This window comes from Streptomyces nogalater, assembly GCF_039532885.1.
Taxonomy (GTDB): domain Bacteria; phylum Actinomycetota; class Actinomycetes; order Streptomycetales; family Streptomycetaceae; genus Streptomyces; species Streptomyces nogalater.
Genome location: NZ_BAAASM010000067.1, coordinates 1 through 86,086, shown reverse-complemented (window position 1 = coordinate 86,086; position 86,086 = coordinate 1). Strand labels below are relative to the sequence as shown.

Annotated in this window: 81 protein-coding genes; 34 read left to right on the top strand and 47 right to left on the bottom strand. The window is 72.7% G+C overall.

The genetic code is table 11. The annotated features are described in order from the left end of the window. Positions 1 to 558: 558 nt before the first annotated feature. Positions 559 to 1,584 carry a tryptophan--tRNA ligase gene (gene trpS / locus ABD350_RS33735; protein ID WP_344352839.1) on the top strand — a complete coding sequence of 342 codons (1,026 nt, stop codon included), beginning with the start codon at positions 559 to 561 and terminating at the stop codon, positions 1,582 to 1,584. A gap of 62 nt (positions 1,585 to 1,646) precedes the next feature. Here trpS and proC read toward each other — a convergent pair whose 3' ends face one another. From proC to ABD350_RS33715, 4 genes are all read right to left on the bottom strand, one after another. Continuing rightward, positions 1,647 to 2,459 (bottom strand): pyrroline-5-carboxylate reductase, encoded by an 813-nt coding sequence (gene proC, locus ABD350_RS33730; RefSeq protein WP_344352838.1) that lies wholly within the window; start codon positions 2,457 to 2,459, stop codon positions 1,647 to 1,649. 67 nt (positions 2,460 to 2,526) lie between these two features. Then, complete coding sequence (locus tag ABD350_RS33725; RefSeq protein ID WP_344352837.1) at positions 2,527 to 3,324, bottom strand: class I SAM-dependent methyltransferase; 798 nt, start codon at positions 3,322 to 3,324, stop codon at positions 2,527 to 2,529. 159 nt (positions 3,325 to 3,483) lie between these two features. Beyond that, positions 3,484 to 4,008, bottom strand: a complete 525-nt coding sequence (locus ABD350_RS33720; RefSeq protein ID WP_344352836.1) for an EamA/RhaT family transporter — start codon at positions 4,006 to 4,008, stop codon at positions 3,484 to 3,486. A 62-nt stretch (positions 4,009 to 4,070) separates the two neighbouring features. Then, positions 4,071 to 4,394, bottom strand: coding sequence for an SH3 domain-containing protein (locus tag ABD350_RS33715; RefSeq protein WP_344352835.1), 324 nt, complete (start codon positions 4,392 to 4,394; stop codon positions 4,071 to 4,073). A 159-nt stretch (positions 4,395 to 4,553) separates the two neighbouring features. Between ABD350_RS33715 and ABD350_RS33710 the strand changes: the two genes are divergently transcribed. After that, positions 4,554 to 6,731, top strand: a complete 2,178-nt coding sequence (locus ABD350_RS33710) for a serine/threonine-protein kinase (protein ID WP_344352833.1) — start codon at positions 4,554 to 4,556, stop codon at positions 6,729 to 6,731. Positions 6,732 to 6,861: 130 nt separating this feature from the next. On the opposite strand, the gene ilvD is transcribed toward ABD350_RS33710, so the two are convergent. The 4 genes from ilvD to ABD350_RS33690 form a co-directional block, all read right to left on the bottom strand. Then, positions 6,862 to 8,715, bottom strand: a complete 1,854-nt coding sequence (gene ilvD / locus ABD350_RS33705) for a dihydroxy-acid dehydratase (RefSeq protein ID WP_344352832.1) — start codon at positions 8,713 to 8,715, stop codon at positions 6,862 to 6,864. 118 nt (positions 8,716 to 8,833) lie between these two features. Next, positions 8,834 to 9,523: a TetR/AcrR family transcriptional regulator gene (locus tag ABD350_RS33700; RefSeq protein WP_344352831.1), complete on the bottom strand. Its 690-nt coding sequence runs from the start codon at positions 9,521 to 9,523 to the stop codon at positions 8,834 to 8,836. Continuing rightward, entirely contained in the window at positions 9,520 to 10,335 is an 816-nt protein-coding gene (locus tag ABD350_RS33695) for a sugar phosphate isomerase/epimerase family protein (protein ID WP_344352830.1), read from the bottom strand. Before ABD350_RS33695 ends, ABD350_RS33700 begins: the two co-directional genes overlap by 4 nt. A 107-nt stretch (positions 10,336 to 10,442) precedes the next feature. Continuing rightward, a complete protein-coding gene (locus tag ABD350_RS33690) occupies positions 10,443 to 11,375 on the bottom strand; it encodes a Ppx/GppA family phosphatase (protein ID WP_344352828.1) in 933 nt (310 codons plus the stop codon). 71 nt (positions 11,376 to 11,446) lie between these two features. Between ABD350_RS33690 and ABD350_RS33685 the strand changes: the two genes are divergently transcribed. Further along, positions 11,447 to 12,397 carry a DUF3109 family protein gene (locus ABD350_RS33685; RefSeq protein ID WP_382466955.1) on the top strand — a complete coding sequence of 317 codons (951 nt, stop codon included), beginning with the start codon at positions 11,447 to 11,449 and terminating at the stop codon, positions 12,395 to 12,397. 385 nt (positions 12,398 to 12,782) lie between these two features. On the opposite strand, the gene ABD350_RS33680 is transcribed toward ABD350_RS33685, so the two are convergent. After that, the gene (locus ABD350_RS33680) at positions 12,783 to 14,666 is read right to left on the bottom strand and encodes a BACON domain-containing protein (RefSeq protein WP_344352826.1); all 1,884 of its coding nucleotides are present in this window, start codon (positions 14,664 to 14,666) and stop codon (positions 12,783 to 12,785) included. A 184-nt stretch (positions 14,667 to 14,850) separates the two neighbouring features. Here ABD350_RS33680 and radA point away from each other — a divergent pair, with 184 nt between their 5' ends. Both radA and disA read left to right on the top strand, forming a co-directional pair. Further along, on the top strand, positions 14,851 to 16,260 hold the full coding sequence (gene radA, locus ABD350_RS33675; protein WP_344352824.1) for a DNA repair protein RadA: 1,410 nt from the start codon (positions 14,851 to 14,853) through the stop codon (positions 16,258 to 16,260). 80 nt (positions 16,261 to 16,340) lie between these two features. Continuing rightward, positions 16,341 to 17,465, top strand: a complete 1,125-nt coding sequence (gene disA, locus ABD350_RS33670) for a DNA integrity scanning diadenylate cyclase DisA (RefSeq protein ID WP_030781598.1) — start codon at positions 16,341 to 16,343, stop codon at positions 17,463 to 17,465. 136 nt (positions 17,466 to 17,601) lie between these two features. On the opposite strand, the gene ABD350_RS33665 is transcribed toward disA, so the two are convergent. Then, on the bottom strand, positions 17,602 to 18,441 hold the full coding sequence (locus ABD350_RS33665) for a hypothetical protein (RefSeq protein ID WP_344352821.1): 840 nt from the start codon (positions 18,439 to 18,441) through the stop codon (positions 17,602 to 17,604). 179 nt (positions 18,442 to 18,620) lie between these two features. Here ABD350_RS33665 and ABD350_RS33660 point away from each other — a divergent pair, with 179 nt between their 5' ends. From ABD350_RS33660 to ABD350_RS33635, 6 genes are all read left to right on the top strand, one after another. Beyond that, on the top strand, positions 18,621 to 19,496 hold the full coding sequence (locus ABD350_RS33660) for an A/G-specific adenine glycosylase (protein WP_189755589.1): 876 nt from the start codon (positions 18,621 to 18,623) through the stop codon (positions 19,494 to 19,496). A gap of 274 nt (positions 19,497 to 19,770) precedes the next feature. After that, positions 19,771 to 20,310: a SigE family RNA polymerase sigma factor gene (locus ABD350_RS33655; RefSeq protein ID WP_344352819.1), complete on the top strand. Its 540-nt coding sequence runs from the start codon at positions 19,771 to 19,773 to the stop codon at positions 20,308 to 20,310. Between the two features lie 41 nt (positions 20,311 to 20,351). Beyond that, positions 20,352 to 20,951, top strand: a complete 600-nt coding sequence (locus ABD350_RS33650) for a hypothetical protein (RefSeq protein ID WP_344352817.1) — start codon at positions 20,352 to 20,354, stop codon at positions 20,949 to 20,951. Positions 20,952 to 20,989: 38 nt separating this feature from the next. After that, the gene (cseB, locus tag ABD350_RS33645; RefSeq protein WP_344352816.1) at positions 20,990 to 21,688 is read left to right on the top strand and encodes a two-component system response regulator CseB; all 699 of its coding nucleotides are present in this window, start codon (positions 20,990 to 20,992) and stop codon (positions 21,686 to 21,688) included. A gap of 10 nt (positions 21,689 to 21,698) precedes the next feature. Further along, a complete protein-coding gene (cseC, locus tag ABD350_RS33640) occupies positions 21,699 to 23,039 on the top strand; it encodes a two-component system sensor histidine kinase CseC (RefSeq protein ID WP_344352814.1) in 1,341 nt (446 codons plus the stop codon). A 96-nt stretch (positions 23,040 to 23,135) separates the two neighbouring features. Continuing rightward, a complete protein-coding gene (locus ABD350_RS33635; protein WP_344352813.1) occupies positions 23,136 to 23,924 on the top strand; it encodes an SDR family oxidoreductase in 789 nt (262 codons plus the stop codon). Between the two features lie 145 nt (positions 23,925 to 24,069). On the opposite strand, the gene ABD350_RS33630 is transcribed toward ABD350_RS33635, so the two are convergent. Next, positions 24,070 to 25,638 (bottom strand): MDR family MFS transporter, encoded by a 1,569-nt coding sequence (locus ABD350_RS33630; RefSeq protein WP_344352812.1) that lies wholly within the window; start codon positions 25,636 to 25,638, stop codon positions 24,070 to 24,072. A gap of 125 nt (positions 25,639 to 25,763) precedes the next feature. Here ABD350_RS33630 and ABD350_RS33625 point away from each other — a divergent pair, with 125 nt between their 5' ends. Continuing rightward, positions 25,764 to 26,363, top strand: a complete 600-nt coding sequence (locus ABD350_RS33625) for a TetR/AcrR family transcriptional regulator (protein WP_344352811.1) — start codon at positions 25,764 to 25,766, stop codon at positions 26,361 to 26,363. Between the two features lies 1 nt (position 26,364). Here ABD350_RS33625 and ABD350_RS33620 read toward each other — a convergent pair whose 3' ends face one another. Next, positions 26,365 to 26,916 carry a M23 family metallopeptidase gene (locus tag ABD350_RS33620; protein ID WP_344352809.1) on the bottom strand — a complete coding sequence of 184 codons (552 nt, stop codon included), beginning with the start codon at positions 26,914 to 26,916 and terminating at the stop codon, positions 26,365 to 26,367. A 475-nt stretch (positions 26,917 to 27,391) separates the two neighbouring features. On the opposite strand from ABD350_RS33620, the gene ABD350_RS33615 reads away from it, so the two are divergent. Next, entirely contained in the window at positions 27,392 to 28,057 is a 666-nt protein-coding gene (locus tag ABD350_RS33615; RefSeq protein ID WP_344352808.1) for an HAD family acid phosphatase, read from the top strand. Between the two features lie 59 nt (positions 28,058 to 28,116). Next, entirely contained in the window at positions 28,117 to 31,146 is a 3,030-nt protein-coding gene (locus tag ABD350_RS33610; RefSeq protein WP_344352807.1) for an NACHT domain-containing protein, read from the top strand. Between the two features lie 54 nt (positions 31,147 to 31,200). On the opposite strand, the gene ABD350_RS33605 is transcribed toward ABD350_RS33610, so the two are convergent. Continuing rightward, positions 31,201 to 33,726, bottom strand: coding sequence for an ATP-dependent Clp protease ATP-binding subunit (locus ABD350_RS33605; RefSeq protein WP_189997828.1), 2,526 nt, complete (start codon positions 33,724 to 33,726; stop codon positions 31,201 to 31,203). Positions 33,727 to 34,156: 430 nt separating this feature from the next. On the opposite strand from ABD350_RS33605, the gene ABD350_RS33600 reads away from it, so the two are divergent. Continuing rightward, positions 34,157 to 34,816, top strand: coding sequence for an SCO3374 family protein (locus ABD350_RS33600; protein WP_344352805.1), 660 nt, complete (start codon positions 34,157 to 34,159; stop codon positions 34,814 to 34,816). Here the strand turns inward: ABD350_RS33600 and ABD350_RS33595 are convergent. The 10 genes from ABD350_RS33595 to ABD350_RS33550 all read right to left on the bottom strand — a co-directional run bounded on the left by ABD350_RS33595 (position 34,795) and on the right by ABD350_RS33550 (position 43,136). After that, on the bottom strand, positions 34,795 to 35,130 hold the full coding sequence (locus ABD350_RS33595) for a histone-like nucleoid-structuring protein Lsr2 (protein ID WP_030606126.1): 336 nt from the start codon (positions 35,128 to 35,130) through the stop codon (positions 34,795 to 34,797). The genes ABD350_RS33600 and ABD350_RS33595 overlap by 22 nt on opposite strands. 203 nt (positions 35,131 to 35,333) lie before the next feature. Further along, positions 35,334 to 35,867, bottom strand: a complete 534-nt coding sequence (locus ABD350_RS33590; protein ID WP_344352803.1) for an amino-acid N-acetyltransferase — start codon at positions 35,865 to 35,867, stop codon at positions 35,334 to 35,336. 9 nt (positions 35,868 to 35,876) lie between these two features. Then, positions 35,877 to 36,299, bottom strand: coding sequence for a BlaI/MecI/CopY family transcriptional regulator (locus ABD350_RS33585; RefSeq protein WP_030781647.1), 423 nt, complete (start codon positions 36,297 to 36,299; stop codon positions 35,877 to 35,879). Between the two features lie 242 nt (positions 36,300 to 36,541). After that, complete coding sequence (locus tag ABD350_RS33580; RefSeq protein WP_344352801.1) at positions 36,542 to 36,718, bottom strand: hypothetical protein; 177 nt, start codon at positions 36,716 to 36,718, stop codon at positions 36,542 to 36,544. Positions 36,719 to 36,923: 205 nt separating this feature from the next. Further along, positions 36,924 to 37,556 carry a hypothetical protein gene (locus tag ABD350_RS33575; RefSeq protein ID WP_344352849.1) on the bottom strand — a complete coding sequence of 211 codons (633 nt, stop codon included), beginning with the start codon at positions 37,554 to 37,556 and terminating at the stop codon, positions 36,924 to 36,926. Between the two features lie 121 nt (positions 37,557 to 37,677). Next, entirely contained in the window at positions 37,678 to 38,475 is a 798-nt protein-coding gene (locus ABD350_RS33570; protein ID WP_344352799.1) for a type III pantothenate kinase, read from the bottom strand. Positions 38,476 to 38,480: 5 nt separating this feature from the next. Next, on the bottom strand, positions 38,481 to 39,458 hold the full coding sequence (gene nadC, locus ABD350_RS33565; RefSeq protein WP_344352797.1) for a carboxylating nicotinate-nucleotide diphosphorylase: 978 nt from the start codon (positions 39,456 to 39,458) through the stop codon (positions 38,481 to 38,483). Positions 39,459 to 39,463: 5 nt separating this feature from the next. Beyond that, on the bottom strand, positions 39,464 to 41,185 hold the full coding sequence (locus ABD350_RS33560) for an L-aspartate oxidase (RefSeq protein ID WP_344352795.1): 1,722 nt from the start codon (positions 41,183 to 41,185) through the stop codon (positions 39,464 to 39,466). After that, positions 41,182 to 42,174 (bottom strand): pantoate--beta-alanine ligase, encoded by a 993-nt coding sequence (gene panC, locus ABD350_RS33555; RefSeq protein WP_344352794.1) that lies wholly within the window; start codon positions 42,172 to 42,174, stop codon positions 41,182 to 41,184. The genes ABD350_RS33560 and panC overlap by 4 nt, the downstream gene beginning before the upstream one ends. Then, positions 42,171 to 43,136, bottom strand: coding sequence for a Rossmann-like and DUF2520 domain-containing protein (locus ABD350_RS33550; protein WP_344352792.1), 966 nt, complete (start codon positions 43,134 to 43,136; stop codon positions 42,171 to 42,173). Before ABD350_RS33550 ends, panC begins: the two co-directional genes overlap by 4 nt. Positions 43,137 to 43,306: 170 nt before the next feature. Here ABD350_RS33550 and ABD350_RS33545 point away from each other — a divergent pair, with 170 nt between their 5' ends. Beyond that, positions 43,307 to 44,503: a threonine aldolase family protein gene (locus ABD350_RS33545; RefSeq protein ID WP_344352791.1), complete on the top strand. Its 1,197-nt coding sequence runs from the start codon at positions 43,307 to 43,309 to the stop codon at positions 44,501 to 44,503. Positions 44,504 to 44,595: 92 nt separating this feature from the next. Here the strand turns inward: ABD350_RS33545 and ABD350_RS33540 are convergent, their stop codons facing one another. Next, on the bottom strand, positions 44,596 to 44,802 hold the full coding sequence (locus tag ABD350_RS33540; protein ID WP_344352790.1) for a hypothetical protein: 207 nt from the start codon (positions 44,800 to 44,802) through the stop codon (positions 44,596 to 44,598). Positions 44,803 to 44,966: 164 nt separating this feature from the next. Here ABD350_RS33540 and ABD350_RS33535 point away from each other — a divergent pair, with 164 nt between their 5' ends. Next, positions 44,967 to 46,070 carry a DUF5937 family protein gene (locus ABD350_RS33535; protein ID WP_344352788.1) on the top strand — a complete coding sequence of 368 codons (1,104 nt, stop codon included), beginning with the start codon at positions 44,967 to 44,969 and terminating at the stop codon, positions 46,068 to 46,070. A 105-nt stretch (positions 46,071 to 46,175) separates the two neighbouring features. On the opposite strand, the gene ABD350_RS33530 is transcribed toward ABD350_RS33535, so the two are convergent. Next, complete coding sequence (locus tag ABD350_RS33530) at positions 46,176 to 46,847, bottom strand: response regulator (RefSeq protein WP_344352787.1); 672 nt, start codon at positions 46,845 to 46,847, stop codon at positions 46,176 to 46,178. Between the two features lie 70 nt (positions 46,848 to 46,917). After that, positions 46,918 to 48,123: a sensor histidine kinase gene (locus ABD350_RS33525; protein WP_344352786.1), complete on the bottom strand. Its 1,206-nt coding sequence runs from the start codon at positions 48,121 to 48,123 to the stop codon at positions 46,918 to 46,920. 118 nt (positions 48,124 to 48,241) lie between these two features. On the opposite strand from ABD350_RS33525, the gene ABD350_RS33520 reads away from it, so the two are divergent. Next, positions 48,242 to 49,411 (top strand): SAM-dependent methyltransferase, encoded by a 1,170-nt coding sequence (locus ABD350_RS33520; RefSeq protein ID WP_344352785.1) that lies wholly within the window; start codon positions 48,242 to 48,244, stop codon positions 49,409 to 49,411. A 24-nt stretch (positions 49,412 to 49,435) separates the two neighbouring features. Here ABD350_RS33520 and ABD350_RS33515 read toward each other — a convergent pair whose 3' ends face one another. Then, complete coding sequence (locus ABD350_RS33515; RefSeq protein WP_344352783.1) at positions 49,436 to 50,587, bottom strand: NADH-quinone oxidoreductase subunit D; 1,152 nt, start codon at positions 50,585 to 50,587, stop codon at positions 49,436 to 49,438. 31 nt (positions 50,588 to 50,618) lie between these two features. On the opposite strand from ABD350_RS33515, the gene ABD350_RS33510 reads away from it, so the two are divergent. Then, entirely contained in the window at positions 50,619 to 51,122 is a 504-nt protein-coding gene (locus ABD350_RS33510; protein ID WP_344352782.1) for a PH domain-containing protein, read from the top strand. A gap of 221 nt (positions 51,123 to 51,343) precedes the next feature. After that, positions 51,344 to 52,663, top strand: a complete 1,320-nt coding sequence (locus ABD350_RS33505) for a PH domain-containing protein (RefSeq protein WP_344352847.1) — start codon at positions 51,344 to 51,346, stop codon at positions 52,661 to 52,663. A gap of 86 nt (positions 52,664 to 52,749) precedes the next feature. Here ABD350_RS33505 and ABD350_RS33500 read toward each other — a convergent pair whose 3' ends face one another. Together ABD350_RS33500 and ABD350_RS33495 are read right to left on the bottom strand one after the other, a co-directional pair. After that, positions 52,750 to 54,318: a hypothetical protein gene (locus ABD350_RS33500; RefSeq protein WP_344352781.1), complete on the bottom strand. Its 1,569-nt coding sequence runs from the start codon at positions 54,316 to 54,318 to the stop codon at positions 52,750 to 52,752. A 96-nt stretch (positions 54,319 to 54,414) separates the two neighbouring features. Continuing rightward, complete coding sequence (locus ABD350_RS33495; RefSeq protein WP_344352779.1) at positions 54,415 to 55,539, bottom strand: alpha/beta hydrolase; 1,125 nt, start codon at positions 55,537 to 55,539, stop codon at positions 54,415 to 54,417. Positions 55,540 to 55,741: 202 nt separating this feature from the next. Between ABD350_RS33495 and ABD350_RS33490 the strand changes: the two genes are divergently transcribed. The 6 genes from ABD350_RS33490 (at position 55,742) to ABD350_RS33465 (ending at position 60,950) form a co-directional block, all read left to right on the top strand. Beyond that, complete coding sequence (locus ABD350_RS33490) at positions 55,742 to 57,577, top strand: phosphatidylglycerol lysyltransferase domain-containing protein (RefSeq protein WP_382466849.1); 1,836 nt, start codon at positions 55,742 to 55,744, stop codon at positions 57,575 to 57,577. A 95-nt stretch (positions 57,578 to 57,672) separates the two neighbouring features. Next, positions 57,673 to 58,587, top strand: coding sequence for a dihydropteroate synthase (gene folP, locus ABD350_RS33485; RefSeq protein WP_344352775.1), 915 nt, complete (start codon positions 57,673 to 57,675; stop codon positions 58,585 to 58,587). Then, the gene (locus ABD350_RS33480) at positions 58,584 to 59,114 is read left to right on the top strand and encodes a nuclear transport factor 2 family protein (protein ID WP_344352773.1); all 531 of its coding nucleotides are present in this window, start codon (positions 58,584 to 58,586) and stop codon (positions 59,112 to 59,114) included. The genes folP and ABD350_RS33480 overlap by 4 nt, the downstream gene beginning before the upstream one ends. Positions 59,115 to 59,416: 302 nt before the next feature. Further along, a complete protein-coding gene (folB, locus tag ABD350_RS33475) occupies positions 59,417 to 59,776 on the top strand; it encodes a dihydroneopterin aldolase (RefSeq protein ID WP_344352772.1) in 360 nt (119 codons plus the stop codon). Next, the gene (gene folK / locus ABD350_RS33470) at positions 59,773 to 60,384 is read left to right on the top strand and encodes a 2-amino-4-hydroxy-6-hydroxymethyldihydropteridine diphosphokinase (RefSeq protein WP_344352770.1); all 612 of its coding nucleotides are present in this window, start codon (positions 59,773 to 59,775) and stop codon (positions 60,382 to 60,384) included. The genes folB and folK overlap by 4 nt, the downstream gene beginning before the upstream one ends. A gap of 77 nt (positions 60,385 to 60,461) precedes the next feature. Next, positions 60,462 to 60,950: a DUF3180 domain-containing protein gene (locus ABD350_RS33465; RefSeq protein ID WP_030781720.1), complete on the top strand. Its 489-nt coding sequence runs from the start codon at positions 60,462 to 60,464 to the stop codon at positions 60,948 to 60,950. A gap of 25 nt (positions 60,951 to 60,975) precedes the next feature. On the opposite strand, the gene folE is transcribed toward ABD350_RS33465, so the two are convergent. The 6 genes from folE to dacB all read right to left on the bottom strand — a co-directional run bounded on the left by folE (position 60,976) and on the right by dacB (position 68,648). Further along, complete coding sequence (folE, locus tag ABD350_RS33460) at positions 60,976 to 61,581, bottom strand: GTP cyclohydrolase I FolE (RefSeq protein ID WP_344352769.1); 606 nt, start codon at positions 61,579 to 61,581, stop codon at positions 60,976 to 60,978. A 134-nt stretch (positions 61,582 to 61,715) separates the two neighbouring features. Then, positions 61,716 to 63,755, bottom strand: a complete 2,040-nt coding sequence (gene ftsH, locus ABD350_RS33455) for an ATP-dependent zinc metalloprotease FtsH (RefSeq protein ID WP_344352846.1) — start codon at positions 63,753 to 63,755, stop codon at positions 61,716 to 61,718. Positions 63,756 to 63,951: 196 nt separating this feature from the next. Continuing rightward, on the bottom strand, positions 63,952 to 64,512 hold the full coding sequence (gene hpt / locus ABD350_RS33450; RefSeq protein WP_344352767.1) for a hypoxanthine phosphoribosyltransferase: 561 nt from the start codon (positions 64,510 to 64,512) through the stop codon (positions 63,952 to 63,954). A gap of 125 nt (positions 64,513 to 64,637) precedes the next feature. Next, a complete protein-coding gene (gene tilS, locus ABD350_RS33445; protein WP_344352765.1) occupies positions 64,638 to 65,666 on the bottom strand; it encodes a tRNA lysidine(34) synthetase TilS in 1,029 nt (342 codons plus the stop codon). A gap of 192 nt (positions 65,667 to 65,858) precedes the next feature. Then, a complete protein-coding gene (locus ABD350_RS33440) occupies positions 65,859 to 66,992 on the bottom strand; it encodes a zinc-dependent metalloprotease (protein ID WP_344352764.1) in 1,134 nt (377 codons plus the stop codon). 57 nt (positions 66,993 to 67,049) lie between these two features. After that, positions 67,050 to 68,648, bottom strand: a complete 1,599-nt coding sequence (gene dacB, locus ABD350_RS33435) for a D-alanyl-D-alanine carboxypeptidase/D-alanyl-D-alanine endopeptidase (protein ID WP_344352762.1) — start codon at positions 68,646 to 68,648, stop codon at positions 67,050 to 67,052. Positions 68,649 to 68,727: 79 nt separating this feature from the next. On the opposite strand from dacB, the gene ABD350_RS33430 reads away from it, so the two are divergent. After that, positions 68,728 to 69,219, top strand: a complete 492-nt coding sequence (locus ABD350_RS33430; protein WP_029381130.1) for an inorganic diphosphatase — start codon at positions 68,728 to 68,730, stop codon at positions 69,217 to 69,219. Positions 69,220 to 69,351: 132 nt separating this feature from the next. Beyond that, on the top strand, positions 69,352 to 71,013 hold the full coding sequence (locus tag ABD350_RS33425) for a threonine/serine exporter family protein (RefSeq protein WP_344352761.1): 1,662 nt from the start codon (positions 69,352 to 69,354) through the stop codon (positions 71,011 to 71,013). A 26-nt stretch (positions 71,014 to 71,039) separates the two neighbouring features. Here ABD350_RS33425 and ABD350_RS33420 read toward each other — a convergent pair whose 3' ends face one another. From ABD350_RS33420 to ABD350_RS33395, 6 genes are all read right to left on the bottom strand, one after another. Continuing rightward, on the bottom strand, positions 71,040 to 72,065 hold the full coding sequence (locus ABD350_RS33420) for a DedA family protein (protein ID WP_344352759.1): 1,026 nt from the start codon (positions 72,063 to 72,065) through the stop codon (positions 71,040 to 71,042). Positions 72,066 to 72,266: 201 nt separating this feature from the next. Further along, the gene (locus ABD350_RS33415; protein WP_344352757.1) at positions 72,267 to 73,067 is read right to left on the bottom strand and encodes a MerR family transcriptional regulator; all 801 of its coding nucleotides are present in this window, start codon (positions 73,065 to 73,067) and stop codon (positions 72,267 to 72,269) included. A gap of 94 nt (positions 73,068 to 73,161) precedes the next feature. Further along, on the bottom strand, positions 73,162 to 73,803 hold the full coding sequence (locus ABD350_RS33410) for a PadR family transcriptional regulator (RefSeq protein WP_344352755.1): 642 nt from the start codon (positions 73,801 to 73,803) through the stop codon (positions 73,162 to 73,164). Between the two features lie 10 nt (positions 73,804 to 73,813). Further along, on the bottom strand, positions 73,814 to 74,374 hold the full coding sequence (locus tag ABD350_RS33405) for a DinB family protein (protein WP_344352754.1): 561 nt from the start codon (positions 74,372 to 74,374) through the stop codon (positions 73,814 to 73,816). A 118-nt stretch (positions 74,375 to 74,492) separates the two neighbouring features. Further along, positions 74,493 to 75,953 (bottom strand): aldehyde dehydrogenase family protein, encoded by a 1,461-nt coding sequence (locus ABD350_RS33400; protein WP_344352752.1) that lies wholly within the window; start codon positions 75,951 to 75,953, stop codon positions 74,493 to 74,495. Between the two features lie 95 nt (positions 75,954 to 76,048). Beyond that, complete coding sequence (locus ABD350_RS33395; protein WP_344352843.1) at positions 76,049 to 76,873, bottom strand: helix-turn-helix domain-containing protein; 825 nt, start codon at positions 76,871 to 76,873, stop codon at positions 76,049 to 76,051. A gap of 369 nt (positions 76,874 to 77,242) precedes the next feature. On the opposite strand from ABD350_RS33395, the gene ABD350_RS33390 reads away from it, so the two are divergent. Then, complete coding sequence (locus ABD350_RS33390; protein WP_344352750.1) at positions 77,243 to 77,716, top strand: ATP-binding protein; 474 nt, start codon at positions 77,243 to 77,245, stop codon at positions 77,714 to 77,716. An 85-nt stretch (positions 77,717 to 77,801) separates the two neighbouring features. Here the strand turns inward: ABD350_RS33390 and ABD350_RS33385 are convergent, their stop codons facing one another. The 5 genes from ABD350_RS33385 to rpmG all read right to left on the bottom strand — a co-directional run bounded on the left by ABD350_RS33385 (position 77,802) and on the right by rpmG (position 80,424). Continuing rightward, positions 77,802 to 78,071 carry a DUF397 domain-containing protein gene (locus ABD350_RS33385; RefSeq protein ID WP_030781778.1) on the bottom strand — a complete coding sequence of 90 codons (270 nt, stop codon included), beginning with the start codon at positions 78,069 to 78,071 and terminating at the stop codon, positions 77,802 to 77,804. Between the two features lie 507 nt (positions 78,072 to 78,578). Further along, entirely contained in the window at positions 78,579 to 78,812 is a 234-nt protein-coding gene (gene rpsR / locus ABD350_RS33380; protein ID WP_344352748.1) for a 30S ribosomal protein S18, read from the bottom strand. Next, a complete protein-coding gene (locus ABD350_RS33375; RefSeq protein ID WP_344352746.1) occupies positions 78,812 to 79,999 on the bottom strand; it encodes a CobW family GTP-binding protein in 1,188 nt (395 codons plus the stop codon). The genes rpsR and ABD350_RS33375 overlap by 1 nt, the downstream gene beginning before the upstream one ends. Next, positions 79,996 to 80,250 carry a type B 50S ribosomal protein L31 gene (locus ABD350_RS33370; RefSeq protein ID WP_181798625.1) on the bottom strand — a complete coding sequence of 85 codons (255 nt, stop codon included), beginning with the start codon at positions 80,248 to 80,250 and terminating at the stop codon, positions 79,996 to 79,998. Before ABD350_RS33370 ends, ABD350_RS33375 begins: the two co-directional genes overlap by 4 nt. 9 nt (positions 80,251 to 80,259) lie before the next feature. Next, on the bottom strand, positions 80,260 to 80,424 hold the full coding sequence (rpmG, locus tag ABD350_RS33365) for a 50S ribosomal protein L33 (protein WP_344352743.1): 165 nt from the start codon (positions 80,422 to 80,424) through the stop codon (positions 80,260 to 80,262). 61 nt (positions 80,425 to 80,485) lie between these two features. Here rpmG and rpmB point away from each other — a divergent pair, with 61 nt between their 5' ends. From rpmB to ABD350_RS33350, 3 genes are all read left to right on the top strand, one after another. After that, positions 80,486 to 80,722: a 50S ribosomal protein L28 gene (gene rpmB, locus ABD350_RS33360; RefSeq protein WP_344352841.1), complete on the top strand. Its 237-nt coding sequence runs from the start codon at positions 80,486 to 80,488 to the stop codon at positions 80,720 to 80,722. Next, positions 80,722 to 81,027 (top strand): 30S ribosomal protein S14, encoded by a 306-nt coding sequence (gene rpsN / locus ABD350_RS33355; protein ID WP_344352742.1) that lies wholly within the window; start codon positions 80,722 to 80,724, stop codon positions 81,025 to 81,027. The genes rpmB and rpsN overlap by 1 nt, the downstream gene beginning before the upstream one ends. 472 nt (positions 81,028 to 81,499) lie before the next feature. Further along, a complete protein-coding gene (locus tag ABD350_RS33350; protein WP_344352740.1) occupies positions 81,500 to 82,015 on the top strand; it encodes a DUF4232 domain-containing protein in 516 nt (171 codons plus the stop codon). A gap of 36 nt (positions 82,016 to 82,051) precedes the next feature. On the opposite strand, the gene ABD350_RS33345 is transcribed toward ABD350_RS33350, so the two are convergent. Next, a complete protein-coding gene (locus ABD350_RS33345; RefSeq protein ID WP_344352739.1) occupies positions 82,052 to 83,161 on the bottom strand; it encodes a DUF2786 domain-containing protein in 1,110 nt (369 codons plus the stop codon). A 219-nt stretch (positions 83,162 to 83,380) separates the two neighbouring features. Between ABD350_RS33345 and ABD350_RS33340 the strand changes: the two genes are divergently transcribed. Beyond that, positions 83,381 to 84,127 (top strand): Clp protease N-terminal domain-containing protein, encoded by a 747-nt coding sequence (locus ABD350_RS33340; RefSeq protein ID WP_344352738.1) that lies wholly within the window; start codon positions 83,381 to 83,383, stop codon positions 84,125 to 84,127. Positions 84,128 to 84,303: 176 nt separating this feature from the next. After that, positions 84,304 to 85,992, top strand: coding sequence for a bifunctional 3'-5' exonuclease/DNA polymerase (locus ABD350_RS33335; RefSeq protein WP_344352737.1), 1,689 nt, complete (start codon positions 84,304 to 84,306; stop codon positions 85,990 to 85,992). The last annotated feature ends 94 nt before the right edge of the window (positions 85,993 to 86,086 follow it).

The window sequence follows — 86,086 nt, the reverse complement described above, 5'->3', positions numbered from 1 at the left end:
ATCCGATTTCCTCGGTGCTTTCCAGGTTCCCGCTCTCGCGTTTCCCTTTCCGGCGGTTCCGACTCTATCAGATCCTTTCGGCGTCCGATCCCCGTCGGCGGGGTTTGTCTTCGCGGCTGTTGGGCCGTTCCGACGAGTGAGACTTTAGCGGATTCCCGGCTCCCGAGCTAATCGGGGCCTGCGTCCTTTCGAACGCGGATTCCTCATTTCGCAAATACGCACGCCAATGCAGTCGGCGCCGGAGCGTCGATGAGTGGGTGGTGCTTGCGGAATGGCTGTCCGGGGACCGACCGGAGTCGGCGCTCACGTCGGACAACTCGGAGAACACTACGGAGCGGCCGGGGGCGTGTCAACTCACTGCCGGGGGGCACTCCCGAGGCGTAGTGTGGACGACGTGATGACGCGTACGTGCACCCAGCTCTGGTGGGCCGCCTGACGGCGGCCGTACTCACGTATGCACTCAACGGCCGCCGCTTCGGCGGCCGTTCTCGTCTCTCCCTCCGGGTCCGAGGGGGCCGGCCGCAGGGGCGGCGGTCCCGACCAGAAGGTGGAGTGGACATGACCCGGGTTTTCAGCGGGATCCAGCCGACCGGGCATCTGACCCTGGGCAACTACCTGGGGGCCATGCGGCGCTGGGCCGAGGTGGACCAGCACCGGGCCGACTCGCTGTTCTGCGTGGTGGACCTGCACGCGCTGACCGTGGAGCACGATCCGGCGCGGTTGCGCAGGCTCAGCCGGCAGACGGCGACGCTGCTGCTGGCGGCCGGGCTAGACCCCGAGGCGTGCACCCTGTTCCTGCAGAGCCATGTCGACGAGCACACGCGGCTGTCGTATCTGCTGGAGTGCGTGGCGACCGACGGCGAGATGCGGCGGATGATCCAGTACAAGGAGAAGGCCGCCAGGCAGCGGGAGCGCGGGGGGAGTCTGCGGCTGTCGCTGCTGACGTATCCGGTGCTGATGGCCGCGGACATCCTGGCGTACGGCGCGGACGAGGTGCCGGTCGGCGAGGACCAGACGCAGCACGTGGAGCTGGCCCGGGATGTGGCGGTGCGGTTCAACCAGCGCTACGGGCACACGTTCGTGGTGCCGCGGACGACGCTGCCACCGGTGGCCGCGCGGGTGATGAACCTCCAGGACCCGACGCGGAAGATGGGGAAGTCGGACGAGTCGGGGACCGGGGTCGTCTATCTGCTGGACGAACCGGACGTGGTGCGCAGGAAGGTGCTGCGGGCCGTGACGGACAGCGGGCGGGAGGTCGTCTACGACCGGGTGGAGCGGCCGGGCCTCGCGAATCTGCTGGACGTCCTCGCCGCGTGCACGGGTGGGGATCCCGAGTCGCTGGCGGGCGGGTACGACTCGTACGGCTCTTTGAAGAAGGACACCGCGGAGGCCGTGGTGGAGGTGCTGCGGCCGGTGCGGGAACGGCACCGGGAGCTGTGCGCCGATCCGGCGTATGTGGAGGGGGTGCTGCGCGAGGGCGCGGAGAAGGCGCGGGCGCTGGCCCGGCCGACGGTCGATACGGCCTACCGGGCGATCGGGCTGCTGCCGCCCGTGGCCGAGCCCTCGCCGAGCGCCGCTCGTTAGCCGTCGTCGGGCGGGTTCCGGGCCCCGGGCGGCGGGGGCCGCCGCCCGGGGGCCGGGGCCGGTCAGTCCTTCTTGCCGGAGGCGAGTTCGCGGCTGCGGTCGCGGGCTGCTTCGAGGGCGGCGATGAGGGCGGCTCGTACGCCGTGGTTCTCCAGCTCGCGGATGGCGTTGATCGTGGTGCCGGCCGGGGAGGTGACGTTCTCCCGGAGCTTGACGGGGTGCTCGCCGCTGTCGCGGAGCATCACGGCGGCACCGATCGCGGACTGGACGATCAGGTCGTGGGCCTTGTCGCGGGGCAGGCCGAGCAGGATGCCGGCGTCGGTCATGGCTTCGACCAGGTAGAAGAAGTAGGCCGGGCCGGAGCCGGACAGCGCGGTGCAGGCGTCCTGCTGGCTCTCGGGGACGCGCAGGGTCTTGCCGACACCGCCGAAGATCTCCTCGGCGTGCGCGAGGTGCCGCTCGGTGGCGTGGCTGCCGGCGGAGATGACCGACATGGCCTCGTCCACGAGGGCGGGGGTGTTGGTCATGACCCGGACGACGGGGGTGCCGGGGGCCAGGCGCTCCTCGAAGAAGGAGGTGGGGATGCCGGCGGCCCCGCTGATGACCAGGCGGTCGGCGGGCAGGTGCGGGGCGAGTTCGTCCAGGAGGGCGCCCATGTCCTGCGGCTTGACCGTGAGGATCAGGGTGTCGGCGGTCTTGGCGGCCTCGGTGTTGGTGACCGGGTTGACGCCGTGGCGGGCACGGAGTTCCTCGGCGCGTTCGGGGCGGCGGGCGGTGACCAGGAGGTCGGTGGGGGCCCAGCCGGCCCGGATCATTCCGCTGAGCAGGGCTTCGCCGATCTTGCCGGTGCCGAGGACTGCGACTTTCTGGCTCATGCCGATCAGTCTGGCACCGGGGGTGCGGTGTGCGGGCCGGTTGTCCGGTGGGCGGAACGGCGGCGGGTCAGGGGGTGCGGGCGACGATGAGGAGGACGTCGTAGGTCTCCTCGACCACGCCGTCGGGGAAGACCTCCAGGAGGTGGCCGCGCTCCTGTTCCAGGAAGGCGGCCGCCCGCTCCTCGGGGGCGATGAGGATGGCGGAGTGGGTGGCGATGTTGGCGAGGTGGGTGTCGACCGGGACGCGGCGGCTCCAGCGGACCGTGCGGCGGGTGAAGCGCAGGCGTCCGCTGGGGTCGGCCCGCTCGACGCGTTCGCCGGCCTTGCGCTGTTCGGCGGCGGCGTCGATGCCGAGGAAGCGGCCGGCCCGGCCGGTGGCTTCGGCGATCCAGTCGACGTCCAGGGCGTTGGTGTTCCACCACAGGGCCAGCGCGCCGCCCGGGCGCAGGACGCGGAGCGCCTCCGGCACCGAGCGCGCCGGGTCGGTCCAGTGCCAGGCCTGGGCGTAGGTGAGGAGGTCGGCGGTGGCGTCGGCGACGGGCAGGGCGTTGCCGTCGCCCCGGACCAGGGGGATGTGCGGCAGCCTGCGGCGGAACTCGGCGGCCATGCCCGCGCCGGGTTCGACGGCGAGGACGTCGGCGCCGCGGGCGTGCAGCAGGGCGCTGGCGGCACCGGTGCCGGCGCCGGCGTCCACGGTCTTGGCGCCGCGCAGGGAGCGGCCGGCCAGTTCCTCGACGGCGTCGAGGAGGGCGGGCGGATAGGAGGGGCGGTTCGCGGCGTACCGGGCGGCGACGGCATCGAAGGAACCGGCCCGTGCGGCGTGGCGGGCGTGCGGGTCGGCGGGCTGCGACGGGACGGCTGTCATGCGCTCAGTTCTACGGCATGACGGTGATCAAGGGGAGCCCTCGCGGGCCGGGGCGGGCGGACGGTCCCGTGCGTCCCGGCCGGCCGCCTGGCAGGGGGGCCGGCCGCGGCTCCGCCGGGGAGGACCCGTCGGCCGGGTGCCCTCGGGGCCCGGCCGCGCTCAGCGGCGGCGCTTCTTCCGGGACGGGTTGCCGGTGCGGCGGGTGGTGCGGCGGGCGTGGGCCTCGCGGGCCTTCTCGTACTCCTCGCGGTGCAGTTTCTCGCCCGGTGCCTCGATGAGGGAGCGGACGAAGTAGGCGAGGAGGGAGCCGACGAAGCCGATGGCGAGCATGCCGCGCAGGGAGGCCTGGCGCTGCGGGTCGTGCCGCTTGCCGAAGCCCTCCCAGGTGTTGCGGAAGGCGAAGGCGCTGCAGATCGCGAACATCACCACGACGAGGACGCTCACGAAGGGGCCGGTGTCGGCGATGCGGATGCCCTCGTAGGCGAGGCGGAGCACCAGGCAGGAGGCGGCCGCGGCGGCGAGGGAGCCGACGGCGACACCGGCGCGGCGGGCCGCGTAGCCGTTGTCGTGGTCGACCCAGGAGGTGCCGAAGAAGCGCAGGGGTTCGGGGCGGGGGCCGCCGTCGCGCTCCGTGTCGCCGGTGGAGCCCTCCGGGCGGTCCGGGGTGCCGGTTTCGTCGCTCACGGCACGATTATCGCCCCGGCCGTGGCCGGCCTTCCGGCCGGGGCTCGGCCTGGTGCGTGTCGTCAGCCGCAGCGGGGGGCGATGTAGCCGTCGCTGCCGGTGTGGAGGTAGGCGTCCGAGACGTACTCGCCGTTGTCGATGAGGTCCCAGATGTTGGTGGTGCCGTAGGGGCCGGAGACCGTGGTGCCGGGGGTCTGGCAGTAGACCGGCAGCCGGACGCCCACCGGCAGCACGCGGACCAGGTTGTACTGGGTGCCCGGGCCGCTGCGGACGTTCAGCCGGACCCCCGGGGCGACGGCGTAGGTGCGTACGGCCGCGGCCGCCTGCGTCGTCAGGCCGTCCCGGCCCTCGTCCACGCTTCCGGCCTCTTGTGTGTCGACAGACATGAAAGTGGTCCTCCCCCGTCGCTTTCGGACTCGGTGCGAGCCGGCGCGAAACGTGTGCGCGGCTCGGGCACAGACGCTAGCAAGCCGCCTTAGTCCCGTACGAGTCATCGACTAGGCTCCGTGCGTCGCGCGCGCGGACGAACAGCACGGGGGTGGTCCATGGCGCCACAGCGCAATGCCGGGGCGAACGCGGAAGCGGAACTTCCGGAATACGCCGGCCACTACCGGCTGGAGTCCTGTCTGGGCTCCGGCGGCATGGGGGTCGTCCACCTCGCCCGGAGCACCTCGGGGATGAAGCTCGCGGTGAAGGTCGTACACGCGGAGTTCGCCCGGGATCCCGAGTTCAGGGGCCGTTTCCGGCAGGAGGTGGCCGCCGCGCGCCGGGTCAGCGGTGCCTTCACCGCGCCCGTCGTCGACGCCGACCCGGAGGCCGAACGGCCCTGGATGGCCACCTTGTACATCCCCGGGCCGACCCTCTCGGAACATGTGAAGCGGAGCGGCCCCATGGCTCCGGAGCAGTTGCGCCGGCTGATGGCGGGGCTGGCCGAGGCGCTGCGCGACATCCACCGGGTCGGGGTGGTGCACCGGGATCTGAAGCCCGGCAACGTGCTGCTCGCCGAGGACGGGCCGAAGGTCATCGACTTCGGCATCTCCCGGCCCAAGGACAGCGAGCTGCGCACCGAGACGGGCAAGCTGATCGGCACCCCGCCGTTCATGGCGCCGGAGCAGTTCCGGCGGCCCCGCGAGGTCGGTCCGGCCGCCGATGTCTTCGCGCTGGGCTCGGTCATGGTGCACGCGGCGACCGGGCGCGGCCCGTTCGACTCCGACAGTCCCTACATCGTCGCCTACCAGGTCGTCCACGACGAGCCCGATCTGACCGGCGTACCGGTGGGGCTCGCGTCGCTGGTGCGGCGGTGCCTGGCCAAGGAGCCCGCGGACCGGCCCACGCCGGACGAGCTGATGCGGGAGCTGCGCTCGGTGGCGGCCTCGTACGACACCCAGGCGTTCATACCGGCGCAGCGGACGGGTGGGGACACCCCCGCACCGGTGTCCGGCCCGGCGGACACCGGGCGGCGCCGGACGTGGCGCCCGGGCCGCGGGCGGGCGGCGACGGCACGGCCCGAGCCGGAGCCGGTGCCCGCCGGTGCCGGGCGGCGCCCTCGGTGGCGGCCGGGCCGCGGGCGGACGGCGGCGCTGGCGGCGGGCGCGCTGGCCCTGGTGGGCGGGTTCGCCGCGGTGTGGGTGACGGGGGGAAACGATCAGTCTCCCCGGGGCGGGGACACACCGGCGCTGACGGCTGCTTCCGGGGGCTGGACGGCCCGGCCGGCGGTCGGCGGCGACGGGATGCCGCAGTGCTCGTACGGCGTCGGCAAGCTGTTCTGCGCGCGGCCGGGCGTCGTCTTCGCGCTCGACGCGGCCGACGGCCGGCTGCTGTGGCGGCAGCCGGTCGGCACCCGGGCCACGAGCGGTCCGCCGGTCGTCTCCGGCGGCCTGGTCCAGCCGTACACCGACGGCGGCTCCCGGCTCGCCGGGCTGGACCCGGCCACGGGCGAGGAGGTGTGGCGGCGCCGGCTGCCCGTGGGCACGACGGTCCGGTACGCCGGTGACACCGCCCTGCTCACCGGCGTGGACGGCACGGTCACCGGCGTCGACGGCGCGACCGGCCGTACCCGCTGGCACGGGGTCGTGCCCGGGCAGGACGCGCCGTCCTTCGCCGCGTTCCCCGGCGCCGCGCCGGCCTACGCGACCCGTACGTCCGCCGACGGCGGGCACACCCGGGTGACCGCCGTGGATCCGGCGAGCGGCCGGATGCGGTGGGACGTACGGCTGCGCGGCTGGCTCAAGCCGGTCGGCGCGCGGGCCGACGGGTCGGTGTACTTCCTGGCCATGGACAGCGGCTACGGCGCCCGGGAGGTCGTCCGCTACACCCCCGCGACGGGCGCGACCCGGCGGGTCGCGCTGCCCGCCGTGCTCGACGGCGCGCACGCCACCGTGCGCGGGGACGTCGTCTACGTGCTGGCCACCGGCGGTTCCCTGGACGCCGTGGACGTGGCGGCGGGCAGGCGGCTGTGGCATCTGGAGACGTCGGTGAGCCGGGGTTCGCTGCCGGTCGCGCGGGACGGGCGGGTGTACCTGAGCGCGGGCGACGGCCGGCTGCTCGCCGTGGACGCGGTGAAGGGGCGGCTGGTGGGGCAGACGCCCGCGCGGCTCGGCGCCGACTCGGCGCGGGTCATGAGCGCACCGCCCGCTCCGGTGCCGGTCGGCACCCGGGTCTGCGCGACCGCGCCCGACGGCACCGTCTTCACCGTGGACGGTCACGCGCCGGGGGCGTGGTGACACCGGTGTTGTCGACGCGGGTCGCGGGCCCGGGCGCCGTAGCCGGCGAAGGCGCCGCGGCCGACGGCACAGGGGGCCGTGGACGGCGAAGGGCCGCCTCTGCCGGGAGGCGGCCCTTGTCGGTGAGCGGTCAGCCGAGGCGGGACACGTCGCGCACCGCGCCCTTGTCGGCGCTCGTGGCCATCGCGGCGTAGGCGCGCAGGGCGGCGGAGACCTTGCGCTCGCGGTTCTTCGGGGCGTAGACGCCGTTCAGGGCCTGCTCGCGGCGGGCCAGCTCGGCGTCGTCGACCAGCAGCTCGATCGTGCGGTTCGGGATGTCGATGCGGATGCGGTCGCCGTCCCGGACCAGGGCGATGGTGCCGCCGGAGGCCGCCTCGGGGGAGGCGTGGCCGATGGACAGGCCCGAGGTGCCGCCGGAGAAGCGGCCATCGGTGACCAGGGCGCAGGTCTTGCCGAGGCCGCGGCCCTTCAGGTACGAGGTCGGGTACAGCATCTCCTGCATGCCGGGGCCGCCCTTGGGGCCCTCGTAGCGGATGACGACGACGTCGCCGTCCTTGACCTCCTGGGTGAGGATCCGCTGGACGGCCTCCTCCTGGGACTCGCAGACGACCGCCGGGCCCTCGAAGGTCCAGATCGACTCGTCCACGCCGGCCGTCTTCACCACGCAGCCGTCGACCGCGAGGTTGCCCCGCAGCACGGCCAGGCCGCCGTCCTTGGAGTACGCGTGCTCGACGGAGCGGATGCAGCCGTTCTCGGCGTCCTCGTCCAGGGTCTCCCAACGCTCGGACTGGGAGAAGGCCTCGGCGGAGCGGACGCAGCCGGGCGCCGCGTGCCACAGCTCGACCGCCTCGGGCGAGGGCGAGCCGCCGCGGACGTCCCAGGTCTTCAGCCAGTCGGCCAGGGACGGGCTGTGCACGGCGTGCACGTCCTCGTTGAGCAGGCCGGCCCGGTGCAGCTCGCCCATGAGGGCCGGGATGCCGCCGGCGCGGTGCACGTCCTCCATGTAGTACGTGCGGTCCTTGGCGACGTTCGGGGCGACCTTCGCCAGGCAGGGGACGCGGCGGGAGACGGCGTCGATCTCGTTCAGGCCGAACGGGACGTCCGCCTCCTGGGCGGCGGCCAGCAGGTGCAGGATCGTGTTGGTGGAGCCGCCCATCGCGATGTCCAGGGCCATGGCGTTCTCGAAGGCCTGGAAGGTGGCGATGTTGCGGGGCAGGACGGTGTCGTCGTCCTGCTCGTAGTAGCGGCGGGTGAGGTCCATGACCGTGCGGGCCGCGTTCTCGTACAGGGCGCGGCGGGCGGTGTGGGTGGCGAGGACCGAGCCGTTGCCGGGCAGGGACAGGCCGATGGCCTCGGTCAGGCAGTTCATCGAGTTGGCGGTGAACATGCCGGAACAGCTGCCGCAGGTCGGGCAGGCGTTCTCCTCGATGCGGAGGATGTCCTCGTCGGAGATCTTGTCGTTGACGGCGTCGGAGATCGCGTCGACCAGGTCGAGCGTGCGGACCGTGCCGTCGACCAGGGTGGCGCGGCCGGACTCCATGGGGCCGCCGGAGACGAACACGGTCGGGATGTTCAGGCGCAGGGCCGCCATCAGCATGCCCGGCGTGATCTTGTCGCAGTTGGAGATGCAGACCAGGGCGTCGGCGCAGTGCGCCTCGACCATGTACTCGACCGAGTCCGCGATCAGGTCGCGGGAGGGCAGGGAGTACAGCATGCCGCCGTGCCCCATGGCGATGCCGTCGTCGACCGCGATCGTGTTGAACTCGCGCGGGATGCCGCCGGCCTCCTTGATCGCCTCGCTGACGATCCGGCCGACCGGCTGGAGGTGGGTGTGGCCGGGCACGAACTCGGTGAAGGAGTTCGCGACGGCGATGATCGGCTTCCGGCCGATGTCCGCACCGGGTACACCGGAGGCACGCATAAGGGCGCGGGCGCCCGCCATGTTGCGACCGTGGGTGACTGTGCGGGACCTCAGCTCGGGCATCGTCGCTCGCTCCTTCAGACGGGTGTGCCTGCTGTCGAGCGTACGCCGGTCATCCAGCTGGCGGGACAAGGTGTCCGCATCGCGGGACGCCTGTTTCACCGCGCCGCCTGATCACGCCTCACGGGGCGGTCAGATGTGCCTGTACGACGGGGGCGACGCGGGCGATGACCTGCTCCAGGTCCGCCGACGCCAGCGGCTCCAGCCTGATCACGTACCGCAGCATGGCACAGCCCACCAGCTGGGCGGCGGCCAGTTCGGCGCGCAGCTCCGCGTCCGGCAGCTCCAGCCGGGCGGCGATACGGCGCATCAGCTGGGCGGCGACCAGGCGGCGGAAGACGGCGGCGGCCGTGTCGTTGTCGACGGCCGAGCGCACGATCGCCAGCAGCGGGGCCCGGGTGGCGGGGTCCTCCCAGATGCCGAACACGAACCGGGTCAGCCGCTCGCCGACCCCGTCCGCCGGGCCCTCGGCGACCGCGTCCGGCGCGTCCAGCGCGGGCGCGAAGGCGACCTCGATCGCCGCCTCGAAGACCTGCTCCTTGGTGCCGAAGTAGTGGTGCACCAGCGCGGAGTCCACCCCGGCGGCCTTGGCGATGCCGCGTACGGACGTCTTCTCGTACCCGCGCGCGGAGAACTCCTCGCGGGCGGCGGCGAGGATACGGTCCCGGGTGCCGGCGGACTCGGTGCGCGGGGGGCGGCCCCGGCGCCGGGCGGGGGAACCGGGGGCGGCGCCGTCCGTCGCCGGCGGACGCGGCGGGGTCACCGCCGGGGTACCGGGCGGGGGCGTCGCCGGGGGGCGGGGCGAAGTCATCGCCGGGGCACCCGCACGGTCGTCGCGCCCAGGTGGGCGCGGGTGAAGGCCAGGGCCTCGGCGAGATCGGCCTCGCGCTCGGCGCCGGACATCGCGCGCCGGGTGTTGACCTCGATCACCACATGGCCGTCGAAGCCGGTGCGCACCAGGCGTTCCAGCAGCTCGGCGCAGGGCTGGGTGCCGCGGCCGGGCACCAGGTGCTCGTCCTTGGCCGAGCCCCGGCCGTCGGCGAGGTGGACGTGCCCGAGCCGGTCGCCCATGCGGTCGGCCATGTCCAGGGCGTCGGTGCGGGCCGTCGCCGTGTGGCTGAGGTCGATCGTGAAGTGCCGGTAGTCGTCGTTGGTGACGTCCCAGTCGGGGGCGTAGGCGAGCATCTCGCGGTCGCGGTAGCGCCAGGGGTACATGTTCTCGACGGCGAACCGCACGTCGGTCTCGTCCGCCATCCGCCGGATGCCCTCGACGAAGCCCCGGGCGTACTGCCGCTGCCAGCGGAACGGCGGGTGGACGACGACGGTGGAGGCACCGAGCTTCTCCGCCGCCGCCCGGGCCCGGACGAGCTTCGTCCAGGGGTCGGTGGTCCACACCCGCTGGGTGATCAGCAGGCAGGGGGCGTGGACGGCCAGGATCGGGACGCCGTGGTAGTCCGACAGGCGGCGCAGCGCCTCGATGTCCTGGCTCACCGGGTCGGTCCACACCATGACCTCGACACCGTCGTAACCGAGGCGCGCGGCGATCTCGAAGGCCGTCGCCGTGGACTCCGGATAGACGGAGGCGGTCGAGAGCGCGATGCGCACGTCCGTTGGTTCAGCCACGCTCGTCACCTTACGGCGTGGAGCGGGGCGGGTGCCGGGTGCCCATTCGCCGTTGTGAGGTTTGCCATTCGGGCGGGGGGAGCGCGGTCGCCCTGCGGGCCTGGAGGCTATGCCGTGACCATGTGGTCGAGGCGCCGCAGGATCACGCCCTCCCTCAGTGCCCAGGGGCAGATCTCCAGCTTCTCCACGTCGAAGAGGTCCATCGCGCCCTCGGCCACCAGGGCGCCCGCGAGCAGCTGGCCGGCCCTGCCCTCCGACACCCCGGGGAGTCCGGCGCGCTGGCCGGCGGTCATGCCGGCGAGTTTGGGGACCCAGGCCTCCAGGGACTGGCGTTTGAGTTCCCGCTGGACGTAGAGGCCGTCGGCGCTGCGGGCGGCGCCGGCGATACGGGCGAGCTGCTTGAAGGTCTTGGAGGTGGCCACCACGTGGTCGGGGGCGCCGAAGCGGGTGAACTCGCCGACCGTGCGGGCGATCTCGGTGCGGACGTGGCGGCGCAGGGCGCGGACGTCCTCCGGGTCGGGCGGGTCGCCGGGCAGCCAGCCGGCGGTGAGGCGGCCGGCGCCGAGCGGCAGGGAGACCGCCGCGTCCGGCTCCTCGTCCATGCCGTAGGCGATCTCCAGGGAGCCGCCGCCGATGTCCAGGACCAGCAGTTTTCCGGCGGACCAGCCGAACCAGCGGCGTACGGCGAGGAAGGTGAGCCGGGCCTCCTCCGCGCCGCTGAGGACCTGGAGCCGTACGCCGGTCTTGTCGGCCACGCGCCCCAGGACGTCGTCGGCGTTGCCGGCCTCGCGGACGGCGGAGGTCGCGAACGGCAGCAGGTCCTCGACGCCCTTGTCCTCGGCGGCCCGCAACGCGTCCTGTATGACGTCGATCAGCTTGTCTATGCCGTCTTCGCCGATGGCGCCGCTGTCGTCGAGGAGTTGGGCGAGCCGGAGTTCGACCTTGTGGGAGTACGCGGGCAGCGGGCGCGCGCCGGGGTGGGCGTCCACCACCAGCAAATGCACCGTGTTCGAACCCACATCCAGGACACCGAGTCTCATGTACGGAACGCTACTGCCAGAACCTCCGTCCTCGGTGTCCCCGGTGGTCCCCGGCCACTTACCCTGGACGGGTGCCAAAGACGAAAAAGGCGAAGCCCGACAAGGTCGACAAGGTCGACAAGATCGCCAAGGCCGACAAGGCGGGCAAGGTGCGCAAGTCCGTCAAAACCCCCAAGGAGGCGAGGGTGAGCGACGAAAAGGGACTCGACTTCGCCCGCGCCTGGGTGGAGTTCCCGGACCCGGCGGACGACGAGCAGGTCTTCCGGTGCGATCTGACCTGGCTGACCTCTCGCTGGAACTGCATCTTCGGCAGCGGCTGCCAGGGCATCCAGGCGGGACGCGCCGACGACGGGTGCTGCTCGTTGGGGGCGCACTTCTCCGACGAGGACGACGAGAAGCGGGTCGCCGAGCACGTGGCGCGGCTCACCCCGGAGATCTGGCAGCACCACGACGAGGGCACACGCGGCGGCTGGATCTCCGAGGACGAGGAGGGTTCCCGGCAGACACGGCCGTTCCAGGGCTCGTGCATCTTCCAGAACCGGCCCGGATTCGCGGGCGGCGCCGGCTGCTCGCTGCACATCCTGGCCCTCAAGGAGGGCCGGGAGCCGCTGGAGACCAAGCCGGACGTGTGCTGGCAGCTGCCGATCCGGCGGACCTACGACTGGATCGACCGCCCGGACGACACGCGCGTGCTCCAGGTGTCCATCGGCGAGTACGACCGCCGGGGCTGGGGCCCGGGCGGCCACGACCTGCACTGGTGGTGCACGTCGGCGACGTCGGCCCACGGGGCGGGCGAGCCGGTCTACGTCTCCTACCGCGCCGAACTGACGGAACTCATGGGCAAGGCCGGCTACGACCGCCTGGTCGAACTCTGCGAACAACGCCTGGCATCCCAGCTCCCCCTGGTAGCCCCCCACCCCGCGGACCCGGCACCCGCCGTTACGGAACCGGTGGTTGCTCCCGGGGACCCGGTGGCCGACCCCGCGAAGCCGACGACCGACCCTGCGGGTCCGGTGGGCTGACCTTGCCGGGTTCGGTGGGCTGATCCAGCGGAACAGGTGGCCGACCCTGCGGATCCGGTGGCCGACCTTGCGGGCTTGGTGGGCCGATCCCGCGGATCCGGTGGGCTGGCCAGGTGCCCAGAGCTAGCCCCGGCCCCCGGTCCCGGTTCCCGTCGGCTACGGCGTCAGCGGAGCCGTCCCTCCAGCCGGCCCTGATCCCGGCCGGTGGGGTGCCTCCCACCCGGCCCCGCCGTCCGGTCGGTGACGACGCCCCCCGACCCGCAACCGTCGCCCGGCCGATGGACGCCCCGGCCCCGCGCCCATCCCCCCTGCTCGGCCGATGGGCAGCCTTCCCGCTCGCGCCTGCCTTCCGGTTGGTGGGGGCCGGCTTGCTGTTTTCTCTCCGCTAGCTTCCCGAAGGGGTCGGGGGCTGGGGCTCGGGTGGGGGTGGTGGTGGGGGTTCCGGGGTGGTCGGGGGCGGGCTCGACGGGGGCGGTGTCGGGGCCGGGGGCGGGGCGGAGGGGGCCGGCGGGGTGGTGGCGGGCGTGGAGGGGGCCGGAGAAGGCGATGTGGACGGCGGGCGGGGGACCGGGCGGGACGGTGCCGTGCCGTACCCGTCGATGGAGACCACCGCGCCCGCCGGGGCCACCGCCACGCGCGCGTGCCAGGGGCCGGACGGTTCGCGGAGATGATCGACGTACACCTTGACCGTCAGCGACCGGCCTGGGGCGAGGGTCCCCGAGGACTGGCTGAAGTACAGCCACGCGGCCGACGTGGAGACCGACCACCGGATCTCGGACGCCCCCGGGGACGCCGTGAGGGTGATCAGCGTGGTGTCACCGTCGTTCGCCGCGCCGACCGTCAGCCGTGCCGCGTCCCCGCGCCCCGGTCCGCCGACGCTCACCACCTCCACCGCGACATCCGCCTTGCCGTCACTGCGGATCCGCGGACCCGCCTTCCCCCGGGCGTTCCCCGCGTTCTCGTAGCCCCCGGCCGCGCCGTCGCCGAGCGTATCGGGGCCCTGTGCCTCGCGCGCGGTCGCGGACGGGCCGTCGTCCTCCCCGGCCGGCCCGCCCCGGTACGCGGCCCACAGCGCCAGAACGGGCGCGGCGACGACCGTGGCGACGACCGTCGTCGTGACGGCACGCGCCCGCAACCGGTCGCGGCGGGCCGCCCGGTCCTTGGGGCCCATCGGGAAGCCACGCCGGTCGAACCGGGGTACGGCCGCGCCACGCGCGCGCGGCTGGTGCGCCAGGGCCAGGTGGAGGGCCGCGCGCGGGGCCTGAAGGACGGGCAGTTCGGCGGGGGTGACCATGGCGCCGGGCCAACGGCCGGGGGCGGCGCGCTCGGCGGTACGGCGGCAGCGCGGACAGTCGTCCACGTGCCGGACCAGTTCGTGGCGCAGGGCCGTGCCCAGGCCCATCCGGCCGTCGCCGGTGAGGTGGGCCACGCCGGGACAGCCGCCCGCCTCCACGACGGCGAGGGCCGCGCGCGTGCGCTCGACCTCGCAGGCGGCGGAGGCGAGCAGTTCGCGTGCGGCGGCGGGCTGCATGCCGAGGACGGCGGCGACCTCCTGGGCGGAGAGGTGGTGGCGGACGGCGAGTTCCAGGGCCTCGCGCTGCTCGGGGGTGGTGCCGGCCGCCTCCGGCCAGGCCAGCAGGGCGAGCTCCCGGCGCCGCCGCTCCTCGGTCTCCGGCGGGACACCCCCCTCCGGACCGCCTCTCCCGCTTCCTCTCCCGCCCCCTTTTCCGGCACCGCCCCTGCCGGCCCCGACCCCATCTCCAACCCCGATCCCGGCCCCGGCGGCGCCTACGCCTGGCTGCGCCCCCGCGCCGGTCTCTCTGCCCGCGCCCCTCTCCGCTCCGGCACGTCCCGCCGCGTGCGCGCGCTGGCGCTTCCGCTTCGGCTCGGCGAGTTTGCGCAGGCAGGCCCAGCGGGACAGGGCGTACAGCCAGGCTCTGAGATCGTCGGCGGAGTCGGGGAGGCGGTGGCCGCGCCTCTCGGCCACCGCCAGCGCGTCGGCGAGGGCGGCGGTGGCCACGTCGTGGTCGCACAGCACCGACAGACAGTAGGTGAACAGGCTGTCCAGATACGGCTCGTAGCGAGCCGGCGTGCGCTGGGCGATGGCGCGCGCGGCGGCGCGGTCGCGCGCTTCACGGGCCTCACGGGCCTCGGCGGCCTCGCGCGCTTTTCGAGCCTCACGCGCCTCTCGTCGTACGTCACACGCCTCGCTGTGCGCCTGGCGCGCCCCCGTCGTGCGGGTGGTGGTCTCCGGGCTGCTGCTCATCACCCGTGCGACCGTAGGCGTCGGTGGAGTGCTCGTTCCGGAACCTTGAGCAGTTTTAATCCATACGGGTGAAACGATCCCTCATAAGGGGACAGGAACGCTTTGTTCCACGGCCGGATCCGGTATGTGCCGGCCGGGAAGGGATCGCTCCCGCCGCGTTGTCAGTGCCGCGGGCTACGGTTTCCGCATGGCTGCCCGTACCAAGACCACCAAGGACCGCCCGTCGTACCGCTGCACGGAGTGCGGCTGGCAGACGGCCAAGTGGCTCGGCCGCTGCCCCGAATGCCAGGCGTGGGGCACGGTCGAGGAGTACGGCGCGCCCGCGGTCCGTACGACGGCGCCGGGCCGGGTGAGCACCTCGGCGCTGCCCATCGGCCAGGTCGACGGCCGGCAGGCCACCGCCCGTACCACCGGCGTGCCCGAGCTGGACCGGGTGCTCGGCGGGGGTCTCGTGCCGGGCGCGGTCGTCCTGCTCGCGGGCGAGCCGGGCGTCGGCAAGTCCACCCTGCTGCTGGACGTGGCCGCCAAGTCGGCGAGCGCCGAGCACCGCACCCTCTATGTCACCGGCGAGGAGTCGGCGAGCCAGGTGCGGCTGCGCGCCGACCGCATCGGCGCCCTGGACGACCATCTGTACCTGGCCGCGGAGACCGACCTGGCCGCCGTCCTCGGCCATCTGGACGAGGTCAAGCCGTCCCTGCTGATCCTCGACTCGGTGCAGACGGTCGCCTCGCCCGAGATCGACGGCGCGCCCGGCGGCATGGCGCAGGTCCGGGAGGTGGCCGGCGCCCTGATCCGCGCCTCCAAGGAACGCGGCATGTCCACGCTGCTGGTGGGCCACGTCACCAAGGACGGCGCCATCGCCGGCCCCCGTCTGCTGGAACACCTGGTGGACGTCGTCCTGCACTTCGAGGGCGACCGGCACGCGCGCCTGCGCCTGGTGCGGGGCGTGAAGAACCGGTACGGGGCGACGGACGAGGTCGGCTGCTTCGAACTGCACGACGAGGGCATCACGGGCCTCGCCGACCCCAGCGGCCTGTTCCTGACCCGCCGCGCCGAGCCGGTGCCGGGCACCTGCCTGACCGTCACCCTGGAGGGCCGCCGCCCGCTGGTGGCCGAGGTGCAGGCGCTGACCGTGGACTCGCAGATCCCCTCCCCCCGGCGTACGACGTCCGGTCTGGAGACCTCGCGGGTGTCGATGATGCTCGCCGTGCTGGAGCAGCGCGGCCGGATCAGCGCGCTCGGCAAGCGGGACATCTACTCCGCGACGGTCGGCGGGGTGAAGCTGTCGGAGCCCGCCGCGGACCTCGCCATCGCGCTCGCCCTGGCCTCCGCCGCCAGCGACACCCCGCTGCCGAAGAACCTGGTGGCGATCGGCGAGGTGGGGCTGGCCGGCGAGGTCAGACGGGTCACGGGGGTGCAGCGCAGGCTGGCCGAGGCGCACCGGCTGGGCTTCACACACGCCCTCGTGCCGTCCGATCCGGGGAAGGTGCCGTCCGGCATGAAGGTGCTGGAGGTCGCCGACATGGGGGACGCGCTGCGGGTTCTGCCGCGCTCCCGTCGCCGAGAGGCCCCACGGGAGGCGGAGGGGCGCCGGTAGACTTTGCCCTGGTCTCGCCCGTCCGTACGAACCGAGTGCGGGTGCGGGAGCGCGTCAGAACCTGCGACCGGAGGAGTGCAGTGGCAGCCAACGACCGGGCAGCGGCTCCCGGCAAGTCCGGTGGGAGTGCCGGTTCCGATGGTCTGATGCGCGCCTCGCTGAGCGCCGTGGCGCCGGGCACGCCCCTGCGGGACGGCCTGGAACGGGTTCTGCGCGGCAACACCGGCGGGCTCATCGTCCTCGGCTCGGACAAGACGGTCGAGGCGATGTGCACGGGCGGGTTCGTGCTGGACGTCGAGTTCACGGCCACCCGGCTGCGGGAGCTCTGCAAGCTGGACGGCGGCATCGTGCTGTCGTCGGACCTGTCGAAGATCCTGCGCGCGGGCGTCCAGCTGGTGCCGGACCCGACGATCCCCACGGAGGAGACGGGCACGCGGCACCGCACGGCGGACCGGGTGAGCAAGCAGGTCGGCTTCCCGGTGGTCTCGGTCTCCCAGTCGATGCGGCTGATCGCCCTGTACGTGGACGGTCAGCGGCGCGTCCTGGAGGACTCGGCGGCGATCCTCTCCCGTGCGAACCAGGCGCTGGCGACCCTGGAGCGGTACAAGCTGCGGCTGGACGAGGTCGCGGGCACGCTGTCGGCGCTGGAGATCGAGGACCTGGTGACGGTCCGGGACGTCTCGGCGGTCGCGCAGCGGCTGGAGATGGTCCGCCGGATCGCCACCGAGATCGCCGAGTACGTGGTCGAGCTGGGCACCGACGGCCGGCTTCTCGCGCTCCAGCTGGAGGAGCTGATCGCCGGCGTCGAGCCGGACCGCGAGCTGGTCGTCCGCGACTACGTACCGGAGCCGACGGCGAAGCGGTCCCGCACGGTCGAGGAGGCGCTGGCGGAGCTGGACGCGCTGACCCACGCGGAGCTGCTGGAACTGGGCACGGTGGCGCGTGCGCTGGGCTACACCGCGTCGCCCGAGTCGCTGGACTCGGCGGTCTCGCCGCGCGGCTTCCGGCTGCTGGCGAAGGTGCCGCGGCTGCCGGGCGCCATCATCGACCGGCTGGTGGAGCACTTCGGGGGCCTGCAGAAGCTGCTGGCCGCGAGCGTGGACGACCTCCAGACCGTGGACGGCGTGGGCGAGGCGCGGGCCCGCAGCGTCCGGGAGGGGCTGTCGCGGCTGGCCGAGTCGTCGATCCTGGAGCGGTACGTCTGAGGTTTCGGCCGGGCGCCTGAGAGCTCGGGTCTGCCGGTCGCTCGGCGGCTGCGGGTGCGTCGTGATTGCTCGCGCCCACGCGGCGGAGCCGCATATCGTCACAGCACCGCGCCCCCTCGGGGCGCGGGCCCGTGACCTAGTCCGCCGACAGGACGAACGACGCCTGGAGCTTGCCGTAGCCGGGGGTCTTGGCCTCCAGCAGGTAGGTGCCCGGCTTGGCCGGGCCGCCGGACGGCGTTCCGCAGTGGGCGGCGCTCGGCTCGCGGTCCCACTTCACGGTGTAGGTGATGCTCTGCCCCGCCGGCACCCGGAAGGCCAGACTGCCCGGGCCCTTGGGGCAGTCGTCGGAGGACCAGAACGCGTCGTCGCCGTCCGCCGGGGTGATCGTCAACACCGCGCGGCGCGGGCCGAGATCGACCTTGCAGTCCGCCGACGAGCCGTTCTTCGCGGTGAGTTCGAAGGTCGGCGTCTGGTCCGGCGAGTAGGAGTTGCGCACGCTGCGCAGGCTCAACTCCACCGTGCCGGACGTGCAGTCGGGCAGTGTGGAGGATCCGGGGAGCGCGTCGCCCGCGGCGACGGCGGCACCGGAACCCGCACCCGCCCCGGAGGAACCGGCCGAGCCGGAGGACCCACCGGCGCCGGACGAACCGCCGGAACCCCCGGCCGCCCCCGTCGCACCGCCGTCGCCGGAACCCCCGGAGTCCGCGCCGCCACCGGTGTCGCCGCCGCCCGACTCGTCGCGTCCGCCCGGGTGTTGGCTGATCGCGGAGCCGGACGGACTCGGTCCGGGCGTGATGGTGTGCGTGGGGTTCTTGCCGTCGGACCCGGCGGTGTTCTTCTTGCCGCCCCCGCCACCGGTGGTGACGATCAGCGTGATCACGAGCGCCAACAGGGCGACCACGGACAGCAGTACGACCCTCCGACGCCAGTAGATGGAGGAGGGAAGCGGCCCGACCGGATTGCGCAGAGATCCCACGCGCAAACTGTACGAGAGATCACCGCGCTTGCTCGCGTCACCCGCCGTGGCGGAGAGAACTTTTCCGGATCATCATTCCGGTAACTGCGTTGGTCGGCACGGTTCTTCCTATTCCGCCACGCTCGGTGACCGCGCCCTCACGCACGACGCCCGGCCGCCCGTGGCAGGATCGAAGGGACATGACTGAGAAGCTCCACGCCCCCGTGATCGCCTGGTTCGACGCCCATGCCCGTGACCTCCCCTGGCGCCGCCCGGAGGCGGGCCCGTGGGGCGTGATGGTCAGCGAGTTCATGCTCCAGCAGACCCCGGTGAACCGGGTCCTGCCCGTCTACGAGGAATGGCTGGCCCGCTGGCCGCGCCCCGCCGACCTGGCGAAGGAGGCGCCGGGCGAGGCGGTGCGCGCCTGGGGCCGGCTCGGCTACCCGCGCCGCGCCCTGCGGCTGCACGGCGCCGCGGTCGCCATAACGGAGCGGCACGGCGGGGACGTGCCGACGGACCACGCGCAGCTGCTGGCGCTGCCCGGGATCGGCGAGTACACGGCGGCGGCCGTCGCCTCGTTCGCGTACGGGCAGCGGCACGCGGTGCTGGACACCAATGTGCGCCGGGTGATCGCGCGGGCGGTGACCGGGGTGCAGTACCCGCCGAACGCGACCACGGCCGCCGAGCGGCGCCTGGCGCGGGAGCTGCTGCCCGAGGACGAGCGGACCGCCGCGCGCTGGGCCGCCGCCTCCATGGAGCTGGGCGCGCTGGTGTGCACGGCGAAGAACGAGGGGTGCGGGCGGTGCCCGATCGCCGGGCAGTGCGCCTGGCGGCTGGCGGGCAAGCCGGAGCACTCGGGACCGCCGCGGCGCGGGCAGACGTACGCCGGCACCGACCGGCAGGTGCGCGGCAAGCTGCTGGCCGTGCTGCGGGAGGCGCACGCGCCGGTGCCGCAGGCGGTGCTGGACCGGGTGTGGCACGAGCCGGTGCAGCGGGCCCGCGCGCTGGACGGGCTGGTCGCGGACGGTCTGGTGGAGCCGCTGCCCGGCGGCCTGTACCGGCTGCCGCTGGGCTGAGGCACAGCCGGGTCACAGCGCCGCCGCGTCCGTTACGAAGGACCGAATACGGCAAAACCGCCCATAACGGGACTCAACTCCCGTGTGGCTTACCCCGTTACGGCTTCCGTTACACAACCGACGGATAGCCGAGTGCCGGCCGCAGGCTGGTCCGCACAGCCCCGTGACAACCGCTCCGTAGCTTCTTCTCCGTGCCCGGCGGACCACCGGGCGCGGGGACAGCGGGACTTCCGGCACGAGCCGGAGGCGCGACGGGGAACGGAGGCGGTTGATCATGGCGCAGGGCGAGGTGCTCGAATTCGAGGAGTACGTCCGCACCCGGCAGGACGCGCTGCTGCGCAGCGCCCGCCGGCTGGTTCCGGACCCGATCGACGCCCAGGACCTGCTGCAGACCGCGCTGGTGCGGACGTACGGCCGCTGGGAGGGCATAGCCGACAAGCGGCTCGCCGACGCCTATCTGCGCCGGGTCATGATCAACACGCGGACCGAGTGGTGGCGGGCGCGCAAGCTGGAAGAGGTGCCGACCGAGCAGCTGCCGGACGCCTCCGTGGACGACTCCACCGAGCAGCACGCCGACCGGGCCCTGCTGATGGACGTCTTGAAGGTGCTCGCACCGAAGCAGCGCAGTGTCGTGGTGCTGCGACACTGGGAGCAGATGTCCACAGAGGAGACGGCCGCGGCCCTCGGCATGTCGGCCGGTACGGTCAAGAGCACGCTGCACCGGGCGCTCGCCCGGCTCCGGGAGGAGCTGGAGGCCCGCGATCTGGACGCACGCGCGCTGGAGCGTGAGGAGCGGGAGCGTTGCGCGGCCTGACCGGGGCCGGACCCGAACGGGTCCGAGGGAGTTCACAGGCGGTGATCGCGGTGGGGACCGCGCTCGCCGCCCTCGCCCTTTTCCTCGCCGCCTGCGGCAGCGGGGGCACCGGCGCCCGGGACGAGGGCCCGGCGCACGCCTCGGCCGGGGCGGTGGCCGGTGCCTCCCCCTCCGCGAGCGCCTTCGGCAAGTTCCGGCGGGTGGACGCCGTGGCGCTGCTCAAACGCGACCCCCAGGTGTCCCCGGCGGTCAAACGGGAGCTGAAGCCGTGTGACGGCGACGACTACCAGGTGGACGTCTCGTACGGCGATCTCACCGACGCCCCGGTGGACGACGTCGTCATCAACGTGATGACCTGCGCGGACTGGGTCGGCATCGGCTCGTACGTGTACCGGGACGACGACGGCGTGTTCAAGAACGTCTTCAAGAGCGAGGAGTCCCCGGTCTATGCGGAGATCGACCGCGGCACCCTGTCGGTGACCAGGCAGTATTACGAGCAGGACGACCCGATCTCCAGCCCCTCCGGGGATGTCGTGACCCCCTACACCTGGAAGGCGGGCCGGTTCGTCCCGGGCAAACCCACCCGCAACGAGTACGGCAAGTCCGCCGACGGGTCCCCGCGGCCCGTGCCGGCCACCTGATCCCCCACACGCACACCACGAGGACTGAGAGCACCGGGATGGCAGACCAGACCCACGTCCTGTTCGTCGAGGACGACGATGTCATCCGCGAGGCCACCCAGCTCGCCCTGGAGCGGGACGGCTTCGCGGTCACCGCGATGCCCGACGGCCTGTCGGGCCTGGAGGCGTTCCGGGCGAACCGCCCCGACATCGCCCTGCTGGACGTCATGGTGCCCGGCCTGGACGGGGTCAGCCTGTGCCGGCGGATCCGGGACGAGTCGACCGTGCCGGTGATCATGCTGTCGGCGCGCGCCGACTCCATCGACGTCGTCCTCGGTCTGGAGGCGGGCGCCGACGACTACGTGACCAAGCCGTTCGACGGTGCCGTGCTGGTCGCCCGGATCCGCGCGGTGCTGCGCCGCTTCGGGCACGCCGGCGGGGAGCGGGCGCAGGAATCGGGGGCCGCGGTCGCCGGCACGCTGACCTTCGGGGACCTGGTGATCGACACCGACGGCATGGAAGTACGGCGGGCCGGGCGGCCGGTGGCGCTCACCCCGACGGAGATGCGGCTGCTGCTGGAGTTCTCCTCCGCGCCGGGCACCGTGCTCTCCCGCGACAAGCTGCTGGAACGCGTGTGGGACTACGGCTGGGGCGGGGACACCCGGGTCGTGGACGTGCATGTCCAGCGGCTGCGGCAGAAGATCGGCCAGGACCGGATCGAGACGGTCCGCGGCTTCGGCTACAAGCTGAAGGCCTGAGCGGGGCGGTATGCGGGCAATCCTGCGGCACCCGGTCCGGCGCATGGAGCGCGCGGGACTGCGCACGGGGCTCAGATGGAAGCTGAGCGCGGCGATCGCGCTGGTGGCCGGTCTGGTGACGGTCGTGCTCGGCCTGGTCGTGCACAACGCGGCCCGTGTCTCGATGCTGGACAACGCGCGCGAGCTGGCCAACGACCGCCTGATGCTGGCCCAGCGCAACTACGAGCTGAACCGGGGACCGGTCTTCCCCTACGTCAAGGTGGACGACCCCGAGCTGCCGGAGGCGCTGCGCGAGAGCGTCGGGCGGAGCCGGCGGGCCAGTGACGTCTCCCAGCACGGCAAGGATCCGGACATCTGGGCGGCCGTGCCGGTCAAGGGCGGGCATGTGCTGTCCGTGCACATGCACCTGCCCGACCGCAGCACCGACATGCTCAGGGACCTCGACCAGGCCCTGATCATCGGCTCGGTCGCGGTGGTGCTCGGCGGCAGCGCGCTGGGCGTGCTGATCGGCGGCCAGCTCTCCCGCCGGCTGCGGAAGGCCGCGGCGGCGGCGAACCGGGTCGCCAAGGGCGAGACCGACGTACGGGTGCGGGAGGCCATCGGCGGGGTCGTACGGGACGAGACCGACGATCTCGCGCGCGCGGTGGACGCCATGGCGGACGCGCTGCGGCAGCGGCTGGAGGCCGAGCGGCGGGTCACGGCCGACATCGCGCACGAGCTGCGCACCCCGGTGACCGGACTGCTGACGGCGGCCGAGCTGCTGCCGCCCGGCCGGCCCACGGAGCTGGTCCTGGACCGGGCGAAGGCGATGCGCACGCTGGTCGAGGACGTGCTGGAGGTGGCCCGGCTGGACAGCGCCTCGGAGCGGGCGGAGCTCCAGGACATCATGCTGGGCGAGTTCGTGGCGCGCCGGGTCGCGGCCAAGGACCCGGGCGTCGCCGTACAGGTGGTGCACGAGTCGGAGGTCACCACCGATCCGCGGCGACTGGAGCGGGTGCTCTTCAACCTGCTCGCCAACGCCGCCCGGCACGGCCGCCCGCCGATCGAGGTCACCGTGGAGGGCCGGGTCATCCGGGTCCGCGACCACGGTCCCGGCTTCCCCGAGGAGCTGCTGGCCGAGGGGCCGAGCCGGTTCCGCACCGGCAGCGAGGACCGCGCCGGGCAGGGCCACGGCCTGGGGCTGACCATCGCGGCCGGTCAGGCGCGCGTCCTCGGCGCCCGGCTGACCTTCCGCAACGTGCGCCCCGCCGGCCTGCCCGCGGAGGGCGCGGTGGCCGTCCTGTGGCTGCCGGAGCACGCCCCGACCAACACCGGCAGCTATCCGGTGCTGCCCGCGGCCGGGGAGAGGTAGGGGCGGCCACCGGCGGCCGCCGGGTGCGGAATACCGCCGGGAGACGGCGAGTTGATCACGGTCGTCCCTGTCCTCCCCGGGCCGCACGGAGCGCCGATGAGCAGCCGCCCCCCTTCCCCCGACCCCTCTTCCGCCGCGTCCCCCGATCCCGGGTCCGTGCCGGGCGCCGCGGCCCTCCGAGGGCGCACCGTGGTGCTGATCGGCGGCGGGTCGGGCATCGGGCTGCGGGTGGCGCACCAGGTCGTCGCGGCGGGTGCCGAGGTGGTGCTCGGAGGGCGGACGCCGGCCCGGCTGGCCGCCGCCGCGCAGCGGCTGGGACCGGCGGCCTCCTGGCGGACCGTGGACATCACCGACAAGGCGTCCCTGGCCGCGTTCTTCGCGCCGCTGGAGCGGGTGGACCACCTGTTCACCTCCGCCGCCTCCTACCGGGTGGGCCCGATGCTCGCCCTGAGCGACGAGGACGCCGAGAGCCCGTTCGCCTCCAAGTTCTGGGGGCAGTACCACGCCGTCCGGCACGCCGCGCCGAAGCTGGCCGCCGACGGCTCGGTGGTGCTGATGTCCGGCGCGGCCGGTGCCCGCCCGCCGGCGCCCGCGCCCGCGTACGCGGCCTGCAACGCCGCGATCGAGGGGCTGGGGCGCGGTCTGGCGGTCGAGCTGGCGCCGGTCCGGGTCAACGTCGTCTCGCCCGGCACCGTCGACGGGAACCTGTGGGCGGGCCGTCCCGCCCCGGACCGGGAGGCCGCGTTCGCGCAGTACCGCAGGGACACGCTGCTGCACCGGCTCGGCACGGAGGACGAGATCGCGCAGGCCGTGGTGTTCCTCTTCACCAACGGCTTCACGACCGGCTCGACGCTGTACCCCGACGGGGGCTACACCCTGCGCTGACGCCCACGGCGGGCCAGGGCGTCACTCCGCTTTTTCCCGGGCCACTTCGCGCCCGCGGATACCTGGAGGACGCCCCCCACCCCCGGGAAACGGCCGAAGGCCCCGGTGGCGGACACGCACACCGGGGCCTTCGGTACCGGGAGGCTCAGACGGCCTCGGCCATCGGCTGCGGCACCGCGTCGGCGCCCTCGCCGGAGGCCTTCGGGCCGCCCTTGAGCGGCACCTCCTTGACGAACAGGGCCGCGATCAGCACCGGCACGGCGATCACGGCGCCGAGCAGGAACGCGGAGTGCGTGCCCGAGGACACCGCGTGCTGGTAGGCCTCGCGGGCCGCCGCCGGCAGCTTGGCCAGGCTGTCCGCGTCCAGTTGCGCCGACTTGGCGGTGATCTGTGTGCCGACCGTGCCGGCCCGCTCGGCCATGACGTCCTGGACGCGGTGGTTGAACAGCGCGCCCATGATGGCGACGCCGAAGGAGGAGCCGAGCGTACGGAACAGGGTGGCCGAGGACGAGGCCACGCCCATGTCCTTCAGCTGCACGCTGTTCTGCGCGACCAGCATGGTGATCTGCATCAGGCAGCCCATGCCCGCGCCGACCACGGCCATGTAGACGCCGGAGGTGAACCGGGTCGTGCCGGTGTCCATCGTCGACAGCAGGTACAGGCCGACGATCATCAGGACGCCGCCGACGACCGGGAACACCTTGTACCGGCCGCTGTTGGTGGTGATCCGTCCGGCGACCATCGAGGTCAGCAGCATCGCGCCGAGCATCGGCAGGAGCAGCAGTCCCGAGTTGGTCGCGGACGCGCCCTGCACGGCCTGCTGGTACAGGGGCAAAAAGAGCGTGGCGCCGAACATCACGAACCCGGTGATGAAGCCGATGACGGCCATCAGGGTGAAGTTGCGGCTCTTGAAGATGTGCAGCGGCAGGACCGGCTCGGCGGCCTTGGTCTGCCAGAACACGAACCCGATCAGCGCGGCCACGCCGATGCCGGTCAGCTCCATGATCCGCGCGGAGGTCCAGGCGTACTCGGTGCCGCCCCAGGTGGTGACCAGCACGATCGCGGTGATGCCGGCGGTCAGCAGGGCGACGCCCAGGTAGTCGATGCCCGCCTTGGACCGCTTCTTCGGCAGCTGGAGGACGACGGTGACCAGTGCGAGGGCGACGGCGCCCAGCGGCAGGTTGATGTAGAAGGCCCAGCGCCAGCCCCAGTTGTCGGTGATGGTGCCGCCGACCAGCGGACCGCCGATCATGGCCAGCGCCATGACACCGGCCATCATGCCCTGGTACTTGCCCCGCTCCCGGGGCGGCACCAGGTCGCCGATGATCGCCATGACGCCGACCATGAGCCCGCCGGCGCCGAGCCCCTGCACGGCCCGGAACGCGATCAGCTGGCCCATGTCCTGGGCCATGCCGCTCAGTGCCGAGCCGACGAGGAAGATCACGATGGAGCCCAGGAAGGCGCCCTTGCGCCCGTACATGTCGCCGATCTTGCCCCAGACCGGGGTCGAGGCCGCGGTGGCCAGGGTGTAGGAGGTGACGACCCAGGAGAGGTGCTCCAGACCGCCCAGTTCGCCCACGATCGTGGGCATCGCCGTGCCGACGATCATGTTGTCGAGCATCGCGAGCATCATCGCGATCATGAGCGCCAGCAGCACCACTCGCACACTTCTGGGGCGCTTGCCCGCCCCGACGCCTTCGACCGTGTCCACCATCGTCTTCCCGTTCCCCCGGGGCATAACTTACTTGCCGCCCGGCTAGTTCTCACTACACTGGGAAGGTAGAGGGGTTACTAGCCGGGCGTCAAGTAAGTTTCCGCGGGGGCACGAGGAGTACGAGGATGGGCGGCACCATGGACGGCACCAAGCAGCAGCGCCGCGGCAACACCCGCCAGCGCATCCAGGACGTTGCCCTCGGACTCTTCGCGGAGCAGGGCTATGAGAAGACCTCCCTGCGGGAGATCGCCGAGCGCCTCGACGTCACCAAGGCGGCGCTGTACTACCACTTCAAGACGAAGGAAGAGATCATCGTCAGCCTCTTCGAGGACCTGACGAAACCGATCGAAGATCTGATCGAGTGGGGCAGACGGCAGCCGGCCACCCTGGAGACCAAAGAGGAGATCATCCGCCGCTACAGCGAGGCGCTCGCGGGCGCGGAACCGCTCTTCCGCTTCATGCAGGAGAACCAGGCGACGGTGCGCGAACTGCGCATCGGCGACACCTTCAAGGACCGCATGCGCGGGCTGCGGGACATCCTCATCACCCCCGACGCGGAGCTGGTGGACCAAGTCCGCTCGGTCAGCGCGATGTTCACGCTGCACGCCGGGATGTTCGTGATGCAGGACCTCGAAGGCGACTCCGGGAAGAAGCGCGAGGCCGTTCTCGAAGTCGCCTTGGACATGATCCGGCAGGCGCACGAACACGCCCGCCGCAAGGACTAGGTCAGACCGTCACACCGTGGGCGCGCAGGAACGCGACCGGGTTGACGGCGGAGCCGTAGTTCGGGGTGGTACGGATCTCGAAGTGCAGGTGGGGGCCGGTGGAGTTGCCGGTGGAGCCGGACAGCGCGATGTGCTGGCCGGTCGCCACGACCTGGCCGATCCGCACGTCGACGCGGGACAGGTGCGCGTACTGCGAGTAGGTGCCGTTGCCGTGCTTGATGACGATGGCGTTGCCGTACGCCGGGCCGTCACCGGCGCCGTTGGGGCCGGCCTTGACGACGGTGCCGCCGTGCGCGGCGACGACCTCGGTGCCGGTCGGGACGGCGTAGTCCTGGCCACTGTGCTTGGCGGCCCAGTGGCTGCCGGCCTGCATGTAGCCGGCGGAGAGCGTGTAGTGCTTCACCGGGTCGACCCAGGACGTGGCGGACGCGGTGGCGGCGCTCGCGACCCCGGTGCCCAGCACGGCCGTGGCGCCGAAGCCGGCGACCAGGACGGCCACGCGGGTGCGGAGCGAGGACGTACGGGCGGAGCGGGACGTGAAGCGTCGGAACATCGTGACCTCGTGAACTCGGGGACTGGTCGGCCACCCGGTGCGCGGACGTCCACGAGGACATCCACCGAAGCGGCCATTACTTGGTAACCGAGCACCCCCAGGCCCGACAAAGGGCCCATCTACGGCGATGAGTAGTAGGTGCACCACAAAACCGGCCGATTCCCGACACCCGTCCCCTTCGGCGGACACCGCCCCTGACTTCGCGGTTTTGCCCGCTCCCCCTCGGCGACTTCGACAATAAAAGTCCCTTTTATCCCCATATTTACGTTCACCGGGTGGGTTAGTAGGTGACTTACCTCTCGTGCGGCACATCACCGGCCGGATGACCCGGCGGACCCGGAATTGTGACGCGGACCTCTATCCGCCTACCGTCCGGTAACCCTACGGTTCCTCTCGCGCCACCCCCGGCACAGATCATGCCCCTGACATTCAGGACGCGTACGGACGCGCGTCCGGACGTGAGAGGACCCCAGCGATGACCAGACGCCCCTGGGCGCGCCGCAGCTCCGTGACCGCCGTCTCCGTGGCCGCGCTGGCCGCCCTGGCCGTACAGACCGCCCCGGCCGTACAGGCGGCGGACGGCACGACGGCGGCCCCGGCCCGCTCCGCGACCACCGCCCCCGCCACCGTCACCACCGCGGCCGCGAAGGTCGACTACGCCGCCTGGCAGAAGGACTGCCAGGCGGTCATGGACCAGGCCCTGCCGTACCTGAAGCAGCGCATCGCCGCCGCCCGGCCCGGCGAGAAGCAGGCGATCGTCTTCGACATCGACAACACCACGCTGGAGACCGACTTCGGCTTCAGCTACCCCCAGCCCGCCAACCGGCCCGTCCTGGACGCCGCCCGCTACGCCCAGGAGCACGGCGTCTCCCTCTTCTTTGTCACCGCCCGCCCCGGCGTCCTGTACTGGCCCACCCAGTACAACCTCGAACACGACGGCTACAAGGTCTCCGGCCTGCACGTCCGCCGCCTGACCGACCTCTTCAAGGACGTAGCCGCCTACAAGACCGCCCAGCGCGTCGGCATCGAGACCGACGGCTACACGATCATCGCCAACATCGGCAACAACGCCACGGACCTCTCCGGCGGCCACGCCGAGAAGACCTTCAAGCTGCCGGACTACGACGGCCAGTTGTCGTAACGCGCGCCGCGCACGCTGACTAGGCTCCCTCCGTACGTCTACGCACACGGGGGTGGCGCATGGAGCCGGTCGTCCTGGGCGGCAAGCTGGTCTCCGGCTTGATCGGCCCGCTGGTCAGAAAGCTGTTCGTCCAGGACGGTCCGGGCGCGGGCCTGGTCGACCGGCCGGTACGGCTGTCGGCACTGGTGTCGTTCCGGGGCGAGAAGCGGACGCTGGGCGAGAAGGATGTCCACCGGCTCGCCGGACGGATCGTGGCCCAGGCGGTGGAGTCACCGGGCGAGCCCCCGTTCCCCGCCGACGAGCAGGCGGCCGTCGCCGACGCGCTCGCCCGCCGCCTGCTCGCCCTCGGCGACCTGGACATGGACGACGTACAGGCCGTACGGCTGGGCGCCGCCGAACTCGCCCGGCAGCTGCGCCACCACTCCGGTTTCCTGAACCCGCAGCCCCTCTCCACGGACGCCCGCCACTTCCTCGACTCCGCCACCGAGTGGGCCTGCCTGCACATCCTGGAGTTCTTCACCCGGCGGTCCACCTTCGTGGCCCGCACCCTGGTCGAGCAGAGCCGTGCTCAGGCGGAACTCATAGCGAAGGTGGACGAGCTGATCGCCCGCACCCCGCGCCCCGACGCCCGCGACGCCGCCTTCGAACGCCGCTACCTCCCCTACCTCGCCGACCGCCACGACCACATCACCATCTACGGCATCGACCTGCGCGACTCCCCCGACCGGTGGCCGCTCGAAGTCGCCTATCTGAGCCTGGAGGCGACCACCGAGGACGAGCGGCCGTCCGACCTGGAGCTCCACGAGCGCCCGCCCGCGACGCCCGGCCGGCTGCCCGCCGAGGAGGCGCTGGCCGGCGGCTCCCGGGTGCTGCTGCGCGGCGACGCCGGCTCCGGCAAGACGACGCTGGTGCAGTGGCTGGCGGTCACCGCGGCCCGCGCCGCCGACCGGATCCCGTACGTCCTGCCGCTGCGCACCCTGATCCGCACCGGTCCCCTGCCCGCGCCGGACGGCTTCCTGACGGCGGTGAGCTGCCCGCTGACCCCGCCGCGGGGCTGGGCCGAGCGGGTGCTGGCCGCGGGCCGGGGCCTGGTCCTGGTCGACGGCCTGGACGAGATCCCGGCCGCCGACCGCCACCGCGTCCGCGACTGGTTGCGCTCGCTGCTCGCGGCCTACCCCGGCAACGCCGTCCTGCTGACCTCCCGCCCGACCGCCGTACGCCCCGACTGGCTGGCCCAGGAGGGCTTCCGGGAACTGACCCTGGCCCCGATGCGCCGCACCGAGGTGGCCACGTTCACGCGCCGCTGGCACGAGGCGGCGCGCGCACCGGAGTACGAACAGCCGCTCCTGGACTCCCTGCGCACCAAACGCGACTTGGCCCGGCTGGCCACCAACCCCCTGATGTGCGGCCTGATCTGCGCCCTGCACCGCGAACGCCGGGGCTATCTCCCCACCGGCCGCAAGGAGTTGTACGACGCCGCCCTCGCGATGCTCCTCGCCCGCCGGGACCGGGAGCGGGGCATGGGCGCCGAGCTGGGCGAGGAGGCGCAGCTGGAGCTGCTCCAGCGGCTGGCCTACGCGCTGGTGCTGAGCGGCCGCACGGAGATGGACCTCGATACGGCCGAGGGGATCGTGGAACGCTGTCTGCCCACGATCGCGTCGGCGTCCGGGGACGCGGCGACGGTACTGCGGGCACTGCTGCTGCGCAGCGGCCTGCTGCACCAGCCGGCCGAGGGAGTGGTCGACTTCGTCCACCGCACCTTCCAGGACTACCTGGGCGCCCGCTACGCGGTGGAGGAGGGCCACCTGGACGTCCTCGTCAGCCACGCCGACGACACCCAGTGGGAGGACGTCATCCGCATGGCGGTGGCCCACGCCCGGCCTCGCGAACGGGCCTCCGTCCTACGGCAGCTGCTGGCCCGGGACACCCCCCGCCTGACCCTGCTGGCGCTGGCCTGCCTGGAGCACGCGACGGCCGTGGACCCGGTCGTCCGGGCGGAGGTCGAGGAGCGGGCGGGCGCGCTGATCCCGCCGCGGACGACGCAGGACGCGAGGACTCTGGCGGAAGCGGGCCCGCTGGTGCTGGAGTTGCTGCCGGGCCCGGAGGACCTCACGGACGAGGAGGCCCACGGAGTCACGGTCTCCGCCTCACTCCTCGGGGAGGAGGAGCCGGAGGGGGCACTGGCGGTGCTGCGACGGTTCCGGGACCACCCGGACCTGGAGGTGCGGCGGCAACTGGTGGGCACGTGGCGGCGTTTCGACGCCGATGTCTACGCGGCGGAGGTCCTGGACCACCTGGACCGCACGGACCTCGTCCTGACCTGCGAGTCGGCCGAACAGCGCGCGGCCGTGGCCCGGATGCGTCCCTGGCAGCGCCTGCACTTCCTGGGCGGGCACGGGATCGAGGACGTCCTGGCCGCGGTACCGGCACCCGAGGCGGTGGCAGCACTGATCCTGTCGGGCAACTCGGGACTCACCGATCTGGGCGCCCTGTCACCGTTCCGTTCACTGCGCGCGCTGTCGGTGTACTCCTGCCCTGCGGCAGGAGGTGTGGACGGCCTGGCGGAGCTGCCTCTCGCACAGTTCGACTGCGCCGGCATCGCCGATCCGACCGGTCTACGGGCCTTGCGGTCGCTCACCAGGCTCTCCGTGAGCCAGCGGCTGCCGGGCACCGACCTGCGCCACACCCTGCCCATCGACGCTCCGCTGATGTTCCTCCACCTCGGCGAGCACAGCATCGACACCACAGGGCTGCGCGGGCTGGAGCACTGGACGAAGCTGCGCATGCTCAGCCTCGGACTGCTGACCGCGGGGCTGACGGCCGACGACTGGAGGCGGGTCACCGAACTGCCCGCCCTCATCGGGCTCAATCTGGAGGGGAGCCCCTGCCGGGGCATGCACCTCGTACCGGAACTTCCCGGCATTCGCAGTCTGCGTGTTTCCTCAGCATTCGGCGCGGAAGAACTGTCCGTTCTGTCATCCAGGCTGCCGGGCCTGCGCTCGGTGAGCGTGGCGCCCCTCCCCGGCTCCTCGCTCCCCTCCTTCAAGGCCCTCTTCCCCCACGCCGAAGTGACCCTGGAACGGCACTGAAGGGGCCGGTGCCCAAAGGCACCGGCCCCTTCACCCGGCTGAACCGCCGGAGGCTTACGCGTCCTTGCTCAGGTTGGGACCAGCCCCACCCGCGGCCTGCTCGATCGGCGGGGCGTCCGGCAGGGCCGACTTCTCCTCACCGCGGAAGGTGAAGGTGGCGGCGTCGCCCTCGCCCTCGGTGTCCACGACCACGATGTGACCGGGGCGCAGCTCGCCGAAGAGGATCTTCTCCGAGAGCGTGTCCTCGATCTCGCGCTGGATCGTGCGGCGCAGCGGCCGGGCGCCCAGCACCGGGTCGTAACCCTTCTTGGACAGCAGCTCCTTGGCGGACTGGGACAGCTCGATGCCCATGTCCCGGTCCTTCAGGCGCTCGTCCACCTTGCCGACCATCAGGTCGACGATCCGCAGGATGTCCTCCTGCGTGAGCTGCGGGAAGACGACCACGTCGTCCACGCGGTTGAGGAACTCGGGGCGGAAGTGCTGCTTCAGCTCGTCCGACACCTTGTTCTTCATGCGCTCGTAGTTGGTCTTCGTGTCACCCGCGGCGGCGAAGCCGAGGTTGAAGCCCTTGGAGATGTCCCGGGTGCCGAGGTTGGTCGTCATGATGATGACCGTGTTCTTGAAGTCCACGACCCGGCCCTGGGAGTCGGTCAGGCGACCGTCCTCCAGGATCTGCAGCAGCGAGTTGAAGATGTCCGGGTGGGCCTTCTCGACCTCGTCGAACAGGACGACCGAGAACGGCTTGCGGCGGACCTTCTCCGTCAGCTGGCCGCCCTCCTCGTAGCCCACGTAGCCGGGGGGCGAACCGAAGAGGCGGGAGACCGTGTGCTTCTCGCTGAACTCCGACATGTCGAGGGAGATCAGCGCGTCCTCGTCACCGAAGAGGAACTCGGCGAGCGCCTTGGACAGCTCGGTCTTACCGACACCGGACGGGCCGGCGAAGATGAACGAACCACCCGGACGCTTCGGGTCCTTCAGGCCCGCACGCGTACGGCGGATCGCCTTCGACAGCGCCTTGACGGCGTCGTTCTGGCCGATGACCCGCTTGTGCAGCTCCTCCTCCATGCGGAGCAGGCGGCTGGACTCCTCCTCGGTCAGCTTGAAGACCGGGATGCCGGTGGCCGTGGCGAGGACCTCGGCGATCAGCTCGCCGTCGACCTCGGCGACGACGTCCATGTCGCCGGCCTTCCACTCCTTCTCCCGCTTCGCCTTGGCGGCGAGGAGCTGCTTCTCCTTGTCGCGCAGGGAGGCGGCCTTCTCGAAGTCCTGCGAGTCGATCGCGGACTCCTTGTCCCGGCGGACGGCGGCGATCTTCTCGTCGAACTCGCGCAGGTCCGGCGGAGCGGTCATCCGGCGGATGCGCATCCGGGAACCGGCCTCGTCGATCAGGTCGATCGCCTTGTCCGGCAGGAAGCGGTCCGAGATGTAGCGGTCGGCCAGGGTGGCCGCCTGGACCAGGGCCTCGTCCGTGATGGAGACGCGGTGGTGCGCCTCGTACCGGTCGCGCAGGCCCTTGAGGATCTCGATCGTGTGCGGCAGGGACGGCTCGGCGACCTGGATGGGCTGGAAACGGCGCTCCAGGGCCGCGTCCTTCTCCAGGTGCTTGCGGTACTCGTCCAGCGTGGTCGCGCCGATGGTCTGGAGCTCGCCGCGGGCCAGCATCGGCTTGAGGATGCTCGCCGCGTCGATGGCGCCCTCGGCGGCACCCGCACCGACCAGCGTGTGCAGCTCGTCGATGAACAGGATGATGTCGCCGCGGGTGCGGATCTCCTTGAGCACCTTCTTCAGGCGCTCCTCGAAGTCACCGCGGTAGCGGGAGCCGGCGACCAGGGCGCCGAGGTCCAGCGTGTAGAGGTGCTTGTCCTTGAGGGTCTCGGGCACCTCGCCCTTGACGATGGCCTGGGCGAGGCCCTCGACGACGGCGGTCTTGCCGACGCCGGGCTCACCGATCAGGACGGGGTTGTTCTTCGTACGGCGGGACAGCACCTGCATGACCCGCTCGATCTCCTTCTCGCGCCCGATGACCGGGTCGAGCTTGGACTCACGAGCGGCCTGGGTGAGGTTCCGGCCGAACTGGTCCAGGACGAGAGAGGTCGAAGGCGTGCCCTCGGCCGGGCCGCCCGCGGTGGCGGTCTCCTTGCCCTGGTAACCGGAGAGCAGCTGGATGACCTGCTGCCGCACCCGGTTGAGGTCTGCGCCCAGCTTGACCAGGACCTGGGCGGCGACGCCCTCGCCCTCGCGGATCAGGCCGAGCAGGATGTGCTCCGTGCCGATGTAGTTGTGGCCCAGCTGAAGGGCCTCGCGGAGCGACAGCTCCAGGACCTTCTTGGCACGGGGGGTGAAGGGAATGTGCCCGGACGGGGCCTGCTGGCCCTGACCGATGATCTCCTCCACCTGCTGGCGGACCGCCTCAAGCGAAATGCCGAGGCTCTCCAGGGCCTTAGCGGCGACACCTTCGCCCTCGTGGATGAGACCCAGGAGGATGTGCTCGGTGCCGATGTAGTTGTGGTTGAGCATCCGGGCTTCTTCCTGAGCCAGGACGACAACCCGCCGCGCGCGGTCGGTGAACCTCTCGAACATCGTTAATCGCTCCTCAGAGCGGTCAGGCAGTGGGGGGAACTTCCCCTCCCTGTCCTTCCGCAGCTTAGTCCCGCAAGCGGGGACCGCTCATTCCAACTGCCGACACCGTCGATGGCCTCCTGACCCTGTGCGCCGACATCTGCTCCAACCCGATGGTGCGAGACGATGTTCCCGCAGGCCAGGCAGTTACCCCACTCGCCAGTACGCCGTTGGCGAACGTGAGACGGCCCGTCCTGCGTGTCGCCCCCTCCCACTAGGGATGTCTTACCCGCGGGGACGGACACTCCATGCCGCGCGCCCCTGTTCCCTCCGCTATGGGCGAACAACCTTGCGCCTCCCCGGACCCCCACGCGCACCCCTCTCCGGCACTCAGCGCAGCCGGTGAGGCACCCAGCGTAACCCGAATGCCGCTACGGCGGTTGCACTTGGCATGGCTGGCCCCGCCCCCGCGACGCCCACGATCCCCCCGCCCCGCCGGCCCGTCGTCCCGGACGCCGGGGCCCGGCACTGGTACGAACACGAGCTGGGCTGGCCAACCGCGCCCGGACGGCCGTTGCGGCTGGTCACGGGGGTGCGGTTCGACGTGCTGGAGGTGCCGGCCGAGGCGGGCGCGCGGGCGCTGAGGCATCTCGCGCCGGGCTCCCCGGTGATCCTCCGGGGCGACCGCATGGAGCTCCTGGTGGCTCCGGGCAGCGCGGAGGAGCTGCCGGGACTGCTGGAGTGGCTGGAGTGGGGCCCGGTGCCCCTGGACCTGCGTGCCCTGGGACCGGGCGGCACGCTGGAGGCACCGGCACCGGCCGGCCCCGCGTGGGCCGCGTCCGGGCGGGCGGCGTCAGCGCAGGGGGCCGCCGTGTGGCTGCGGCCCCCCGGGCCGGGACGCGAGGATGTCGACGCCTCGCTGCCGGCCATGCCGGGCATGCCGGGCATGCCGGGTGTGACGGCCGTTCCGGCCGTGGGACGCGAGGGGAGCGCCCCCGATCTCGTACGGCTGGTGGATACGGTGGCAGCGCACTGTCACCGGGTCCGGCTGCGGCGCGGGTGCGCCGGGCGTCCCGCCGGCCGGCGGGATCAGCCGTTGGCCTTCTCGTAGGCCTCGCGAATCGACGCGGGAACACGGCCCCGGTCGTTGACCTCGTAACCGTTCTCCTTCGCCCAGGCGCGGATGGCCGCGGTGTCCTGGTTGCCGCCGGAAGCGGCACGCGCCTTTCCACGCCCGCCGGAAGCACGGCCACCGGTACGGCGCCCGCCCTTCACATAGGGCTCCAGAAGACCGCGCAGCTTGTCCGCGTTGGCGGTCGTGAGATCGATCTCGTACGTCTTGCCGTCCAGCGCGAACGTCACGGTCTCGTCCGCCTCGCCGCCGTCGAGGTCGTCGACAAGAAGGACCTGAACCTTCTGTGCCACCGCATTTCCTTTCATCGATAACGTTGAGGACCAGGGGTGTGCGGCGTCCGCCGTTTCGCCGCCCCTGTTATATGCAGTACTGCAGTACGTCGGAAAGCAAACCGCTTTTGCCGGAAAAACACAAACCCTCGGCAGCGACTCGGCACCCGGCACCCGCCCGGAAACATGCGCGTTTCGGACATAGGGCACCAGGGCATTGGCGATCACAGATGCAGAAGCATCCGGCTGTTGCCCAAGGTGTTCGGCTTCACTCGTTCGAGACCGAGGAACTCCGCGACGCCCTCGTCATAGGAACGCAACAGCTCCGCGTAGACATCGGTGTCGACCGGCGTCTCCCCGATCTCCACGAAGCCGTGCTTCCCGAAGAAGTCCACTTCGAAGGTCAGGCAGAAAACCCGTCGAACGCCGAGCCAGCGTGCGGTCTCCAGCAACTTCTCCAGCAACCGATGACCCACGCCGGCGCCCTTGAGGCCGGGCTTCACCGCCAGAGTCCGCACTTCCGCCAGGTCCTCCCACATGACGTGCAGCGCACCGCAGCCGACCACCTCGGCGTTGTCGTCGCGTTCGGCGACCCAGAACTCCTGGATGTCCTCGTAAAGCGTGACGGTGGCTTTGTCGAGCAGGATGCGGTCGCGGACGTAGGCATCGAGGAGGCGGCGCACGGCCGGGACATCGCTGGTCCGGGCCCGCCGGACGGTGATGGCTTTTGCGGAGACTTCGGGACGCTCTGCTGACATGAGCGGACGCTATCGCCCGTCGGCGTCCTCCGCCGAGCCGGGGTTCTCCTCTTGCCGGGCTTCGGCGGCTTCCGGTTGCCGGGCTTCGGGGGCTTCACGGGTTTCTTCCGGGCCCTGGACGATGCGTACGGCGTCTCTGAGGGCCTGGCGCTGTTCCTCGCTCATCATGCCGAAGAAGGCGACGAGAGCGGCGGCCGGGTTGTCACTCTGGGACCACGCGTCGTTCATCAGGGCCGCCGCGTACGCGGCGCGTGTCGACACGGCCTCATATCGATAGGCCCGGCCTTCCGCCTCACGGCGGACCCAGCCCTTCTGATGGAGATTGTCCAAAACGGTCATCACGGTGGTGTACGCGATCGAGCGTTCCTGCTGGAGGTCTTCCAGGACTTCTCGAACGGTCACCGGGCGGTTCCACTTCCACACCCGCGTCATGACCGCGTCTTCGAGTTCTCCCAATGGGCGAGGCACAGCTCATAACAATAGCGGGAGATCCGGTCAATGGCGTGCCGGACGTGCGCTATGACTACAAACCCGAGCAAAAAGGGCGCACGGCCCGGAAAGGGTGGGGCCGACGGGGGTGCCGGGGCGGCCGAGGGCACGCGGACCGGCGGCAAGGCCTCTCGGCGTACGAAGGCCCGTACCGGGGTGGGGGGTTACGGCCGGCCGGGGTCCGCTCAGACGTCGGCGGCGGGGCGCTGGGACGCGCCGTCCACGCGGGCGAGCGCGGCATCGACGGCCGCGTCCTCCTTGGCCTTGGCGGCCCCGCCCTGGGTCTTCACGATCACCCTGACCACACCGACGAAGAACACGGCCATGACGACCGGGGGCACGAGCGCGGAGACGTAGTCCATGCCTCCAGAGTAGCCACGGCGGAACGGGCGAAAGGGGCGGGGTGCACCACGAGCCCCCACGCGCCGCGGCCGCCGGCGGCGCCCGGCCCACACCCGGGCCACCCACGGCCACCGACGGCGACGAACCTCCCGACAGAGCACTCACACCCGGCAACGAAACCCGCACGGGAGGGGGCGGGAGACCGGGTCCGGCCTGGCGGCCGGGTCAGACCGCGGCCAGCTGCTGCGGAGCGGCGGGCGGCGTCGGCTTGCGGCGCGGAAAGACCTCCCCCGGCGTGGGAATGGGCCGCTTCGGCCCCCCTGGCTTCCCCGGTTCCGAGCCCGGCCGCTCCGCCGGCGGCGCCGGCTCCGGCGGCTCCTCGGCCGCCCCCTCGTCCCGTCGCGCCCCGGGCTCCCCCGCCCCGCCCGCGAGGGCCAGCAGACGGGTCCGCGCGGGCGGCACGGCGGGCGCCGGCACCCTGCGCGCCCCCTGGGCGAACCGCGCCCGTACGTCCTGTTCGGCCAGCGCCTGGCAGCGGTCCAGCAGCGCCGCCGCCACCCGGTTGCCGCGCAGCGCCCGCAGCGCGGCGAGATCGTCCGGCGTGGGCCGGTGCCCGGCCCCCAGGGCCTCCTCCAGCAGGGCGAGGTAGCCGGCGGCCGTACCCGGCAGAGCGGCCCGGTACCGGCCCAGGTCGGCCAGCAGGAAGGCGCGCAGTCTGGCACCCTCGCTCAGTGCCTCGTCCAGCGATTCGGCGAGCCGGAGGCAGTCCTGCACGTCCTCGGCGGAGGCGTGGCCGGGGTGGAGGGCGAGGGCGAGGGCGCGGCGGAGCACACGCAGCTCCTCCGCGCCGAACGCCATGCCGCCGCGGGATCCGTATGGCGTGGGCATGCGGCGACGCTATCGCTAATCGGACAAAAGTGACGAAACAGGACGCTTCTTCGCCGCGTGTCGCTCCGCTGTTCCCTCGTCCGGGGCCTCCTCAGAGCCGGGACACGTTCCGCTCGTAGACCAGGCGCAGCCCGATCAGCGTCAGCCACGGCTGGTGCTCGTCGATCACCGAGGACTCCCCCAGCACCATCGGCGCGAGCCCGCCCGTGGCGATCACCGTCACGTCGTCCGGGTCGTCGGCCAGCTCCCGGGCCATCCGGTCCACCACCCCGTCGACCTGGCCGGCGAACCCGTACACGATGCCCGCCTGCATGGCCTCGACCGTGTTCTTGCCGATCACGCTGCGCGGCCGGGCCACCTCGATCTTCCGCAGCTGCGCGCCCTTGACGCCCAGCGCCTCCACGGAGATCTCGATGCCGGGCGCGATCACCCCGCCGACGTACTCCCCGCGCGCGGAGACCGCGTCGAACGTGGTCGCCGTGCCGAAGTCGACGACGATCGCCGGGCCGCCGTACAGCTCGACGGCCGCGACCGCGTTGATGATCCGGTCGGCGCCGACCTCCTTGGGGTTGTCGGTGAGGATCGGCACGCCCGTCTTCACGCCCGGCTCGACCAGGACGGCGGGTACGTCGCCGTAGTACCGCCGGGTGACCTCGCGCAGTTCGTGCAGCACCGACGGCACGGTCGCGCAGATCGCGATGCCGTCGATGCCGTCGCCCAGTTCCTCGCCGAGCAGCGGGTGCATGCCCATCAGGCCATGGAGCAGCACCGCCAGCTCGTCCGCCGTGCGGCGCGCGTCCGTGGAGATGCGCCAGTGCTCGACGATGTCCTCGCCGTCGAACAGGCCGAGGACGGTGTGCGTGTTGCCGACGTCGATGGTGAGCAGCATGGGCGTTACTCCGCTTCGCGCAGATCCAGGCCGATGTCCAGGATCGGCGAGGAGTGGGTGAGCGCGCCGACGGCCAGGAAGTCCACACCGGTGTCGGCGTACGCGCGCGCGTTCGCGAGCGTCAGCCGGCCGGAGGCCTCCAGCAGCGCCCGGCCGCCGACGATGCCGACGGCCTCCTCGCACTCGCCGGGCGTGAAGTTGTCCAGCAGGATCAGGTCGGCGCCCGCGTCCACCACCTCGCGCAGCTGGTGCAGGGTGTCGACCTCGACCTCGATCGGCACGTCCGGGAAGGTCTCCCGTACGGCCTTGAAGGCCTGCGCGACCCCGCCGGCGGCGACCACGTGGTTGTCCTTCACCAGGGCCGCGTCGGACAGCGACATGCGGTGGTTGACGCCGCCGCCGCAGCGGACGGCGAACTTCTCCAGCGCGCGCAGGCCCGGGGTCGTCTTGCGGGTGTCGCGCACGCGCGCCTTGGTGCCCTCCAGCGCGTCCGCCCACGCGCGCGTGGCGGTCGCGATGCCGGACAGCCGGCACAGCAGGTTCAGGGCGCTGCGCTCGGCGGTGAGCAGGTCGCGCGTGCGCGTGGTGACGGACAGCAGCTTCTGCCCGGCCTCGACCCGGTCGCCGTCCTCCACGTGCCGCTCGACCTCGAACTCGTCCGTGCAGACCACGGAGAGCACGGCCTCGGCGACCCGGAGGCCGGCCACGACACCCGCCTCGCGCGCGGTGAAGTCGCCGGTGGCCACCGCGCCCTCGGGGATGGTCGAGACCGTGGTCACGTCCACGCCACCGGCCAGGTCTTCCTGGATCGCGACGGTGGCGATGTCCTCGACCTCGACGGGATCGAGCCCGGCGGAGGCCAGCAGCTCGGCGAGCGCGGGGTCCAGCCCGCACTCCAGGTACTCCTCGTCGCCCTCGGCGCCGCAGCCGCAGCCGTCGCCGCAGCCGCCGGTCGGGGCGAGAGGAAGGTCGTCGGTGCTCACGTCTGTCACTGCTCCTGGGGGCGCTGGGTTTGCCGGGTAGGGGGGAAGTCTGCGGTGTCGGTGGTGCGTACGGCCAGCGACCGGTCCGGATTGAGCCGTACGACGATGTGGCGCCGCCAGCGGGCGTCGTCGCGGTCGGCGCGGTCCTCGCGCCAGTGGCAGCCGCGGGTCTCCTCACGCAGCCGGGCGGCGGCGACCAGGACCCGGGCCACGCACAGGAGGTTGGTCGCCTCCCAGGTGTCCACGCCGGGCTCGGCGGTCTTGCCGTTCTCCTCCAGCGCCTCCCGGGCCTCGGTGTGCAGCCGCTGGAGCTGGTCGGCGGCGCGGGCGAGGGACTCCTCGGAGCGCAGCACGCCCGCGCCCTCGGTCATGATCCGCTGGACGGCGAACCGGGTCTCGGCGGCGAGCAGCGGGTGGGCCGGCTGGTCCGGCTGCGGGACCGGCACGGGCACGCGCGCGTGGAGGCCGTCGTCCGCCCGGGCGGCGGCGATGTCGGCGGCGATCCGCTCGGCGTAGACGAGCCCTTCGAGCAGGGAGTTGGAGGCGAGCCGGTTGGCGCCGTGCACGCCGGTGCACGCCACCTCGCCGCACGCGTACAGGCCGGGCACGGTGGTGCGGCCGTGGGCGTCGGTACGGACGCCCCCGGAGGCGTAGTGGGCGGCCGGGGCGACCGGGACGGGTTCGGTGACCGGGTCGATGCCGTGGGCGCGGCAGGCGGCCAGGATGGTCGGGAAGCGCTGCTCCCACATCTCGGCGCCGAAGTGCCGGGCGTCCAGGTACATGTGCTCGGCGCCCTGCTCGAGCATCCGCCGCAGGATGCCCTTGGCGACGATGTCCCGGGGCGCCAGTTCGGCCAGTTCGTGCCGGCCCACCATGAAGCGCACGCCGTCGCCGTCGACCAGGTGGGCGCCCTCGCCGCGCACCGCCTCGGAGACCAGCGGCTGCTGGCCCTCGGCGTCCGCGCCGAGGAACAGCACGGTCGGGTGGAACTGTACGAACTCCAGGTCGGAGATCTCGGCGCCGGCGCGCAACGCCAGCGCCACGCCGTCGCCGGTCGACACCGCCGGGTTGGTGGTCGCGGAGTACACCTGGCCCATGCCGCCGGTCGCGAGGACCACCGCGGGGGCGTGCACGGCGCCCACGCCGTCGTGCTGGCCCTCGCCCATCACGTGCAGGGTGACACCGGCCGTACGGCCGTCGGCGTCCGTCAGCAGGTCCAGGACCAGCGCGTTCTCGATGGTGTGCAGCCCGCGCGCGCGGACCGCCTCCACGAGGGCGCGGGAGACCTCCGCGCCGGTGGCGTCACCGCCGGCGTGCGCGATGCGGCGCCGGTGGTGGCCGCCCTCGCGGGTGAGGTGGATGTCGCCCTCGTCGTCGGTGTCGAAGTGGGCGCCGGTGGAGATCAGCCGCCGGACCGCGTCGGGGCCCTCGGTGACGAGGGTCCGCACGGCCTCCTCGTCGCACAGGCCCGCGCCGGCCACGAGGGTGTCCTCAAGGTGCTGTTCGGGGGTGTCGCCCTCGCCGAGGGCGGCGGCGATGCCGCCCTGCGCCCAGCGCGTGGAGCCGTCGTCCAGCCGGGCCTTGGTGACCACGACGGTGGTGAGGCCGGCGGCCTGGCAGCGCAGGGCCGCGGTCAGACCTGCCACGCCGGAGCCGACGACGACCACGTCCGCGGAGATGGCCCAGCCGGGGGCGGGCGCGTGCAGTCGTATGCCTGTGCTGGTCACGAGGCGGCTCCGAAGGTGAGGGGGATGTTGTCGATCAGCCGGGTCGAGCCGACCCGGGCGGCGACGGCGAGGACGGCCTCGCCGGTGAAGCCGTCGCCGATCTCGGTGAAGTCGGCGGGGTCGACCAGCGCCAGGTAGTCCAGCCGCAGCGGCGGGTCGAGCCGGGCGGCCTCGTCCAGCACCTGGCGGGCGGCGGCGCGCACGGCCGCCGGGCCGCCGGGCGCGGCGGTGGCCACGGCGTGCGCGTCGGCCGCCGCGCGGGACTCGCCTATGGCGCTCAGCGCCTCGGCGCGCGCGTGCGTGGAGGGCACTTCCCGGGCCCGCGCGCACAGCGCCTCCTGGGCCGCGTGCCGGTCCCGGCCGGCGAACAGCGCGCGGGACAGCGCGAGCGCGGTACGGCGCTCGTCCGGCGAGAGGTAGCGGTTGCGGCTGGACAGGGCGAGCCCGTCCTCCTCGCGCACGGTGGGCACCGCCACGATCTCGACGCCGAAGTTCAGGTCCCGCACCATGCGCCGGATCAGGGCCAGCTGCTGGGCGTCCTTCTGCCCGAACAGGGCGACGTCGGGGCGGGTGAGGTGCAGCAGCTTGGCGACGACGGTGAGCATGCCGTCGAAGTGGCCGGGCCGCGAGGCGCCCTCCAGCCGCTCCCCCATGGGCCCGGCGGAGACCCGCACCTGGGGTTCGCCGCCGGGGTACACCTCGTCCGCGCAGGGGGCGAACACGGCGTCCGCGCCCGCCCGTCCGGCGAGGTCCAGGTCGGCGTCCAGGGTGCGCGGGTAGCGGTCCAGGTCCTCGCCCGCGCCGAACTGGAGCGGGTTGACGAAGACCGTGACGACGACCTCGCCGTCCGGGCCCGCGATCTCGCGCGCGGAGCGGATGAGGGTGGCGTGGCCCTCGTGCAGGGCGCCCATGGTCATCACGACGGCGCGGCGGCCATGGCGCACGCGCGCGTGCAGCTCTTCGGCGGTGCTCAGCAGGGCGGTGGTCATCGGTCGTTCCCCTCGGTGCCGGTCGTGCCGTCGGTGCCGTCGTCTCCCCGGTCCGGGTGGCCCTCGCCTGCGAGTACCCCGAGGAGGTCCTCGGCGAGTTCCGCCTTCAGCAGGCCGGCCGCCAGCGCGCGGTCGGCGGTCGCGCGGGCCATCGCGAGATAGCCGGCCACGGTCTGCGGGGCGTGCTTGCGCAGCTCGGTGACGTGCGCGGCGACCGTGCCGGCGTCCCCGCGGGCGACCGGGCCGGTCAGGGCGGCGTCGCCGGAGCGCAGCGCGTTGTCCAGGGCGGCGCCGAGCAGCGGGCCGAGCATCCGGTCGGGCGCGCCGACGCCGGCCGTGCGCAGCAGCTCCATGGCCTGGGCGACCAGGGTGACCAGGTGGTTGGAGCCGAGGGCGAGGGCCGCGTGGTACAGCGGGCGGTTCTCCTCGCTGATCCACTCCGGCTCGCCGCCCATCTCGATCACCAGGGCCTCGGCGGCCAGCCGCAGCTCCTCGGGCGCGGTGACGCCGAAGGAGCAGCCCGCGAGGCGCTGCACGTCCACGGGGGTGCCGGTGAAGGTCATCGCCGGGTGCAGGGCCAGCGGCAGCGCGCCCGCGCGCAGGGCGGGGGCGAGAACCTTCACGCCGTACCGGCCGGAGGTGTGCACCAGCAGCTGTCCCGGCCGTACCGCGCCGGTCTCGGCGAGGCCGGCGACCAGGCCGGGCAGGGCGTCGTCGGGGACGGTGAGCAGTACCAGGTCGGCGCGCTGGAGCACCTCGGCGGGCGGCACCAGCGGCACGTCCGGGAGCATGGCCTCGGCGCGCCTGCGGGAGGCGTCGGAGACTCCGGAGACGGCCACCGGGCGGTGCCCGGCGAGCTGGAGGGACGCGGCCAGCGCGGGGCCCACGCGGCCGGCGCCGACGACACCGACGGTGAGCCGCGCGGGGCGGTCCTTGAGGTCTGGCTGGTGGACTGTACTCACGCGACGGCGGCCTTCCCGTTCCAGTCCGCTCTGGGTACCGGACGATTTCTCGTCATGTTAACGCTATCGGGTGGGGCGGCGGCCGGTTGTCCACAGGCTGTGGGTTTGTCCACACGCTCCGGACGGAAAACCGACTGCCTCGCGCGCGGGGGGAGCGGCATGATCCGCCCATGGCTGATGCGGTGGTACCGGACGGACACGAGGACGACGACCGGCGGGCGGGCACGGAGGCCTTTGCGGCGGAGCGGTTGCGGGAGCGGCGGCGGGCCGCCGCCGCGCGGGCGGAACGCGTGCTGTGGCGGCCGGGCTTCCGGCACACGGTCCGCGAGCGGCTGGCGGTCCTGGACGCGGCTGCCGAGGTGTACGACCTGGACCGGTACGTGGACATGTACGGCGACGGGATCGTGGAGGACCTGGAGCAGCGGGTCGCGGACCTGCTCGGCATGGAGGCCGCCGCGTTCTTCCCGACCGGCACGATGGCCCAGCAGGTGGGCCTGCGCTGCTGGGCGGGCCGCACCGGGAACCCCACGGTGGCCCTGCACGCCCTGGCCCACCCCGAGGTGCACGAACGGCATGCGTTCAGCCAGGTCAGCGGGTTGCGTCCGGTGCGCGTGGCCAGCGAGCCCCGGCTGCCCACGGCGGCCGGGATACGCGACTTCCCCGAGCCCTTCGGGACGCTGATGCTGGAGCTGCCCCTCAGGGACGCCGGTTTCGTGCTGCCGGCCTGGGAGGAGCTGACGGAGGTCGTGGAGGCCGCGCGGGAGCGGGACGCGGTGGTGCACTTCGACGGCGCGCGCCTGTGGGAGTGCACGGTCCACTTCGGCCGGTCCCTGGCGGAGATCGCGGGCCTCGCCGACAGCGTCTACGTGTCGTTCTACAAATCCCTCGACGGCTTCGGCGGCGCCGCGCTGGCCGGCCCGAGGACGCTGGTGGAGGAGGCCAGGTCCTGGCGGCACCGGTACGGCGGCATGGTCTTCCAGCAGTTCCCGACCGTCCTGTCCGCCCTCGTCGGACTGGAGCGCGAGCTGCCCCGGCTGCCGGATTACGTGCGGCACGCGCGCGTGGTCGCCGCCGCGCTGCGCGAGGGCCTCACGGCGGCCGGGGTGCCATGGGCGCGCGTGCACCCCGAGGAGCCGCACACCAACGAGTTCCGGGTCTGGCTGCCGTACGACGCCGACGTCCTGATGGAGGCGGCCGTGTCCCAGGCCGAGGAGACGGGCACGTACCTCTTCTCCAACGCCTGGGACCGGGGCGGGCCGGGGCTGGCCTTCACCGAGGTCTCGGTGCGCTCGGAGGGCCTGGAGTGGACGGCGGACGACGTACGGGCGGCCGTCGCCGACTTCACGCGCCGGCTGCCCGGCGCCTGACCGGCGCGCACGAGGGTCCGCCCGCGGGGGCCGGCTGCGCTACGGCGCCCGCGTGCCGCGACCGCGGCGCGCACCGCGGACCGCGCGGGCCGTCACAGCGCTCTCGGACTCAGCCACCGGCGCAGGGCGTACCGCAGCCGGCCGCGGGCCGGGCGCCCGGCGACGACGGCGCTGAAGCGCCGGTACTCCCGCACCTCGCGCAGCGTGTCGAGGTCGTGCCGGCCCGGCGCGGGCGGTTCGGGCTCGCCGTGCAGGCGGGCGCGGTGGCTGTCGAGGAGGTACTGCTGCGTGATGCTCATGGCGGATCGCCTTCTCGGGACGTTGGCTGACCGGGTGACTGATCGGGCTCCGCGGCTGCCCCGGTGCCTTCACCCTGCTGTGTGTCCCGTGCGGTTGTCCCGTCGATTGACGGCTGCCGTCAATCGACGCGGGCGCTGTCAGTGGGGCGGTGCACGATAGGGGCATGAGCGTGACCATCGACATCACCGGACTGCCCCTGGAGCGGGTCACCGTCGTGCCGTCTCCGCTGGCGGAGCTGGGGATGGCGCTGCACGCGCTGAGCGAGCCCGGCCACCATCCCGACCTGCGGGGCTGGGCGACCGCCGTCTCCTCCCGGCTGGAGCCCTGCCTGGCCGACCGGCTGTGCGAGGCGGACTTCCTGTGGCGTTCGACGTTCTCGGACGTCTTCGCCCCGTTCGCCGGCATCCCGGGCGGACGCGCGATGCCCGGGGCCACGCTCGCCGAAGAGCTGGACCTGCTGGACAAGCTGACGGACGCGCAGTTCGTCAACGCGGCGCTGGAGTTCACCTGCCAATTGCGCTACGACGTCCAGGAGGCCGGTCCGCTGGACGATCCGGAGCTGCGCCGGCGCTCCCTGGAGCTGGCCGCCGCGCGCGGGACCGTGCAGGAGCGGTTCACCCACCGGCTGCTGGCGGATCCGCCGGCCGTGCGCGCCTGGTTCCGGGAGCTGATGCTGGACTGCGACGAGGCGTTCTTCGCCGACACCTGGGCCCGGATCCAGCCCCAGCTGGCCGCGGACGCCCGGCACAAGACCGAGCTGCTGCGCCGCAAGGGCCTCGGGGAAGCCCTCGCCTCGCTGTCCGGGGCGGTGTCGCTGGCCGAGGACGGCCGGACGGTCACGGTCGACAAGCTGCTGACGGGCCGCACCGCCACCGGCGACGGCGGCCTGGTGCTGGTGCCGACCAGCCTCGGCTGGCCGCACCTGATGGTCCTGCACCGGTACGGCTGGCAGCCGACGATCACCTATCCGGCGAGCGGTCCCCGGCCGCAGGCCCCGTCCGTGGAACAGCTCACGCGCCGGCTGGACGCGCTGGCGCACCCGGTGCGGATGCGGCTGTGCCGGCACCTCGCGCGCGCTCCGCACACCACCAGCGAGCTGGCCGACGCGCACGGCATGACCGCGCCCGAGATATCCCGGCACCTGTCGGTGCTGAAGAAGGCGGGCCTGATCACCGACTGCCGGCGCGGCCGGTACGTCCAGCACCAGCTGGACCTGACCGCGGTGGCCCGGCTGGGCAGCGACTTCATCGAGGGCGTCCTGCGCTGAGCCACCGGCCCCGAGCCGGCCCGGGGAGCCCCGCGCCGGGCCGCCCGCGCGGAGCCGGCCGAGCGCGCCCGCGCCGGGCACCCGCGCGCGGGCCGGCCGTTCCGGTCAGCCGTGGCCGCCCGCGCGCACGAGTCCCGTCTCGTACGCCAGGACGACCACCTGCACCCGGTCCCTGAGGCCGAGCTTGGTCAGGATGCGGCCCACATGGGTCTTCACCGTCGCCTCGCTCAAGACCAGCCGCGCGGCGATCTCGCCGTTGGACAGGCCCTGCGCGACCAGCACCATGACCTCGCGCTCGCGCTCCGTGAGCCGTTCCAGCTCCTTGTGCCGGGGCTCCTTGCCGGTGGCGGGCAGCATCGGCGCGAAGCGGTCCAGCAGCCGCCGGGTGGTGGAGGGCGCGACGACCGCGTCACCGCTGTGCACGGCGCGGATCGCGGCCAGCAGGTCGCCGGGCGGCACGTCCTTGAGCATGAACCCGGAGGCGCCCGCCTTCAGCCCGGAGAAGGCGTACTCGTCCAGGTCGAACGTGGTCAGGATGAGCACCTTCGGCGGGTCGGGCTCGGAGCAGATCCGCCGGGTGGTCTCCACGCCGTCCAGCTTCGGCATCCGGACGTCCATCAGGATGACGTCGACGGCGGTGGACCGCAGCACCTGGAGGGCCTCCACGCCGTCGCCCGCCTCCGCCACGACATCCATGTCCGGCTGGGCGGCGAGCACCATCCGGAACCCGGTGCGCAGCAGCACCTGGTCGTCGACGAGCATCACGCGGATCGTCATCGGGTCCTCTTCCGTGTCTTTCGGTTGCCGTCTTGGTCTGCGGTGGGGCGCGCGGGGGCGTGCGGTGGGGTCAGTGCGCCGGCTTGAGCGGCAGCAGGGCGCTGATGCGGAATCCTCCGCCGGGGCGCGGCCCCGCGTCCAGCGTGCCGCCGACCATGCCGACGCGCTCGCGCATGCCGATCAGGCCGTGCCCCCGGCCGTCGGCGCCGCCCTCCTCGTACAGCTCGTGCGGGGCGCCCTTGCCGTCGTCCTCGACCAGCAGGCCCAGGCCGTCGTCGAAGTAGACCAGCCGTACGCTCGCGCCCGCGTTGGGTCCGCCGTGCTTGCGGGTGTTGGTGAGCGCCTCCTGCACGATCCGGTACGCGGTCAGCTCCACCCCGCTGGGCAGCGGGCGCGGGGTGCCCTCCACCTTGAAGTCGACCGGCAGGCCGGAGCTGCGGCACTGCTCGACGAGGTCGTCGATCTGCTCGACGTCGGGCTGCGGGACGTACTCCCCGGTCTCCTGGTGCTCACCGGTGCGCAGCACACCCAGCAGGCGGCGCATCTCGGCCAGGGCCTGGCGGCCGGTGGAGGAGATCGTCTCCAGGGCCTTCTTCGCCTGGTCGGGGGCGGTGTCCATGACGTAGTTGGCGCCGTCGGCCTGCACCACCATCACCGACACGTTGTGCGCGACCACGTCGTGCAGCTCGCGCGCGATCCGGGCGCGCTCGGCGGCGACCGCGACCTTCGCCTGCGCCTCGCGCTCCTTCTCCAGGCGGGCCGCGCGCTCCTCCAGCTGGGCGAAGTAGGCCCGCCGGGTGCGCATGGAGTCACCGAGCACCCAGGCGAGCGCGAAGGGCACCGTCTGGAAGACGGCGATGGCGACCTGCCCGGCGAAACTGGCCTGCTCCTGCGGCCAGCGGATCTGGGCCGCGGCCGCCGCGCAGAGGCTGACGGCGAGGGCCAGCCGGGAGGACCAGCGCGCCCCGATCGCCGCGACCGTGTACGTGATCACGAGCATGGCGAAGTCGGCGACGGTCGTCTCGACGTCCAGGACCAGCTGGGCCAGCCCGGTCACCACGGCGACCAGCAGCATCGGCTCCGGGAAACGGCGGCGCAGCGCCACGACCACGCACAGGACGGCGGACACGGCCAGACCGGCGGGCAGCGACCCGTGGTGGTCCGGCGACCCGTCGAAACTGACCTCGCTCATCCCGGACATCCCGAACAGGACGACCGCCCAGAAGGTGTCGACCCCGGTCGGGTGGCGGCGGAGGAAGTCATAGAGGCGCTGCACGTAACCCAGCGTAGGGAAACCGGGTGCGTGTAGGGGTCAACCGAAGGGCCGATCCGTGCCCGGCGCGCGTACTCCGCAAGGTGGATGTCGTGATCATCTGTGCGCCTAGTCTGGCCCCGTGACGGATGAGACGACGGCGGGGGAATCCCCCGGGGACCCCGGCCCGCGCGGCCGGCGCGGCTGGCGCGCGGCGGCGGAGGCGGCACTGTACGGACCGGACGGCTTCTACCGGCGCCCGGAGGGCCCGGCCGGTCACTTCCGTACCTCCGTGCACGCCTCGCCGCTGTTCGCGCGGGCCGTGGCCCGGCTGCTGTGCCGGGTCGACGCCGCGCTCGGCCGGCCCGCCGGGCTGGACTTCGTCGACATGGGCGCCGGGCGGGGCGAGCTGGTCCGCGGGGTGCTCGCCGCGCTGCCGGCCGAGGTGGCCGCGCGCACGCGCGCGTATGCCGTCGAGATCGCCGGCCGCCCGGCCGGCCTGGACGAACGGATCGTCTGGCGGAACGGCATCCCGGACGAGGTCACCGGGCTGCTGTTCGCCAACGAGTGGCTGGACAACGTCCCTGTGGACGTCGTGGAGGTGGACGCGGCCGGCGTGCCCCGGCTGGTCCTCGTCGGGGACGACGGCTCCGAGCGGCTCGGGGAGCCGGTGACGGGGGCGGCGGCCGACTGGCTCGCGCGCTGGTGGCCGCTGCCGGCCGAGGAAGGGCTGCGGGCGGAGATCGGGCTGCCCCGGGACGAGGCCTGGGCGTCGGCCGTGGCCCGGGTGGCCCGGGGACTCGCGGTGGCCGTGGACTACGCGCACACCAGGGACACCCGCCCGCCCTTCGGGACGCTCACCGGCTTCCGGCAAGGACGCGGGACGGCGCCCGTGCCGGACGGCTCGTGCGACATCACGGCGCACGTCGCGCTGGACGCGTGCGCGGCGGCACCGAGCGCCTCGTACGCGTCGTACGCGCCGCGCAGGGCGAGCACGGCAAGCACGCCGCACACGACCCGCACGCCGTCGGCTCCGGCGCAGGCGTCCTCCGGGGCAGCCCACGGGACGCCCGAAACGGCGCGCGAACTGTCCGGCCCGCGTCTGCTCACGCAGCGCGCCGCCTTGCGCGCCCTGGACATCACCGGCGCACGCCCCCCGCTCACGCTGGCCTCCACGGACCCCGCCGGCTATGTACGCGCCCTCGCGAGCGCCGGGGAGGCCGCCGAGCTCACGGCGGCGGGCGGCCTCGGCGACTTCGGCTGGCTGCTCCAGCCGGTCGGCATCCCGGACCCCCTGGAACCGGGCTCGTAGACCCGCGGGCAGGCCCCGCCCGGCCTACTTGTCGATATCTCCGACCACGAAGAACATCGAGCCCAGGATCGCGACCATGTCCGCCACCAGCGTCCCCGGCAGCAGCTCGGTCAGCGCCTGGATGTTGTTGTACGAGGCCGAGCGCAGCTTCAGCCGGTACGGGGTCTTCTCGCCCTTGCTCACCAGGTAGTAGCCGTTGATGCCGAGCGGGTTCTCGGTCCACGCGTAGGTGTGCCCCTCGGGCGCCTTCAGCACCTTCGGCAGCCGCTGGTTGATCGGCCCGGGCGGCAGCTGGGCGAGCCGGTCCAGGCAGGCGTCGGCGAGGTCCAGGGCGTTGTGGGTCTGCCCCAGCAGCACCTCGAAGCGGGCGAGGCAGTCGCCCTCGGTGCGGGTCACCACCCTCAGCACGTCCTGGAGATCGCCGTAGGCCAGGTACGGCTCGTCGCGGCGCAGGTCGAAGTCGACGCCCGAGGCGCGCGCGATGGGCCCGCTCACGCCGTAGGCGTGCACCGCCTCGGGCGCGAGCGCCCCCACGCCGCGCGTGCGCCCCCGGAAGATCTCGTTGCCGAGCACCAGGTCGTCGAAGACGTCCATGCGCGAGCGCACCGCGGCGACGGCCTCACGCGCGCGTGCCGTCCAGCCCGCCGGCAGGTCCTCCTTGAGGCCGCCGACACGGTTGAACATGTAGTGCATGCGCCCGCCGGAGACCTCCTCCATGACGTTCTGGAGCACCTCGCGCTCCCGGAACGCGTAGAACACCGGGGTGATCCCGCCCAGCTCCAGCGGGTAGGAGCCGAGGAACATCAGGTGGTTCAGCACCCGGTTCAGCTCGGCGAGCAGGGTGCGCGTCCACACCGCCCGCTCGGGGACCTCCATGCCGAGCATCCGCTCCACGGCGAGGACCACGCCCAGCTCGTTGGAGAACGCCGACAGCCAGTCGTGGCGGTTGGCGAGCACGATGATCTGCCGGTAGTCGCGCGCCTCGAAGAGCTTCTCGGCACCCCGGTGCATGTATCCGATCACCGGCTCCGCGCGCACGATGCGCTCGCCGTCCAGCACGAGCCTGAGCCGCAGCACGCCGTGCGTGGACGGGTGCTGGGGCCCGATGTTGAGCACCATGTCGGTGCTCTCCGCCGCACCGCCGATGCCGACCGTGGTCTCCGTCGTAGGAGTCATGGGCCCAGTTTCCCCTACGTAGGCTGGGCTCATGGAAACGGGGAGCCTGGACGGGACCGGAGCACCGGCGGACCAGCCGGTGTGGCGGCGGCCGGAGCCGGGGCTGCTGCGGGTGCGACGGCTGCTGCTGACGGTGTGGGCGGGGGTGTTCGCGGTGGCGGCCGGGCTGCTGCCGGGGCTCTTCGCGGGCCCGACGTGGGCCGCGTGCGCGCTGTTGCCACCGGTGTGCGCCGCCGTGTGCTGGCGGCTGCTGGAACGCAACTGGCGCTCCTGGCGGTACGCCGAGCGCGCCGACGACCTGCTGATCAGCCGCGGTGTCCTGTGGCGCGAGGAGACGGTGGTGCCGTACGGGCGGATGCAGCTGGTGGAGGTGACCTCCGGGCCCGTGGAGCGGCGCTTCGGGCTGGCCACCGTACAGCTGCACACGGCCGCCGCCGCGACCGACGCGACCATCCCCGGCCTCGACCCGGCCGAGGCGGAACGGCTGCGCGACCGGCTCACCGAGCTGGGCGAGGCCCGATCGGCGGGCCTGTGAAGTTCCCGGAACGGGCCGAGGGCGCGCACGACGGCATACCCGGGCGGGCCGAGGGCGCGCACGACCGCATCCCTGGGCGGGCCGACGGCACGGACACCGGCATACCCGGGCGGGCCGACGGCACGGACACCGGCGTGCCGGAGCGGGCCGGGGGAACGGCCGGTGGCACGCCCGAGCGGGCCGGGGAAACGGCCGGTGGCACGCCCGAGCGGGCTGAGAGCGTGGACGGTGGTGTGCCGGAGCGCGCGCCCGTCATCGAGCGCCGGCTGCACCCGGTCACGCCCCTGCGCCGGGCGTGGGCGCCCCTCGCCGTGCTGGCCGGCTGGGCGGCGCACGACCCGAACGGCGCGCAGGAGCAGCTCTCCCGGCTCACGGACACCATGCTCCTGCTGGGGCTCGCGGTACTGGTGCCGGCGGCCGGCCTCTACGGCTTCCTGTCCTGGTGGTTCACGCACTACGCGGTCACCGACACCGAACTGCGGATCCGCACCGGACTGCTGTTCCGGCGCACCGCGCACATCCGGCTGGAGCGCGTCCAGGCCGTGGACGTCTCCCGCCCGCTCCTCGCGCGCGTGGCGGGCGTCGCCAAGCTGCGCATCGACGTCGTAGGCACCGACGACAAGGACGAACTGGCCTTCCTGAGCGAGCGCGAGGCGCGCGCCCTGCGCGCGGAGCTCCTCGCGCGCGCGGCGGGTTTCGCCCCCGAGACGGCGCGCGAGGTCGGAGAGGCACCGGCGCACGTCCTGCTGCGCGTGCCCCCGCGCGAGCTGGCACGCTCCCTGCTGCTGACGGGCGCCACCTGGGGCTCGCTGTGCGCCGCGCTGGTCGTACCGACCGTGCTGTGGCTCGTCACGCACAGCCCGTGGACGGTCCTCGCCACCGCGCTGCCGCTGCTCGGCACCGCCGGGGCGAGCAGCGCGGGCCGGTTCGTCACCGAGTTCGACTGGACGGTGAGCGAGTCCCCGGACGGGCTGCGCATCGACCGCGGACTGCTGGACCGCGCCCACGAGACGGTGCCGCCCGGCCGGGTGCAGACGGTACGGATCGTGGAACCGCTGCTGTGGCGGCGGCGCGGCTGGGTCCGGGTGGAACTCGACGTGGCCGGATCGGACAACTCCGTGCTGATACCGGTCGCCCCGCGCGCGGTCGCCGAGTCGGTCCTGGCGCGGGTGCTGCCCGGGACGTCGGTGCCGTCGGAGCTGTCGCCGGCGCCGCGCCGGGCCCGCTGGTGCCGGCCGGTGTGGTGGCGCGGGCACCGGCTCGCGGTCACCGGCCCGGTGTTCGCCGCCCGCAGCGGCCTGCTGTGCCGCCGGCTCTCGCTGGTCCCGCACGCCAAGGTGCAGAGCGTACGGCTCACCCAGGGGCCCTGGGAGCGCCGCTGGGGCCTCGCCGACGTACACGTGGACACCGGGGCCGACAAGACCGTCACGGCCCGGCTGCGCGACGCCGGGGAGGCCGCGCGGCTCCTCGCCGAGCAGGCGGAGCGGTCCCGTACGGGCCGCAAGGACGCCCCGCCGGACCGCTGGATGACAGCGGGCTGACCGGCGCGCGATCCTCGGGGCCGGCACGCCGCGGGCCCGGCCTCCCGCCGGGGAGGCCGGGCCCGTTCGGTGCCGGCGCCGGTGGCTCAGGAGGCCGCGCTGCGCAGCCCCTGTACGTCGATCTGCTCGGTCTCGTCGTGCGCCGTCAGGTCGATGATCTGGCCGGCCCCCCGGGACCGCTCGTCGGCGGGCTTGAACCCGGCCTCGGCCTCGGCCTTGTGCACGGCGAGCGCCTCGGGGCCCACGACGTCGGCCAGGTCCTCGTTCTGCACGGAGTCCAGCGCCGCCTTCGGGGTGCCCTTCTGCGTGCCGAAGAAGTCGAACCCGCCCCCGGTCACCGGCCGCCGCGCGGGCGCGGCCGGCACGACGGCCACGGCGGGCGGCACCCCGAGGTTCCCGGCGGGCGGCACCACGGCCCCGGCCCCGGCCGGCGGTACGGCGTCGTGCGGACGGCCCATGGCGCCCTCCGCCTGGTCGGCGGCGCCGGGCCGGGAGGCGGCAGCCGGGGTGTCGGACACGGCGACCTGCGCGGAAACCCGGGCTGATCCGGCAACCGGAGCCGGAGAGACAGCCGGAGCGGAAGCGGACCCCGCAACCGGAGCGGACCCGGCTACCGAAGCCACCCCGGCCTGAGCCACGAACCCGGTGTCGGGAGTGGGAGTGGGAGTGGGAGGAGGAGGGGAAGCGGGAGCGCCCGCCGGCCCCGTAACGGACGGGTCGGCAGCGGGTCCGGCGGTGACCTGTCCGCCGTCGGCGGCCTCCGGTCCGGACACCCGCGCCGGACCGGCCTCGGGCGCCGCCACACCAGGCGCCACCGCACCAGGCGTCGCCGTCCCACCGGGTATCCCCGCTCCAGACTTACCAGCCGAGGGTTCCGACGCCCCGGCTTCCCCCGTCACGACCTCGGCCGCCCCCGGTTCGTCCCCCTCGGAACCGGTCTCCGCCGCCGGGCCCCCCTTGTCCTGCGGGCCCTCCTTGTCCGCCGGGCCCCCCTTGCCCTCAGGGCCGTCACCGGGCTCGCCCGGGGTCTCCCGTTCGAGGCGGGCCAGTGCCGTCAGGGCCCGCCGGTACAGCCGGGCGCCCTCGGGAGAGAACACCGCGGGCGCCACCGGGGCGGCCTCGGCGGGCCCGGAGGGCTCGCCGCGGCGGGCGGGCGGCAGGGCCGGGGCCGACGCCCGCGCGGGCCCCGGCTCCGGTGCCGTCGCTTCGAGTTCCAGCAGCCGGCGGCCCTCCAGGGCGCTGGCCCGCTCGGTCTCGGCGGTGGCGTACCGGCGCAGCAGGGCCGCGTGCTCGTTGCGCAGGCCGGCCAGCTCGGCGCGCTTGGCGCGCAGCCGCTGCTCCAGCTTCGCGCGCAGTTCGCGGGACTCCTCCAGGTCGGTCTCCAGTTCGGCGACCCGTTCCTCGAAGCGCCATTCGTCACCGGCACGCGCGCGCGTGAGCTCGGCGACCTGCCGGCCCGCCTGCACGTCCCAGCGGCGCATCACGAACGCGCCGACGACCGCCGTCGCCGCTGCCGCGGCGGCCAGCGCGCGCAACACGGCGGCCTCGGAGAACACCCAGGGAGCCGACGCACAGACGACGGAGACGCCGGCGATCGCCGAGGGAGGCAACAGCCGGTGCAGAGGAGAGGAATGGCGGTGGCGTCCACGTGGCATGGCCAGAAACTTACCGCGCGTAGGTGAATCATGTGCCCCGGCCCGTAAAAACACGGCCACACCAAGGGTCTCACGAGGCGTCAGGGACCGCGCGGCTCAGTGGTCGGTCAGCCGCCCGCTGATCCACTGGAGGGTCGGCGGGATCTCGCGCCGCCAGGTGTTGAAGTTGTGACCGCCGCTGTCGAGGATGATCGACGAGATCCGGGTCCGGTCGGTGGCCTGCACCCGCTGGATGAAGTCCATCGTGGACTTGTAGTTGTGCTCGCCGACCTTGCTGCTGGTGACGAGCAGCGAGGTGTCCGGCGCGGGCTCGTGCCGCAGCAGCCAGAACAGGTCCGCGCGGTTGCGCAGCTTGGCGTCGCCGTGGAAGAGGTCGCCGGTCGTGGGGTCGATCGGCGCCTTGTAGTACGGCGACAGGCCCGCGCCGGCCGCGTACACGCGCGGGTGGTGCATGGCGAGCTTGAGCGCGCAGTAGCCGCCGGTGGAGTCGCCGATGATGCCCCAGCCGCCCGGCCGCTTGCCGGCCCGGTAGTGACCGAGTACGGCCTCCGGCAGATCCTTGGCGAAGAACGTCTCCGTCTGCGGCCCGCCCGGGATGTCCACGCACTCGGTGTCGCGCGGCGGCGCCACGGTCGGCCGCAGCATGACCAGGATCATCGGCTGCACGCGCCCGTCCCTGGCCAGCCGCTGCGCGGTGCTCGGATAGTTCAGCTTGTCCACCAGCGACCGCGCGGTGCCCGGGTAGCCGGTCAGCACGACGGCCGTCGGGAACGTGCGCGTGCGGTACTGCGGCTGGAAGTACTCCGGCGGCAGGTACACGTACGCCGGGGTGGCGATGTGCGTCGTACGGCCGACGATGTCCACCTTCTGGATCTGCCCGCCCCGCTCCGGCCGCGCGGCGCGCACGCCGGGCACCTCGGAGGTGGAGACCACCTGGAGCGGGCCGCCACCACCGTGGACCGAGTGGTCGACCACCACGCCCTGCCCGGTCTCGGTGCCGAACAGGTCGGCCCAGCTGGCGTAGAAGCCGAAGGCCTGGTTGGCGGCGAGGCCGACGGAGGCGAAGAGTGCCACCTGGGTGGCCAGCAGCAGACCGACGCGTCCGCTGACGGTCCGCCAGTGCTGCCGGGACAGGCGTGGCCACAGCCACACCGTGCCGATGAACAGCACGGCGGCGATCACTATCGCCAGCCACAGCACTTTGTTGCTCGTGAGACCCATGGGCTGTTTCCTGTCCGCGCTTTCCGCCCGTGCCGTACCCACGCCTGGTGCGCGTGCTTGCCCGGGGCTTTCCTTGGCCGTTGACCCGACTTTCCGGTGGGGAGTGAACCTCCCTCCCCCAGACACCGTCCTAGAGGGCGCAATGTCGCCGGATGCCCCGATGGCACCGGATTCAAGGTCTCTCGCTGAACTACGGGATGCGATGTCTGTCAGGATAGATGGGGAAGTGTCGGACGGGGTTCCGGGCCGATCCGGCCGCGGGCGGCGCCTGCTGCGCGGTCCGCGCCCCGAGGCCGTTCCCGTTCTGGTCGGCCGGGCGGCCACGCTCGTGGGCCTCCTGGACATCGCCGCGGGTGTCTTCCCGCGCTTCAGGCACAGCCGTATGCACGCCCTGGCCGAGGTGCTGCCGGGCTCGTTCGGGCCGTTCGCGGCGGCGCTCTCGCTCAGCGCGGGCGTGCTGTTGCTGCTGCTCGCGCACGGGCTCAAGCGGCGCAAGCGCCGGGCGTGGCGGGCCGCGGTGGCCCTGCTCCCGGCGGGCGCGGCGGCACAGTTCGCCTACCGGCACTCGCTCGTCGGCGCGCTCATCGCGGTCGCCCTGCTGATACCGCTGCTGCGCCACCGGGACCAGTTCGCCGCCCTGCCCGATCCGCGCAGCCGGTGGCGCGCCCTCGCCAACTTCGTGCTCATGAGCGCCGGTTCGCTCCTGCTCGGACTCGTCATCGTCAGCGTCCACCCGGGCCGGACGATCGGCGACCCGAGCCTGGCCGACCGGCTGACGCACGTCATCTACGGCCTGTTCGGCTTCGAGGGCCCGGTCGACTACCAGGGCAACACGTCCTGGACGGTCGCCTTCTCGCTCGGCGCGCTCGGTTGGATCACCGCGGTCACCACCATCTACCTGGCCTTCCGCCCGGAGCACCCGGCCGCCCGCCTCACCGAGGAGGACGAGGAGAAGCTGCGCGCCCTGCTGGCCAGGCACGGCGGGCGGGACTCGCTCGGCCACTTCGCGCTGCGCCGCGACAAGGCGGTGGTGTTCTCGCCGAGCGGCAAGGCCGCGGTCACCTACCGGGTCGTCTCCGGTGTGATGCTCGCCAGCGGCGACCCCATCGGGGACGTCGAGGCCTGGCCGGGCGCCATCGAGCGCTTCATGGACGAGGCCCGGGCCCACTCCTGGACGCCCGCCGTCATGGGCTGCTCGGAGACCGGCGGCGAGGTGTGGACCCGTGAGACCGGCCTGGACGCCCTGGAACTGGGCGACGAGGCGGTGGTGGACGTGGCGGATTTCTCGCTCGCCGGACGCGCGATGCGCAATGTGCGCCAGATGGTCAAGCGCATCGAGCGGGCCGGCTACGAAACCCGGGTGCGGCGCATCCGTGACCTGGGCGAGGCCGAGCTGGAGCGGATCCGCCGGGCGGCGGAGGACTGGCGCGGCACGGACACCGAGCGCGGCTTCTCCATGGCGCTCGGCCGCATCGGCGACCCGGCCGACGGCGACTGCCTGATCGCCACCGCGCACAAGCAGGACGACGAACCGGGCGAGTACGGCGACCTGAAGGCGATCCTGCACTTCGTGCCGTGGGGCAAGGACGGCGTCTCGCTGGACCTGATGCGCCGCGACCGCGCCGCCGACCCCGGCATGAACGAACTGCTGATCGTCGCCGCCCTCCAGGCCGCCCCGAGGTTCGGCATCACCCGGGTCTCGCTGAACTTCGCGATGTTCCGCTCCGCCCTCGCGCGGGGGGAGAAGATCGGCGCCGGCCCGGTGCTGCGCGCCTGGCGCGGGCTGCTGGTGTTCCTCTCGCGCTGGTTCCAGATCGAGTCGCTGTACAAGTTCAACGCCAAGTTCCAGCCGCGCTGGGAGCCGCGGTTCGTGGTCTACCGGGCCCCCGCCGACCTGCCCCGCATCGGCTTCGCCGCCATGCAGGCGGAGGGCTTCGTCAACCTGGCCGTGCCGCTGCCGCGCTTCCTGCGCCGGCGCCGCCCGGCGCCCGGACGCCCGTGCGGGCACGTGGGCGAACGGGACGTCCGGGCCGCCTGAGCCCCGCGCGCCGGACGCCACGGCCCGCGGACCGGCCCCCTCGGAGAGGGGGCCGCCGCGCGTTTGCGGCACCGGCCTGGGCCTACGCTGAACGTATGAACAGCATCAGCGGGCGCGGCCGGGTGGCCGGCCTTCCGGCATGGGACCGGTGCGCGGTCATGGGGGTCGTGAACGTGACCCCCGACTCCTTCTCCGACGGCGGCCGCTGGTTCGACACCACCGTCGCCGTCAAGCACGGCCTGGACCTGGTCGCCGAAGGAGCGGACCTGGTCGACGTGGGCGGCGAGTCCACCCGGCCCGGCGCCACCCGCGTGGACGAGGCCGAGGAGCTGCGCCGGGTCGTCCCCGTGGTGCGCGGCCTGGCCTCGGAGGGAGTCGTCGTCTCCGTCGACACCATGCGCGCCTCCGTCGCCGAACAGTCCCTCGCGGCCGGCGCCGCCCTCGTCAACGACGTCAGCGGCGGTCTGGCCGACCCCGCGATGATCCCGGTGGTGGCCGCCGCGGGCGCCCCCTTCGTCGTGATGCACTGGCGCGGCTTCCTCCAGGGCGGCAACGTCAAGGGTGTCTACACGGACGTCGTCGCCGAGGTCGTCCGGGAGCTGCACGCGCGCGTGGAGGCCGTCCTGGCCGGCGGCGTAGCCCCGGACCGCGTCGTCGTCGACCCGGGCCTGGGCTTCTCCAAGGAGGCCGAGCACGACCTCGCCCTCCTCGCCCACCTGGACCGGTTGCGCGCCCTCGGGCACCCGCTGCTGGTCGCCGCCTCGCGCAAGCGGTTCCTCGGCCGGGTGCTGGCCGGCCCGGAGGGCGCGCCCCCGCCGGCCCGGGAGCGGGACGCGGCCACGGCCGCCGTCTCCGCGCTCGCCGCGCACGCCGGCGCGTGGGCGGTGCGCGTCCACGAGGTACGTGCCACGGCGGACGCGGTACGGGTCGCACGGGCCGTGGAGGAGGCGCGCGACACGGAGCGCGCGCCGGGCGCGGACGGCGGACACGGGCCGGAAGGAGCCCGGTGAGCGCCCCCCACACGGACGTCGAGCAGGTGGAAGCCGCCAACACCGCCTTCTACGAGGCGCTGGAACGCGGCGACTTCGAAGAGGTCTCGGCGCTCTGGCTGACGCCCGCGGACCTGGGCGTGGACGAGACGTACCACGACCCGGCGGACAGCGGGGTGATCTCCTGTGTACACCCCGGCTGGCCGGTGCTGACCGGCCGCGGCGAGGTCCTCAGGTCGTACGCCCTGATCATGGCGAACACCGACTACATCCAGTTCTTCCTCACCGATGTGCACGTCTCCGTGACCGGCGACACCGCGCTGGTGACCTGCACGGAGAACATCCTCAGCGGCGGGCCCGCCCCGGAGGAGGGCGCGGAGCTGGGACCGCTGGTCGGCCAGCTCGTCGTCGCCACGAACGTGTTCCGGCGCACCCCCTCGGGCTGGAAGCTGTGGTCGCACCACGCCTCCCCCGTCCTGGCCGAGAGCGCCGAGGACGACGACTCCGGTGGGAACGGCGTGGACCCGGACGACGGCCCCCTCGCCTGACCGGCTGTCCGCCGCACACGACGGCGGACCGACCGGTGGACCGACCGTGGACCGACCGTGGACCGACCGGTGGAAACCGGCACGTGGTTGGAATCACCTACCCCCGGGTAGAAGCGGCTACCAGCCCGTACAGTGCCGGGTTCCCCAGGGGAAACCCCCGGTGAACCCTCCGGGTTCCGGCCAGGGCCACCGCCCCCGCGGCCGGGCTCTGTCGGTGCCCGCGGGTAGATTCGTCTGAGACCGGTGTGCCGCCCGCACGCGGCACGGGCCGGTCCTTCCCGACGATTGCAGGAGTGATTCGCGTGGATCGTGTCGCGCTGCGCGGCCTCAAGGCCCGTGGGCACCACGGGGTGTTCCCCAAGGAGCGCGAGGAGGGCCAGACCTTCATCGTGGACCTCGTCCTCGGCCTGGACACCCGGCCGGCCGCGGCCGACGACGACCTGGCGAAGACCGTGCACTACGGCATCGTGGCCGAGGAGGTCGTGGCCGTGGTCGAGGGCGATCCGGTGGACCTCATCGAGACCCTCGCCGAGCGGATCGCCCGGACCTGCCTGAAGCACGAAGGGGTCGAGGAGGTCGAGGTGTGCGTCCACAAACCGGACGCGCCGATCACCGTCCCCTTCGACGACGTGACCGTCACCATCACCCGGAGCCGAGTATGACCCGACCTTTCCGCCAGGGTCACAGCGACCCGACCGTCCAGCCGGTACCCGCCGCGGTCGTCGAGAAGGTGGACGCCGCCGACACGACCCTGCACAACCCCCAGTGGGCCGTGATCTCCCTCGGCTCCAACCTCGGCAACCGCCTGGAGACCCTCCAGGGCGCCGTGGACGCCCTGGAGGACACCCCGGGCGTCCGGGTCAAGGCCGTCTCGCCGGTGTACGAGACGGAGCCGTGGGGCGTCGAGCCCGGCAGCCAGCCGTCGTACTTCAACGCGGTCGTGGTCCTGAAGACGACGCTGCCCCCCGCCTCCCTGCTGGAGCGGGCGCACGCCGTCGAAGAGGCCTTCCACCGCGTGCGGGACGAGCGCTGGGGCCCGCGCACGCTCGACGTCGACATCGTCGCCTACGCCGATGTCACCTCCGACGACCCGCAGCTCACCCTGCCCCACCCCCGCGCCCACGAGCGCGCCTTCGTGCTGGCGCCCTGGCACGACGTGGACCCCGGGGCCGAACTCCCCGGCCGCGGCGCGGTCGCCGAACTGCTGTCCACGATCACCCGTAAGGGTGTGGCGCACCGGCAGGATCTGGAACTCCGGCTGCCCGAGTAGTCGTTAAGGTCGAGACGGGTCGCGACCAAGACGACCACCGTCCGGGACGGCCCGGGGGAAACAACTGAAGGGACACCGTGAGAGAGCTGCGCATCAGGGTGCTGGCGGGCGTGTTCGTCGTGGCCGGCGTCCTGTCCTGGGCGGGCGCCCGCCTCTGGAACTCGATCGGGACCCTCCCGAGCGTCCCCCTGGCCGCCCCCGTGGTCCTCGCGCTGATCGCGGTGGTGCTGCTCTCTACGGCGCTCTCGCTGCGCGCCCGGCTGAAGGCCCAGCGCGAGCGCCGGCCGGGCGCCAAGGGCGTCGACCCGCTGATGGCCGCCCGGGCGGTCGTCTTCGGCCAGGCCAGCGCCCTGGTCGCGGCCCTCGTCGCCGGCATGTACGGCGGCACGGGCGTCTTCCTGCTGGAGCTGCTGGACTTCCCGGCCCGCCGCGACCAGGCGATCTACGCCGGATTCTCGGCCCTGGCCGGCTTCGGCGTGATAGCGGCCGCCCTGTTCCTGGAGCGGGTGTGCAGGCTCCCCGAGGACGACGACCAGAACCCGCCGGGGGCGCAGCCGGCGGCCTGACCGCCGGCCCCGCCCGGCGGCCGGGTCAGCGCGCCATGATCAGGCTCATGGCCTCGTTGCGCGTGGCGACATCGCGCAGCTGACCGCGCACGGCGGACGTTATGGTCTTCGCGCCCGGCTTGCGGATACCGCGCATCGACATGCACATGTGCTCGCACTCGACGACGACGATGACGCCCCGCGGCTCCAGGATCTCCATCAGGGAGTCCGCGATCTGCGTGGTGAGGCGCTCCTGCACCTGCGGCCGGCGGGCGTAGACGTCGACGAGACGGGCGAGCTTGGACAGCCCGGTGATCTTGCCGGTCTCGGACGGGATGTAGCCGACGTGGGCGATGCCCCGGAACGGCACCAGGTGGTGCTCGCAGGTCGAGTACACCTCGATGTCCTTCACCAGGACCATCTCGTCGTGCCCGAGGTCGAACGTCGTCGTCAGGACGTCCTCCGGCTGCTGCCACAGGCCGGCGAAGATCTCCCGGTAGGCGCGCGCGACCCGGGCCGGTGTCTCCCGCAGCCCCTCGCGGTCCGGGTCCTCCCCGACCGCGATCAGCAGCTCGCGTACGGCGTTCTCGGCGCGCTTCTCGTCGAATTCGCCGATGCGGCCCTCGCCGTCCAGCGTCACCGGGTCGGTCATCTGGTTCCTCGTTCCCGCGCCATGACGCGCGTGTGTCTCGCGTTCCGAAACTGCGGACATGCGAAATGCCGCGCCCCCAGGCTAGAACCTGGGGGGCGCGGCATTCATTCCGGCCCGTGGTGTCCGCGGGGCGGTCAGCTCTCGGGGCGGTCCTCCGGGGACTGCTCCGTCACCGGGGCGGACTCCGTCGCCGTCGACTTGGCGGTGCTGATCGACGCTGTCGCGCCGTTCGCTCCGTTGGTCAGTGCCAGCTCCTTCGGGGAGAGCACCGGCGGGCGGGTGGACGGGGTGCGGCGCGAGGAACCGGTCCAGGCGGGCCGCGGCGGGCGCTTGACGATCGGGGCGAAGATCTCGGCGATCTCCTCCTTGCCCAGGGTCTCCTTCTCCAGCAGCTGGAGAACGAGGTTGTCGAGCACGTCGCGGTTCTCGACCAGGATTTCCCAGGCCTCGTTGTGCGCGGTCTCGATGAGCTTCTTGACCTCTTCGTCGACCAGCGCGGCGACCTCTTCCGAGTAGTCCCGCTGGTGGGCCATCTCACGGCCGAGGAACGGCTCGCTGTTGTCGCCGCCGAACTTGATCGCGCCGAGACGCTCGGTCATGCCGTACTGGGTGACCATCGCGCGGGCCAGGTTGGTGGCCTTCTCGATGTCGTTCGCGGCACCGGTGGTCGGGTCGTGGAAGACCAGTTCCTCGGCCGCCCGGCCGCCCAGCATGTAGGCGAGCTGGTCGAGCATCTCGTTGCGGGTGGTCGAGTACTTGTCCTCGTCCGGCAGGACCATCGTGTAACCGAGGGCACGGCCACGGGACAGGATCGTGATCTTGTGGACCGGGTCGGAGTTCGGCGAGGCCGCCGCGACCAGGGCGTGACCGCCCTCGTGGTACGCGGTGATCTTCTTCTCCTTGTCCGACATGATCCGGGTCCGCTTCTGCGGGCCCGCCACCACGCGGTCGATCGCCTCGTCCAGCGCCTTGTTGTCGATCAGCTTCTGGTCGCCGCGGGCGGTGAGCAGCGCGGCCTCGTTCAGCACGTTGGCGAGGTCGGCGCCGGTCATGCCCGGAGTACGGCGGGCCACGGCGGACAGGTCGACATCGGGCGCGACCGGCTTGCCCTTCTGGTGGACCTTGAGGATCTCCAGACGGCCCTGGAGGTCCGGCGGGTCGACCGCGATCTGCCGGTCGAAGCGGCCCGGGCGCAGCAGCGCCGGGTCGAGGATGTCCGGCCGGTTGGTGGCGGCGATCAGGATCACGCCGCCCTTGACGTCGAAGCCGTCCATCTCGACCAGCAGCTGGTTCAGGGTCTGCTCGCGCTCGTCGTGACCGCCGCCGAGGCCGGCGCCGCGGTGGCGGCCGACCGCGTCGATCTCGTCCACGAAGACGATCGCCGGGGCGTTCGCCTTGGCCTGCTCGAACAGGTCACGCACACGGGAGGCACCGACACCGACGAACATCTCGACGAAGTCGGAACCGGAGATCGAGTAGAACGGGACGCCCGCCTCGCCCGCGACGGCCCGCGCGAGCAGGGTCTTGCCGGTACCCGGGCGGCCGTAGAGCAGCACGCCCTTGGGGATCTTGGCGCCGACGGCCTGGAACTTGGCCGGCTCCTGGAGGAACTCCTTGATCTCCTGGAGCTCCTCGACGGCCTCGTCACAGCCGGCGACGTCGGAGAAGGTCGTCTTCGGGGTGTCCTTGGTGATGAGCTTCGCCTTGGACTTGCCGAAGTTCATGACCCGGGAGCCGCCGCCCTGCATCTGATTCATCAGGAACAGGAAGACGACCACGATCAGGACGAAGGGGAGCAGGGAGAGCAGGACGCCGACGAACGGGTTCTGCTTGGACGGCGAGACCGTGTAGCCGTCCGTGATCTGCTTTTCCTGGTACTTGTTCTGCAGCGTCCCGGCGAGCTGCACACCCTGGTCGCCGATGTAGCTCGCCTGGATCTTCGAGCTGCCCTCGACCTTGTAGCCGTCCTTGAGCGTGACCTTGATGCTCTGCTCGTCACCGGTGGTGAGCTTGGCCGACTCGACCTTGTTCGCGTTGATCGCCGCCACGACCTGGCCGGTGTCCACCGTCTTGTAGCCGCCGGACGAGCCGACGACCTGCATCAACACGACCACGGCAAGGACGGCCAGCACGATCCACATGACCGGCCCACGGAAGTATCGCTTCACGTCCATCCATACGGAGCGGTGCCGCCCCGTCCCTCCTGCCATAGTGAGTTTGATAAGACAGTTCTTCTGACGGTACCCCAGCATTGTTGCCCGAAGCCGCACGGAGCGGATTCGACGGCTGGGAAAACCCGTCCCCGCTTGCTTCAACGGCGCGGAACCCGCTGGGGTTCCCGATCGTCCTACAGGGCTTGGGCCGACTGGCTCAGCCGCCGTAGACGTGAGGCGCGAGCGTACCGACGAACGGCAGGTTGCGGTACTTCTCGGCGTAGTCGAGGCCGTAGCCGACGACGAACTCGTTCGGGATGTCGAAGCCGACCCACTCCACGTCGATGGCGACCTTGGCGGCGTCCGGCTTGCGCAGCAGCGTGCACACCTTCAGGGAGGCGGGCTCGCGGGAGCCGAGGTTGTTGATCAGCCAGGACAGGGTCAGGCCGGAGTCGATGATGTCCTCGACGATCAGGACGTGCCGGCCCTTGATGTCGGTGTCGAGGTCCTTGAGGATGCGGACCACACCGGAGGACTGGGTGCCCGCGCCATAGGAGGACACGGCCATCCAGTCCATGGTGACGGGGGTGGACAGCGCCCGGGCGAGGTCCGCCATGACCATCACCGCGCCCTTGAGGACACCGACGATGAGCAGGTCCTTGCCCGTGTACTCCGCGTCGATCTTCGCGGCCAGCTCGGCCAGCTTCGCGTCGATCTCTTCCTTGGTGATGAGCACCCGCTGGAGGTCGGCACCCATGTCTTTCGCGTCCACCCGCATCACTTTCGGTCGTCCCGCACTTACGGCCGCGTGTGCGGCCACCGGCTGCGGCCGCGTGTACGGCCCCGGGGGCCGCCCGGCCCGCCGGAGGGCACCGGGTGTGGGCACTCCGCGGGGGCCGGTCGTCAGCCTTGCCGAATCACCAGTCTGCCACCCTGCCGCTGGGCGACGACCCTGCCCGGGAGATTGATGGCTCCCTGGCCGCGCCAGCCGGTGATCAGGCGGTCGACTTCCTCGATGTGGCGGGCGAACAGCGCACCGGCCGGGGCTCCCGCCTCGATGGCCGCGCGGCGCAGGATCCGGCGGCGTACGGCGGGCGGCAGGGCGTACAGCTTGGCGCACTCCAGCAGGCCGGCCGCGTCCCGTACGGAGGCCTCGGCCTGCCTGGCCCAGGTGTCCAGGGCGTCGGCGTCGTCGCGGGAGAGCTGGGCGGTACGGGCCAGCGCCTCCACCACGCCCTTGCCGAGGGCCTTCTCCAGGGCGGGCAGCCCCTCGTGCCGCAGCCGGGAGCGGGTGTAGGCCGGGTCGGTGTTGTGCGGGTCGTCCCAGACCGGCAGGGACTGGACCATGCAGGCCTTGCGGGCGGTCTGCCGGTCCAGGTGCAGGAAGGGCCGCCGGTAACGGCCGCCGGCCCCCGAGACCGCGGCCATGCCGGAGAGGGAGCGGATGCCGGAGCCGCGGGCGAGCCCCAGCAGGACGGTTTCGGCCTGGTCGTCGCGGGTGTGGCCGAGCAGGATCGCGGCGGCGCCGTGGCGTTCGGCGGCGGCGTCCAGGGCGGCGTAGCGGGCGTCCCGGGCGGCGGCCTCGGGGCCGCCCTCGCGGCCGACGGTCACCGCGACGGACTCCACCGGGTCCAGGCCCAGCTCGCGCAGGCGCAGGACGACCTCCTCGGCGCGGAGGTCGGAGCCGGCCTGGAGGCCGTGGTCGACGGTGACCCCGCCGGCGCGGACGCCGAGCTTGGGGGCCTCGAAGGCGAGGGCGGAGGCGAGGGCCATGGAGTCGGCGCCGCCGGAGCACGCGACGAGGACGAGCGGGGAGGGGAGCCGCTCGGCCGTCCGGCCCGCGGACGCGCGGGAAGTCTGGTCGTTCAGGATGTCGTGAAGGACGCGGCGGACCGCCAGGCGTATCGCCGCGACCGCAGGATGGGGACCCATGTCCGGTTCCCTTCATGAAGTTTTCCGGGGGGTGTTCCCGGGTCGGTCACTCAGAGTGTGTAAATGGTGACAGAACCGGGGCGTTCCCCGAGCATCGCACGCCTACGCATGGCATACGGTCCCTCGGACGGGTGATTGGAGGGGCGTTCGCCTGCCGTCGGCCGGATTCTCTTCACGACTCCGCCCTGCCGTTCACCCCTCGGCCCTGCCGTGCACCCGCGCGACCCAGTCCGCCGGTTTGGCGATCTCCGCCTTGGTGGGAAGGGTGTTGGGCGAGGTCCACACGCGGTTGAAGCCGTCGGTGCCGACCTGCTCCACGACGGCTCGCACGAACCGTTCGCCGTCGCGGTACTGCCTCAGTTTGGCATCCAGACCCAGCAGCTTGCGCAGGGCCGCGTCCAGGCGGGAGGCACCCTTGGCGCGGCGCTGCTGGAACTTCTCGCGGATCTCGGCGACGGACGGCACGACGCTGGGGCCGACGCCGTCCATGACGTAGTCGGCGTGGCCCTCCAGCAGGGACATCACTGCGGTGAGCCGGCCGAGGACCTCCCGCTGGGCCGGGGTCTGCACCAGTTCCACGAAGGAGCGCCCGCCGTCCTCCTCCTCGCCCTCGGGACGGCCGCCGGCCAGGGACTGGGCCGCGTCCCGGATGCGCTCCAGGAAGGTCATCGGGTCGACGTCGGTCTCCGCGAGGAACGACTGGATCTCGCCCTCCAGGTGGTCGCGCAGCCAGGGCACGGCGGTGAACTGGGTGCGGTGGGTCTCCTCGTGCAGGCACACCCACAGGCGGAAGTCGTGCGGCTCGACGTCGAGTTCGCGCTCCACGTGGACGATGTTGGGTGCCACCAGCAGCAGCCGGCCGCCGCCGTTTCCGCCGGCCGGCAGATCGCGGCCGGCCGGGGCGAAGGTCTCGTACTGGCCGAGGACGCGGGAGGACAGGAACGACAGGAGCATGCCCAGCTCGACGCCGGTGACCTTGCCGCCGACGGCGCCCAGGACCGCGCCGCCCGGGCCGCCGCCGCGCCGTTCCTGCATCTTCTCCAGCAGCGGTTTGAGGATCTCCCGGAAGCCCGCGACGTTGGCGCGGACCCAGCCGGGGCGGTCCACGACGAGGACGGGGGTGTCGTGGGTCTCCTCCGTGCCCATCCGCGTGAAGCCCCGGACGTGTTCCTCCGAGGCCTTCGCGTGCCGGCGCAGCTCGGCGACGACGGCCCTGGCCTCGTCGCGGCTGACGTCGGGGCCGGGCCGTACGAGCCGTGTCGCGGTCGCCACGGCGAGGTTCCAGTCGACCATCCCGGGAGATGCGGTGCCACCGAAGCCAGTCATGCTGTCAACCGTACGTGAGCGTTCCCGCTTGGGGCAGGCCGTGGACGCCGGCGGCGGTCAGTTCGCCAGGGCCGTCGCCGCCTTGTCCAGGGTCTCCTGGGCCTGAGCCGGGTCCGTGGTGCCGGAGGCCAGGAAGGCGAAGGCCAGGAGGTGGCCGGTGTCGTCCACGACCGTGCCCGCGAGGGCGTTCACGCCGGTCAGGGTGCCGGTCTTGGCGCGTACGACGCCGGAGGCGCCGTCGGCGTAACGATTGCTCAGGGTGCCGGTGAAGCCGGCCACGGGCAGGCCGGTGAGGACCGGGCGCAGGCCGGGACGGTCCGGATCGGCCGCCCGGACGAGCAGGCCGGTCAGGAGGTCGGCGGTGAGCCGGTCGGCGCGGTCCAGGCCGCTGCCGTCGCGGAAGACGGCGCCCGCCATCGGCAGGCCCAGCCCCCGCAGCTGTGTGGCGATGGCCTCGGCGCCGCCTGCGAAGCTCGCCGGACGTCCGCCGGCCAGGGCCGTGTGCCGGGCCAGGGCCTCGGCGATGTCGTTGTCGCTGTTGGTCAGCATGCGCTCGACCAGGGCGGACAGCGGGGGCGAGGAGACCCGGGCGAGGGTCTGCGCGCGCGTGCTGGCCTTGGACGGGCCGGGGGGCGTGGTCGTGATGCCGGCGTCCTTCAGGAAGCCCGCGAACCGGAGCGCCGCGTCCGCCGCGGGGTCGCCCACCCGGATCACCGGGCCGCTGCTGGAGCCGTCGGTGCGGCCCTCGTCGGCGGTCAGGGCGCTGACCGGGGCGAGGTTGTCGTTGACGCCGATGGGGTGCAGGGCGGGGCCGGTGAACAGGGTGGTGTCGTAGGACAGGGTGATCTTGTGGATGCCGCGTTCGCGCAGGGCCTTCGCGGTGTCCGCGGCCAGTGTCCGCAGGCTCGCCCAGCCGCCGCCGCGGGCGCGCGCGGTGAGGGTGGGGTCGCCGCCGCCGACCAGGACGAGTTCCCGGGTGTCGGGTTCCAGGGCGGTGCGGGTGGTGAGGCGGTGGTCCGGGCCGAGGGCGGACAGGGCGGCGACGGCGGTGGCGATCTTGGTGGTGGAGGCGGGGACGAGGGCCTTGCCGGCGTCGGCGTCGTACAGGCGTTCACCGGTCGTGACGTCGACGACGGCCGCCGTGTGGCCGCCGCCGAGCGCCGGGGTGTCCAGGAGGGGCTCCAGGGCGTCCGAGACGGCCTGCGCGTCCGGCGCGGACCGCTTGGTGCCCACGGCGCCCGTGGCGCCGCCCAGGCCCGTCAGGACGGGGGCGGCGCTCGGCGCGGGCCGGGGCGCCCCCGCGGCCGTACCGGCGCGATGGTGATCTGCGCCACCTGACCGTTCGAGGGCGGCGGCGCGGTCCCGCTCGGCCGTACGCTGACCCGAGGCGTCCCAGGGTCCGGCCGCGGTCACCACACCGGCGGCCAGCGCCAGGCCGGCGGTGGCGGCGCCCGCGGTGTACTGCCAGGTCCGGACGGTACGCGGACGGGGGAGACGGGGGAGGTGCGCAGGACCGTTCCACACGGCCTTCGGCAGCTGTGCGAGCTTCGGCCGTACGGCCGCCACGGCGCGCGACAGACACGGTCGGACGGCGTTCGCGAGCCGCGCCACCCGCGGTCTCGCGGCTCGCCAAGGCCCCAGCTCTGGCACGACCACCAGCCCCTTTCGCGATCACACACCTGCGTGAGGGACACTTAACCACCAGAACTATGTGCTGATCATGGAGGAGCCACCGGTGGAGTTCGACGTCACGATCGAGATCCCGAAGGGTTCGCGGAACAAGTACGAGGTGGACCACGAGACCGGCCGGATCCGCCTGGACCGTCGCCTCTTCACCTCGACCGCCTACCCGACCGACTACGGCTTTGTCGAGAACACCCTCGGCGAGGACGGCGACCCGCTGGACGCGCTGGTCATCCTGGACGAGCCGACCTTCCCGGGCTGCCTGATCCGCTGCCGTGCGATCGGCATGTTCCGGATGACGGACGAGGCGGGCGGCGACGACAAGCTGCTGTGCGTTCCGGCCACCGACCCGCGTGTGGAGCACCTGCGTGACATCCACCACGTGTCGGAGTTCGACCGCCTGGAGATCCAGCACTTCTTCGAGGTGTACAAGGACCTGGAGCCCGGCAAGTCGGTCGAGGGGGCCAACTGGGTGGGCCGTACGGACGCCGAGGCGGAGATCGAGCGGTCGTACAAGCGCTTCAAGGAGCAGGGCGGTCACTGACCCCCGCCCGCCGTGGACGGGCCGCACGCTCCGGCGTGCGGCCCGTTCGCGTGTGCGCACTCATCCGGCCGGCCGGGGTACGTGTGCGCATACTGAGTGCTACGCAAGGTGTCGTGCAGGGAGCGGTGCGAAGTGACGGAGGCGGAGGACCGCAAGCCCCGGTCGGACGAGGCTCGGTACGACCCGGAGATCACCTCCGAGTTCGCCATTCCCCAGGGCCTCGACGTCCCCAAGGGCGGCGGGGAGAGCGAGACGACCTCCGAGTTCGCGGTGCCGCAGGGGCTGCAGACGCCCCAGCCGGCCGGTGCCGAGCCGGAGGGCTCGGCGTTCACGCCGCCGAGCGCCTACAGCGCGAAGGAAGCGCCGACCGCGTTCACGCCGGCGACCGGGGTGCCGCTGGTCAGCCTGATCAAGGACGCGCCCTGGCAGGACCGGATGCGCACGATGCTGCGCATGCCGGTGACCGAGCGGCCGGCGCCGGAGCCGGTGCAGCGCGAGGAGGAGGGCGGCCCGGCCGTCCCGCGCGTGCTGGACCTCACCCTGCGTATCGGCGAGCTGCTGCTGGCCGGCGGGGAGGGCGCGGAGGACGTGGAGGCCGCGATGTTCGCGGTGTGCCGGTCCTACGGCCTGGACCGCTGCGAGCCGAACGTCACCTTCACCCTGCTGTCGATCTCGCACCAGCCGTCCCTGGTGGAGGACCCGGTGACGGCGTCCAGGACGGTACGGCGGCGGGGCACCGACTACACCCGGCTGGCGGCCGTCTTCCATCTGGTGGACGACCTCAGCGACCCGGAGACCGAGGTCTCCCTGGAGGAGGCCTACCGGCGCCTGGCGGAGATCCGCCGCAACCGGCACCCCTACCCCGGCTGGGCGCTGACCCTGTCCGGCGGACTGCTGGCCGGTGCGGCCTCCCTGCTGGTGGCGGGCAGGGGCGACCCGATCGTGTTCGTCGCGGCGGCCCTCGGCGCCATGCTCGGCGACCGGCTGGCGTGGCTGTGCGCGGGTCGCGGGCTGCCGGAGTTCTACCAGTTCACGGTGGCCGCGATGCCGCCCGCGGCGATCGGGGTGGCACTGAACCTGGCCCATGTGGACGTGCAGGGCTCGGCGGTCATCACCGGTGGGCTGTTCGCGCTGCTGCCGGGGCGGGCCCTGGTCGCGGGGGTGCAGGACGGGCTGACGGGCTTCTACATCACCGCCTCCGCGCGGCTGCTGGAGGTCATGTACTTCTTCGTCGGCATCGTCGCCGGGGTGCTGACCGTCCTGTACTTCGGCGTGAAGATCGGCGGCAAGCTGGATCCGGAGGCCGCGCTGAGCGTCTCGGAGGAGCCGCTGATCCAGATCGCGGCCTCGATGCTGCTGTCCCTGACCTTCGCCATCCTGCTCCAGCAGGAACGTTCCACCGTGCTCTGGGTCACCCTGAACGGAGGCGTCGCCTGGTCGGTGTACGGCGCGATGCACTACGCCGGCGACATCTCACCGGTGGCCTCCACGGCGGTCGCGGCGGGCCTGGTGGGGCTGTTCGGACAGCTGCTGGCCCGCTACCGGTTCGCCTCCGCGCTGCCGTACACGACGGCGGCGATCGGGCCGCTGCTGCCGGGTTCCGCGACCTACTTCGGGCTGCTGTCCATAGCCCAGAACGACGTGGACAAGGGGCTGGTGTCGCTGGCCAAGGCCGTGTCGCTGGCCATGGCCATCGCCATCGGGGTCAACCTGGGGTCGGAGATCTCCCGGATGTTCCTGCGGATCGGCTCCGCCGGGAAGCGCCGGGCGGCCAAGCGGACCAGGGGATTCTGAGCGCCGTACGGCCCGGGGCCCGGGGCCTACTGGCCGCGCTGGTCGTACGGGTAGCCGTTCTCGTCGTACTGCTGCTGGTCGTAGCCCTGCTGCTGGTCGTAGCCCTGCTGCTGGTTCCAGTTCTGCTGCTGCGGGTGCTGCCGGCCGTCGTAGGGCTGCTGGTACTGCTGCTGCCCGTCGTAGTACTGGCCGTAGCCCTGCTGCTGGTGGTTCCAGTCCTGCTGCTGCGGCTGCTGGTACCGGGGCTCCTCGTACCGCTGCTGCTCGTAGTGCCGCTCGTCGTACTGCGGCTGCTCCGGCTCGACGCGCCGCAGGCGGGTCGTGGCGTCGTCCATCACCGGGGGCTGCTGCCGGTACTCGGGCCCGGGCTGCTGGTAGGCGGGCTGCTGCGCCGGCACCGGCTGGGGCTGCGGCCGGGCCTGGGCGGCCTTCTTCTCCTTGCCGCGGGCGCGCAGGAACTCGATCGCGATCGGGACCACCGAGACGAGGACGATCAGGATGAGGATCGCCTCGATGTTGGTCTTGACGAACTCGATGTTGCCGAGCCAGGAGCCGAGCAGGGTGACGCCGGCCCCCCACAGGACGCCGCCGAGGATGTTGAAGATCAGGAAGGAGCGGTACTTCATGCCGCTGACGCCCGCGATGATCGGCGTGAACGTGCGCACGATCGGCACGAAGCGGGCCAGCACCAGGGACTTCGGGCCGTACTTCTCGAAGAACTCGTGCGCCTTGGTGACGTTCTCCTGCTTGAACAGACGGGAGTCCGGGCGGTTGAACAGGGACGGGCCGACCTTCTTGCCGAACATGTAGCCCGCCTGGTCGCCCAGGACGGCGGCGAGGCAGATCAGGGCGATCGCCCCCCACAGCGGGAAGTCCAGCTGGTTCGAGGTGATCAGCAGGCCGCAGGTGAACAGCAGCGAGTCACCCGGCAGGAAGAAGCCGATGAGCAGGCCGGACTCGGCGAAGACGATGAGCAGCAGGCCCCAGATGCTGTAGGTGTCGAGCAGGTAGTTGGGATCGAGCCAGCTCGGGCCTAGGGCGAGTGTCATCACGGGTCCGGGCTCCTGAAGGGGTGAGGGCGGCTACGGCGTCCAAGTGCGGCCGCACAAAGCTATCAACGCGATGTGACAGCCCCAGGTTCCACCAGTGGCTCCAGGATGCCCTGTGCGAGGCCCCGGAGAAAGCTGTGACTCAGGGGACTCGTGAGGTTCCGGCCCGGGAGCGAACCCCGTGCGCTCCCAGGCCGGGAACCCTCAGGACGCGGTGTGCCGGACGGTGTTCGCCACGATGGCGTCCCGCATATAGCGGGCCAGACCGGGACGAATGGCCTCGTACGTGGCGGTGAACCGCTCGTCGGTGACGTACATCTCGCCGAGGCATGCGTGCAGCTCGTGCCCGCAGTCGTAGTACGCGCCCGTGATGAACCGGCGGTGCTCCTCCGCGGCCTCCATGGCCGCCTCCGAGTCCGCGGGCGCGCCCTCGGCGAGCAGGCCGGCCATCCGGCCGTGGATCGCGTCCAGCTCGGCGTTGAGCCGCTGCCAGTCCTCCTTGGTGTAGGCGGCGGTCCGGAGCCGCGACTGCCGGTAGGCCTCGGTGTGGCCCCAGCGCCGCTCCACCTCGTCCGCGTGCTCGTCCGGGTCGAAGTCGCCGAAGACCTCGAACTTCTCCTGCGGTGTCAGGTTGACGCCCATCGTGCGTGCCTCCATGGCGTGCTCCACGGCCGCGGCCATCTTCTGGAGCTTCTCGATCCGGGCGGTCAGCAGGTCGTGCTGGCGGCGCAGGTGCGCGCGCGGGTCCGTGTCCGGGTCGTCGAGCAGGGCCGCGACCTCGTCGAGCGGGAAGCCGAGCTCCCGGTAGAACAGGATCTGCTGGAGCCGGTCGAGATCGGCGTCGGTGTAGCGCCGGTGCCCGGCGTGGGTACGCCCGCCGGGCACGAGCAGTCCGATCTCGTCGTAGTGGTGCAGGGTGCGCACCGTGACCCCGGCGAACCCGGCGACCTGTCCCACGGAGTAGACCCGGCCCGGTGACCGGTCCTGTCCCACGGGGTGGCTCACTTCTTCCGCTCCTTCGGTCGGTACGCGGTCCACCCTGCGGCCTCACGTCGCGTGAGGTGCAAGCCGGTTGCGCCGGGCCCGGGCCGAAGGCGGCTCAGCGGTCGTCCTCCGGGTGCCGCTCCCCCGTCGCGTACGGGTTCTCCCGGCCCTCGGTGAGGACGCCGACGAACGGCTCGCCCTCCCCCGCGAAGGTGTACGCGCCCGCCTCCAGGCGGTCGATCAGGCCCCGGGTCCAGGCCGCGTCGGAGTCGGCCGTGTGGATCCACATCCGCATGATCTCGCCGATGTGACCGAGCTGCTGCGGGCCGCCCTCGGGGAGGTACTCCCCGGTGACGGCATCCCGCCACCGCCCGATCCGGCGGATCCGCTCCCGCAGCAGTTCCAGCGCCTCGGCCCGGGGCAGCTCGACCAGGAAGCCGATGGCCGCCGACCGGACGTCGGTCTTCTGGTCGTAGGAGACCAGGGACTCGCGCAGCAGCCGGAAGAACTCCTCCTCGCCGCGGTCGGTGATCTCGTACTCGGTGCGCGGCGGCCCGCCCGCCGTGGACGGCGCGGTCTCGTGCGCGTGCAGCAGTCCCTGCCGGGCCATCTGCTTCAGGGCGTGGTAGACCGAGCCGGGCTTGGCGTTGGACCACTCGTGCGCGCCCCAGTACTCCAGGTCGTTGCGCACCTGGTAGCCGTGGGCCCGGCCGTGCTGGCGGACCGCGCCCAGCACGAGGAGACGGATCGCTGACATGGGGTCCAGGTTAGGACCCGGGGCGGCCGGAGGAATCGCCCTGTGCCCGGGCCACCAGCTCGAACGCGGTCTTCCCGTCCAGCGACTCGCGGATGATGTCGGCGTGGCCGGCGTGCCGGGCCGTCTCGCGGATCAGGTGCAGGCACAGCCAGCGCAGCGAGACGCGGCCCTCGGGCGGGAACCACGGGTCGGGCGGCAGCGGGAAGGTGTCGTCCAGGCTGGGCGCGGAGCGGATCAGCTCTTCCGTCGCGGCGGCCACCCGCTCCCAGTACGCCAGCTGCCCGGCCACCGTCTCGTCGCCGGTCAGCTGGAACGTCTCGTGCCAGTTCGACGCGTCGCGCCGTACCGCCGGCGGCTCCCGCCTCGCCCGGGCGACCCAGCCCTGCTCCACCTCGGCGACATGCTTGAGCAGGCCGCCCAGGGACAGCTCACTGGCGCTCGGGCGGGTACGGGCCTGTTCCTCGGTCAGCCCGAGCAGCGCCCTGCGGATACCGCCGCGCTGCTCCTCGATGAACGCGAGCAGCGCTCCCCGCTCGTCGCCCTTGTCCTCCGCCGGCACGTGCATGACCATGGCCCGCCGCCTCTCGTCTGGCCGTTCACCGGGGCGGTTTCCCCGGCCGGAAAGACGCTAGGGGCCAATGCGGTCGGATCCTGACCGCAATGGCCCCGGGCGGGACAGGTGACACGGCTCAGAACGGGAATCCGCTGCGGCCGTGCTGGATCGAGATCCACTTGACGGTGGTGAACGCCTCCATCGTGGTCTCGCCGTTGAGGCGGCCGAGGCCGGAGTGCTTCTCCCCGCCGAAGGGCACGATCGGCTCGTCGTGGACGGTGCCGTCGTTCACGTGGAACATGCCGGTGTCGATCCGCTTGGCGAAGGCCACACCGCGCTCGATGTTCCCGGTGTGGACGGCGCCGCTCAGGCCGTACGGGGTGCCGTTGACGATCCGCACCGCGTCCTCCTCGCCGTCGAACGGGATGAGGAAGACGACCGGGCCGAAGATCTCCTGCTGGAGCAGCGGGGAGTCGGCCGGGATGCCGGTCAGCACGCTCGGCTCGACCAGGTTGTTGGTCGTGGTGCCGTGCACCAGGGCGGTGGCGCCCTCGGCCAGCGCCTGCTCGACGGTGCCGGAGATCGCGCCGGCCTGCGCGGAGTTGATCACGGGGCCGATCACGGTCTGCGGGTCGCTCGGGTCGCCGACCTTGAGGCTCCTGACCTTGGCGACGAACTTCTCGGTGAACTCCTCGTGCACGGAACGGTCCACCAGGACCCGGTTGGCCGCCATGCACACCTGGCCCTGGTGCACGAACCGGCTGAAGACCGCCGCGTCCACCGCGTAGTCGACGTCGGCGTCGTCCAGCACCACCAGCGCGCTGTTGCCGCCGAGTTCGAGAACCGAGCGCTTGAAGTGCCTGGCGCAGACAGTGGCGACGTGCCGGCCGACCTTGTCGGAACCGGTGAAGGAGATCACCTTCGGCACGGGGTGCTCGAGGAACGCGTCGCCGATCTCGGCGATGTCGGTGACCAGGACGTTCAGCAGGCCGCCGGGCAGTCCGGCGTCCTCGAAGATCTTCGCGATCAGGGTGCCGCCGGCGATCGGGGTGTTCTGGTGCGGCTTGAGCACCACGCCGTTGCCGAGCGCGAGCGCCGGGGCGACCGACTTCAGCGACAGCAGGAAGGGGAAGTTGAACGGGCTGATCACACCGACGACACCGACCGGCACGCGGTAGACGCGGTTCTCCTTGCCGTCGCCCGGGGAGGGCAGGATCTTGCCCTCGGGGCGCAGCGCGAGGTGGATCGACTCGCGCAGGAACTCCTTGGCGAGGTGCAGTTCGAAGCCGGCCTTCACGCGCGTGCCGCCCAGCTCCGCGGTGATCAGGTCGGCTATCTCCTGCTCGTGGTCCTCCACCAGCCGCAGCGCGCGCTCGAAGACGGCCCGCCGGGTGTAGGGGTTGGTCTCGGCCCACTTCTTCTGGGCGCGGGCGGCGGCCTGGTAGGCCAGGTCCACCTCCTCGACGGTGGCCACGGTGATCGAGGCCAGCTTCTCGTCGTTGTAGGGGTTGAAGTCGATGACGTCCCAGGAGCCCGTGCCCGGGCGCCACTCGCCGTCGATGTACTGCTGGGCCAGGTCGCTGAAGTAGGACGACATGTGATCCCTCAATCGCTAGCGGACACCAGATCTGCGCCACGTCTGACAGGACGTCATCGTACTTGTGGCCGCCGTGAGTTGAGAGCCGTCGTCGGTCAGGAGAGTTGCAGGAGTCCGCGGAGCAGGTCCCGGCTCTCGTCCGGGCCGGGGCTGTCCTGCTGGAGTTCCTTCAGCGCCTGCTCGTACTGGGCGACGTCCTCGCGCTTGTCCAGGTAGAGGGCGCTGGTCAGCTGCTCCAGGTAGACCACGTCGGACAGGTCGGACTCGGGGAAGCTGAGGATGGTGAAGGCGCCGCTCTCGCCGGAGTGCCCGCCGAAGCTGAACGGCATGACCTGGAGCCGCACGTTGGGCCGCTCGGAGATGTCGATCAGGTGCTGGAACTGGCCGCGCATCACGTCCCGGTCGCCGTAGGGGCGGCGCAGGGCGGCCTCGTCCAGGACGATGTGCAGTTCCGGGGCGTTGTCGGAGAGCAGGTGCCGCTGCCGCTCCAGGCGCAGGGCGACCCGGCGTTCGATGTCGGCGGCGCTCGCGCCCTTCATGCCGCGCCGGACCACCTCGCGGGCGTACTCCTCGGTCTGGAGCAGGCCGTGCACGAACTGCACCTCGTAGACCCGGATCAGCGAGGCGGCGCCCTCCAGGCCCACATAGGTGGGGAACCAGCTGGGCAGGACGTCGGTGTAACTGTGCCACCAGCCCGCCACGTTGGCCTCCCGGGCGAGGGAGAGCAGCGACTCGCGCTCGGACTCGTCGGTGATGCCGTAGAGCGTCAGCAGGTCCTCGACGTCTCTGGTCTTGAAGCTCACCCGGCCCAGCTCCATCCGGCTGATCTTCGACTCGGAGGCGCGGATCGAGTAACCCGCCGCCTCGCGCGTGATCCCCCGCGCTTCCCGCAGTCGCCTGAGTTGCGAGCCGAGCAGCATCCGCCGCACCACCGATCCGGGCTCTCCCGCGCTCACTTTCGCCAGCCTCCCCAACCGTCTCTCAGGGGCCGAAGTCTGCCACTAAAACACTCCGAGCAGTACTTGCCCGGTTACGGAAACGGAAAGAGCTCGGCCGTTTCCACCATGCCCCGACCGGGCCAGAGGTCCGGACCTCTGGCGGGTTCCCGGGCGAAGTCGGCGGAAAAAATGGCCAAGAAGCGGTACGGGCTGTGTTATTTCGGCCGCGTGCACGTGCATCTGCCCTTGCATCTGCTCTGCGCATCCGAAACCATGGGTGCCGCGCCACCGCTGCATCGCAACGACCGCGAATACCCGGGAGTGCCTCGCATGGGGACGAATGGATCGACCATGCTCAAGCCGTTACGGCAGGGCCTTCCGCCGCTGGATCCCGCGGCCGTGTCCGATGCCGCCTCCTGCGCCCTCCCCGCCCGTTACGAGGCGGTGCGCGAGGCCCGGCGCTTCACCCGCGACACCCTGGGCCGGTGGGACGTCGGCGACCGCTTCGACGATGTGTGTCTCGTCGTCTCCGAGCTCGTCACCAACGCCCTGCGCCACGCGGTGCCGGCGGACCCCTGCCCCGCCGACGGGCTCCCGTCCGTGCGGCTGCACCTGATGCGCTGGAGCGAGCGGCTGGTGTGCGCGGTGCGCGACCCCAGCCACGAGACCCCGGTGCCCGGGGACTCCGACGACTTCGCCGCCGAGTCGGGCCGCGGCCTGTTCCTCGTCGACTCCTTCGCCGACAGCTGGGGCTGGCACCCGCTCGCCGGCACCCTCCAGGGCAAGGTGGTCTGGGCGCTGTTCCGGATGCACCCGGCGGGCTGATCCGGTACGGCGTGGGTGTACGCCCGGCTTCTACGCGCGTACACCGCGGGTGCCCGGCGCAGGGGCGGGCGCGCGTGCCGGGCGGTCAGCTCGCGATCAGGTGGTCGAACTCGCCGTCCTTGACCCCGAGGAGCATGGCCTCGATCTCCGCGCGCGTGTAGACGAGCGCCGGCCCGTCCGGGAAGCGCGAGTTGCGCACGGCGACATCGCCGCCCGGCAGCCGCGCGAACTCCACGCAGGAGCCCTGCGAGTTGCTGTGCCTGCTCTTCTGCCAGGCCACTCCGTCCAGCTGCGTGGCAGCCATGCCGTTGTACACGTCGTACCCCCCGTACACGCCGTCAACGTCGCGGTCCACAGGTCGCTCCCCGGTGGTGCACTGGCTGTGTGGCCATAGGTGCTGTGGTCAACTGACCCGGATCATAACTCTGTTCACGTGCAAATGCATGAGCATATGCACGTGCACGAGCAGTGGTCCCGTGATTACAGCCTTGGCGTGTGCTTTACCGGAGCCGCTCCAGCACCTGCCCCCGAGCAGGCGGGACATGCCTCGCCCCACACCCGGGGGAAGACGCGTACCGCACCCCTCATGTTCCACTGTCCGGCAGCCGATCGGCCCACCGGACTGGCCGGAACTGCGTCCGCCGACCGGAGGGACGGCCTCCGCCCGCTGTCGTAGACCCTGCGCTCCGCCCCTACGGCGGCGGGGAACGGGCGCCGGGACACGTGACGGAGATCATTCGGTACCGGTCGGCGTAGCCCTGCGGGGTGAGCCGCCGCCTCCGCCCCCGGACGCGGCAAGAGGCAGGCGCCGCCCTGCGGGGGAGCGTAGGGCGGCGCCTGCCTTGTGGGGGGAGAGAGTGGATCAGCGGACGGCGTACGGCAGCAGCGCCATCTCCCGGGCGTTCTTGACGGCCCGCGCGAGCAGCCGCTGCTGACGGACGGTGACCCGGGTGACGCGCCGGCTGCGGATCTTGCCGCGGTCGGAGATGAACTTCCGCAGCAGGTCGGTGTCCTTGTAGTCGATGTAGGTGACCCCGGCCACGTCCAGGGGGTTGGGGCGGTTGCGGACGGCGGAGCGGTCGCTCTTGCGGGGCATCAGACCTCCAGCAGGGTGTCGAAGGCGGGCGGGAGCAGACGCCAGGCGTCCCGCCCGGCGGCGTACTCGGCGTCGGTGAGCAGGCAGGACTCCAGCAACCGGGTCAGCCCCTCGCGGTCGAGGCCGGGCGAGGTGAACACCAGGTGGTTGCAGCGGTCGCCGTGCTCGGGGTGCCAGTCCAGCGCGGCGGCGGCGCGGCGCACCGGCGGGACGAGCTCCCAGGCCGCGTCGGGCAGCCCGGCGAGCCAGGGCCCCGCGCTCTCCACGCACAGCGCCCCGCCCGCCGCGTCCCAGTGCAGCAGCGCGTCCGGCTTGTCGGCGAGCCAGAACCGGCCCCGGCTGCGGGCGGCGGCGCAGGTCAGATCCTCCAGCGCCGCGTACAGCCGCTCCGGGTGGAAGGGCCGGCGGCGGCGCCAGACCAGGGTGGAGACGCCGTGGTCGTCGGCCTCCTGGGGCAGCAGGGCGCAGGCCGGGTGCTGGGCAGCGGCGGCGGCCTCCACGTCGAAGCCGGCGAGGGCGGCCCGGGCGAGCGCGCCCGGGGACCCGGCGCCCGCGCCGGCCCGGCCCCCTCGCCCGGAGTCTTCCTCGCCGGCGGCCGGGCCGATCGGCACCCGGCGGGCCGTCGGATGCAGCTGCGTCAGCAGCTCCATGTCCTCGTCGTCGGCCTCCGGGGAGTCGGCCACGGCGAGCACGGGGGCGTACTCCAGCTGGCGGGCGAAGGTGTCGGCGACCGTACGCCGGTCGGTGGCCGCCGCGGCGAGCCCGGCCTCGGCGAGGTCGTCGCCGTTACCCAGGTACGGCAGCACCAGCGCCGGGTCCACGGCGGTGATCACCGACGTGACGGTCAGTCCGCCGGAGGCGATCACCTCGGCCATCGCCTTGGGCTCGACGGAGTCCCACAGCTCGACGATCGCCAGCCGGGCGGTCGCCGCGTCGGCCAGCCGCCGCAGCTCGGGTACCAGGTCCTCGCGCAGCGCACAGCAGGCGCAGTCGTTGACCAGGGGCGTCTCCCCGCTCGACACGATGCCGTCGCGGTCCCGGACGGTCCGCGCGACCCGGCCGGCGGGGGCCGTGGAGAGGTCGTGGTGCAGGACTACGCTCCCGGGCACGTCGGCGAGCAGCCGGTCGACGGCCGCCGTGCGGGCGGCGGCGTGCAGCCCGCCGACGACGGCCACCGCCAGGCTCACGCCCCGCCCCGCTTCCCGAACCGGCGCTCGAAGCGCTCGACGCGTCCGGCGGTGTCCAGCACGCGCGCGGTACCGGTGTAGAAGGGGTGGCTGACGTTCGAGATCTCGACGTCCACGACCGGATAGGTGTTGCCGTCCTCCCATTCCACCGTCTTGTCGCTCGTCATGGTCGACCGGGTGAGGAAGGCGTGGCCGGCGGCGCGGTCGCGGAAGACGACCGGCCCGTAGGCGGGGTGGATTCCCTTGCGCATGGCGGAGGTTCAGCGCTCCTCTCGGAAGTCGACGTGCCGGCCGGCGACGGGGTCGTACTTGCGCAGCGTCATACGGTCCGGATCGTTGCGGCGGTTCTTGCGGGTCACGTAGGTGTAGCCGGTCCCGGCGGTGGACCGGAGCCTGATGACCGGGCGCAGCTCGTTGCGTGGCATGCTGCTACCTTACTGAAAATGAATTCCATTTGCTGACTTGCCAGAGGAGAGCTACGTCACCATGTCCGCGCACTGCATGCTCACCGGGGCCCGGCCGGGCTTCGGCAATCGCATCTCCCACTCGCACCGGCGCACCTCCCGCCGTTTCGACCCCAACATCCAGACCAAGCGCTACTGGCTGCCCGGCGAGGGCCGGTACGTCCGGCTGCGGCTGAGCGCGAAGGCGGTCAAGACGGTGGACGCGATCGGCGTGGAGGCGGCCGTCGCCCGCATCCGTGCCCGGGGGGTGCGGGTCTGATGGCGAAGAAGAGCAAGATCGCGAAGAACGAGCGGCGCAAGGAGGTCGTCGCCCGGTACGCCGAGCGCCGCGCCGAGCTGAAGGAGATCATCCGCCGGCCCTCCACCCCGGAGGCCGAACGGCTCGCCGCCCAGCGGGAACTGCGCGCGCAGCCGAGGGACGCCAGCGCTACGCGGCTCCGCAACCGCGACCAGATCGACGGCCGCCCGCGCGGCCACCTGCGCGCCTTCGGCCTGTCCCGGGTGAACCTGCGGACACTGGCACATCAGGGGTTCCTGCCCGGGGTTCGCAAGTCGTCCTGGTGACCACCGGCTGACAGGCGTGGCCGCGGACCGTCCGGGAGGGCGGTTCGCGACCCAGGCGAGTTGAGGGAGGGCGGCTGGGCCTGGTTGGGGGGCGTCCGGGGGGTGATTCGCGGCCGATGGACCAAGGGCGGGGTGGGTGGGTCGGGTTGCGGGGGCTTCCGGGGAGGTGCACGGCACGCGGTGGGGCGGCTGGGCCGAGTCGCGGGCCGTCCGGGGCGTGGACGCCAACCGGCGGGAACGCGGCCGGAGGCCGTCGGGAGGGCGGCCGGGGTCGGTTGCGGGGCGTCCGGGAGGGAGGTTCGCCGGCAATGGCAGGGGCTCTGGGCCGAGTTGGGGGACGCCCGGAAGGCGACCCGGCCGTGCGGGCTTCTCGGGGCCGGGGGGTGCGGATTCCGGAGGGGCGCGCGTACGGGCCGCGGGGGCAGGCGCCATGATGCAGGGGCACCATCACCACCAGGACAGGGACCCGCCCATGCGCGCCATTCCGCTCACCGTCACCGCCCTCGCCGCCGCCCTGCTGCTGACCGCCTGCGACGACGGCGGCGGAAAGAGCGGCAACAACGCCGACTCGGCCTGCGAGATCGGCGGGGTCTCCGTGCAGATCGGCTCGGCGAGCGTGGCTCCGGCCGCCGGCGACACCGGCGAGATCCCGGTCAGCCTCACCAACCAGAGCGCGCCCTGCACCCTGGACCACTTCCCGGGCGTCGTGCTGAGCGGCGGCGGCAACGACGCCACCGTGCCCCTGCTCAAGGGCGCGAAGACCCAGAAGCTGAAGCTGGCCAAGGGCGACTCCGCGTCCTTCTCCATCGCTTACGTGCGCGGCAAGGAGGGGGCCGAGAACACCCTCGCGGCGGACACCGTGAAGATCACCCTGCCCGGCACGGACACCGGCCGGAGCTTCCCGTGGAAGTACGGCCCGGTCGCCGGGAAGGCCGACGGGAGCGGGCCGGACGCCTCGGTGAGCGTCTTCCAGCAGGTCGGCGACTGACGCTCCGGACCGGTGCGGCGCACTCCGCACCCGGGCTCACTCCAGCCGCGGGCGGGCCCTGACCTGGGCCTGGTCCGCCGCGCGTGCGCCCTCCGTCCAGCCCGCCGCGTCACTGACGCCCCTGATCCGGGTCGTCGTGGTCTCCGGGAACATGGTTTCCAGCCGGCCGGTGACGGCTATCTCGCGCGTGGCCAGCACCGGCAGCAGGTCCTGGGTCACCTGGGCCTCGGCGGCAGCCGCGAGCCGGTCGCCCACGCGGTGCGCGTAGGCCGCGAGGAACGACTGCCGGAAGGTCTTGGTCCGCTTGCGCCCGCCGGCCCGCTGGGCCGCCTCGGCCCTGGTCATCGCGTGCGTGGCCTGCACCAGCAGCGAGGTGTAGAGCAGTTCGACGGCCTCCAGGTCCGCCTCGAAGCCGACGACCGTGGAGAAGCCGAGCGGTTCGTTCCACACCGCGCGGCAGTGGTTGGCCGTGGCCACCGCGTCCAGCAGGACCGCCTTGGCCTGTTCGTAGGGCGGCTCGACCCCGATCCGGCAGGCGCCGGGCGCGTCCGGCGCGGGTGCCTCGGCGGCGAGCAGCGCCTCGTCGACACTGTGCCGGGCCATCAGCTCCTGCGCCTTGGCGCTGAGCGCCTCCGCCTCCTCGGGATAACCGGTGGCCTCGGCCTTGGCGAGCAGCGCGCGGATGCGGGTGAGCATGCGGGAGGCGGCCGGGCCGGGAGCGCGGCGGGGCTCGTCGTCCAGCGGCTCCAGGGCGGGCAGGCGCAGCAGCAGACGGTACAGCTCCAGCACGGTGGTGGCGTGCGAGAAGCGGTCCGCGGCGCGGTCGGGTCCGGTGGGCAGCGCGGCCAGCTGGTCGGTCCAGCGGCGCCCGCGCGGACGGTCCCGCCCGGCCTGCGCCCGGATCAGGGCGGCGGCCAGGTGGACGTGCGGCTCCTCCAGCTCGCGCCGCACCAGCCGTACGACGTCGGCGGGCTGCCAGCCGCGTCTCCAGGCCGCCGCCACGAACTCCTCGCCGCGCAGCCGGAGTTCGGCGTCGGCCCCCGGATCGGCGGCGAGCAGGGAGGCGCCCGTGTCGAGCCCGGTGTCGGTGTCGTCGTAGAGAGCTGCCCGAAAGGCCCGCTCGACGGTGCTGGCGGTACTGGTCACAGACCCGATCGTGCCACGCACCGCCGACACGATGGGACGGCCGTCCACAGGCTGTGGACAACTCTGGCGAAGTGCGACCCCGACAGGACCCGGGCCGGGCGGGCAGCGCACGCGCACGCACGCGGAGCCCTACGACCGTAGAGCACCCCGCCACGGAAACAGGGCCCTAGCGTCAACCATTGGTTGACACTCCCTAGGGTGCAACCTACGGTTGACAGTATGGCGACCAACCCGAACACCACGGCTTCCGTGCGCCTCGACGACCTCATCGAGGCCATCAAGAAGGCCCACACCGAACCCCTCGACCAGCTCCAGGACGCGGTGATCGCCGCCGATCACCTCGGCGACGTGGCGGACCACCTGATCGGGCACTTCGTCGACCAGGCCCGCCGCTCGGGCGCGTCCTGGACCGACATCGGCCGCAGCATGGGCGTCACCCGGCAGGCGGCACAGAAGCGGTTCGTGCCCAAGGAGTCCGCCGACCTCGACCCCTCCCAGGGCTTCAGCCGCTACACCCCGCGCGCGCAGAACGTGGTCATGGCCGCGCACAACGAGGCGCTGACCGCCCGCAACACCGAGGGCCGCCCCGAGCACCTGCTCCTCGGCCTGCTGTCCGAACCCGAGGGCCTGGCCGCGAAGGCGATCACCGCGCAGGACGTGACCTTGGACGCCGTACGCCGGGCCGCGACCGCCGCGCTGCCGCCGGCCGCGGACGACGTCCCCGAGCTCGTCCCCTACGCCCCCGACGCCAAGAAGGTCCTGGAACTCACCTTCCGCGAGGCCCTCCGGCTCGGCCACAACTACATCGGCACCGAGCACATCCTGCTGGCCCTGCTGGAGCACGAGAACGGCCAGGGCGTCCTCAACGGCCTCGGCATCACCAAGCCGGCCACCGAGGAGAAGCTGCGCAAGATGCTGGCGCTGCTGCTGGAGAACACCCCCCAGCCGGGCGGCTCGCAGGAATAGACCCGCAGGTCACAAGCGAGATCACCGGCGGGACCACGGCCGACGTCACGGCCGAGGTCACGGGCGGCATCACGGCCGAGGTCACGGGGGCCACGGCCGAGGTCACCGCCGAGGGCACGGGGGGCCACGGCCGAGGCCACGGGCGATTGTCAGACCCACCTGCCACACTCGCGGACATGACGGACCGGTGGGCGCTCGCACCGGCCGAGGACGGAGGCGTGGACGTCGCCCCCCTCGGCCCGGACGGGCTGCCCGCCGGACCGGTGCGGCGGGAGAGCGATCCCGCCGGGGCGGTGCGGAGCCGCCCGGAGGTGACGCGCTGGGTGTGGCGGTCGACCGCCGAGGTCTATCCGCGTCTGCTCGCCACGGGGGTGCGAGTGGAGCGGTGCTACGACATCGAGGACGCCGAGACACTCCTGCTGGGCCACGAGGGCCGGTACGGCGAGCCACGCTCGGCCGCCGCCGCCCTGGCCCGCCTCCGCGGCGGCCCCGTCCCGCCCGACCCGCCCCAGCGCGCGGCCGAACCGGGCGCCCAGTCCCCGCTGTTCGAACCCGCCGGCGACCACCTGCCCCTGCCGGACCTGCTCGCGGTCTACGCCGAACAGCAGCGCCGGCACCGAAAGGCCGCCCACCCCGACCGGATGCGGCTGCTGACCGCCGCCGAGTCGGCCGGGATGCTGGTGGCCGCCGAGATGAACCGCTCCGGCCTGCCGTGGAGCGCCGAGGTGCACCGCGCCCTGCTGCACGAACTGCTCGGCGAGCGGTACGCGGGCGGCGGTGAGCCACGCCGCCTCGCCGAACTGGCCGACGAGGTGTCCGCGGCCTTCGGCCGCCGGGTGCGACCGGACCTGCCCGCCGATGTGGTCAAGGCCTTCGCCCAGGCCGGGATCAAGGTGAAGTCCACCCGCCGCTGGGAGATCCGGTCCGTCGACCACCCGGCCGTCGCCCCTTTGCTGGAGTACAAGAAGCTGTACCGCATCTGGGTGGCACACGGCTGGTCCTGGCTCCAGGACTGGGTGCGCGACGGCCGTTTCCGCCCCGAGTTCCTGGCCGGCGGCACGGTCACCGGGCGCTGGGTGACGAACGGCGGGGGCGCTCTGCAGATCCCCAAGGTGATCCGCAGGGCCGTGGTCGCCGACCCCGGCTGGCGGCTGGTGGTGGCCGACGCCGACCAGATGGAGCCGCGCGTACTGGCCGCGATCTCCCGCGACCCGGGGCTGATGGAGGTGGCCGGCCGCGACAGCGACCTCTACCAGTCCGTCTCCGACCGCGCCTTCTCCGGCGACCGCGAGCAGGCCAAGCTCGCCGTGCTCGGCGCGGTCTACGGCCAGACCTCCGGTGACGGCCTGAAGAACCTCGCCGCGCTCCGCCGCCGCTTCCCTGAGGCCGTCGCCTACGTCGACGAGGCCGCCCGCGCGGGCGAGGAGGGCCGGCTGGTGCGCACCTGGCTGGGCCGCACCTGCCCCCCGGCCGCCGGATCGGGCGAGGACACGGCGGACGAGGCGGGCATCCCGGTCGGCGAGGAGGAGCCCGAGGTCCAGTCCGGCTGGGTCCCCGGTTACGCCTCGACCAACTCCCGCGCGCGGGGCCGCTTCGCGCGCAACTTCGTCGTGCAGGGCAGCGCCGCCGACTGGGCCCTGCTGCTGCTCGCCGCGCTGCGCCGGGCCCTGTGGGACATGGCGGCCGAGCTGGTCTTCTTCCAGCATGACGAGGTGATCGTGCACTGCCCCGAGGAAGAGGCCGAGGCCGTCGTCCAGGCCATCCGCGACGCCGCCGCCCTGGCCGGCCGGCTGACCTTCGGCGACACCCCGGTGCGGTTCCCGTTCACGACGGCGGTGGTGGAGTGTTACGCCGACGCCAAGTGAGGGGTTCGGCGGGGCGACAGGGGGGCGGGGGCTGTCGGTGGGCGGGGTTCGGCGGGGAGTCCGGGGGCGTCGGTGGGTGGGGGTTCGGTGGGTG

Excerpts from the sequence above, each read along its gene's own strand:
- ABD350_RS33370 (WP_181798625.1), bottom strand. The coding sequence starts at position 80,250 with ATGCGCAAGGGAATCCACCCCGCCTACGGGCCGGTCGTCTTCCGCGAC.
- tilS (WP_344352765.1), bottom strand. The coding sequence starts at position 65,666 with ATGGGTCCCCATCCTGCGGTCGCGGCGATACGCCTGGCGGTCCGCCGC.
- ABD350_RS33535 (WP_344352788.1), top strand. The coding sequence starts at position 44,967 with ATGAGCGTGACCATCGACATCACCGGACTGCCCCTGGAGCGGGTCACC.
- ABD350_RS33615 (WP_344352808.1), top strand. The coding sequence starts at position 27,392 with ATGACCAGACGCCCCTGGGCGCGCCGCAGCTCCGTGACCGCCGTCTCC.
- ABD350_RS33530 (WP_344352787.1), bottom strand. The coding sequence starts at position 46,847 with ATGACGATCCGCGTGATGCTCGTCGACGACCAGGTGCTGCTGCGCACC.
- panC (WP_344352794.1), bottom strand. The coding sequence starts at position 42,174 with ATGACCACCGCCCTGCTGAGCACCGCCGAAGAGCTGCACGCGCGCGTG.
- cseB (WP_344352816.1), top strand. The coding sequence starts at position 20,990 with ATGGCAGACCAGACCCACGTCCTGTTCGTCGAGGACGACGATGTCATC.
- ABD350_RS33635 (WP_344352813.1), top strand. The coding sequence starts at position 23,136 with ATGAGCAGCCGCCCCCCTTCCCCCGACCCCTCTTCCGCCGCGTCCCCC.
- rpmB (WP_344352841.1), top strand. The coding sequence starts at position 80,486 with ATGTCCGCGCACTGCATGCTCACCGGGGCCCGGCCGGGCTTCGGCAAT.
- ABD350_RS33500 (WP_344352781.1), bottom strand. The coding sequence starts at position 54,318 with ATGCCACGTGGACGCCACCGCCATTCCTCTCCTCTGCACCGGCTGTTG.
- ABD350_RS33585 (WP_030781647.1), bottom strand. The coding sequence starts at position 36,299 with ATGACGCGGGTGTGGAAGTGGAACCGCCCGGTGACCGTTCGAGAAGTC.
- ABD350_RS33390 (WP_344352750.1), top strand. The coding sequence starts at position 77,243 with ATGCTCAAGCCGTTACGGCAGGGCCTTCCGCCGCTGGATCCCGCGGCC.
- ABD350_RS33400 (WP_344352752.1), bottom strand. The coding sequence starts at position 75,953 with ATGTCGTCCTACTTCAGCGACCTGGCCCAGCAGTACATCGACGGCGAG.
- ABD350_RS33440 (WP_344352764.1), bottom strand. The coding sequence starts at position 66,992 with ATGACTGGCTTCGGTGGCACCGCATCTCCCGGGATGGTCGACTGGAAC.
- ABD350_RS33630 (WP_344352812.1), bottom strand. The coding sequence starts at position 25,638 with ATGGTGGACACGGTCGAAGGCGTCGGGGCGGGCAAGCGCCCCAGAAGT.
- ABD350_RS33590 (WP_344352803.1), bottom strand. The coding sequence starts at position 35,867 with ATGTCAGCAGAGCGTCCCGAAGTCTCCGCAAAAGCCATCACCGTCCGG.
- folP (WP_344352775.1), top strand. The coding sequence starts at position 57,673 with ATGAACAGCATCAGCGGGCGCGGCCGGGTGGCCGGCCTTCCGGCATGG.
- ABD350_RS33715 (WP_344352835.1), bottom strand. The coding sequence starts at position 4,394 with ATGTCTGTCGACACACAAGAGGCCGGAAGCGTGGACGAGGGCCGGGAC.
- trpS (WP_344352839.1), top strand. The coding sequence starts at position 559 with ATGACCCGGGTTTTCAGCGGGATCCAGCCGACCGGGCATCTGACCCTG.
- rpsN (WP_344352742.1), top strand. The coding sequence starts at position 80,722 with ATGGCGAAGAAGAGCAAGATCGCGAAGAACGAGCGGCGCAAGGAGGTC.
- ABD350_RS33395 (WP_344352843.1), bottom strand. The coding sequence starts at position 76,873 with ATGCTGCTCGGCTCGCAACTCAGGCGACTGCGGGAAGCGCGGGGGATC.
- ABD350_RS33405 (WP_344352754.1), bottom strand. The coding sequence starts at position 74,374 with ATGGTCATGCACGTGCCGGCGGAGGACAAGGGCGACGAGCGGGGAGCG.
- ABD350_RS33540 (WP_344352790.1), bottom strand. The coding sequence starts at position 44,802 with ATGAGCATCACGCAGCAGTACCTCCTCGACAGCCACCGCGCCCGCCTG.
- cseC (WP_344352814.1), top strand. The coding sequence starts at position 21,699 with ATGCGGGCAATCCTGCGGCACCCGGTCCGGCGCATGGAGCGCGCGGGA.
- folK (WP_344352770.1), top strand. The coding sequence starts at position 59,773 with ATGACCCGACCTTTCCGCCAGGGTCACAGCGACCCGACCGTCCAGCCG.
- rpsR (WP_344352748.1), bottom strand. The coding sequence starts at position 78,812 with ATGCCCCGCAAGAGCGACCGCTCCGCCGTCCGCAACCGCCCCAACCCC.
- ABD350_RS33545 (WP_344352791.1), top strand. The coding sequence starts at position 43,307 with ATGGCTGATGCGGTGGTACCGGACGGACACGAGGACGACGACCGGCGG.
- ABD350_RS33340 (WP_344352738.1), top strand. The coding sequence starts at position 83,381 with ATGGCGACCAACCCGAACACCACGGCTTCCGTGCGCCTCGACGACCTC.
- ABD350_RS33410 (WP_344352755.1), bottom strand. The coding sequence starts at position 73,803 with ATGTCAGCGATCCGTCTCCTCGTGCTGGGCGCGGTCCGCCAGCACGGC.
- ABD350_RS33350 (WP_344352740.1), top strand. The coding sequence starts at position 81,500 with ATGCGCGCCATTCCGCTCACCGTCACCGCCCTCGCCGCCGCCCTGCTG.
- proC (WP_344352838.1), bottom strand. The coding sequence starts at position 2,459 with ATGAGCCAGAAAGTCGCAGTCCTCGGCACCGGCAAGATCGGCGAAGCC.
- ABD350_RS33490 (WP_382466849.1), top strand. The coding sequence starts at position 55,742 with ATGTCTGTCAGGATAGATGGGGAAGTGTCGGACGGGGTTCCGGGCCGA.
- ABD350_RS33580 (WP_344352801.1), bottom strand. The coding sequence starts at position 36,718 with ATGGACTACGTCTCCGCGCTCGTGCCCCCGGTCGTCATGGCCGTGTTC.
- ABD350_RS33725 (WP_344352837.1), bottom strand. The coding sequence starts at position 3,324 with ATGACAGCCGTCCCGTCGCAGCCCGCCGACCCGCACGCCCGCCACGCC.
- ABD350_RS33655 (WP_344352819.1), top strand. The coding sequence starts at position 19,771 with ATGGCGCAGGGCGAGGTGCTCGAATTCGAGGAGTACGTCCGCACCCGG.
- ABD350_RS33660 (WP_189755589.1), top strand. The coding sequence starts at position 18,621 with ATGACTGAGAAGCTCCACGCCCCCGTGATCGCCTGGTTCGACGCCCAT.
- ABD350_RS33700 (WP_344352831.1), bottom strand. The coding sequence starts at position 9,523 with ATGACTTCGCCCCGCCCCCCGGCGACGCCCCCGCCCGGTACCCCGGCG.
- ABD350_RS33690 (WP_344352828.1), bottom strand. The coding sequence starts at position 11,375 with ATGAGACTCGGTGTCCTGGATGTGGGTTCGAACACGGTGCATTTGCTG.
- ABD350_RS33570 (WP_344352799.1), bottom strand. The coding sequence starts at position 38,475 with ATGCTGCTCACCATCGACGTCGGCAACACGCACACCGTCCTCGGCCTG.
- ABD350_RS33610 (WP_344352807.1), top strand. The coding sequence starts at position 28,117 with ATGGAGCCGGTCGTCCTGGGCGGCAAGCTGGTCTCCGGCTTGATCGGC.
- folE (WP_344352769.1), bottom strand. The coding sequence starts at position 61,581 with ATGACCGACCCGGTGACGCTGGACGGCGAGGGCCGCATCGGCGAATTC.
- radA (WP_344352824.1), top strand. The coding sequence starts at position 14,851 with ATGGCTGCCCGTACCAAGACCACCAAGGACCGCCCGTCGTACCGCTGC.
- rpmG (WP_344352743.1), bottom strand. The coding sequence starts at position 80,424 with ATGCCACGCAACGAGCTGCGCCCGGTCATCAGGCTCCGGTCCACCGCC.
- ABD350_RS33510 (WP_344352782.1), top strand. The coding sequence starts at position 50,619 with ATGGAAACGGGGAGCCTGGACGGGACCGGAGCACCGGCGGACCAGCCG.
- ABD350_RS33575 (WP_344352849.1), bottom strand. The coding sequence starts at position 37,556 with ATGGCGTTCGGCGCGGAGGAGCTGCGTGTGCTCCGCCGCGCCCTCGCC.
- ABD350_RS33625 (WP_344352811.1), top strand. The coding sequence starts at position 25,764 with ATGGGCGGCACCATGGACGGCACCAAGCAGCAGCGCCGCGGCAACACC.
- hpt (WP_344352767.1), bottom strand. The coding sequence starts at position 64,512 with ATGCGGGTGGACGCGAAAGACATGGGTGCCGACCTCCAGCGGGTGCTC.
- ABD350_RS33600 (WP_344352805.1), top strand. The coding sequence starts at position 34,157 with ATGGCTGGCCCCGCCCCCGCGACGCCCACGATCCCCCCGCCCCGCCGG.
- ilvD (WP_344352832.1), bottom strand. The coding sequence starts at position 8,715 with ATGCCCGAGCTGAGGTCCCGCACAGTCACCCACGGTCGCAACATGGCG.
- ABD350_RS33605 (WP_189997828.1), bottom strand. The coding sequence starts at position 33,726 with ATGTTCGAGAGGTTCACCGACCGCGCGCGGCGGGTTGTCGTCCTGGCT.
- ftsH (WP_344352846.1), bottom strand. The coding sequence starts at position 63,755 with ATGGACGTGAAGCGATACTTCCGTGGGCCGGTCATGTGGATCGTGCTG.
- ABD350_RS33515 (WP_344352783.1), bottom strand. The coding sequence starts at position 50,587 with ATGACTCCTACGACGGAGACCACGGTCGGCATCGGCGGTGCGGCGGAG.
- ABD350_RS33620 (WP_344352809.1), bottom strand. The coding sequence starts at position 26,916 with ATGTTCCGACGCTTCACGTCCCGCTCCGCCCGTACGTCCTCGCTCCGC.
- ABD350_RS33335 (WP_344352737.1), top strand. The coding sequence starts at position 84,304 with ATGACGGACCGGTGGGCGCTCGCACCGGCCGAGGACGGAGGCGTGGAC.
- ABD350_RS33495 (WP_344352779.1), bottom strand. The coding sequence starts at position 55,539 with ATGGGTCTCACGAGCAACAAAGTGCTGTGGCTGGCGATAGTGATCGCC.
- ABD350_RS33710 (WP_344352833.1), top strand. The coding sequence starts at position 4,554 with ATGGCGCCACAGCGCAATGCCGGGGCGAACGCGGAAGCGGAACTTCCG.